Here is a 115,343-nt window from a genome sequence, read left to right on the forward strand (position 1 = left end):
TAACCCCGTACGGGAGAACCTGCTGGCTAGTTTTCGGGACACCCCGGCCCCCTGGGGTCCCCGTTGTCGCAGGTAGAGGAGTCACTCGTGCGAGTGCTGGCCGTCGTCCCCGCCCGTGGAGGGTCGGTGGGCGTCCCGCTGAAGAACCTCGAGAAGGTGGGCGGCGTCCCGCTCGTCGCCCGGGCGGTGGACGCCTGTCTGCGCGCCGAACTCGTCGACGACGTGGTCGTCAGCACCGACCACGACCGCATCGCCGAGGTGGCGCGGAGCGCGGGCGCCCGGATCGTGCGCCGGCCCGCCGAGCTCAGCGGCCCGACCGCCTCCAGCGAGTCCGCCGTGCTGCACGCCCTGTCCGAGCTCGGCGGCGAGACGCCCGAGATCGTCGTGCTCGTCCAGTGCACGAGCGCGTTCCTCGACCCCCGTGACCTCGACGCCGCCGTCGCGAAGGTGCTGGACGGCGAGGCCGACTCGGTCTTCTCCGGCACCGAGACCTACGAGTTCGTCTGGACCGGCGCCGGCCACGGCGTGAACCACGACCCGGCCGTGCGCCCGCGCCGCCAGGACCGCGAGCCCCACTTCCGCGAGACCGGCGCGTTCTACGTCATGCGTACGGAGGGGCTGCGGGAGCGGGGCCACCGCTTCTTCGGCAGGGTCGCGGTCCAGCCGGTGCCCGCCGGGCACGCCGTCGAGATCGACACTCCGGAGGACCTGGAGATCGCCCGCGCGCTCGCGCCGTTCGTGGACGAGCCGCTGCCGATCGACGTGGACGCCGTCGTCACCGACTTCGACGGCGTGCACACCGACGACCGTGCGTTCGTCGACTCCGACGGCAGGGAGATGGTCGCGGTCAGCCGTTCCGACGGGATGGGGATCGCGCTGCTGCGCCGGGCCGGCGTTAAGGTGCTCGTGCTGTCCACAGAGCGCAACCCGGTCGTCGCCGCCCGCGCCGCCAAGCTCGGCGTGCCGGTGGTGCAGGGCCTCGGCGCCAAGGACGTCGCGCTGCGCGAGTGGCTGGCCGCCGAGGGCCTGGCCCCCGAGCGGGTGGCGTACGTCGGCAACGACGTCAACGACCTGTCCTGCATGGCGATCGTCGGCTGGCCGGTCGCGGTGCCCGACGCCCACCCCCGGGTGCGCGCCGCCGCCCGCGTCGTGCTGTCGGCCCCCGGGGGCGCCGGGGCCGTACGCGAGCTGTCCGACCGCGTGCTCGCGGCCCGGCCGTCCACCGCGCTGGAGACCGTCACCACCCCCGCGCCCGTCCGCGCGCCCGGTCATCTCGGGCAGCCGCGGCCGGTGCGGATCGGCCGGTCGCTGGTCGGCCCCGGGCAGCCCGTATACGTGATCGGCGAGATCGGCATCAACCACAACGGCGACGTCGAGATCGCCCGCAAGCTGATCGACGTGGCCGCCGACGCCGGCTGCCAGGCCGTCAAGTTCCAGAAGCGGACCCCGGAGATCTGCGTGCCGCTCGAACAGCGCGACCAGATCCGGCAGACGCCGTGGGGCGAGATGACCTACATGGAGTACAAGATCCGGACCGAGTTCGGCGCCGACGAATACCGCTACATCGCCAAATACTGCGAGGAGCGCGGCATCGACTGGTTCGCCTCGCCCTGGGACGTCCCGTCGGTGGACTTCCTGGAGGAGATGGACGTCGTCGCGCACAAGGTGGCCTCGGCCTCGGTGACCGACCACGAGCTGCTGCGCGCGCTGGCCGCCACCCGCAAGCCGGTCATCCTGTCCACCGGCATGTCCACGATCGAGGAGATCGACGCGGCGGTGGAGATCCTCGGCACCGAGCGCCTGGTGATGATGCACGCCACCTCCACCTACCCACTGCCGCCGGAGGAGGCCAACCTCCGCATGATCACCACGCTCGGGCAGCGGTACGGCGTGCCGGTCGGCTACTCGGGGCACGAGCGCGGGCTGCAGATCTCGCTCGCCGCCGTGACGCTGGGCGCGGTGACCGTCGAGCGGCACATCACGCTCGACCGGGCGATGTGGGGCTCCGACCACGCCGCCTCGCTGGAGCCCACCGGCCTGGAGCACCTGGTCCGCGACATCCGCATCATCGAGACCGCGCTCGGCGACGGCGTGAAGCGCGTCTACCCGGGCGAGCAGGCCCCGCGGGCCCGGCTGCGCCGCGTCACCGCATGATCACTCTCTCGGTGGTGGTGCCGGTCCGGGACGGCGAGGCGTACCTCGCGGACGCCCTCACGTCGCTGGTGCGCAACCGGACGCCCGAGTTCGAGACCGAGGTCGTCGTCGTGGACGACGGCTCGGCGGACGCGACGCCGGAGGTCGCCGAGGACTTCCGGCGCGATCTGCCGGGGCTCACCGTCGTCCGCAACCCGGTGCCGCTGGGGCTGGCCGCCGCCCGCAACACCGGGCTGAAGCTGGCCGCGGGCCGCTACGTCCCCTTCCTCGACGCCGACGACTGGCTCGCGCCCGGCTACCTGCCCCGCCTCGTCGCCGCCATCGACGGGCTCGGGTGCGACTTCGTGCGCGTGGACCACGTCCAGGTCGAGGGCCGCAGGCGGGAGACGCACCGGGCGCCGCAGCCCCGGCGCGGCGTCGTGCTGGACCCCCGCGACGGCATCCTCCCGGTCGATCACAAGACCATGGTCGACTACCCCTACGCCTGGGCGGGGATCTACCGGCGGGAGCTGGACGACCTGCTGACCTTCCCCGCCGGGCTGCACACCGCCGAGGACCGCCCGTGGATCTGGCGGCTGCACCGCCTGGCCCGGTCGTACGCCGTGGTCTCCCTCGCCGGGGTGTTCTACCGGCGGGGGCTGGCGGCCTCGCTCACACAGATCGGCGACGAGCGGCAGCTCCACTTCTTCGACGCCTACGAGATGGTGCTGGACGAGGCCGGGCCGCGCTATCTGCCGAAGGCGGCCCGCAACCTGTGCGCGCTGCTCGCCCATCACGTGGAGCTGGCCGGCCGGTTCACCCCGGCCGTACGCGCCCGGTTCGACGAGCGGGCGCGGGCGGTGCTCGCCCGGCTGCCCCACGAGACGCTGACCGAGGCGCTCGGCGGGCTGGAACCCGAGCGTGCCGCGCTGCTCGGCTCCTACCTGCCGGACCCCGACCCGACAGGAGGGCCGCGTGCCTGACACCACGCTGTTCTACGCCTCCACGCTGTTCGGCGCGATGACGCTCGCGGCGGCGATCGACGAGGGGCGGTTCCGCGACGGCGGCCGGGTGCTCCTCGTGTCGAACAACGCGGCGATCCCGGAGGTCACCCTGGCGCTGGACGAGGCGCCGGGGTTCGCCGCGCTGCGCGACCGGTTCGACCGCGTCCTGTCCTGGAACGAGATCATCGCGCCGCTGCACCCGTCGGACTGGAAACCCCGCTCGATCGAGACGCCCATGCTCGGCCGCCTGCTGCGCGACCTGGTCGGCGAGCCGGGCGAGCTGGTCCTGGAGTCGATCGCGGTGCCCCCGTCGCGCACGCTCGCGGGCCTGGTCAAGGACTGCCCGATCACCGTCTACTCCGACGGCCTCATGAGCTATGGGCCGACCCGCGACCCGCTGCCGCGGGAGATCGCCGGGCGGATCACCCGGCTGCTCCACCTCGACCTGGTCCCCGGCCTCGCGCCCCTGCTCCTGGCCGAGCACGGCGTGCCGGCCGAGGCCCTGGCCGACGCGTCGTTCACGGGCGTGACCGGCCGGGTCGCGGCGGCGGCCGAGGAGGCCCCCCGCGCCGAGGCGGTCATCCTGGGTCAGTACCTGTCCGCGCTCGGCCTGATCACGCCCGCCGAGGAGGCCGCGCTGCACGAGCGCGTGCTGCGCGGCGTCGCGGCGCGCGGCCACCGGACCGTGCTGTTCAAACCGCACCCCGCCGCCGGGCGGCGGCACGCCCGCGAGCTGCGGCCGGTCGCGGCGGAGCTCGGGGTCGATCTCCTCGTGGCCCCCGAGGCGACGCCCGCCGAGGCGTGCTTCGCCGCGCACCGCCCCGAGCTGGTCGCCGGGTGCTTCTCCACCGCGCTGGTGACCGCGCGGCGGCTTTTCGGCCTGCCGGTCGCGGCCACCGGCACCGATCTCGTGCTCGAACGGCTCACGCCGTACGAGAACAGCAACCGGATCCCGGCGACGATCGTGGACGCCACGCTGCCCCGGCTGGAGGCCGACGGCACGCTCACCGAACCGCCCGCCGCCGACCTCACCGCCCTCGTGGGAGCCGTGGGCTACTGCATGCAGAGCGCGGCCCACCCCGGCCTGCGCGAGACCGCGGCGGCCTACGTGGACGCCCACGGCCCCGCGCGCTACTTCAAGAAGCGCAGGCTGGAGTCGCTCGGCCTGATCGAGCCACCGCTTCCCCCGCCCGCCCAGTCACCCGCACGGCCACCCGCACAGCCGCCCGCACAGCCGCCCGCACAGCCGCCCGCGCCGCCGGCCTCACGCCTGCGCCGCCTGCTCACCCGCTGACGCCCACGCGCCCGCACTGTGCTCACCCGCTGACGCCCGGGCGCCCGCACCGCGGCCCACCTGTCCGCACCATGCTCACCCGCCCGCGCCCACCTGTCCGGGCCCACCCGTCGGCACCGCGCTCACCCGCTCACGCTCCCTGCCCCGCCGACCGGCCCGGCCGGAGGGTCGTGGGGGGTGTCGTGAGGGGTGCGGATGAGGAGGATCGCGTGCGCGTCCTCGCCGCCGAGGGCCGCGTAGACGTGGGGGACGTCCGCGGCCCACGAGACGTGCTCCCCCGGGCCCGCGGTCAGCGGCGCGGCGGCGGGGCCGGTCCTGATCGTCCCCCCGACGACCGACAGGTGCTCGGTCACACCGGGCGGATGCGCGGGCGAGGTCTGCTCGACCCCGGCGACGATCCGCAGCCGGAACATCTCGTAGGTCGCGCCCGGCTCCCTGAACACCTCCAGCAGGGTGGAGACGACGGCCGTGCCCCGCACCGCCGAGGCGGCGCCGGCCGGGGCGCCGGGGTCCAGCGTCAGTGCGCTCATCGGGACCGACAGTGCCGCCGCGATCGCGTACATGGTCTCCAGCGTTGGGTTGCGCGTTCCGTGTTCGAGCCCTGACACGGTGGCCTTGCCGACGCCGGCCCTGCGGGCGAGCTCCGACAGCGACAGCCCGCGTTCCTCCCGGAGCCCGCGCAGCCGCCGCCCGATGGCCGGGTCTATCCGGCTTGTCCCATCTGTACCCACGTGGCTATGGTGTCACCGGAAATCGTTCCGTATACGGAACGGTCGTGTTCGTGAGAGAGGCGGTGCCGATGATGGTGCGGACACTGCAGCCGGTGCTCACCGGTCTGGTCAGCGCGGTCGTCGGATACGCCAGCGCGTTCTCGATCGTCCTCGCGGGCCTGCGGGCGGTCGGGGCCGACTCCCGGCAGGCGGCCTCCGGCCTGCTCGCGCTGTGCGTCGGCATCGCGATCGCCGCCGCCGTCCTGTCCGTCCGCTATCGGATGCCCGTCGCGGTCGCGTGGTCCACGCCGGGCGCGGCGCTGCTCGTCGCGACCGGCCACGTGGAGGGCGGCTACCCGGCGGCGATCGGGGCCTTCGCCGTGTGCGGGGTGCTGACCGTGCTCGCCGGGATCGTCCCGTGGCTGGCCCGCGGCGTCGCCGCGATCCCCGGCCCCATCGCGGCGGCCATGCTCGCCGGCGTCCTGGTCCCGCTGTGCACCGCCCCGCTCCGCGCGATGGCCGAGGTTCCGCTGCTGGCCGGGCCGGTCACGCTGACCTGGGCCGTGCTGATGCGGTACGCCCGGCAGTGGGCGATCCCCGGGGCGCTGGTCGCGGCCGTGGCCGGCCTCGCGGTCAGCGGCACCGCGTTTCCGGCCGCGTCCCTGCGCCCCGACCCGGTGTTCACGATGCCCGCCGTGACCCTGCCTGCCCTCGTCGGCATCGCGCTGCCGCTGTTCCTGGTGACCATGGCGGGACAGAACGTGCCCGGGGCGGCCGTCCTCTCGACGTACGGCTACTCCGTGCCGCTGCGCGGCGCACTGGTGACGACGGGGCTCGTCAGCACGGCCACCGCGCCGTTCGGCGGGCACGCCGTCAACCTCGCCGCCATCACGGCGGCCCTGACCGCCGGGCCCGACGCCCACCCCGACCCGGCGCGCCGCTGGATCGCCACCCTGGCCCTCGGCGCCGGGCAGCTCGCGCTGGGGCTGGGCGCCGCCTTCGCCACCGCGCTCGTCGTGGCCTCACCGCCGGTGCTGGTCACCGCCGTGGCCGGGCTCGCGCTGCTCCCGGCCCTCGCCTCCTCGCTGGCCGCCGCCTTCACCGGGCCCGGCCTGCGGGAGGCGGCGGCGGTCACCTTCGTCGTCACCGCCTCGGCGACCTCCATCGCCGGCATCGGATCGGCCTTCTGGGGGCTGGCCGCCGGGTCGCTCGCGCTGCTGCTCACCCGGCGCCGTACGGCATCGCGGCCACACGAGCCCACCTCCGGGCCCACCTCCGGGCCCACCGCCGAGCCCACCGCCGAGCCCACCTCCGGGCCGACCGCGCCGCACGCGGGCGAGCCGGCCCGCTCGCTGTAGGCGGCGGTTCGGCGTCAGACGGGTTCGTCCGGCGGGGCGTGCCCGGCACGGGAGATCGCGGTCGCCAGAAGGCGCTTGTCCGGTTTGCCGTTCGGCGTCAGCGGCACCTCGTCGAGGACGGTGATGGCCGCGGGAACGCACTCGGCGCCGAGCCGCTCGCCGACCAGCCTGCGCAGCGCGTCGAGGTCGGGGGTCCGGCCCGCCGCCGGCACCACGAACGCGTGCACCGCCTCGCCGGTGTCCTCGTCCGGGGCGCCGACCACGTACGCCTCCGCGACGCCGGGGGACGCGGCGAGGACCCGCTCGATCGGGCCGGTGTAGTAGAGGTTGGCGTTGACGATGACGACGTCCCGTGTCCGCCCCGTCAGGTACAGCCGTCCGTCTTCGTCGAAGTGGCCCAGGTCGCGGGTGCGGACCCATCCGTCGATGAACACCTCGGCGGTCTCCGCCGGGTCGGCCCAGTATCCGACGGCCTGAGCGGGCGTACGGACATACAGCTCGCCGTCGACGCCGGGCGGGACGGGCCGCCCGTCCGCGTCCCGGATCTCGACGTCGACGGCGTCGGGCGGGAACCCGACCGACGGGGGGACGTCCCGCGGCGTGGCCATGGAGATCGTGCCGGTCTCGGTCTGCCCATAACCGTGGAACACGACCGGGCCGAGCACGTCGGACGCTTCGCGCAGCCGGGACGCCTCCAGCGGCGACCCGGACACCATGAGCGCCCGGAGGCTGCTCAGGTCGGCCGGGGCGGTGCGCTGGGCGGCGACGAGTCTGTTCAGGCGGGGCACGGTGATGACGCTCGCGGTCGCCCGATACCTGGTGATCGCTTCGGGGAACGCGGGCGGGTCGGCGACGACCATGGTCCCGCCCGCGGCGAGCGTGAGCACGCCGTACTCCATCATCACCTGGCTGCTCAGCGACCCGAACACCAGGTAGCGCCGCAGCCGGGAGGCCAGTTCGCGGATGGCGGGCGGCCACGCCGCCGGACGGGCCGTCCACGCGGCGTTCATGGCGGCGTAGGTCTGTGCGCAGGCCTTGGGGGTGCCGGTGCTGCCGCTGGTGTAGACGAGCCGGGCGACGTCCTCCGGCCGTCCGGACAGGCGCAGCGGACCGTCCTCCTCCGGCGTGGCCAGCAGCTCGGAGACGGTCAGCGTGCGCCGCGCGTGTTCCGGACCGGTGGCCGCGTCGGTCACGACCGCGGCGATGTCCTGGTGGAGCATGTGGCGCACCTGGCCGCCGGGCAGCCCGGGCCGCACGCCGACGGCCCGGGCTCCCACGACGTAGGCGGCGATCGTCGCGGCGAACGCCTCCGGGGTGACGCCGAGCACCAGGGCGAGGCCGTCCCCGGGCCCCACGGCCGCGGCGCGCAGCCCGGCCGCGATCCGCCGGACGAGGCCGAGCATCCGCGCGCCGGTGACGACACGGGCGCCGTGCTCGAAGACGGGCCGGTCCCCGGCCGCGGCCAGGAGGTCCAGAACGGCGCGCGGGTACGGCTCAGCCGGCATCGGCCAGGCACTCCTTGACGAAGACGGCCAGGGGCTGCTCGTGCACGTGCGGCAGGTTCCACTGGTTCTCCAGGTTCTCCGCGAGGTGGTGGACACCGGCCGGCGCGCCGTCCCGGTAGTGCCGCACCACCGGGTGCAGGTAGCTCGCGTCATAGGCGTGGACCGCGTCGTTCTCGGCGACCCTGGGGATCGAGACGTCGAAGGGGTCGACGGCGTCGTGGTGCGGGCCGTACTCCAGGGTGACGACGAACGTGTGCGGGGCGCGTCCGAGGCCGCCGTCCGCGACGTACGCCACCGGGACCTCCTCCTGGTACAGCGCGGTGGCTCCGGACACGCTGACGACGTCGCCGAGCACCCCGAACTGCTGCCACAGCGCCGACGAGCGGTTGACCCTGGCGATGATCGCGTCGGCGATCGCGTCGGGCGTGGGCTCGACCCGCTCGGCCGGCCAGGTCCCGCCGTGATAACGGGTGGTCAGGATCCGGTAGAGCGCGCGCACCCCGTACCGGAAACCGTGGATGAACCCGCTGGTGGCCTTCTTGAAATCGCGTTGCTGCGTGAGCGTGCCGGCGAAGTACAGATCAGGCACGTTGACGGACTCGTACGCGGGGGTCTGCTCGGGGAAACGGTCGTCGATGACCAGCGCGGGCCGGCACCCGTCGTCGAAGATCGAGGCGTCGAACCGGAAGCCGGTGCACACGATCACCCGGTCGTAGAACAGCTCGCGCAGCGCCTCCACGGTGCGGGCATAGCGGAACATCACCCGGTAGCGGCCGTCGGCACGGCGTTCGATGCTCTCCACCGTGCCGTCGAGCACCGAGTTCTGGGACTTCAGCTGGTAGCTGTCGAGGAAGTTGTTGTTCACCGCCCGCAGGTGCCCGACGTAGTGCGACTGCCAGGCCATCCTGATGGAGTGGGGCCCGGCGACGTGGATGACCGCGGCGTGCTCCATGAGCGCGTCGGCGGTCTCGAACCCCGAGTTGCCCTTGCCGATCACCAGGACCCGCTGGTCGGCGAAGGACCGCGGGTCGGTCTCGAACGTGTCGTAGCGTTCGGCGAGTTCGATGCCCGGGATCGGCGGGACGTAGAGCTGGGAGACTCCGGTGGCCACGACCAGCCGCCGCCCCCGCCACGCGCGCCCGTTGCGGTCGGTGGCGGTGAACCCGTTGTCGTCCCGGCCGATCCGGAAGACGTCGACGCCGTAGTGCGCCCGGACGCCGGTCGCCGCCGCGTAGTCGGACAGGTAACGCACGAGGTCGTCGGCCTGCGGGAAGTACCTGTCGCTGTAGCGGGTGAACAGCAGGCCGGGATCGTCGCTCAGCAGCGAGTTCCAGTCCATCCGCAGCCGCAGCTCCGGGTCGTCGTACCCCGTGTGCACCTTGTTGATGGAGATCAGCTTGCGGTGCCGCGGGAACCGGGTGAAGAAGGTGCCCGGGCCGGCTCCGCGCTCCAGGACGACATAGTCGTGACCGCCGCGTTCGAGCTCCGCGGCGAGCTGCAGCCCGGCCGGCCCGGCCCCGATGATCAGGTAGTCATGCGCCATGAGCCGGACTGTAGGCAGCCGATTCTCATAGGTTTCTGAGAATCGGCTGCCTACAGTCCGGACATGCCCGTCGTCGAAGGCATCATCGACCTCAGCGCTCCGCTGCGCTCAGCCGACCTGCGCCGCGCCGCGGCACCGGTGTCCGTCGTGGTCGACGCGTCCGTCCGTGACCGCGTCGAGCGCGGCCGTGGCTTCCTCCGCGACGTACGGGAGGAGGAACGTCCGGTCTACGGCGCGACCACCGGATTCGGCGCCCTCGTCGGGTTCGCCGGCCGGGAGGATGAAGCGGACCAGTGTGACAACACCCTGGCCCACCTCGGCGCCGGGCAGGGGCCGGATCTGCCCCACGAGGTGAGCCGGGCCGCGATCCTCGTGCGCACGTGGTCGCTCGCCCAGGGGGCGTCCGGCGTGTCCGCACACGTGGTCGACGGGCTCGCCGCGATGTTCGCGACGACGTTCGTCCCGGCGATCCCACGCTACGGGTCGGTCGGCGCGAGCGGGGACCTGATCCCGCTCGCCTACGCCGCCCAGGCGCTGCGCGGCCGGGGACAGGCGTATCTCGACGGTTCGCGGATGCCCGCGGCCGAGGCGCTGCGCCATGCCGGGCTGACCCCGTTGACGCTCGACGGCCGGGACGCGCTCGCGCTCGTCAACGGCACCTCCCTCACCACCGCCGCGACCGCCCTGGCCCTGGACAGCGTCCGGTCCTCGCACCGCGCGCTGCGGGCGCTCACCTGCCTGCTGGCCGATCTGCTCGGCTGCGACCCGGGCTTCCTCCACCCGCGCCTGCTCGGCGCCTACGGCCATCCCGGCGCGATCGACGTCGCCGACGGCATGCGCAAGATCCTCGCCGGGACCGTCCCCTCCGGCACGCGTCCGCTGCAGGAGCCGTACAGCATCCGCTGCTCCCCGCAACTGCTCGGCGCCGCCGAGGACGCACTGCGCTACGTGGACGGTGTCGTCGCGGCCGACCTGTCCAGTGTCAGCGACAACCCGCTGTTCTTCCCCGACGACGACCTGGTCGTGCACGGCGGCAACTTCTTCGGGCAGCCGGCCGCGTTCGCCGCCGACGTCCTGGCGATGGTCACCGCTCAGCTCGGCAACCTCGCCGAGCGGCAGCTCGACCTCCTCGTCGATCCGGCCCGCAACGGCGGTCTGCCCCCCATGCTCGCCGCCGGGCCCGGCCGTCAGCACGGGATGCAGGGGGTGCAGCTCGCCACGCCCGCGTTCGTCGCCGAGCTCCGCCGCGCCGCCGTGCCCGCCAGTATGCAGAGCCTGCCGACCAACCTGCACAACCAGGACGTGGTGCCGTTCGGCACTCAGGCCGCCCTGCGCGCCTACGACATGGCCGGACTGCTGCGCCTGCTCTGCGGGTCGCTGGCGGTGGGGTTGCGGCAGGCGGCGCATGTCGGCGCCCGCCGCCCCACGGCTTCGGGCTGCGCCGCGCTCCTCGACACCCTGGCCGAGGCGATCCCCGCGGCCGATCCCGACCGGCCGCTGGACGCCGACGTCCGCAAGGCCGCCGGGCTGCTCACCGCGACGCTCCCGCTGTGATCGTCTACAGCGCCTTGAGGACGCGGCGCATGCGGCGCCTGGCGCGGTAGCCGTACCGCAGGACCTTGGGCGGCACCTCCAGGCGCAGCCGGGCGCGGCGGCGGGCGGCGGCGTGCCCGGGACCGTCGAGGAGCGAGCGGGCCGGCTCCAGCGTCCCCGCGCGGGCCGCGGCGACCAGCGCGGCGACGCGGCCGGTCCAGTCGCCGGCCGAGGGGTCGTGGAAGTAGTTGGCCCGGCACCACTCCCCGGCAGGGACCCGGAAGTCCGCCTTGACCAGGTCGTCGAGCGTGCCCAGGCAGCCGCTGCCATCGAACACCAGGTTGATCATCTCCGCGCTGACCCCGAAGTCCGACAGCACGAGCAGCGGCACGTGACCGGCGATCGCCTCCAGCGCGGCCGTCGAGCTGACCGTGACGAACCCGGCGGCGCGGCTCAGATGCTCGTGCATCGGCCCGGCGGCGAAGCGCACGGCGCCCGCGGGCACCCGGCCCTCGGCCTCCATCACGGTCCACAGCCGCTCGTAGTGGTGCCGTTCGTTGTGCGTCTGCCGTTCGTCGTCGCGGGCCCGCAGCTTGACCACCACGTCGAGGTCGGGCCTGGCCTTGCCGAGCTCGGCCAGGGCGAGCAGGATCCGCTCCCGCTCCTCGCGCCGCCTGGGCACCTTGGCCTGGGTCGCGAAAACGACGCGGTCGCGTACGCCGTCGGGGGTCCGCGCGGCCGGGCCGCGAGCCAGGAGATCGAGGTAGGGCAGGCGGGCCAGCGCCACCGCCCCTCCCCCGCCGAGCCGCGCGCCGATCTCGGAGAACTCGGCGACCTCCCGGCCGCTGTGCACGACGAACAGATCGCAGCCGCTGCGGAAGAGCCAGGCCTTCTCCGTCGCGGGCACCGAGATGCCGGGCAGCCCCGACACCAGCACCGGCCGGGGCCGCAGCCCGGCCAGCGTCTCGGCCGCCAGCGCGTCCACCACCGGCCCGGTGCAGGCCAGCAGCACGGCGTCGGGCCGGAACCGTTCGGCGGCCCGGCGCAGCTGCCGCGCCGCCAGCACCTGGGGAAGCCCCTCGCCCTGCGCGCGGGTGCCGCTCACCGCGGCGGCGATCTGCGCCGCGGAGGGGGTGATGGGCGTGCGGACGACGGCCATGTCAGTGACCCAGTCCTCCGGAGTCGCGTCCAGCAGGCCCGCGGCCCACTTGAGATACGAGTCGGAGTCGGCCACGGCGAGCAGACGGGTCAAGGAACGACCTTTCCGGGATCGTGCAGGTGGGGCTGAGGTTCGTGCGCGAAGAGCTGGAGGTGGGAGCGCAGCGACGGGACGGCCGACGCCGTCCACCAGTCGTCCGGCACGTCGACGGTCTCCACCCGTACGCCCCGGGCCGACAGCAGGACGCGCAGCGAGGTCACCGCGGTGGACGGCAGGCTCAGCACCCGCTGGTCCGGCCGCAGGTCGCGCAGCGTCATCTCGGCGGGCGCCCCGGTGTCGTACACGGTCAGTCCGGCGATCCCGCGCACCCGGTCGAGGTCCCTGGGGTCCTCGCGCCGGTGGGGGAAGTACGCGACGGGCTCGTCGATCCGCTCCAGCCAGCGCAGGTAGCGGTCGCGGTGGATGAGCCCGTTGCGTACGAGCGAGGTGCCGAGCACGACGGTGCGCTCCGGCGGCGGCCGGTGGGCGGGCTGGGCGCGCAGCCAGGCGAAGTCGTGCCGTACGAGCCGGGCGCCCGTGCCCTCCACCGCGGCCGCGAGGCCGGCGGGCACCGGGAGCGCGGTGAACACCGTGGGCCTGCGGGTGCGCAGGCGCAACCCGGCGGCCGTGGCGAGCACCTTGCGGCCGAGGCCGGGGGTTCCGCGGGCGCGCAGCAGCGGGCCGCGCGCGACCAGCAGTTCGAGCAGGCGGATCGTGGCCAGCCCGTCGTCCACCAGCACCGTGCGGCCGGGGAGCGCGGTGACGAGGGCGAGCTGGACGCGCCCGGAGAAGGCGTCGCCCACCGCCCAGACGCGGCCGGGCCGGGGAGCCCGCGCGGCCGGCTCGGCGACCCTCAGCCCCTCGGGCAACCCGAGCCGGTCGAGTTCGCGGAGGGTCAGCCGCAGGGCCGGCAGCCCGGCCCGCGGCACCACGGTGGTGACGGGCCCGAGGAGCCCCGCGTGGTGCGCCTCGACGGCGCACAGCAACTGCAGGGGGGACTCCACCCACGCGACGGCCTGCCCCTGCTCGGCGGCGTGGCGCCGTCCCTCGTTCTCCACGCCCCGTAAAGAAACGTTCACGACGCGCTCAACCTAGCCGCCCGACACGACGGGGACGGGAACGCACGGTGAACAGACCCCGAAGGGATCGCCTCGGCGCGTTACGGCAGCATGGGACGCATGAACGCGATCACTCTCAACAACGGCGTGCGGATGCCTCAGCTCGGCCTGGGGGTGTGGCGGATGACCGACGACGAGGCCGAGAAGGCCGTGACGACCGCCATCGAATCCGGCTACCGCAGCATCGACACCGCCACGCTGTACGGCAACGAGGAGGGTGTCGGCCGCGCCCTGCGCGCCTCGGGCGTCCCTCGCGAGGAGCTGTTCGTCACCACCAAGCTGTGGAACGACCAGCAGGGCCACGACGAGGCGCTGCGCGCCTTCGACGAGAGCATGCGGCGGCTCGGCCTGGAGACCCTCGATCTCTACCTGATCCACTGGCCCGCGCCCCGGCGCGGCAAGTACGTCGAGACGTGGAAGGCCCTGGAGAAGCTGTACGCCGACGGACGGGTGCGGGCGATCGGGGTGTCCAACTTCGGGGTGGACACGCTGGAGCGCCTGCTCGCCGAGGCCACGGTGACCCCCGCCGTGAACCAGGTCGAGCTGCACCCGCTGTTCGCCCAGCGGGAGCTGCGCGGCTTCCACGCCGAACGCGGCATCGTCACCGAGGCGTGGAGCCCCCTCGGCCAGGGGAAGGGCCTGCTCGATCTGCCCGTCCTCGCCGAGATCGGCGCGAAGTATGGCAAGACGCCGGCGCAGGTGGTGCTGCGCTGGCACATCCAGCTCGGCAACGTGGTGATCCCGAAGTCGGTGACGCCGTCGCGCATCAGGGAGAACATCGACGTCTTCGACTTCGCGCTGAGCCCGGAGGACATGGCCACCATCAACGGCCTCGACGAGGGTCGCCGTCTCGGCCCCGACCCCGCCGTGGTCGGCTGAGGCAGGGAGGATCGACCAGATTTTTCCATGAACCGGGACGCGCCGCGGTCACGCGATCACGTTGCGTACGTTTCCCCAGGCGAACGCGTGGCAATGATTGCTGCCGTGCCCCAACCACGACCATCGAGAAAGCTGTGGGCCGGGCTCGCCGCGGCGCTCCTGCTGTGCCTCGGGCTCACCGGCGCGTCCCGCGCGCCCGCCCCCGCACTCGCGCTCGCGCTCGCGGCCCAACGGCCCAACATCGTGCTCATCCTCACCGACGACCTGGACGCGGCCGACCTGAGCCGGTTCCCCAACATCACCAACCTGCTGGTGCGCCAGGGCACCACGCTGTCCCGCTTCTTCGTCACCAATCCCTGGTGCTGCCCCTCCCGCTCGTCCATCCTGCGCTCGCAGTACATGCACAGCCACCACGTGGACAGCAACCGGTCGCCGACCGGCGGATTCCCGAAGTTCCGGCCACTGGAGGCGTCCACCCTCGGGACGTGGATGCACGACGCGGGCTACCGCACCGCGCTCATGGGCAAATATCTCAACAACTATCCCGAGGGCGCGCCGCGCACCTACATCCCGCCCGGCTGGGACGAGTGGCACGTTCCGGTCACCCGGCTCTACCAGGAGTACGGCTACGCGCTCAACGAGAACGGTGTGATCCGGCGCTACGGCCACGCCCCCGAGGACTACCTGGAGGACGTGCTGAGCGCCAAGGCCACGGCGTTCGCGACCGACACCACGCGGGGGGACGCCCCGTTCTTCCTCTACCTCGCCCCGGTGGCGCCGCACCTGCCCGCGCACCACGCGCCGCGTCACGCCGCCGCCTTCGCCGGGGAGCAGGCGCCCCGGACCGCGTCGTTCGACCAGGCCGACGTGTCCGCCGAGCCCGGCTGGCTGCGTGAGCGCACGCCGCTGTCGGCCGCCGACATCCGCAGGATCGACCGCGTCCACCGCGACCGGCTGCGCGCCATGCTCGGCGTGGACGACATGGTGGGCGCGCTGGTCGAGGCGCTGAGCCGGGCGGGCCGCCTCGACGACACCTACATCTTCTTCACCTCCGACAACGGCTTCCACCTGGGCCAGCACCGGTTGCGGCCGGGCAAGACCACGCCCTTCGAGGAGGACATCCGGGTGCCGATGGTGGTGCGCGGCCCGGGCGTGCCGGCCGGGGGCGTGATCGACCGGCTCACCTCGACGGTGGACCTCGCGCCCACGTTCGCCGAGCTGGGCGGGGCCGTGGTCCCGCCCACGGCCGAGGGCCGCTCGCTCGTCCCGCTCCTGCGCGGGCAGGCCGTCCCCTGGCGCGACGCCGTGCTCACCGAGTTCTACCATCCCTCCTACTCGCCGCACTCGCCTCCCACGTACGCGATGCTGCGGAACGACCGATACGCGTACGTGGAGTACGAGACCGGGGAGCGGCAGCTCTACGACCTGCGCGCCGACCCGGCGGAGCTGCACAACCTCGCGGCGACGGCCGACCCGGGCCTGATCACGGCGCTGTCGGCCCGGCTCACGCTGCTGCGGGCCTGCTCGGGACCGGTCTGCCGGCTGGCGGACGCCGCGGGTCCTGTGATTTCGGGCACAGGTGTCTCGGTGAGCGGCGGAGTGTCCGTGGGCACGGCGGGCGCCCCCGGCGGGTGAGGCGGCGGAACGGATAAGGGCGGACGCCCCGGCACGTTGGGGGCGTCCGCTATTCATTTCTGCCCATATGGATATGGGAGCGCTCCCAAGCGTGGTATGTCCTAGTATGTCCCATTGACCAGCTCTAACCACCCTGGGAGTAACAGTTAGGTTTCGGCATATTGACGCCTCGGTTGCTCATAGAGGACCCTTCGTGGGAGCGCTCCCAACGTGCTCGGCACAGGGCGGGAGCACCGAGCACAACCATCGATCGCGGGCCGTGAGATCGGGGACCGGCCTGGGATGCACTCCCACAGACGATTCGGGATACCACCTGAGAGGGGTCCGGAATGATTGCACACTCGCGCCGCGGCAGGCTGCTCGCGGTCGCCGCGGTGGCGGCGCTGGCTCTCGGCGCCGCCGCCTGCGGGTCGGACGACAGCACCGGCACGGCGTCGGGCGGCGGGTCCTCGGCGGCGGCCGGTCCCGTCACCATCACGCTCCAGACGTTCGGCGGCGGCAAGAACTTCGGCTACAAGGAAGCCGTCGACAAGTGGAACGCCGAGCACAAGGACATCCAGATCAAGTACGACAACCTGACCGACCAGTTCGAGCAGGTCTACTGGCCGCAGATGATCCAGTGGCTGCAGTCCGGCGCGGGCGCCGGTGACGTCGTCGGCATCGACGAGGGCGGCATGGGTCTCGCCAAGGCGCACCCCGAGTGGTGGGCCGACCTGGGCGAGTTCGGCCTGCAGAACCGCAAGGGCGACTTCGCCGCCTGGAAGTGGGAGAACGGCGTCACCGCCGACGGCAAGCTGTTCGGCCTCGGCACCGACGTCGGCGGCATGAGCCTGTGCTACCGCCGTGACCTGTTCGAGAAGGCGGGCCTGCCCTCCGACCGTGACGAGGTCAGCAAGCTCTGGCCGACGTGGGACGACTTCATCAAGGTCGCCCACAAGTTCCAGGACAAGATCAAGGACACGAAGTTCGTCGACGGCACCAACACGCTCTACAACGTGGTCCTGGTGCAGGAGGCCGCCAAGAACGGCAACGTCTCCTACTTCGACAAGGACAACAACCTGATCGTCGACAAGAACCCGGCGGTCAAGACGGCGTACGACTTCGCCCAGAGGATCAGCCAGGAGGGCCTCACGGCCAAGCTGCGCAACTTCACGCCGGAGTGGAACACCGGCATGAAGAAGTCGCAGTTCGCCACCCTCGGCTGCCCGTCGTGGATGCTCGGCGCGGTCAGCGGCGACGGCGGCGCCGGACCGGACTTCAAGGGCAAGTGGGACGTCGCGGCGGTGCCCGGCGACGGTGGCAACTGGGGCGGCTCCTGGCTCGCCGTGCCGAAGCAGTCGAAGCACCCCAAGGAGGCGGCGCAGGTCCTCGACTACCTGACCGGCAAGGAGGCCGAGGTCAGCGTCTTCACCTACGCCGGCAACATGCCGTCCAACATCCAGGCGCAGCAGGACCCGGCCGTCCAGGGCGCGAAGAACGAGTACTTCAACGACGCCCCCGTCGGTGAGATCTTCGCCAAGTCGGCCTCCGCGCTCCAGCCGGTCTTCCTCGGTGTGAAGCACGCCCAGGTCAAGAACGCCATCGAGTCGGTCGTCTCCGCCATCGACGACGGCTCCGTGCCGTACGCCGACGGCTGGAAGAAGCTCGTCGACGACGCCGTGAAGGCCGCGGGCTGATCACGCCCGCCAGGTGAGCACCGGTCCGCCGCAGCGGCACCCCCGCCGGCGGGCCGGTCGCCTGCTTTCACCCGAAAGGTAACTTATGAGCCTGCACGTCGACGCCGGGCAACCCACCCGGGCACCGATGCCGCCCAATCGGAAGCATGTCCGGTCGAGACCGGGCCGGTCCTTCATGACCTGGCTGGACCTCAAGGCCGCGCCGTACCTCCTGGTCTCTCCCTACTACCTGCTCTTCCTGATCTTCGGGCTCTTCCCGCTGGGCTTCACCCTTTACTACTCGTTCTTCGACTACGACCTCACCGGCACGGTCGAGTGGACGGGTCTCGGCAACTACGCCGCCATGCTCGACGACGCCGCCTTCTGGAGGGCGGTCGTCAACACCCTCGCGATGTTCATCATCGCGACGGTTCCGCAGATGCTGCTGGCCCTGATGCTGGCCAACGCGCTGAACAAGCGGATCAAGGCGCAGCTGTTCGTCCGGCTGGGCGTCCTGCTCCCCCTGGTCACCTCTGTCGTCGCGGTGGCGGTCGTCTTCACCCAGCTCTACGGGCGCGACTGGGGCGTGATCAACTGGGTTCTGGGCTGGTTCGGGGTCGATCCCATCGACTGGAAGGCCGAGCGTCTCCCCTCCTGGCTCGCCATCGCGACCATGATCGACTGGCGCTGGACCGGCTACAACGCGATCATCTTCCTGGCCGGCATGCAGACGATCCCGAAGGACCTCTACGAGGCGGCGTCGATCGACGGCGCGTCGCGGCGGCGCCAGTTCTGGCAGATCACGATCCCGATGCTCCGGCCCACGATGATCTTCGTGGTCCTGAACTCCACCATCGGCGGCCTCACGCTGTTCTCCGAGCCGACCACGTTCTACAACGGCAACGTCCACGGCGGCACCAACAGCCAGTTCCAGACCGTGTCGATGTTCATCTTCGAGCAGGGCTTCCGCGAGTTCGACTACGGCTACGCCTCCGCGGCCGCCTGGCTGCTGTTCCTGCTCATCCTCATCGGATCGGCCATCAACTTCCTGCTCATCCGCCGGATCGGGGGCAACAAGTGACCACGCTCTCCGCGCCCGCCACCACGCGGCGGCGCCGCGCCAAGGCGCCGGGAGGTACCGCCGGCCTCTGGAACGCCACGCCGATGACGAGGCTCATCCTCGCGGTCACGATCATCATCTCGGCGTTCCCGCTGTACTACATGATCGTCATCGCCTCGCGCACCAACACCGAGGCGACCGACATGCCGCCGCCGTTCCTGCCCGGCGGCAAGCTCGGGGAGAACATCCAGCGCGTGCTGTCCAACCCCGACGCGCACTACCTGACCGGTCTCACCAACTCCCTGATCATCGCCTGCACGGTGACGGTCTCGGTGGTGGTGATCTCGACGTTCGCCGGCTTCGCGTTCGCCCGGCTGAACTTCAAGGGCGGCAAGGTCCTGCTGCTGCTGGTGCTGCTGACCATGATGGTCCCGCTGCAGCAGATGGGCATCGTCCCCCTCTATCGGCTCATGGTCAGCCTCGAATGGGTCGGCTCGATCAAGGCTGTGATCCTGCCGTACCTGCTCAACGGTTTCGGCGTCTTCCTCATGACGCAGTACACCCAGCAGGCCGTGCCCAACGAGCTGGTCGAGGCCGCCCGCGTCGACGGCGCCTCCACCCTGCGGATCTGGTGGAACGTCGTCCTGCCGGCCGTACGGCCGGGCATGGCGGTGCTGGGCATCAACACGTTCATGCTGATCTGGAACGACTTCATGTGGCCGTTGATCGTGCTGACGCCGGACAACCCGACGGTCCAGGTCGCCATCAACTCGCTCAACGCGAAGTACGGGACGGACTACGTGCTGATCTTCAGCGGCACGCTCATGTCGATCCTCCCGCTCATCGTCGTTTTCATCGCGTTCGGCCGACAGATCATCGGCGGACTCATGGAAGGTGCGGTCAAGGCGTGACAACGCAAGGCACACGTCCCGAGGCAGAGGCCCCCAGCGTGATGTTCCCCACCGGGTTCGTCTGGGGCGCCGCCACCTCCGCTTACCAAATCGAAGGCGCTCTCACCGCCGACGGGCGGGGACGCTCCATCTGGGACACCTTCTGTAGTCAGGACGGGCGTATCGTCGGCGGCGACACCGCCGAGATCGCCATCGACCACTTCAACCGGTATCGCGAGGACGTCAAGCTGATGGCGGACCTCGGCCTCACGGCCTACCGGTTCTCCGTCTCCTGGCCGCGGATCCAGCCCGACGGCTCCGGCGCGTACAACAGCAAGGGCCTCGACTTCTACAAGAGGCTCGTCGACGAGCTGCTCAGCTACGGCATCGACCCGTGGCTGACGCTCTATCACTGGGATCTCCCCCAGGCACTCGAAGACGCGGGCGGGTGGCCGTCGCGCGACACGTCGAAGCGCTTCGCCGACTTCGCCGCGACCGTGCACGCCGAGCTCGGCGACCGGGTCAAGAACTGGAGCACGGTCAACGAGCCCTGGTGCGCCGCGTTCCTCGGCTACGCCTCGGGCGAGCACGCCCCCGGACGGCGCGAGCCGGCCGCCGCGCTGCGCGCCGCGCACCACCTCAACCTCGCGCACGGCCTGGCCGTCCAGGCGATGCGGGCGCAGAACCCCGACTCGCTGATCGGCGGCTGCGTCAACGTCTATCCGGTCACGCCCGCCACGAACAGCGAGGCCGACCAGGACGCCGCCCGCCGCATCGACGGGCTGCAGAACCGCTTCTTCCTGGACGCGCTGCTCAAGGGCTCCTACCCGGAGGACGTGCTGGCCGACCTGAGCAGCCTGTCCGACATGGAGTTCATCCACGACGGCGACCTCGCCACGATCGCGGCCCCGATCGACATGCTGCTGATCAACTACTACAGCCGCTTCACCGTCTCGGGCGCGCCCGGCGGCGCCGCCTCCGCGGCCGCCGCGCCGACGGACTCCGGGTCTCCGTGGATCGGCAGCGAGCACGTGGGCTTCGTCAACGGCGGCCGCCCGGTCACCTCGATGGGCTGGGAGGTCGACGACAGCGGCCTGCTGGAGATGCTGCGGCGGATCTCCGACGAGTACCCCCGGATCCCGCTCTACATCTCCGAGAACGGCGCGGCCTACGACGACGTGATCGGCGAGGACGGCACCGTCCACGACCCCGAGCGGGTGGCCTACATCGAGGCCCACCTGAGGACCTGCCACACGGCCATCGAGTCGGGCATCCCGCTCCAGGGCTACTTCGCCTGGTCCCTGATGGACAACTTCGAGTGGGCCTGGGGCTACGGCAAGCGCTTCGGTCTCGTGTACGTCGACTACGAGACCCAGGCGAGGACCATGAAATCAAGCGCTTTGTGGTATGCCGACACCATCAGACACGGCGGCCTGCTGGGTCGGGCACAATAAGCGCAGACTCGATAAGGGGGCAGTATAGATGAACGGGGACCGCCGTTCCGGAGGCCGGCCGACTCTGGAAGCGGTCGCCGCGCGCGCCGGGGTCGGTCGCGGCACCGTGTCGCGGGTCATCAACGGCTCGCCCAAGGTGAGCGACCGTGCCCGCGACGCGGTGTTACTGGCGATTCAGGAGCTCGGCTACGTGCCCAACCGGGCGGCGCGCACCCTCGTGACCAACCGGACCGACACCATCGCTCTGGTGGTGTCGGAGTCGGAGCAGCGTGTCTTCGACGAGCCGTACTTCGCCGGGCTGATCCGCGGCATCGGCTCCGCCCTGGCGGAGACCGGCCTCCAGCTCATCCTCACGATGGCGCAGAACCGTGCCGAGCACGACCGGCTGGAGCACTACCTGACCGGCCAGCACGTCGACGGCGTGCTGCTCACCTCGGTGCACGGTGCCGACCCCCTGCCGGGACGGCTGGAGGAGCTGGGCGTGCCGACCGTGCTCGGTGGCCGCCCGGTCGGGCTCAACCCGTACAGCTTCGTCGACATGGACAACCGGGCCGGCGCCCGGCAGGCGGTCAAGTATCTGCTCTCCAAGGGCCGTACCAAGATCGCCACCATCGCCGGTCCGCAGGACATGGGCGTGGGTGTCGACCGTCTCGCCGGATACCGCGACGCGCTGCTGGCCACCGGGATGACCGAGCGGGTCGCGTACGGCGACTTCTCCGAGGAGAGCGGGGAGGCGGGCATGCGCGATCTGCTCGCCCGTCACCCCGATCTGGACGCCGTGTTCACGGCCTCCGACCCGATGGCGGTCGGCGCCCTGCGGGTGCTGAAGGAGCAGGGCCTGAGCGTGCCCGACGACGTCGCGGTGATCGGCTTCGAGGACTCCAAGGTGGCGCTGCACACCGATCCGCAGCTCACGAGCGTGCACCAGCCCACCGAGGCGATGGGCCGGCAGATGGTCCAGCTCCTGATCGCCCGGATCAACGGCGAGCCGCTGGAGCAGCCGGTCGTCATCCTCGACACGCACCTGGTGATCCGCGCCTCCGCCTGACGCGCGACGGCGACCACGAGACCGCCGCGCACCCTCCGGGGTGCGCGGCGGTTCTGTTTTCGCGGGACAGCTTCGCGCGGTCCCTGCCGTGAGCCAGGGCGATCGGCGGTCATGGGGGGCAGTGACGTCAGTCTCCGGGCCGCGCCTGCGCCAGCGCCGATGCCTGCGTTGATGCCTGTGCCGGTGGGACGGTCAGGGAGAGGGCGCGCAGGTCGTCGAAGGCCTGGAGAAGATGTGCGTCCAGGCTCCGCGAGGGGTCGTCGATCCAGTCCCGCATGGCATGGTGAAAGGCGGCCCAGCCGGTCTGCGCGGCCAGGTCGGCCAGCCGGTCGGGGACGCCGCGCCGCCGCAGCGCCTCCGCCAGGGCCTCGCTCATCGACGCGGCCTTGGCCAGATCGCGTTCCCGCAGTGCCGGCGTCTCCGCGATGACCCGCAGGCGTGGTTCGGCGAACGGGCGGTTGCCCTCGAGAATCCCTTCGGCCTTCCGGAAGGCGCGGAGCAGGATTTCGAGCGGCTGCAGGTCATCAGGCGCCTCGGCCACCGACTGTGTCAGCGCGGCGCGCAGGTCGGCTTCGCCGTCGAAGAGCACCTCGCGCTTGTCCGGGAAGTGCCGGAAGAACGTGCGCTCGTTCACGCCGGCCCTGGCGGCGATCTCGGCGGTGGTGGTCTGGTCGAACCCGCGTTCCCGATATAGCTCCAGGGCCGCCTGCTGAAGACGGCGGCGCGCTTCTGCTCCGCTTCGTGGCACCCTCCGAGAATACCGCATATGTCAGTCACTGGCGCTACTTGACGCCAGTCACTGGCACTACGTAAGGTCAGCGACTGGCGCTACTTAGTGCCAGTCACTGACGTTATGTGGGAGAGTGTCACATGCATGTCTTCGTCACCGGCGGTTCCGGCCAGACCGGCCCCGCGGTCGTCGCCGAACTCATCGCGGCCGGTCACACCGTCACCGGTCTCGCGCGCTCGGACGCCGCCGCCGCCCGGCTGGAGTCGCTGGGCGCCGCACCCCACCGCGGCTCTCTGGACGATCTCGACAGTCTGCGCCGGGGGGCCGAGGCCGCCGACGGAGTCCTGCACATGGCCTACGGCGGCGACTTCTCCGACCTCGACGACATGATGAGACGCGACCGGACCGCGATCGAGACGCTCGGCCGGCCGCTGGAACACTCGGGCAAGCCGTTCGTCGTCACCTCCGGCACCCTGGTCATGCCCGCCGGCCGGGAGGCCACCGAGAAGGACGAGCCCGACACGGCCGGGATCGCGGGCTTCCGCATCGCGGGTGAGCGGGCCTGCCTGGACTTCGCCGCCCGGGGAGTGCTCGCGAGCGTGGTCCGCCTGGCCCCCACCGTCCACGGTCCCCGCGACCACGGGTTCATCCCCATGCTCATCGCCACCGCGCGGAAGACCGGCGTCTCGGCGTACGTCGGGGACGGCGCCAACCGGTGGCCCGCGGTGCACCGGCTCGACGCGGCCGTCCTGTTCCGGCTCGCGCTGGAGAAGGCGCCCGCGGGCAGCGTGCTGCACGGCGTGGCGGAAAGCGGCGTCACGATGAGGAGCATCGCGGAGACGATCGCCCGCGGTCTGGGGGTGCCCACGGTCTCGCTGACCCCGCAGGAGGCCGCCACGCACTACGTCAGCCCGTTCATGGCCACCGTCTACGGCTTCGACGGGCCCGTCTCCAGCGCGTACACGCGGGAGCTGCTCGGCTGGTCGCCCGCCCACCCGGGCCTGCTCGACGACCTGGAGCACGGCGACTACCTGGACGCGCCGGCCTCCTGACCGGACGACCCGGCGCCCGCAGGACGTGCGGCGGGCGCCCGGACGACGTGGACGCCCGCCGCGCGGTCAGAGGTCGGCGGACGAGAGCAGCCGCTCGGCCTCCTCGTCCGATATCTCCTCCAGCTCGGCCACCAGGAGGTCCTCCAGCGCGACCGCCAGCTCGGCCACGGTGCGCCGCTCGAAGATCGTCCGGACCGGGACCTCCACCCCGGTCGCCCGGCGCAGCCGGGCCGCGATCCTCGTGGCCAGCAGCGAGTGCCCGCCCAGCGTGAAGAAGTCGTCGTTCACGCCGATGGTGTCCACGCCGAGCAGCTCCGACCAGATCTCGGCCACCAGCAGCTCCGCGTCCGTGCTGGGCGCGACGTGCCCGGCCGACGAGGCCCGCACCGGCGCGGGCAGGGCCGCGCGGTCCACCTTGCCGCGGCTGGTGAGCGGCAGCGCGTCGAGCACGACCCAGGCGGTCGGCACGAGGTGGCGCGGCAGGGTCCGCGCGAGGTGCGCGGCCAGCTCCTCCCCGGTCGCGGTCCCGGTGACGTACGCGACCAGTTCCTCGGCGTGGACCGTGACGAACGCCTGGCCGACGCCCGGATGGTCGAGCAGCCGCGCCTCGACCTCGCCCGGCTCGATGCGGAAGCCGCGGACCTTGAGCTGCCCGTCGAGCCGTCCGAGGAACTCCAGCGTGCCGTCCTGGTTCCAGCGCGCCCGGTCGCCGGTGCGGTATCTCCGCGATCCGGGCGGCCCGAGCGGGTCGGGGACGAAGGCGGCGGCCGTGAGCGCCGGGCGGCGCAGGTAACCGCGCGCCACCCCGGCGCCGCCGATGACCAGCTCGCCGATCACGCCCTTCGGCACCGGCGCCCCGGCCGCGTCGAGCACGTGGACCGTCGTCGCGCCGACCGGCCGGCCGATCGGGGGCCTGCCGTACGGCGTCGGGCCGAGGTCGGTGGCGGTCGCGATGACCGCCGCCTCGGTCGGGCCGTAGGTGTTCACGAGGCGGACACGGTCGCCGAACCGGCCGTGCCACCGCGCCACCGCGCCGCCGGACGCCTGCTCGCCGCCGATGACGACCAGGCGGAGCGCGGGCGGCCAGGCGATCTGGTCGATCTCCTCGACCAGGTGGTGCCAGTAGGCGGTGGGCAGGTCGAGCATCGTGACCCGCTCGCCGCCCGGGGCGGCCAGCAGGTCGGGCAGCGTCGCCGCCCCACCGGGCAGCAGCACCAGGGCCGCTCCGGCGGCGAGCGTGGGGAAGACCTCTTCGAGATGGGTGTCGAAACTCAGCGACGCGAACTGGACGACGCGGTCTCCGGGGGCCAGGCCGTACTCCTCCCGCATCCACCGGATCCGGGCCGCGATGGCGCGGTGCTCGACGGCGACGCCCTTGGGCCTGCCCGTGGAGCCGGAGGTGGAGATCACGTAGGCCAGGTCGCCCGGGCGCGTCTCCTGCGGTTCGCCCCGGTCGCCGAGGGCCGCCTCGTCCTCGCCTGCCAGCGGGCCGACGGCGGTGAGCCCGGCGGGCAGCGCCCGGGTCGTGATCACGTGCGTCGCCCCGGCGTCCGCGAGCGAGAAGGCCAGCCGCTCCTCCGGCTCCTCCGGCTCGAACGGCAGGTAGGCCGCACCGGCCCGCCAGACGGCGAGCAACGCGGTGATCGCCTCGACCGAGCGGGGCAGGCAGACGCCGACCACCTCGCCGGGGCGCACGCCCCGGGCCCGCAGCGCGGCGGCGAGCCGTGCCGCCCGCCGGTCCAGTTCGCCGTAGGTGACCTCGGTCTCCCCGCAGACCACCGCGACGGCGTGCGGCGTGCGCCGGACGACCTCCGCGATCATCTCGGGCACCGTCTCGGAACCCGCGGCCCCGGCGGTGTCGGCGCCGTCGCCGGCCATGGCCCGGATGTCGGCCTCGTCGTCCCCGGTCCAGACGCGCAGCTCGGAGATCCGGCGGCGCGGCTCGGCCACCGCCGATTCGACCAGGAGCAGGAAACGGTCGGCGAGCCTGCGGACGGCCTCCGCCTCGTGCGGGGACCCGCTGGACCCGTCGTGGCCGAACGACACGACGATCTCGCCGTCCTCGAACCACGCCTCGGCGTACAGGCCGAGCTTGACCTGCCGATATCCGTCCGGGAAGTAGCCGACGGACAGGTCGCCGAACGCCCGGCTGAGTCCCAGGTCCTGGGTGTGCAGGATGAACATGGTCGGCATCAGCGCCTCGGCGGGATGCCCGATCCGTTCGAACGGCACCGAGGGCCGGCTCAGCGCCGTCAGCGCCTCCTGCCGGGTGCGCGCCAGCAGCTCGGTGAACGACGGGTCGCCGTCGAGGTCTCCGCGCAGCACGACGGTCTGCGAGAGATAGCCGATCATCGGCTCCAGCTCGACCCGGTCGCGGCCCGCCACGGCCGTGCCGACGAGGACGTCGGTGTGGCCGGTGTGGCGGTGGAGCAGCACCTGGTAGGCCGCCATGAGCACGGTGAACAGCGTGGTCCTGTTCTCGCGGGCGAGCCGGTCGAGCTCGGCCGCGATCTCCCGGCCCAGCCGGACGACCTGGAAGTCCCCCTGGCCCTTGCCCCCGTTGCCCATGCCGCAGGGCAGGTCGGGCGGCGGCGGGTCGGCCAGCCGCTCCTGCCAGTACGGCACCGCGCGCTCGGCGCGGCGGCGCTGCCAGCGGGCGTAGTCGGACGGCTGGACCGGCAGCGGCGCCAGGCTCGGCGCACGCCCGTGCAGGCGCGCGGTGTAGCACTCCGCCAGGTCGTCGAAGAGGATCCCCAGCGACCAGCCGTCGCCGATGATGTGGTGCATCGTGACGCACAGCACATGGTCGAGCGCGCCGATCGTGATGAGCGCGACGCGCAGCGGCACGCCCTCGGCGAGGTCGAACGGCGCGTTCACCCGCTCGGCGACGATCCGCCGGGCGTGCTCCTCGTCGTCGGCCCGGATCCGCTGGACCGGCGGGACGGTGCCCGCCGCCCCCGGCGGCTCGGCGACCGCCCAGGGGACGCCGTCCTCCTCCTCGAACCGGGTGCGCAGGCCCTCGTGGCGGGCCACGACGTCGGCGAGGGCCCCTTCGAGGGCGGCCTCGTCGAGGGGTCCGCGCAGCCGGCGGACGTTGTACATGGTGTAGGAGGCGTCGGCGGGGTCGAGCCTCTGCAGCAGCCAGAGCCGTTCCTGGCTCGGAGACAGGGGCGCCCTCATTTGTCCGACGCCATCTCGTCGAGCACGGCCGCCAGGTCCTCGGCACTGAGGCCGTCGAGCTCGTCGCGGAGCGCGGCGATGTCGGCGAGGTCCAGGTCGTCGTCGTCGAGCCGGTCCATCGCCGCCGCCAGCTCGGCCACCGTGGGGTTCTCGAACAGCACCACGATCGGCACGTTGGTCGCGAAGCGCGCCTGGATCCTGGCGATGATCTGGGTGGCGGTCAGCGAGTGCCCGCCGAGCTCGAAGAAGTCGTCGTCGACGCCGACCGGCTCGGCGATGCCGAGCACCTCCCCCCACATCGTCGCGAGGTCCTCCTCCAGCGCGGTGGACGGCTGCCGGTACGGCCGGCTCCGCGCCCGGGTCCACTCGGGCACGGGCAGGGATTTGCGGTCGAGCTTGCCGTTGGGGGTGAGCGGCAGGGCGTCCAGCACCACGAGGTGCGCGGGCACCATGTATTCGGGCACGTCGCGGCGCAGCCGGTCACGCAGCGACGGCCACAGGCCGGCCTCCCCCGCCTCCCCGGGCTCCGCCTGCTCTCCGGCCTCCCCGGTCGCGCGTACGACGTAGGCGACCAGGCGCGGGAGCCCGTCGGGGCCGTCGCAGACGCCGACGGCGGCGTCGGCGACCTCGGGCGCGGCCCGCAGCACGCTCTCGATCTCGCCGAGCTCGATCCGGAACCCGCGCACCTTCACCTGCTGGTCGGCCCGGCCGAGATAGCAGAGCCTGCCGTTCTCGATCCTGGCGAGGTCGCCCGTGGCGTACAGGCGGGCCCCCGGCACTCCGGAGAACGGGTCGGGCAGGAACCTGGCGGCCGTCTGGCCCGGCATGCCGCGATATCCCCTGGCCAGACCGGCGCCGCCGATGTGCAGCTCGCCGGCCTCGCCGGGCGGCACGGGACGCCCGCCGGGGCCGAGGATGTGCACGGTCGTGTTGCCGATGGGCTCGCCGAGGTCGATGGGGGCGGGTGACGGGCTGACGCGCCCTGCCGTCGACCAGACCGTCGTCTCGGTCGGGCCGTACACGTTCCAGAGCCGGGCGCCGCCGTCGAGGAGGGCGTCGGCGAGGTCGCGGGGCAGCGCCTCGCCGCCGCACAACCGGGTCGTGATGTTCTCGGGAACCCCGCCGGATTCGAGCAGGATGCGCCAGCTCGCCGGAGTCGCCTGCATGATCGTGACGGCCTCGGTCACGGCACGCGCCCGCAGGGCCCGGCCGTCCGCCGTCTCGTGCCCGGACGCGACCACGACTCGTGCGCCGCAGGTCAGCGGCAGGAGGAGCTCCAGCACCGAGATGTCGAACGACAATGTGGTGACCGCCAGCCAGGCGTCCCGGGGCGTGAGCTCCAGCAGGGTGGCGAAGGACTCCAGCAGGTTGACCACCGCGCCGTGCGGCACGGCGACGCCCTTGGGCCTGCCGGTGGAACCGGAGGTGTACATGAGATAGGCCAGGTCGCCCGTCGGGCCGTCGGCCGGCGCGTCGCCGTCAGCCGACGCCCCGCCTGCCAGGGGAACGCCGTCCTGCGAGAGCTCGACGACGTCGGGGACGCCGTCGAGCAGCCGCGACTCGACGCCCCGGCCGGCCAGCACGAGCCGGATGCCCGCGTCCTCCCGCATGAACCGGAGCCGCTCTTCGGGGAAGCCCGGGTCGAGCGGCACGTACGCGCCGCCGGCCCGCCACACGGCGAGCAGGGCGACGACCATGCCGGGGCAGCGCTCCAGGCACAGGCCCACCGGAACCTCGGGGCCGACGCCGCGGGCGCGCAGCAGCGCGGCCAGCCGGTCGACCCTGTCGTACAGCTCCCGATAGGTCAGCACGCCGTCGGCGCCGCTCACCGCGACCGCGTCGGGGCTCGCGTCACGCCACCGGCGGATCAGCGCGAGCGCCGTATCAGGGAAGGTCACGCCGCTCACCGCGTCACTCACTTTCCACACCTTTCACTTCGGGAACGGGCCGCCCAGCGCGGACAGCGGGAGGTCCGGGTCGGCCCCGGCACGCCGTACGACCTCGGCGAAGCCGCCGAGGAGGCGGCGCGCGGTCTCGGGCGTGAACAGATCGCTGCTGTAGTCGAAGACGCCGCCCAGCCCCTCCGGGCCCCGCCACAGGTCCATCGAGACCTCCGACTTGGTGTGGCTGGGCGGGACCACGTAGACCTCGCGTTCGAGGTCGGCCATCCGGGTCCCCAGCAGATCGTCCTTGGGCAGGTTGTGCAGGTTGAACATGGCCTGGCACAGCGGCGGCCTGCTGATGTCGCGGGGCACCCGCAGCGCGGCCAGCACGTGCTCGAACGGCACCTCCGCGTGCCGCATCCCGGCCAGGGTCGCCTCCCGCACCCGGTCGAGCAGCTCGTGGAACGACGGGTCGCCGGACAGGTCGGCACGCAGCACCATCGTGTTGCCGAAATAGCCGATCAGCGGAGCCAGCTCGCTGCGCGACCGGCCGGCCACCGGCACGCCGACGCAGAAGTCGGTCTGGCCCGACGCCAGGGCGAGGGTCGCCTGATAGGCGGCGACCAGGGCCATGAAGGACGTGCAGCGCCGCTTCCTGGCCACCTTCTCCAGCGGCGTGATCTCGTCCGGCGGCAGCAGCAGCTCCTCGCGTCCGCCGCGCCCCGACCAGCGGGCCGGGCGGGGACGGTCGGCAGGAAGGTCCAGCGCGGGCGCACCGGCCAGGCGGCTCGTCCAGTGGGCCAGGCCCGCCGTGTGGTCCCGCTGCCTCTCCTGTACGGCGAAGCGGGGATACTGCGTGGGCAGCTCCGGCAGCTCGGGCTCACGTCCCTCACGCCCGGCGGCGTAACACTCCGTGAGCTCGCGCAGGAGCACGTCGAGCGACCAGCCGTCCATCACGATGTGATGCAGGACGATGCACACGACCGCGTCGTCCTCACCCGCCTCGGCAAGGCCGACCCGCAGGGGAGGCGCGTTCTCCAGATCGAACGGGCGCTCGACGAACTCCTTCAGCACCCCGTCGAGGTCCGCCTCGCCGGACACCGCGAGCCGCTCCACCAGCACCGGCCCCGGCGGCAGCACGACCTGCACGGGCGCGTCCCCGCGCAGCCGGAAGCGGGTCCGCAGCACCTCGTGCCGCGCCACGATCCGGGTGAACGCCGCGGTCAGCGCGGCCACGTCGAGCGGCCCGCGCAGCCGCATGCACCAGGGCGTGTTGTAACTGGTGTCGCCGGGGTCGAAGCGGCTGAGGAACCACAGGCGCTCCTGGCCCGGCGACAGCGGCCACTCCTGTCCGCCGGGCTCCCGCTGAGCGGCTCCGAGGGAGCGCAGCAGCGCCGCCCGCCGCTCGGGGGGCAGCCCGGCCAGCTTCTCGATCAGCGCGGCGCGGCGCTCCGCGCTGGTCATCTGTCCCGGGAGCCCGACGTCGCCGGGTCGCGCGCGCTTAGGGGCCGCATGTCGGTCCACACGGTCTCGATGTGGTCCAGGCATTCCTGCCGGGTGCCCGTGAAGCCCGTGGCCCGCCACCCGGCGGGCGGTTCGCGGTCGCTCCACCATATGGAGTACTGCTCCTCGTCGTTGACGACCACGAGCATCGGGGAGTCGGTCATGTCACCTTCCCAAGACGGTCATTGCTGATGTCGGGGCCCCGGCCGCCGCCCTCGGCACGGCGGGGACAGGCGGGCCAGCCGTCGGGTCCGGCCGGCGGCGCGGCGCACAGGACGTAGTGGTGGGGAGCGAGCACGTCGATCCGGCCTGCCGCGGCGCGCATCACGGCGGCGTGGACGGCCTCGGGCGTGTCCAGCCCGGGACGCGCGACGAGATACCCCGTCAGCCGGGCCGTGCCCCCCTCGCCGTCCCTGTCGTCAGCGCTGCCTGCGGCACCGTCGCCAGCCGCATCTCCGGTGCCGTCCGCGGCGCTGTCGCCGGCACCGTCTCCGGCCGCATCTCCGGCCTTGTCTGCAGCGCCGCCTCCGGCACTGTCGCCGTCCGCATCTCCGGCGCTGCCTGCGGCACTGTCTCCGGGGGCATCTGCGGCGCTGTTTCCGGCGTCCGCCGCGGTGTGCTCGATCACGACCGCGGCGAGGTCGGTGCCGCACGCGCGACGCAGCAGCGCCTCGGTCTCCGGCACGTCCACCCAGTCGTGGCCGATCGCCGTCCATCCGGCGGGGCGCGCCACCGGGTCCAGGCCCGCGATCTTCGCCACCTGGTCCAGCGGCACGTCCTCGGAGACCGCCCGGACCAGCAGCTCCTCCAGGCCGGTGAGCATCCGCAGGGCGACGTCGCCGGGCAGGAACGCCGTGTCCACCAGCACGTAGAACTCGCAGGTGGACGGGGACGGGCCGGTGGCGAAGAAGATCCGCGCCTTGACCTTCGAGTAGGCGCCGACGAAGAACGTGCGGGTCCGCTTCCGCAGCGCGGCGAGCGCCGCGGCGTCCCCGGGATCGGCCGCCGGCAGGCCCTGCCAGCGGCCCCCCTGCCTGACGTCGTTGAAGAACGCGTCCAGGTCGATGTCGGCGCCGCGGCTCCACGCCTCCGCGTCCCACGCGGCGTGCACGAGCGCGGGGTCGTAGTGCCCGTTCCGGTAGGTCGCCATGGTCCTGCGGTGTCCGTGCCGCAGCGCGTCGGCGAACGTGCCGGTCCCCAGCTCGATGACGCACAGCCCGTCCTGGGCGGCGGGCCCGGCCATCGCCTCCATGCCCGGGTGGTGCCGGTTCGACACGATGAGCTGCAGCGCCGCCGTACTGTGCCCGGTGACGGCGGCCAGCAGCGCTGCGCTCGCGACCGTGAGCACGCTGGAGGTCGTCACACCGTGGCGGGCGGCGAGCGCCTCGGCGGCGACGGCCGCCGCCGGGGAGTCCATCCCGTGCCGGACGAAACGCGGCTCCTCGGGCTCCCGCATCGGGAAGTCGAACATCGAACGCGGAGCGGACGCCAGACCGGTCCGCCAGTGCCGCAGCGCCTGGCCGCCGGGCGGCGGGTCCGACCGTTCGAAGGCCGCCTGGTCGAGCGGCTGCCGGCTCGGGGCGGGCAGGTCCTCCCCGGCGACGAGCCGCGGCCACTCCGCGGCCACCATGTTCAGCGACCAGCCGTCGAGCGCGAGATGCGACAGCGCGAGCGCCAGCGCACGCGGCCGGCCCCGCTGGCAGACGACCGCGCACCGGATCGGCAGCTCGGCCGCGTAGTCGAACCCGGTGGCGGCCAGCTCGGCGGCCAGCGCCTTGGCCGCGCTCATCGGCTTGGCCGCCGCCTCGTACACGCCGACGGTGAGCCGGCCCTCGCGGCTCACCCTCTGGATCGTGTCCTCACGAACCGTGTCCTCACGAACCGTGTCCTCACGAACCGTGCTCTCGCGAACCGTGTTCTCGCCATCCGTCCCGTCGTCTTCCCGGGCCTCGTTCTCTCCGGCGTCGTTCTCTCCCGCGTCGTTCTCTCCGGCGCCGTTCTCCCCGGCGCCGTTCTCCCCGGCGTCGTCCCGGACGCGGACGAACGCCGTGCGCAGCGTCTCGTGCCGCTCGACGAGACGGCCCACGGCGCGCAGCACGGCGTCCAGACCGGCCGCGCCGGTCACCGGCAGGGTCCAGGCCAGGTTGAAGTAGGGGTCGCCGTCGTCCAGCCACTGCGTGGAGCGCCAGATCCCCTGCTGGCCCCAGGTCAGCGCGGCCTGCCCGCCCCGCGCGCCGCGGAACTCCACGGTGCGCGGCGGCAGCGGCGTGAGGCCGGTGACCTGCGCCGGCGGGCTCGCGGTCACTTCCGCTGCCCCGCGATGTGCTCGACCAGGCCGTCGAGCGTGTCGAGGTGGCCGCCGTCCAGGTCGACGTCACAGTCGAACTCGGTCTCCAGCATGTCGATCAGCCGCAGGTAGGCGATCGAGGTGAGGCCGAGCGCGGGCAGGCTGCACTCCGCCGCCAGGATGTCGGCGACGGCCAGGTCGCCGCCGCTCGCCTTCGCCACAAGTTCGGCCACGCGCTCCCGCATCACGCCTCCTCCCGCAGCCGGGCGACCTCCGCCGCGATGCCGTTGATCGTCGGGTCGTCGAAGAACACGTCGAAGGACAGCTCCACGTCCATCCGCTCGCGCACCTTCGCGATGATCTGGGTGATCGACAGCGAGTGCCCGCCGAGGTCGAACAGGTCCTCGTCCGGGCCGATCTCCGGCATGCCGAGCACCTCGCGCCAGATCTCGCCCACTTCGGCGGCGTACGGCACGGCGTCCGCCGCTCCGCCCCGCGCCGAGGCGGACGGCTCCTCGACCCGGCCGAAGGACGGCTCGACCACAGCAGGGAGGGGCAGGTCGGCCACGTCGGCGTCCGGGGCGGCGGCCACCGCGCGCAGCAGCGCGAGCAGGTGCTCGGCGACGCTCTCGCAGCCGGATCGGCTCAGCACGAGCGGGTTGAACTGCAGCCGGGCCGCGACGCCGTCCGGCGCGTCCACCACCTGCAGGTGCAGCGTGCCGCGCACCGCCTGGTTGAACGCCATCCACTCCACCGACGCCGCGACGCCGGGGAACTCCGGCGCGCTCGCGTCGCGCCTGCGGTAGCTGACCGACACCGGCGTCAGCGCGGTGCGCGGGCTCACGCCGCCGACGGCACGCGCGAGCGGCACCTGCCGGAACCGGTACGTGGCCCGCAGCTCGTCGCGTACGGCGCGGGCGAAGTCGGCGAACCTCCCGGCCGGGGCGGGGGCGGGCACCGGCAGCTCGTTGACGAACAGGCCGATGTGGTCCCGCGTCTCCTCGGTCCGGGTGGACAGGTCGACGGCCACCGCCGCGTCCTCGTTGCCGTACGCCGCGAGCAGGGTGTGCACGGCGGCGAGCACCAGCTCGAACCGGGTGACGCCCAGCTTGTCCGCGGCGACGGCGAGATCGGCGGGCAGCGCGAAGTCGACGGCTTCACCGGCAGCGGCGCGGATAGAGACCCCGGACAACCCGGGGAGCCGCAGATCCTGCCGGTCGTTCCAGCGGTCGCGCCAGAACTCTGCGGCCTCGCCGAGCAGCTCGGCCACCCGGGCGTTCTCCCGCTCGGCGATCTCGCCGTGCGTCAGGGGAAGGGCGGGCACCGGCCGCCCGGCGTACGCGGCGGCCAGGTCGCGCACCAGGATGTCCTTCGACATGCCGTCGAAGACGGCGTGGTGGGCGACGAAGACGAGCAGGTGCCGTTCCGGCGCGAGCCGGAACACGGTGAACCGGGCGGCCGGTCCGGCGCCCAGGTCCAGGGGAAGCGACGTCTCGCGGTCGACCAGCTCGCCCGCCTCGTATCCCGCGTCCTCGAACCCGGAGGCGTCCTCGAAGCCGATCGGCGGCGGCACGGCGGCGGGCACCAGGCGCACCTCGCCGTCCCGCTCCCCCAGGGCCGCTGCCAGCTGGGGATGCGCGCGTACGACGTCGTGGCAGGCGGCCTGCAGCCGGTCGACGTCGAGGGGGCCGTCGAAACGGACGGCCAGCGGCATGTGGTACACCCGGCCCCCGCAGCCCATCCGTTCCGTTATCCACATGCCGTGCTGTGCGAGGGAGGCCTGCTCCCCCTCGCCGATGAGTGTCGGTGACATCTCACTCGCCTTCCGTCGTGCTGCTCAGGCCGCCCAGCAGCGCGGGCAGCTCCTTCTTGATGACCTTGCCTGACTGGTTCCTGGGCAGGCTGTCGACCACGAGGACCCGTTCGGGCAGCTCGTGCCAGGCCAGCCGGTCCATCAGGAAGGCGCGCACCTCGCTCTCCGACAACCCGGGGCTCTCCGACAACCCGGGGCTCTCCGACAACCCGGGGCTCTCGGACAACCCGGGGCTCTCGGACGACCCGGGGCTTTCCGTGCTCGGCTTCGTCCTGGGCACGATCGCGGCGCCCAGCACGGAGCCCAGCACCGGATGCGGGAGCCCGAACACGGCCGCCTCGGCGATGCCCGGGTGCTCGTGAAGCGCGGCCTCCACCTGGAGCGTGGACACCTTGAACGCGCCGGTCTTCACCACGTCGCTCTCCCGGTCGACGAGGTAGAGGTAGCCGTCGGCGTCCACGTATCCGACGTCGCCCATGCGCACCCAGCCGTCGCGGAACGACCGGGCGCTGGCCTCGGCGTCGCCGTAGTAGGAGCGGGTGGCGGTGGGCGACCGCATCCACACCTCGCCGGTCTCCCCGGGCGGGAGCGGGTTGCCCTCCTCGTCGGTGATGCGCAGCGAGCCGCCGAACGCGGGCCGCCCCAGCGCGGCCGGCCGCGTACGGTCGTAAATCATGATCGTCTGGGCGGGGGCGGCCTCGGTGGACGTGTAGTAGTTCGTCACGGTCGCGTTCGGGAAGGCCGCCGACAGCCGTTCCGACAGGGCGGGGGGAAGCGCGGCCGCCGCCGACCCGAGCAGCACCACGCTGGACATGTCGTGCCGCTCGTGCAGCCCGGCGTCGAGCAGCTCGATCGCCATGGACGGCACCAGGAACACGGTTCCCGGGCGGTAGGTCTCGATCAGCCGGGCGAACCGGCCGGGGGTGAACCTCGCCGGGGTCAGCACGGCCGGCCGGGCGTCCAGCGCGTTGATCAGCATGGTCTGCCCGGCGTTGGTGCCGATCGGGAAGGCGTGCAGCAGATGGCGCGAGTGGGCGAACCTGCGGTGCTTGGGCTGCGTGACGCACCCGTAGGCGAGGTTGGCGTGGCTGGCGCCGACCCCCTTGGGCCGCCCGGTCGTGCCGGAGGTGTAGAGGATCTGCGCCAGGTCGCCGGGCCGCACCCGCGGCATATCCGGCGCCGTCTCCGGATCGAAACCGGCCTCCAGCTCCGCCGGGGTCGCGCTCCAGTGCTCTCCCTCGGGCGCCGCCAGATCGCGGCCGAGCAGCACCGCCGACGCCGCGCAGTGGCCGGCCATGTAGCGCAGCTCGGCCGGGGCCAGCCGGTCCGACATCGGCACGGCCACCGCGCCCGCCTTGAGTACCCCGAAGAACGCCACCGCGAAGTCGATCCAGTCGCGGCTGCCGAAGTGCAGCGCCACCCGGTCTCCCGGGGCGACGCCCCGGGAGACCAACCCGGCGGCGAGCGCGGCCGACCTGTGGTCCCATTCGGCGAAGGTGAGCGCCCCGTGTCCCTCGACGATCATCGCGACGCCGTCGGGCTCCTGCTCCGCGCGCAGCCGCAGCAGCTCCGGCACGGTGAGCGTGGGCACGCCGCGCGCCCTCGTCGTCCTCGTCGTCCCCGTCATGCGTGCTCCTTCTCGGGCTCGCGGCCTGCCCTGGTGTCGTCCGCCCGTGTGTCGCCTGTCCGGGCTTCCGTCTTGGCCTCCGTACGGGCGGCCGCGATGCGCTCGGTCAGCGCCTGGTAACCGACGATGTCGTCCGGCAGGGCGTCGGGCACCTCGACGTCGAACCGGCGCAGCACCCGGACCCGCAGCGCGACCAGCGCGATGACCGCGATAGCCACCGCGAAGCAGGCGTACATGAAGCCGATGCCGCGTCCCGCGCCGGTGCCGAGCAGCACGCCCGCCGTGTTCGCGAGCGGCCCGTCCGGGGCGAGCAGCGGCTCGAACACCTGCGCGCCGTACGGCGCGACCAGGCCGAACCCGATCGGCAGGGTGGACCAGGCGACCAGCGTGTTGAGCGCGATGACCCGGCCGTGGAACCGCTGCGGCACCTTGACCTGGATGATCGTGGCGTAGACGCCGTTCAGCAGGGTGAGGCACAGCGACATGCCGAACGCGCCGACCGCGATGAGGAACAGGTCGGGGCGCAGCCCGGTCAGCAGGCAGAACACCGACAGCGCTAGCGTCGACAGCAGCACGCCGAGCAGCCGCCTACGGCGCGGCCCGCCCCACGCGGCCATGGCCAGGCCGCCGAGGAACGCGCCGAGCCCGCCCGCGAACGACACCCGGCCGACCTCGGCCAGCGTGCCGAACGACAGCACCAGCGGCGAGATCATCATGAACAGCGGGGACAGGAAGATGTTCAGCACCGCGAAGTAGAACAGCATCGCGCGGAAGCCCCGGTTGCCCCAGGAGTGGCGGATTCCGCCCAGCATCTCGGCGAGCACGCTCTCGCGCCGCTTCCAGGCCATGGTCGCCGGGAAGCGGATCAGCGCGACGGTCAGCGTGGCGGCGACGTAGCTGGCCACGTCGATGACGAGGATCCCCTCCAACCCGATCGCCGCCATCAGCCCGACCGCGATCAGCGGCACGATGAGCTGTGCGGTGCCGGTGGCCATCTGGACGACGCCGTTGGCGTGCCCGAGGAACCGTTTCGGCACGAGCTGCGGGATCGCCGAGCCGTACGCGAGCCGTTGGAAGGTGAGCGCGACGGACAGGCAGACCAGCAGCGGATAGATGTGCCAGACCTGGAGGTTGCCGGTCCACAGCAGCAGTCCCAGCATGAGCTGGGTGCCGCCGGCGGCGGCGTCCCCGGCCATCATGACCTTGCGCCGGTCGAACCGGTCGACGATGGCGCCGGCCAGCGGGGCGACGAGCATGCCGGGCAGCAGGCCGAGCACGGAGAACAGCGCGAACCTGGCGAGCGACCCGGTGGTGAGATAGATCCACAGCGGGATGGCGAACTCGGTCAGCGCGGACCCGGTCATCGAGACGAGCTGCCCGGCCGCGACGACGAGGAAGCGCCGCATGCTGGGCGGCGGGCCGACGCGCACCCGCGTCTCCGCCGCGCCGTTCACGCCGTCCGCTCGGTCCTGCCCCGCGCCCGTGCCGCCCGTGCCGTCCAGGGCCGTTCCCGTCTCGGCCCCGGCCTCCGGGGACCTGCGCGAGACGCCCTCCAGCCACCAGGTGCGGGTGTCGTCCCGCTCCATCCCCTCCGTACGCCCGGAGGCGAGCTTGCGGTGGATGCCGGTGACGATCTCGGCCAGCTCCTCGTTGCGGTAGCGCAGGAAGAAGTGACCGGCCTCGTCGAGGACGACGCACGCCGTCTGTTCTGACAGGCAGTGCCACTCCTTGTAACGTTCCTGGTAGAACTCGGCCGCCGGGTCGCGTTCGCCGACCACGGCGATCACCGGCGCGCGCAGCGCCGGGCCGCCGCCCTCCTCGAAGATCTGCGTGAAGTAGCGCTCGGCGGCGCGGGTGCCTTCGCGGCGGTTGCGCACGATGAGCTTGATCTGTTCCCGGCCGAGCTCCTCCACGTCGAGCCCGGCCGCGGTCAGGGCGTTGACCCGCTGCTGGTCGCTGGTGAGGCGGTCGAAGAAGGCCCCGAGCCAGTTCAGGCCGCGGCCCGGCCGTGCGAAGGGGAACACGCCGCCGAGATACAGCGCGTCCACGGTGCGGCCGTCCGCCTCCAGCCTCCGGGCGATCTCGGAGGACAGCATGACGCCGAGGCCGCAGTGGCCGTACAGCACGAGCGAGCCGCCGTTCCTGTCCAGGATCTCGGAGATCTCGGCCACGCAGTCGACGACGACCTCGTCGAACGGCCGTGCCTCCTCCCCCAGCTCGTGGCCGGGCACGGCGACCGAATACAGCGCCCAGTCGTCCGGCAGCGCGTCGGCGAGCGGCTGGTAGACCACGGCGCTGCCCCCGCCGTACGGCACGCACACCAGGGTCGTGGCGGCGGCCCTGGCGGGGGTGAGCCGGTGCAGCAGCGACCGCGGCACGTCCCCCTCGGCGGTGAGCAGCCGGGCCAGCTCGCGGACGGTGCGGTGCTTGAACACGTCGAGCACCGTGATCCGCCGGTCCGGATGCGCCTTGCGCAGCCGGGCGATGACCCGCATCGCGAGCAGCGAGTGGCCGCCCAGGGCGAAGAAGTCGTCGAGCGCCCCCACGCGCTCGACGTCCAGCACCTCCGCCCAGACGCGGGCCACGTCCTCCTCGGGGCCGGGCGCCGGTGCGACGTATTCGGCCGCCGCGACGTCGGCCTCCGGCTCGGGCAGCCGCGAGCGGTCCACCTTGCCGTGCGACTTGAGCGGCAGCTCGTCGAGCCAGGCGTACCGCGAGGGGACCATGTACGCGGGCAGCCGGTCGGCCAGCCATGCGCGCACGTCCGCGGTCTCCGGCCGCGCGCCGTCGACGGCGGCGTTTCCGGCGGTGGGCACGAGGTAGGCGACGAGCTGCTCGCCGCGCGGCTCGACCACCGCCTGGGCGACGTCCGGGTGGTCGGCCAGCACCGACTCGACCTCGCCGAGCTCGACCCGGTAACCGCGGATCTTCACCTGGAGGTCGCGGCGGCCGAGGAACTCCAGGTCGCCGGCGTCGGTCCAGCGGCCGAGGTCGCCGGTGCGGTACATGCGCGACCCGGGCGGGCCGTACGGGTCGGGCAGGAATCGGTCGGCGGTCAGGCCCGGCCGGTTCAGGTAGCCGCGGGCCAGCCGGTCGCCGCCGAGGTAGATCTCCCCCGGCACTCCGGCCGGCACCGGGCGTAACCGCTCGTCCAGCACGTACGCCCGCGCCCCGGGCAGCGGCGAGCCGATCGGCAGGCTCACGCTCGCCTCGGCCGGGCCGTCGGGAGCGGGCAGCCGGGCGACGTCGTAGGTGGTCACGCCCACGGTGGCCTCGGTCGGCCCGTAGTGGTTGACGACCCGGCAGCGGCCCAGCGCCGCGAGCTCGGCCGCCCAGCCGCGCGGGGCCGCCTCGCCGCCAAGGAGCAGCAGCTTCCTCGGCAGCAGGTCGCCCGGCCCAGCGTCGGCGAGCAGCGCCGCCAGATGCGACGGCGTGATCTTGAGGTAGTCGATCCCGGTCCGCCGGAAGATCTCCGCCAGCTCGGGACCGGCGGTGCGCGAGGGCACCAGGTGCAGCGTGCCGCCGGTCATCAGGCACAGGTAGAAGACAGTGACGCCGAAGTCGAAGGCCAGCGACTGGAGCAACGCGAAGGACGAGCCGGGCTCCACGCCCAGCCGCTCGCGCACCCCGGCGAGATAGACCATGACCTCGTGGTGCTGCACCGCGACGCCCTTGGGCCGCCCGGTGGTGCCGGAGGTGTAGATCACGTACGCGAGGTCGCCCGGCGTCGCGGGCTCCCAGGGGTCGACGGGCTCCGGCGCCTCCTCGCCGAGGTGAACGGCGGTGACGTCGTCCGGCAGCCGGTCGCGCAGGTCCGGGCTGGTCACGACGATCGACGCCGCGGCGTCGGCCAGGACGAACTCGAGCCGGCCGCGCGGGTGCTCGGGGTCGAGCGGCAGGTAGGCCGCGCCCGCCTTGAGCACGCCGAGCACCGCGACCGCGAGCCCGGTCGACTGCTCCAGGCAGATCGCCACACGGTCGTCGCGCCCCACGCCGAGCCCGCGCAGCCGCCGGGCGAGCCGGTCGGCCGCCGCGTCCAGCTCCGCGTACGTGAGGGCGTCGCCGCCGCAGGCGACGGCGGTGGCGGACGGGGTGCGGGCCGCCTGCGCGGCGATCGCCTCGTGCAGCGACGAGGCCCCGCCGAACGCGTCCGCCGGGGGCGTCTCGGGCTCGGGGCCCGCCCCCGCGAACGCGAGCACGCGGTCGCACTCGGCCGCCGGGAGCAGCTCCAGGTCGGACACCCGGGCATGGGGATCGGCGACGATCGACCTGAGCAGGTGCTCGAAGCACTCCGCCATCCGCGCGATCGTGGCCGGGCGGAACAGCTCGGTGCGGTAGGTGATGCTGCCGTGGAGGCCGTCGCCCTGGTCCATCAGGTAGAGCGCGAGGTCGAACCGGCTGGCGGTCACCTCGAACGGGTAGGCCGACATGGTCAGGCCCTGGGTGCGCAGCGGTGCCGACCGGTAGTTCTGCAGCGCGAACATCACCTGGAACACCGGCGACCTGCTCACGTCGCGTTCGACGCCGAGCTCGCCGACCAGCCGGTCGAAGGGCAGCTCCTGGTGCGTGTAGGCGTCCAGCGCGGTCTCGCGCACCCGGCCGAGCAGCTCGGTGAAGGTCGGGTCGCCGGACAGGTCGGCCCGCATCGGCAGCGAGTTGATGAACAGCCCGACGACCCGCTCCAGCTCCGGCAGGTCGCGGCCCGACACGGGCGATCCCACCGCGAAGTCGTCCTGGCCGGAGTAGCGCGCGAGGAGCACCTGGAAGGCGGCGAGCAGCGTCATGTACAGCGTCGCGCCGTTGGCCCCGCCCAGCGCGGTGAGCGCGTCCGCCAGCTCGCGGTCGAGCGTGATGCCGTGGGCCGCCCCCGCGGACCCCTGCTCGGGCGGGCGCGGGAGGTCGGTGGGCAGTTCGAGCGGCGGCAGCCCGGCCAGCCGCTCCCGCCAGTAGCGGATGTCGTCCTCGTGGGTCCGTCCGCGTTCCCAGAGCGCGTAGTCGCCGTACTGCACCGGCGGGTCGGCGAGGCCGGCGTCGGCGCCGGTCCGGTACGCCTCGTGCAGGGCGAGCAGCTCCTCCAGCACGATGTCGCACGACCAGCCGTCGGTGACGGCGTGATGCATGGTCAGGAGCAGCACATGCTCGCGGGCGCCGAGCCGGACCAGGAGCAACCGCACCAGCGGGCCGGTCGCCAGGTCGAACGGCCGGACCAGCTGCGCCTGGACCTCCTCCCGCGCGGCGGCGGGGTCGTCCGCCTCCGTCAGCCGCAGCTCCACGACGGGCTCGTCGCCCAGCACGATCTCGGGCGTCCCGTCGTCGGTGGTGACGAACCGGGTGCGCAGGCTCTCGTGGCGCCGGGCCACCTCGGCGAGCGCGCGCTCCAGAGCCTCGCCGTCGATCTCATCGCCGTCCAGCCGTACGGCGAAGGGGACGGTGTAGGCGGTGGTGCCCGGGGCGTACTGCTCCAGGAACCACAGGCGCTCCTGGGCGTGCGAAAGCGGCGGGGGGGTGCCTGCCGGGCGCGGCGGCACGGTGACCCTCGCGGCTTTCCCGGCCCTGAGCCGCTGCGCGAGCAGCGCCTGCTTCGCCGGTGAGAGACCGGTCCGGGTCACGACGCCGGCACCTCTGTTGAATTTTTAATTAAGAACATGGCATTCCTCTATGCGCTCTGCGCTTCGGCACGCCGGCGATTCGTTGCGAAGACGCGGACCAACGACCCGGCGGCGGAATCACCGCCGGAAGCTTCCATACTGGTGCCTGGCGCGGCGCGGAATCCACTGCCGCTCGCGCCTTAACCCCCATTTTCGGACGCGGTAGTGGGAACGCTCCCACGGCAGTGGAGGCTAGGGATCACGGCTTTCGTTCGTCAAGTGTCATGGAAGTTTCTGTCCGTTATTAGCCCCAAGACGGTGAATGTGAGGATATTGCCGCAGATCACGGACAATGCGGTCGTAATCTCCCAAAATTGCTGTTCGGCCAGGGATTGACATGGACCCTTACCGCACCTACCCTCCGTGGGAGCGCTCCCAGACAGGGTGATCCCGTTACTCCTGTCGAAAGGGTGCTGGCGCTCCTGTCAACGGATGCCGCTGCTCCTGTGCTGGATGCCGTGGTGCTCCTGTCCCTGGCAACGGGGCCCGGCGTCGAGCGCACCCCTCGACCAGAGACGCACCAGGAGCGGACCACCTGTGATCGTCACCGCCGCACCGTCCCGGAGCCCGGGGCATGCCCTGAACGACGGGGACCTCCGCTCACTCCTGCTCATCCGGCACTTCGAACGCGCCCTGCTCCGCCTGTTCGAGCAGGGCGTGCTCAGCGGCACCACCCACACCTGCCTCGGGCAGGAGTACATCCCGGTCACGGTGTCGTCCCTGCTCCGCGACGACGACTTCGTCTTCAGCAACCACCGGGGGCACGGCCACTTCCTCGCCCGCCACCCCGACCCGTACGGCCTGCTCGCAGAGATCATGGGGCGGGATGGCGCGCTGTGCGGGGGCGTCGGCGGCAGCCAGCACATCTACCACCAGCGGTTCCTTTCGACCGGAGTGCAGGGCGAGAGCCTGCCCGTGGCGACCGGGGTGGCGCTCAAACTGGCCGGAACGGGCGCGCTCGCCTGCGCGTACATCGGAGACGGCACCTGGGGCGAGGGCGCCGTCTACGAAGCGCTGAACATGGCGTCCCTCTGGCGGGTGCCGCTGCTCGTCGTGGTCGAGCACAACGGCATCGCCCAGTCGACCCCCACGTCCGCGCAGATGGCCGGCACGATCGCCGCCCGGGCGGCGGCCTTCGGAGTGCGGCACCACCACATCACCGGCACCGACGTCGGCGAGATCAGGCAGGCGCTCGCGCCGCTGGTCGACGCCGTACGGACCGAGCCGTCCCCGCTGGTGGTCGAGTTCGCCACCCACCGCCTCGGACCGCACAGCAAGGGCGACGACACCCGCCCGCCGGAGGAGATCCGCCGGGCCCGCGAGTCCGACTGGTACGACCGGTACGCCGAGGCCGATCCCGAGCGGTTCGCCCGGATCGACGCCGAGCAGCGGGAGCTCGTCGAACGCGTGGTCGCCGAGGTCTCCGCCCGGCCCCACGCCCGGCCGGGGGGAGCGGCGTGACCAGGGTCTCCGAGCACCTCAACCAGGCGCTGCACGACCTCATGGAGTCCGACCCCTCGGTCCACCTGCTCGGCGAGGACGTCAGCGACCCGTACGGCGGCGCGTTCAAGGTGACCCGCGGGCTGTCCGGCCGGTTCGGCTCCCGGGTGAGGTCCACGCCGCTGAGCGAGGGCGCGATCGCCGGGGTCGGGGCCGGGCTGGCCCTGGCCGGCGACAAGGCCATCGTCGAGATCATGTTCGCCGACTTCGTGGCGCTGGCGTTCGACCAGATCACGAACTTCGCCGCCAAGTCCACCTCCATGTACGGCAGGCCGGTGCCGATCCCGCTCGTGGTGCGCTGCCCCACGGGCGGCAACCGCGGCTACGGCCCGACCCACAGCCAGAACCCGCAGAAGCACTTCATCGGCGTGCCGGGGCTGTCGCTGTTCGAGATGACGCCGTTCCACGACGCGGGCGAGCTGTTCGCCCGGATGTTCGGCCTCGGGCGGCCCTGCCTGTTCTTCGAGGACAAGGTGCTCTACACGCGGCAGATGCACCAGGTGGACGACCTGTTCACCGTCGAGCTGGTGGACGACGTGGCGCGGGTGCGCGTCGACGGCGCCGGCCGGCCCGACTGCACGCTGGTCACCCACGGCGGGCTCGTCCACCGGACGCTCGACGCCATGCGGGCGCTCCTCCTGGAGGACGACCTGGTCTGCGAGCTGCTGGTGCCCGCCCAGCTCTATCCCGTGCCGCGGCTGCCGGGGCTTGAGGACGCGCCGCACGTCTGCGTCGTGGACGACGGCACCGAGGGCGGCTCCTGGGCGTCCGAGGTGGCCACGGCGCTCTATCCGCGCCTGTGGGGCCGCCTCCGGGGCCCGATCACGCTGGTCAACTCGGCGGACGGGGTGATCCCCGCCGCCCCCCATCTGGAACGTGAGGTGCTCGTGCAGTCCGACAGCATCAGGGCCGCGGTGAGGGAGGCGCTGTCGTGACCGACTTCCGGGTGCCCAAGCTCAACAACAACGACACGTCGTACGTGCTGGTCGAGTGGCTGGCCGAGGACGGGCAGACGGTGCGCGACGGCGATCCGATCGTGCTGCTCGAGACGTCGAAGGCGACCGAGGAGGTCGAGGCCCCGTCGGACGGCGTCCTGCGGCGGCTGCTCGCCGAGGGGGCCGAGTGCGAGCCCGGGCAGGTGATCGCCCGCCTGCTCGCGAGCGCGGACGAGGACGCCGGGGAGACCACGGCCGGGCCCGCCCGGCAGGCCGCGGGGAAGGCCGCTCAGCAGGCCGCGGACGGAAACCCGGGCGGGCCGCAGACCGCGGCGCCGCCCGGCGACGTCTCCGGGGTGATCGTCACGGCGCCCGCGCGCGAACTCATCGAGGCGCACGGCGTCGCCATGGATCGGGTGTACGCCCTCGGCCGCAAGGTCATCAGGCGGACCGACGTCGAGGAGCTGCTCGCCGCGCAGGAGCCCTCCCCCGCCGCCGCGGACGCCGCCCAGGCAGGGGACGCCCAGGCGGCGGACGCCCAGGCAAGGGACGTCCTGGCGGCGGACGCCCAGGCAAGGGACGTCCTGGCGGCGGACGCCCAGGCAGGGGACGTCCTGGCGGATGACGACGACGCGCAGTGGATCACGCTGTCGCGGGCGCAGCAGCGGACGGCCGAGGTCGTCGAACGGTCCCGGCGCGAGATCCCGGCGGCCTTCACGGCGATGAACGTGGACGTGACCGAGGTCCTGTCGCTCGCCCGCGACCTCACCCGCCGGCTGCGCACGCTGGTCGGGCTGCCCGAGATGGTGGTGAAGGCGACCGGCGGGCTGCTCGACCGCTTCCCGATGTTCTTCGCGGCGCCCGGCCCCGGCCCCCGGGCGAGAAGGGCCGCCACCGCCGACGTGGGCGTGACGGTCGACGTGGGCCGGGGGTTGTTCATCCCGGTCGTCCGCGACGCGGGCAACCGGCCGCTGTCCGAGATCGCCGGTGACCTGGTCGGCTTCCGCAAGACGGCGCTCACCGGGTCGTTCCGGGAACGCGACCTCCAGGGAGGCGCCATCACGCTCACGTTGCACACGCACGACGGCATCGTGTTCGCCGTCCCGATCGTCTTCCCCGGCCAGACGTGCGCGCTGTCGCTGACGGCACCGCGTCCGGAGGTCGTCCAGGACGGTCCGGGCTTCGCCGTACGCAAGACCGCCACAGTTGGCCTCGCATACGACCACCGTTACATCAACGGTCGCGATGCCGCGGAGTTCCTCGGGGAGCTCCGCACGGCGCTCGAATCACCCGCGCGTTTCCTCACCGAGAATGGATGAAGCCATGAACTCACCCGCACGGTTTCCGGCCGACTTCGTCTGGGGCGCGTCCACCGCGGCTTACCAGATCGAGGGCGCGACCACGGAGGACGGCCGCGGGCCATCGGTGTGGGACACGTTCTGCGCGGTCCCCGGCAACGTACGCGACGGCGACAGCGGAGAGCACGCCGCCGACCACTACCACCGCTACAACGAGGACCTCGACCTGATCGCCGATCTGGGCCTGGGCAGCTACCGCTTCTCCATCGCCTGGCCGCGGATCCAGCCGACCGGCTCGGGCAAGCCCAACCAGAAGGGCCTCGACTTCTACCGCCGGCTCGTGGACGGGCTGGCAGAACGCGGCGTCCGGCCGATGGCCACGCTCTTCCACTGGGACCTGCCGCAGGAGCTGCAGGACCGAGGGGGCTGGGAGAACCGGGACACGGCCGAGCGCTTCGCCGAGTATGCCGAGATCTGCTTCGACGCCCTGGAGATCAGGGACTGGCTGACGATCAACGAGCCCAAGACCGTGGTCGACTGCGGATACCGCTTCGGCACCCACGCGCCGGGCGTGAAGGACGACGCGCGCGCGTTCGTCGCCTGCCACCACCTGCTGCTCGCCCACGGCCTCGCCTCGCGGGTGCTGCACGAGCGGCACCCCGGACGCCGCATCGGCCCGGCGCTCAACCTGCACCCGACCTACCCGGCCGACGACACGCCGGAGGCGCGCGAGGCGGCGCACCACCAGGACGGGCTGGAGAACCGGCTCTACCTCGACCCGATCTTCAAGGGCCGCTACCCCGAGGACACGCTGCGCTGGATCTCCGAGCGCGGCCCGATGGCCGACCACATCCTCGACGGCGACCTCGGCGTCATCAGCGAGCCCATCGACGTCCTCGGCGTGCAGTACTACACGCCGGTCTTCGTGGACGGCAAGGGCGAACGTGTCTTCCTGCACGAGCGGGCCCAGGCCGAGTGGCTGGAGATCTACCCCGAGGGCCTGCACGACATCCTCGTCCGGGTGCACCGGGACTACCCGGGCGTGCCGATGGTCATCACCGAGAACGGCCTGGCCACGGTGGACGGGGTCGACGCCGACGGCCGGGTCCGCGACGACCGGCGGATCGCCTACCTGCGCGCCCACCTGAGCGCGATGCACCGCGCCATGGAGGCCGGCGCGCAGGTCGAGGGCTACCACGTGTGGTCGCTGCTGGACAACTTCGAGTGGGCCGAGGGGTACAGCCAGCGGTTCGGCATCGTATACGTGGACTACGCGACGCAGCAGCGTACGCCCAAGGACAGCGCGCTCTGGTACCGCGACGTGGTGAAGAGCGGCGAGCTGCGCTGACCCCCGCGACGAGTCCGCGACGACCCCGCGACGACCCGGCGAACAGCATGGAGCGACACCACCCGACCAACACGACCCGATGAACAGCACCCGATAACACGCTCGGCGAGCACGCCGGCCCGATGAGCGAAGCGGTTTCCCCCGCCCACTCAGGCCGGCATGCCCCGCGCCCGGCTTCCGGGGCCCTGTGCCGAGCGCGCAGTGCCGAGCGCCCGGCTTCCGGGGCCCTGTGCCGAGCGCGCAGTGCCGAGCGCGCAGTGCCGGGAGGCACCGTGCCGCCGGGCCCCTTGCTGCCACGCCCTGTCCGGGGCCCTGTCCAGAGGCCCGGCCGGCACCGCCTCCTGTGCCCTCCTGTCTCCGGGATGCTTTTCCGGGACACCGGCCTCCGGGACCCGTCGCGCGGCGGTGCGATGACGGCTGCCCGGAACCGCTGAAACTTTCAGCACGCGGTGGTGGGCGCTCGCCCATGCACGTGCACGCAAGTGCCGCTGTGCGGCAAATCAGTGCACTTATACCGATCTACGCGATAATCCCGCGAATAAGTTGACGCGTCCGCCGAAAAGACTTAGCTTTACCCGAAGTGGGAGCGCTCCCACAATCCTCCCACCCCGCTTGGATCAAGGGCGATGAGCTGGGATAAAGTCCCTGCATACCGTCAGATGACCAGCTTCTTGACGTCGCGTCAGCGAGAGGACTCCCCCGTGCCCGATTACACGATTGCCGGCGGCGGATACCAGGCCACGATCAGCGAGCGGGGCGGCGCGCTCCGGGTGCTGCGCCACGAGGGCCGCGGACTGTTGACGAGCTGGCCGGAAGGCGGGCCGGTCCCCTACTACAGCGGCACCATCCTGGCGCCATGGCCCAACCGGGTGGTCGGCGGCACGTACGTCTTCGAGGGGCAGCGCCGCCACCTGCCGGTCAACGAGCCCGACCGCGGCCACGCCCTGCACGGCCTCGTCTCCGGCGTCGACTGGAAGTGCGCGGAGCTGCTGTCGGTGGAGGACCACCACGGCCACGTACGGCTGACGCACGTCGTGGAGCCCACCGAGGGCTACCCGCACAGGATCTCCCTCGAGGTGCGCCACTCGGTGTCCGCCGAGGGCCTGTCGACCACGCTGACGGCGCAGAACGTGGGCGAGACGGCGGCGCCGTACGGCTGCGGGCCGCACCCGTGGCTGCTGGCCGGGCCCGACGTCACCGCCTACGAGCTCGGCCTGCCGGCCGGGCGGGTGCTGCTCACCGACGACCTGCTCGCCCCCACCGACCTGGTGGAGGTCGAGGGAACGCCCTACGACTTCAGGACGCCGCGCGTGATCGGGGACACCGCCGTCGACCACGCCTTCACGGGCGTGACGGAGGGACGCGTACGCGTGCTGGGGCCGGAGGGCGGGGTTGAGCTCACCTGGGACCCCGCGGTGCTGCCGTGGGTCCAGATCTGCACCGGCACGGGGCTGGGCCACCAGGGGCTGGCCGTGGAGCCGATGACCTGCCCGCCCGACGCGTTCAACTCGGGCACCGACCTGATCGTTTTGCAGCCGGGGGACAAGCACGAGGCCACGTGGGCCATCGCGGTCACCACTGCGTCATTGGAAGGCTGAATGGACAGCAGGACGAAGAGGCGGTTGTCCCCCGCCCGGCTCGACGAGGTCACCCGCGACGCGCTCGGCTGCGGGGTGACCTCGTCGGAGGAGCTCACCGACGGCTTCGCGAACGCCGTCTGGCGGCTCGGCCTCGACGACGGACGTCAGGTGGTGCTCAAGGTGGGGCCGCCGCCCGACCTGCGGCTGCTGGCCTACGAGCGCCACCTGCTGCGCACCGAGGCGATGGTCTACCACCTCGCCCAGCCCGCCGGGCTGCCGATGGCCGCCCTGCTCAAGGCGTCGTTCGACGACCCGCTGCTGGGCGGCGACTACCTCATCCTGTCCGCGCTCGACGGGGTGCCGTGGAACCGGACGACGCTCAGCCCCGCGGAGGAGGGCGCGCTCCGGTTCGAGCTGGGCCGCCACCTCGCCCGCCTGCACTCCATCCCGGGCACGGGCGTCTTCGGCTACCCGTACGCCGGGCTGACCGGCCGGACCTGGCGGGAGGCGTTCCTCATCATGGTCGGCGCCCTGCTGGACGACGCGGTCTACTACAACACCCCGCTCCCCGCCACGATCGTGGAGATCGTCGGGCTCGTCCACATGAACGCGCACGTCCTCGACCAGGTCACCACGCCGTCGCTGGTGCACTTCGACATGTGGCCGGGCAACGTGTTCCTGGACGGCGACAACCGCGTGCAGGCGCTCATCGACCACGAGAGGGCGTTCTGGGGCGACCCGCTCGCCGACTTCGTCACTCCGACGATCTTCGACGAGCTGCGCGAGGACGACCCGATGCTCATGGGTTACCGGCAGGAGGCCGGCCCCGTGCGGCTGGACCAGGCCGCGCGCGTACGGATCGCCCTCTATCGGGTCTACCTCTACCTGATCATGCTGGTGGAGGACGGCCCCCGGCAGTATCCCGAGGAGTCCTACGCCCGCATCAGGGACATCACCACGCGGTCACTGGCCGCCTGCCTCGACCTGCTGCGCGCGGGGGCGAGGAACCACGCGCACGTCTGAGGTCACGCCTCCAGCGTGAGGGACTGCGAGCCGCACCCGTTGCCGGTGTGCGGCTCGGAGTCGCCGGTCGCCGCGAGGGCCGCGGGCGCCCCTACGGTCAGCGAGGCCACGAGGGACAGGACCATCGTCCCGGCCGCGACGCGGGGCAGGTGACTCACACGAGCACTCACAGCGGACTCCATAAAGGCCGACTCCATTGATCACAAAATAGCGGTCCCGCACGCGCTCCGGTAGGCCCACATCTGGCGGCCCGGCCCCCCGCGTGAGACAATTTCAGCGGGTGATGAATTATGGAGACGACATGTGTGATCGCGGGCGGCGGGCCCGCGGGGGCCATGCTCGCACTGCTCCTGGCACGCGCGGGCGTCGATGTCACTCTGCTGGAGAAGCACGCGGACTTCCTGCGCGACTTCCGCGGTGACACCATCCATCCCTCGACCCTCCAGATCCTGGACGAGATCGGCCTGGGCGAGGCGTTCCACCGGCTGCCGCACCGCAAGGCGCACACGCTGTCCATGCGGACCGACGACGGCGAGGTGCCCATCGCCGACCTGCGGCGCCTGCCGGGGAAGTACCAGTACATCGCCTTCGTCCCACAGTGGGACTTCCTCGACCTCCTCACCCGCGAGGCGGCCGCCTATCCCAACTTCCACCTCCTGATGAACGCCAAGGTCGTCGACCTCGTACGGCACGACGGCGCGGTCCGCGGGGTCCGCTACCGCGACGAGCGGGGCGAGGAGCACGAGATCAGGGCCGTGCTCACCGTCGCCGCCGACGGCCGGCACTCCGACGTGCGCCGGGCGGCCGGGCTGGCGCCCAAGCGTTTCGGCGCCCCGATGGACGTCGTGTGGTTCCGGCTGCCGCGGGCGGAGGGCGATCCCGAGCAGCCGTTCCTGCGGGCGTCCGCCGGACGGCTCATGGTCGCGATCAACAGGGAGACCTACTGGCAGCTCGCCTACATCATCCCCAAGGGCGGCTTCGCCGCGCTGGAGGCGAAGGGCGTCGGCGAGCTGCGCCGCGAGGTGGGACGGCTGCTGCCCTTCCTCGGCGGCAGGACCGGCGAGCTGCACGGCTTCGACCAGACCGGTGTGCTGAGCGTCGAGGTGAACCGGCTCACCCGCTGGCACCTGCCCGGGCTGCTGCTGATCGGCGACGCGGCCCACGCGATGTCGCCGGTCTTCGGCGTCGGGATCAACCTCGCCGTGGCGGACGCCGTCGCCGCCGCCAACGTCGTCGGGCCCGCCCTGCTGCGCGGCCGGGTGCCCGCCGCCGTGCTCGCCAGGGTCCAGCGCCGCAGGAAGGTGCCCACGATCGTCGTGCAGACCGCGCAGCGGGTGGTGCAGGACCGCCTCATCCGGCCGACGCTCGCCGGTCCCGTGGGGCGGATCCCGGCTCTCACCCGCGTGCCGGCGGTGCGCTCGCTGGTGCCGCGGTTCATCGGTCTCGGCGTCCTGCCCGAGCACGTACGTCTTCCGCTGCGAGAAAAAAGATCTCAGCAAATGGACAGGACGGGGCCCGCACAGGACCGGGTGCAATAACCTTGGTTCCCGTGAGCGCAACGAACCTCGACCCCGTGAGCGGCCCTGCCCTGGACGCCTGGCGTGATCTTCCCGCGGCCCAGCAGCCGGACTGGCCGGACCGCGGTGAGCTGGACAAGGTCGTAGCGGAGCTGGCGTCCCTGCCCCCGCTCGTGTTCGCCGGCGAGTGCGACCAGCTCAAGGAGAGCATGGCCGCCGTGGCGCGCGGGGAGGCGTTCGTCCTGCAGGGCGGCGACTGCGCCGAGACCTTCGCGGGCGCGACGGCCGAGAACGTGCGCAACAAGCTCAAGACCCTGCTGCAGATGGCGATCGTGCTGACCTACGCCGGCCGCGTGCCGGTCGTCAAGATCGGCAGGCTCGCCGGGCAGTTCGCCAAGCCGCGCTCCAAGCCCACGGAGATCCGCGACGGCCTGGAGCTGCCGGCCTACCGGGGCGACATGGTCAACGGCTTCGACTTCACCGCCGAGGCCCGCCGTCCCGACCCCAACCGGCTACTGCGCGCCTACCACTCCTCCGCCGTCACGCTGAACCTCGCGCGGGCCTTCACCAAGGGCGGCTACGCCGACCTGCGCCAGGTCCACGCGTGGAACCAGGACTTCGTGGCGGAGTCCCCGGCGGGGCGGCGCTACGAGCAGCTCGCCCGGGAGATCGACCAGGCGCTCTCGTTCATGCGGGCCTGCGGGGCCGACCCGGAGGAGTTCCACACCGTGGAGTTCTACTCCTCCCACGAGGCCCTGATCCTCGACTACGACCGGGCGCTCACCCGGATCGACTCGCGCACCGGCCTGCCGTACGACGTGTCGGCGCACATGGTGTGGATCGGCGAGCGCCCCCGCCAGCTCGACGGGGCGCATGTCGAGTTCTTCAGCCGCATCCGCAACCCGATCGGCGTGAAGCTCGGCCCGACGACCACGCCCGAAGAGGCCATCGCGCTGATCGACAAGCTCAACCCCGACAACGAGCCCGGGCGGCTCACCTTCATCACCCGGATGGGGGCGGGCAAGGTCCGCGACGCGCTGCCGACGCTGGTGGAGAAGGTCAACGCGAGCGGCGCGACCGTGGCGTGGGTGTGCGACCCGATGCACGGCAACACCTTCGAGGCGCCGAGCGGGCACAAGACCCGCCGCCTCGACGACGTGCTCGACGAGGTCGCGGGCTTCTTCGAGGTGCATCACGCGCTCGGCACCCACCCCGGCGGCATCCACATCGAGTTCACCGGCGACGACGTCACCGAGTGCGTGGGCGGCGGGCACGCGATCGTGGAGGAGGACCTGGCGCTGCGCTACGAGACCGCCTGCGCCCCCCGCCTCAACCGCGGCCAGTCGCTCGACCTCGCCTTCCGCGTCGCGGAGCTCTACCGGTCGAGCTGACCGGCACCGGCACAGGACCGCTGAACCCGCCGTCGCCCTCCGATCGCTCGGACGGGGTGACGGCGGTTTCCGTTTCCGGGGGCGCGGCCCGCTGCCTCAGGAGTTCTTGGCCTCCGCCTCGATCTGGGCGCGGATGGCGTCCATGTCGAGCGCGCGGAGCTGGCTGATCAGGTCCTCCAGCGCGGGCGCGGGAAGGGCGCCCGGCTGGGCGAACACCACGATGCCGTCGCGGATCGCCATGATCGTCGGAATCGCGGTGATCTCGAAGCCCTCCGACAGGCCCGGCTGCGCCTCCGTGTCGATCTTGCCGAAGGTGATGTCCGTGTGCTCCTCGGACGCCTTCTCGAAGATCGGCGCGAACGACCGGCAGGGGCCGCACCAGGACGCCCAGAAATCGAGCAGTACGATGCCATTGTCGGCGATGTCGTTGAAGTTCTTCTCAGTTACCTCGATGGTCGCCACGGGCGACTCCTTTCGCTCGGTCTTCAGCGGGCATAACCAGCCGGTCGATCCCAGCATTCCATTTCGCGATGAGCCTCGTGTGATTGGGCAGCAGACCTCCTTGACGTAGAAGGAGCACGCCGATGACGACTCACGCCGTACGGCCGACCGACCTGACGGGACAGAAGGGCCCCGGCGCCCTGCTCGTCTCGTGGCTGTCGAGCACGGACCACAAGGTGATCGGCAATCTCTACATGATCACCGCGTTCTTCTTCTTCCTGGTCGGCGGCCTGGAAGCCATGGTCATCCGCGCGGAGCTGTTCGAACCGGGCATGCAGTTCGTCACGCTGCAGCAATACAACATGCTGTTCACGCTGCACGGCAGCGTCATGCTGCTGCTGTTCGCGACGCCGTTGTTCGCCGGGTTCGCCAACGCGGTGATGCCCCTGCAGATCGGCGCGCCCGACGTGGCCTTCCCCCGGCTCAACATGGTCAGCTACTGGATGTTCCTGTTCGGCGGCCTGATGGTGCTGGCGTCGTCGCTCACGGGCGGCGCGCCGACGTTCGGCTGGACGGCCTACACGCCGCTGTCGTCCGCGTCGTTCACCCCGCAGCTCGGCGGGGACCTGTGGATCATGGGGCTGGCGCTGTCGGGCCTCGGGACGATCCTCGGCTCGGTCAACTTCATCACGACGATCATGTGCATGCGCGCCCCGGGCATGACGATGTTCCGGATGCCGATCTTCACGTGGAACGTGTTCTTCACCTCGATCCTCGTGCTGCTGGCCTTCCCGGTGCTCGCCGCCGCGCTGCTGGCGCTGGAGATCGACCGCAAGCTCGGCTCGCACATCTACGACCCCGCGAGCGGCGGCCCGATGCTGTGGCAGCACCTGTTCTGGTTCTTCGGCCACCCGGAGGTCTACATCATCGCGCTGCCGTTCTTCGGCATCGTCACCGAGGTGATCCCGGTCTTCAGCCGCAAGCCGCTGTTCGGGTACGTCGGGATGGTCGGCGCGACGATCGCGATCACCGCGCTGTCGGTCACCGTGTGGGCGCACCACATGTTCGCCACCGGCCAGGTGCTGCTGCCGTTCTTCTCGCTGATGACGTTCCTGATCGCCGTGCCCACCGGAGTGAAGTTCTTCAACTGGACGGGCACGATGTGGCGGGGCCATCTCACGTTCGAGACGCCCATGCTGTGGTCGGTGGGCTTCCTCGTGACGTTCCTGCTCGGCGGGCTGACCGGGGTGATCCTGGCGTCGCCGCCGCTGGACTTCCACGTGACCGACACCTACTTCGTGGTCGCCCACTTCCACTACGTGGTGTTCGGCACGGTGGTGTTCGCCATGTTCTCCGGCTTCTACTTCTGGTGGCCGAAGCTGACCGGGAAGATGCTGAACGAGCCGCTCGGGAAGATCCACTTCTGGATGCTGTTCATCGGGTTCCATCTGACGTTCCTCATCCAGCACTGGCTCGGCGCGCAGGGCATGCCGCGGCGGTACGGCGACTACGCGGCCAGTGACGGCTTCACCTGGATGCACCAGGTGTCGAGCCTCGGCGCGTTCCTGCTCGGCCTGTCCACCCTGCCGTTCCTCTACAACATCTGGTGGACCGTACGGCACGGCGAGAAGGTGACGGTGAACGACCCGTGGGGGCATGCCAACTCGCTGGAGTGGGCGACGTCCTGCCCGCCGCCGCGCCACAACTTCCTGTCGATGCCGTCGATCCGCTCCGAGCGGCCCGCCTTCGACCTGCGCTATCCGCGTCTCGGCGGCAAGCCGGGCGAGCCGCCCCAGACCAAGCGGGACATCGTCGATCCCGACGCCTGACGAACGGAAAGGGGCCCCCGGCGACGGGGGCCCCTTCGCGTGCCGGTCGTCAGGGCTTGCCGCCGGGCAGCTCCAGCCCGATCAGCAACGGGTCGTGATCGGAGGAGCGGAACGCGTCGGGCCGGTAGAGGCTCGGCGGGTTGAACTCCAGGTTGTAGTCGAGGATGCGCGACTCGTCGGAGTTGACGTGCCAGATCGTCGCCCCGGTCACCCGCTTGGTCAGCTGCTTGCCGGCCATGGCGTGGTCGAGCTCGCCCGACAGCCCGCCGAACAGGTAGCTGTAGCGCTGGTCCTCGGGCACGAACCGCTTGGACAGGCTGGTCAGGCCGCCCTTCTCCAGGGTGTGGATCGGGTCCTCCTCGCCGTAGGCGTTGAGGTCGCCGATCACCAGCGGGTTCGGCAGGTCCATCGAGCCGATGAGGCCGAGCACGGCCTTGGCCTGCCGTACGCGCTCGGCGTTGTAGCAGCCCTGGCCGTCGCCCTGGTCCGTGTCGCCGCTGGGGGCCTCCGCGTCACAGCCCTTGGACTTGAAGTGGTTGACGAGCAGCGTGAACGGCTGGCCGCCGCCCACCCGGCGGAAGGTCTGGATCAGCGGCGGCCGCCGGAAGACGGGGTCGGCCGACGACCGCGTCGCCCCGACTGGGGTCACCTTGGCCGGCTTGTAGATCGCGGCGACGTGGATCGCGTCGGTGCCCGGGTAGGGGTGGGTCAGCGCGGCGTACGTGCCCGCGCCCACCTCCGCGTTCAGTGCGGCGACCAGCGCGTCGACGGCGGTCTGACCGTTGTTCTCGACCTCCATGAGCCCGACGACGTCGGCGTTCAGGCCCTTGAGCGTGGCGACGATCTTCTTGAGCTGCCGCTGCTGCTCCTCGGCCGTGTTGGCGCCGCGCGAGCCGAGCGTCGTGAACCAGTTGAGCGTGTTGAGGCTCGCGACGCGGACGTTCCCGCCGACCGGCGCGGGCGCGGGCATGCGGGGGTTGGTCCGCTGGAAGGTGATCGGCTTGGTCGGCTCCAGCCGGTAGGCCCCGAAGCCGTAGCTCAGCACGCCGGTGATCCCCTTCGCGGTGTCGCCCAGCCGGACGACCTCCGGGCTCGTGTAGGGGATCGTCGCCGGGTTCTCGGTGTTCGAGCCGTCGTCGACGAGCAGCGTCCTGCGGGCGTCCAGCGCGGGGTCCACGCCCTTGCGGTCGGTCGGCTGGAACAGCCTGCCGCCCGCCGCGACCGTCACCTCGCCGTATCGGCCGAGGTTGTAGTGGTCGGTCACGGTCAGCGCCTCGGGGAAGGTCACGAGCACGTTCTCGTACGGCTCGAAGGTGTCGTCGCCGGCCCGCGGCAGGTCGTAGGCCTTCGGCGTGATCGTGCCGGTGCCGCAGACGTCCACCACCGTGACCGGGGACAGCTCGGTGAGCCCGTTGAACTCGGTGACCCGGCCGGTGACGAGCACCCGGTCGCCGACCTTCACGTCCTTCAGGGTGTCCCGCGCGAACGCGAACAGGCCGTCGGAGGTGGCCGGGTCGGCGTCCGGCGTCGGGTCCTGGAAGTAGAAGCCGCTCTGCTGACCGGTCGTCTGGAAGTCGCCGGTCACGATTCCCTCGACGCGGACGGTCTGCCCGGCGAGCGGGGAGGCGTCGCCGCTGCCCTGGACCTCGGCGATCTGCCGGTTCGCCGGCACGTCGCACGGATCGCCGGTGGGCGTGGGCGACGGGGAGGGCGACGGCGACGGCGAGGCGGAGGGGCCGGCGGAGGGGGTCGCGGACGGCGACGGGGAGACGCCGCCGCACGGAGCGGGCGGCGTCGCCGTGTTGCGCGGCGCGGGCGTGCCCGCGGTGAAGTCGGCGGCGTTGTCGTCGGTGTCCGCGCAGCCGCCGCCGGCGCGCACGGCGGCGGTGGAGTTGCTCAGGCCCGGGGCCGCCGCCGAGCCCTCGAAGTAGTTGGCCGTGCCGTACCCGACGAGGTCGGCGATCTGCGCGGTCTGCTCGGGGGTGCACGGTGAGGAGCCGCCGTTGCAGGCGAGGCCGGTGGTCGAGCGGACCAGCGCGACCTTGCCGGCCGTGGCGCTCAGGCTCAGCGTGCCGACGGTGTCGGGGGACGGCAGGGGGCCGCTCGGCGTCGTTCCGGCGGAGAGCTGGATCAGGTGATACTGCCCGGGGGCGAGCGAGCCCGACAGGTTCTGCTTCTGGGAGCCGAACTGGCCGGTCCCGGTGGCACTCGTGTACTGGAGGGACCAGCCGTCCAGCGAGATCTCGGCGGTGCCGCGGTTGAACAGCTCGACGTAGTCGTTGGTGTAGGGGGCGCCGGAGTTGCCGCCGCCTCCGTACACCTGACTGATCACCACGTCGCCCGGCTCGGCCGAGGCTGGCGACGTCGACGCGACCGTGACTCCGGCGGTCAGGAGGCCTGCGGCCGCGAACGCGGCGACCGCGCGAGCGGCGCGGCCGACACCGCGTCTCGAGTCGCGGCCACCGGGGTGGTCATCGGGGCAGGCCCGGGATAGAGCACGCATGCCCCGGACTTTAGGGGGAGATCACCTCGACACCAGGACCAAAAAGTGTCTTTATCACAAACTTGTATGAATTTGCCGATTAGCAGACGTCGCAACCGTAGGGCTGCTGCCCTTGCGCGGCGCGATCCGGGATGGATCGGTCCTCACGCGGCCGCCGCGCTTCAGCAGTGGACGACGGCGACCGGGCAGGTGACCGCGTCGATCAGCGGCCGGGTGACCGACCCGAGCCTGCCGAGCACTCCACGGGCGCGGGTCGCGCCGACGACCAGCATGGTCGCGCCGGGTGAGGCGCCGGCCAGCACGTCGAGCACGGGCCCCTCGACCGGCCTGAGCAGCGTGCGCACCTCGGGATATCGCGCGCGCCAGGGCTTCACGGCGGCCTCCAGCGCCTCGACGGCCTCCCTGCCGGGGACGTCGGACATCACCATGGGCGCCATGCCCGCGCTCCAGGCCGCGGCCGGGTAGCGCCAGGCGTGCACCGCGATCAGCTCCAGCCCGCGCAGGGCGGCCTCGTGGTAGGCGAAGGCGAGGACGTGGTCGTCGCCGCCGCCGACGCCCACGACGATCGGGCCGGGGTGCCTGCGATGCGGCAGCGGCCCCCGGCCGCGCACCACGATCACCGGGCACAGGGCGTGCGTCGCGACGTGCCCCGCGACCGACCCCATCACGCGCCGGGCCACGCCGCTCAGGCCGCGCGATCCCACGACGACGAGGTCGGCCGTCTCCGACAGCGCGACGAGCCGGTCGGAGGCCGGCCCCTCGAACAGGTCCTCCCGCACGCGGACGCCGCTCGTGCACTGCCGGGCGCACTCCGCGCCGTGCCACAGCACGTGCTCGGCCGCGTGCTGCAGCGACCGGCGCGCCTCCTCGTCGTCCGTGCCGTACGGCGACTGCCAGGCATGGCAGACGGTGATCGCCGAGCCGCGGAACTCGGCCTCGTCCATCGCCCAGTCGAGCGCCTGCATGGCGAAGTCGGAGCCGTCGTACCCGACGACGATGCCCGGGGCGTCGACCGGGCTGCTGGGGTCCATACGCTCAGAGTCCGCCCGTGCCGTGCGCTCCGGCAGGGCGGAAAGTCCCGATACCGGGAGGACGTCCGGCCCCCGGCATCAGACAGGGGTCAGGACCGGCTTCCGGCGAGCACCCCGGGACGGCGGTCGTGCTCCATTCCGGGCAGCACGACGACGACCGGGCACCTGGCCCGCAGCAGGCAGGCGGAGACGACCGGGTTGAGCACGGGGTAGGGCTCCGACTCGGCCTCGTGCGCGCCCAGCACCAGCAGGTCGGCGCCCTCGGTCGCGCGGAGCAGGACCTGGGCGGGCGGCCCCTCGATCACGACCGGCTCGACGTCACGCTCGCCGAGCTCGGCGACGGCCTGGGCGGCGATGTCGAGGGCGGTCCTGCGCTCGTCCTCCCGTGAGGTGCGGCTCGCGATCGGCGCGTAGTGGGCGTGCAGCCCGCCCGTCCACTCCCAGGCGTACACCGCTTCGACCCGCGCGCCGCGCAGCGAACCCTCGGCGGCGGCCCACCGCAGTGCGGCCTGCGACGCCATCGACCCGTTGATGCCCACCACGATCTTCGGCTGGTTCACGTTCCGCCTCGCTCTCCGCTCTCAGTCTCGCCGACCAGGGTTAACAGGGTGTTGCCGCGGCGAAACGGTCAGAAGACACCGCCCATGAGCATCCCTGTACCCAGAAAACCCCCGTGTCCCTCGCGCCGCAAAAGGGACAGGGCCATGTTTTGGGGGCGGGGTTCACCTCGAAACAGCGTATCTGCGAACCGGAGCGGTGCCGCTCATCCCCTTTGCCCGTCCGGAGGCCTTCGCCGGCCGTCTCGTTGCCCGTCCCGCCTGCTCAAGCAAAGCGCCCGCCGCCCCCGCGACGGCAGTGCCGTACGGCTCGGACCGGGTGGGACCTTAGGCCCGGGTCAGGGATGCCCCTGATGCGGGCGGCACGTCCCGCCCGTACGCTTGCGGCAGACCGGGGAGGGATGATGAGGAACGCGGGTCCGATCGACGAGTACGTCGCGTCGATGCGTCACACGCTGCGGGGCCCGGGCCGGGCCAAGCGCGACCTGCTGGCCGAGGCGCGCGACAGCCTGCTCGACGCGGCCGAGGCGTACGAGGCCGAGGGTCTCCCCCGGGACGAGGCGGAACGGCTGGCGGTGACCGACTTCGGCGCCGTCGCCGAGATCGCGCCGGGTTTCCAGGGGGAGCTGGCGGTGAGCCAGGGCAGGCGGACGGCGGTGCTGCTGTTCCTCAGCGTGCCGCTGACCGCGTTCCTGTGGGCGGTGATCTGGCGGATCTTCCCCGAGAGCCCGCACATCGAGCAGATCAAGCCGGTGTGGTTCGGGCCGCTCGCCAGGACGGTGGACGCGTTCCAGCTCGGCGTGGGCGTGGTGGGCGGCCTCGCGCTGCTCGCGCTCGGGCGCGGATCGCGGCACGTCCCCGGGCCCGAACGGCTCACCCGGTGGCTCGGGGTGTTCGTCTGGATCCAGACGCCGCTGATCGGGGTCATGGGCATCACGCTGGCGGTGGCCTCGCAGGGCCCGGTGGGGTTCACCGACTACCTGCCCGGCCTTGGCGTGGCCATGGTCAGCTACGCGTGCGCGATCGCCCAGTTGTACAACGCCGCGCACTGCCTGCGCTGCACCCGGGCGATCTCCGCGCTCAGCGCAGCGGGTCGAGAACCCTCCCTATCGCGGTCGTGAACGACCGCCAGGCCGACCGCTCCCCCGCCAGCGCCGTGCGCCCGGCGTCGGTGAGGCGATAGGTCCGCCGTTTGCGGCCTCCGTCGGAGGCCCACTCGCCGGCGAGCAGCCCGGCGCGCTCCAGCCTGCGCAGCGCGGGATAGACCGTGCCCGTCGGCACGTCGAGCGCACCGCCGCTGCGCTCGCGCAGCGCCTCGATGATCGCGTAGCCGTGCAGCGGCTCACGCTCCAGCACGGAGAGCAGCAGGGCGTCCATATGGCCCCGGAGCGCATCGGCGTTCACGGCCGCAGCCTATCCCGGTTAGTCATGCGTCGAGTCTACATGTAGGCTGTCTATATGTAGACAGCCTACGCATGGAGAAATCATGGACGTCGTCGATCTCGCCCGTGCGCAGTTCGCGGTCACGGGAGCACTCCATTTCCTGTTCGTCGTGCTCACGCTGGGACTGGCCCCACTGGTGGCGATCATGCACACCCGCTATGCCATCGGCGGGAAACCCCTGTACGAGCGGGTGGCCCGCTTCTGGGGGCAGATTTATGTGATCAACTACGTGCTGGGCGTCGTCACCGGGCTCGTGATGGAGTTCCAGTTCGGGCTGAGCTGGAGCGGGCTCTCCCACTACGCGGGCGACGTGTTCGGCGCGCCGCTGGCCATGGAGACATTGCTGGCGTTCTTCCTGGAGTCCACGTTCCTCGGCTTGTGGATCTTCGGCTGGCACCGGCTGCCGCGCGGGCTCCACGTGGCCTGCATCTGGCTGGTGACGCTGACGGCGTACGCCTCGGCGCTGTTCATCATGGTCGCCAACTCCTTCCTGCAGAACCCGGCAGGATCACAGGAGGTGGGCGGACGGCTCGTGCTGCGCGACTTCGGCGCCCTGTTCACCAACACGGCCCTCGTCTTCTCGCTCCCCCACGTGCTGAGCGCCGGCCTGTGGGCCGGCGGGTTCGTCGTCATGGGCGCCAGCGCCTACCACCTGTTCCGGCGCACCCCCGAGCGCGAGTTCTTCTACCGGTCGCTGCGCATCGGCGTGCTGACCGCCTTCGTCGGGTCGCTGTTCACGGTCGGGTTCGGGTACGCCCAGTTCGGACCGGTCGGCTCCCTCCAGCCGGACAAGTTCCACGGCGCGGTCCCCGGCGTCTCGCTCGAACTGATGATCATGATCGGGCAGCTCGGCCAGTTCGGGGTGATGTTCGTGCTGACGCCGCTGCTCATCCGTGACGTGCTGGCCCGCTCACGCCGGCTGCACCCGTTCCTCATGCTCATGACCCCGCTGCCGTTCGTCGCGGCGATCGCCGGCTGGCTCGTCCGCGAGGTCGGCCGCCAGCCCTGGCTCGTCTACGGCAAGCTCTCCGTGGCCGACGCCCTCACCCCCGGGCTGACCCGGGCGGACATCACCGCCTCCTTCGCGGGATTCGCCGGCGTGCTCGCACTGCTCGCCCTCGTCGACTACGTCCTCATCGCCCGTGCCGTACGGCGCGGCCCTGGACGCGTCATGCTCGGCGCCGCGGACGCTCCCGTCACCGCGGGGTCCGTCCCCGCCCCCTCGCTGTAGAGGACACGCTTCCCATGGACATCTTCTGGTTCCTGACGTTCACCGTCCTGCTGGCCGGCTACTTCGCCCTGGAGGGCTTCGACATCGGGCTCGGCGTGCTGCTGCCCGTGCTGGGCCGCACCCCGGCCGCCCGCGACCGCCTCGTCGGCGCGATGGCCCCGTTCGTGCTCGCCAACGAGGTGTGGCTGGTCGCGCTCGCGGGCGTGCTGTTCGGCGCGTTCCCCGTGCTGGAGGGCCGGGCGCTCAGCCGCATGTATCCCCTCGTCGTCGCCCTGCTGCTGGCCTGGATCGTGCGCGACGCGGGGCTGTGGTTCCGCCGCAGGGCCGGCGGCGCCGCCTGGCGGCTGGTGTGGGACGGCGCGCTGTGGGCGGGCTCGGCCGGGCTGGCGCTCGCCTGGGGCGCGATCCTGATGGCCGTCGTGCGCGGCCTGCCCGCCTCGCCCTTCGACGTGCCCGCCGTGGCGGGGGGCCTGGCGCTGCTCGCGCTGCTCGCCTGGCACGGCCGCGCCTTCGCGGCCTGGCGGCTCCAGGAGGGCGCGCCGGGCACCGGGCGGACGCTGCTGCTGTCGGCCTGCGCCGCCGCCGCGCCCGCGGTGCTGGTCATGGCGGCCGCGACCGGCCACATGCTCGGCAACGCCGCCCCGGATCAGACACTGAGTGTGCTCAGTGTCATGGTGGTGCCGATCGCCCCGATCCTCGTGGGCGCGCAAGTATGGGTGTGGCGCACCTTCTCCAGGGGCGCGCTGCCGACGTTCTTCTGATTGGGGACCGTTGCACAAGGACCTCCTCCGGCTGGCCCGTGCCGAGCGCGGCGTCCGCGTCCATCTCGCCTGCTGCCTGGTGGCGGCGGTGCTGGCCGGGCTGCTCGTGCTCGTGCAGGCGGAGCTGCTGGCCGGGGTGCTGTCGGGCCGGTTCGCCGTCGCCGCCCTGCTTCCCCTGGCGCTCGTCGTCGCCTGCCGCGGGCTGCTCGGATGGGCGCAGGGTGTGCTCGCGGGCCGCGCGGCCACCGCGCTGAAGTCGGCCCTGCGGCGGCTCCTCCTCGGCCGGGTGGAGGGTCTCGGCCCGGCGTACCGGTCGGGCGAGCTGGTGACGCTCGCGGGCCGGGGGCTCGACGCGCTCGACCCCTATCTGACGGGTTATCTGCCCTCGGTCGCCGTGGCCGGGATCGTGCCGCTCGCGGTCGTGGTCCGGCTCTTCGTGGCCGACCTGGCCACCGCCGTGATCGTGGTGCTCACGCTGCCGCTGATCCCGGTCTTCGGGGCGCTGGTCGGGTGGACCACCAAAACCGTCACCGAACGGCAGTGGCGCGCGCTGGCCCGCCTCGGCGGCCACTTCCTCGACGTCGTGCGCGGCCTGCCGACGCTGCGGGCGTTCGGCCGGGCCCGCTATCAGGCGTCGGTGATCCGCGAGGTGGCCGAGGCGCACCGTGCGGCGACCATGCGCACGCTGCGGGTGGCGTTCCTGTCGTCGCTGGTGCTCGAACTCGTGGCGTCACTGTCGCTGGCGCTGGTGGCCGTGCCCGTGGGGCTGCGGCTGCTGTCGGGCTCGCTCGACCTGCGTACGGCGCTGCTCGTGCTGCTGCTGGCCCCCGAGGCGTACCTCCCGCTGCGCGCGATGGGCACGCGCTTCCACGCCGCCATGGAGGGCGTCGCCGCCGCCGACGAGGCGTTCGCGGTGATCGGCCCTCCGGGCGAGGCCGCCGCCGAAACCGCGCGGGAGGCCGGGCGGGCGGCGGCACCGGCCGGAGCGAGGCGGAGCGCGCGGCGTGCGACCCCGGACGACGGGCCGCCGGAGATCCGGCTGGAGGACGTCACCGTGCGCTATCCGGGCCGCGAGGAGACCGCGCTCGACCACGTCTCGCTGGTCATCCGGCCGGGTGAGCGGGTGGCGATCGCCGGCCCGAGCGGCGCGGGCAAGAGCACGCTGCTGCACCTGCTGCTCGGGTTCGTGACCCCGTCCGAGGGGCGGGTGCTGGCCGACGGGACCGACCTGGCCGATCTCGACCTGGACGAGTGGCGGCGGCGGCTCGCCTTCGTGCCGCAGCGCCCGCACCTGTTCGCGACCTCGGTGGCCGACAACATCGCGCTGGGCTCGGCCGCAGGTCCCGACGAGATCAGGGCCGCCGCCGAGGCGGCGCAGGTGGCCGAGTTCGCGAGCGCCCTGCCGCAGGGATACGACACCCCGCTCGGCGAGCGCGGCGCGAACCTGTCGGCGGGCCAGCGTCAGCGGGTCGCCCTGGCCAGGGCCTTCTGCCGCCCCGCCGCCCAGGTGCTGCTGCTGGACGAGCCAACGGCGCGGCTCGACGGCAGGAGCGAGGCGGCGGTCGTGGCGGCCACGCGCCGGCTGGCCGAGGGCCGTACGGCGATCATCGTCGCGCACCGTCCGGCGATGATCGACCTGGCCGACCGGGTCGTCCGCCTCGACGGCGGCGTCCTCGTCCACCCGGTTCCGGTGCGGGGCGGGGAGGCCCGATGAGCCGCGCGGAGTTCTCCCCGTGGTCGGTGGTCGCAGGCACGGGCATGGGCAGGCGGCTCGTGCTCGCCGCGCTCGCCGGGGCGGCGGCCGACCTCGCGGGGGTCGCGCTCATCGCGTCGGCCGCCTGGCTGATCACGCGGGCCGCCGAGCAGCCGCCGCTGGCGGCGCTGTCGGTCGCGATCGTGGCGGTGCGGGCGTTCGCGACCACCCGCGGCGTGTTCCGCTACGGCGAGCGCCTGGCCGGGCACGACGTCGCGCTGCGCGCCCAGGCGGGCACCCGTGAGCGCCTCTACCGGGCGCTGATCCCGGCCGGGCCGCTGCCGCAGCGCGGGGCCGACCTGCTCAGCCGGATGGTGGACGACACCGACGCCGTGCAGGACCTGCTCGTCCGCTGCCTGCTGCCGGCCGCCGCCGCGCTGATCACCGGCGTCGCCGCCGTCGTCATCGCGGGCTTCCTGCTGCCCGCCGCCGCGTTCGCGCTCGCAGCCGGCCTGCTCGTCGCCGGGGTGCTGCTGCCTGCCGGCACGGCCGCCGCCGCGCGGCGCTGGTCGGCGCGGATCGCCCCGGCCCGCGCCGACCTGGCCGCCCGGGTGGCCGACCTGGTGCACGGCGCGGCCGACCTCGCGGCGTACGGCGCGCGCGACCGGGCGCTTGCGGCGGCGATGGACGCCGACGCGCGGCTGTCCCGGCTGGAGCGGGGGCAGGCCCGGATCAACGCCGCCGCGCTCGGCCTCGGCATGCTGACGCAGGGGCTGACCGTCGTCGCCGTGGTCCTGGCGGCGCAGGCCTCCGGTCTCGGCCGCGTCGCGACCGCCGTGGCCGCCCTGACCTCGCTGGTCGCCTTCGAGCCCGCGCTGCCGCTGGCGGCGGCCGGCGAGCGGTTCGCGGGCGTGGTCGCGGCGCTGCGCAGGCTCAGGGAGACCGCCGTCACTCCCCCGGCCGTGCGCGAGCCCGCGGACCCGGCGCCCGCGCCGGAATCGCCGCTGACGGTGGAAGTCGAGGACCTCGTGGTGCGCCATGGCGGGCGCGAGCCCGCGCTGAACGGCGTGAGCCTGACGCTGACGCCGGGCCGCCGGGTCGCGGTGGTCGGCCCGAGCGGCGCGGGCAAGAGCACCCTGCTGTCGGCGCTGATGCGGACCGTGGAGATCGAGTCGGGCGCGATCCGGCTCAACGGGACCGACGTGCGGCGCCTGTCGTCGGACGACGTGCGGGCGCTCGTCACGGGCCTCACCCAGGACCCGTACGTCTTCCAGGCCACGGTGGGCGACAACCTGCGCCTGGCCGGGCCGGAGGCGTCCGCCGAGGACGTCGTGGCGGCCGTGCGGCGGGCCCGCCTGGACGCCTGGGCCGAGCGCACCGGCTGGGACACGGTGCTCGGCGAGGACGGCCGCACCGTCTCCGGCGGCCAGCTCCAGCGGCTCGCGCTGGCCCGGGCCCTGCTGTACGACCCGCCGGTGCTGCTGCTGGACGAGCCGGCCGAGGCACTCGACGAGGAGACGGCCGACCTGCTGATGGCCGACCTGCTCGACGCCACCCGGGGCCGCACCACGCTGCTGGTCACCCACCGCCTGCGCGGCCTGGAACAGGTCGACGAGATCGTCGTGCTGGAGGGCGGCCGGGTCACCCAGCGCGGCGCGCACGCCGACCTCGTCGCCGTGCCCGGTTACTACCGGGATCTGTGGGAGTCCGAGGCCCTCACCCGCCACCACGGCTGAACGCCCGCCGGACCACCGCTTCGTGTGAAACCTTCCGTGAAGAAAGCATTGCGGATCATGTCAGATGTAAGTAATTTTCAGTCAATGCGCTGACCTTGCAGGGCATTTACCTACACGCATCTACATGCACGGCGCTCGCCGGACTGGCTACGAGCCGGAGGGGATCTCATGAAGAGAGGATGGATCGCGGGAGCGATCGGAGTGCTCGCGGTGGCGCTGGCGGCCTGCGCGCCCGGAAGCGGCGCGTCCGGCCAGGGCGGCGAGGCGAGCGGTGACAAGGTCACGCTGAGCCTGTGGTCGTGGCGCGTGGAGGACGTCAAGGCGTACGACAAGATCCTCGCCAGGTTCGAGGAGTCGCACCCGAAGATCGACGTCGAGTTCAAGCCGTTCCAGGCCACCGAATACAACAACATCCTGGCCACCGGCCTGTCCGGCACCGCCGGTCCCGACGTCGCCCAGCTCCGGGCGTACGGCGGGCTCCAGCCGCTGGTCGAGGCCGGCCAGCTCGTGCCGCTCGACGGCAAGGTGGAGGCGCTGTCGGGCTTCGACGCCAAGCTGCTCGAAGGCGCCAAGGGCCACACGGACGGCAAGATCTACGGTGTGCCGTTCGCCTACCAGACGCTTCAGGTCTTCTACAACAAGAAGCTGTTCGCCGACAACGGCATCCAGCCCCCCGCCACCTGGGACGAGATGATCAAGGCGGCCGACAGGCTGAAGGCCGCCGGGATCACGCCGTTCGCGGTCGCGGCCGGGCCCGACGCGACCTGGACGCTGCCGATCGTCCACGAGATCTTCGGCAACGCCCGCTATGGCAGCACCCGGTTCCGCGACGCGCTGCTGAACGGCGACAAGAAGTTCACCGACCCCGACTTCACGGCCTCGATCAAGCTGCTCAAGGACCTGGAGCCCTACTTCCCCAAGGACGTGGCGGCCGTCAAGATCCCCGACGTCCAGGCGTTGTTCGCCACCGGCAAGGCCGCGATGTATCCCACGGGCAGCTTCGACCTGGCGCCCGTGCTCGCGGCCGACCCGAGCCTGGAGATCGGCGCGTTCCAGGTGCCGCCGCCGCCCGGCTCCCCGGTGACCACGCCCGTCACGCCGGGCTGGGCCGACGGCTCGTTCGGCGTCAACGCCAAGTCGGCCCACCAGGCCGAGGCACTCGAACTGGTCAAGTGGATGGCGACGCCGGAGTTCGGGCAGCTCTACGCGAGCGAGCTCAAGCAGCTGTCCGCGGTTCCCGGGGTCACGCCGTCCGACCCGCTGCTGGCCGAGTTGGCGAAGAACTACGCCGCCAACGGCGCGCCGTACACGCTGCTCGTCGACTTCCGGTACGGCCAGCCGAACGGTGACGCGGTCTTCCGCGACGAGGTGCAGAAGATGCTGGTCGGCCAGACCGATCCCAAGGCGGTCGCCGAGAGCGTGCAGAAGGGCGTCGAGCAGTGGTTCAAGCCGGGGAACTGAGCACGCCCCGACGCTCGCCCGGACGGTTCCCCGCCCGGTCGTCCGCCCGGTTCTCCCGTCGTCGCGCGGCACGCACCGGCGGACGCCGCCGCTACGTGCCGCGGTGGCGGGTGCTGGCCGTCTTCCTGCTGCCCGCGCTCCTGCTCTACTCGGTCTTCATCGTCTATCCGCTGGTCACCGCGCTCGAATACAGCTTCTTCGAGTGGCGCGGGATCCGGCAGACGGGGTTCGCCGGGCTCGCCAACTATCGCGACCTGTTCGGCGTCTACCCCTACGACCAGCAACTGTGGCGGGCGTTCGGGCACAACGCGCTGTTCTTCGCCGGGACCATGCTGATCCAGAACACGGTCGGGCTGCTGTTCGCCCTCCTGCTGTTCCGTTACCGCCGCGGCAAGCGGTTCCTGCAGGCCGCGTTCACCACGCCCTACCTGGTCGACCCGCTGGTCGTCGGCTACCTGTGGAGCCTGCTGCTCAACCCGACGTTCGGCCCGGTCAACTCGCTGCTGGAGGCGGCCGGGCTGGACTCGTGGGCGCTGCCCTGGCTGGGCGACACCCGTACGGCGCTGCCGGTGGTCATCGTGGTCAACGCCTGGCAGTGGGTGGGCTTCCCCATGCTGCTGTTCTCCGCCGCGCTCGCCGGGATCCCGGCCGAGTATCACGAGGCGGCGCGGGTCGACGGCGCGTCGGCCTGGCAGGCGTTCCGGCGCGTGACGCTGCCGCTGCTCACCCCGGCGATCGGCGTGGTGAGCGTGCTGACGTTCATCGGCAACTTCAACGCCTTCGGGCTGGTCTACGCGATGGCCGGGTCGACCGGGTCTCCGGCGGGCTCGACCGATGTGCTCGGCCTGCTGTTCTACCGGGTCGCGTTCGTGGAGGGCGGCACGGAGGCGATCGGCCGGTCGTCGGCGCTGGCCGTGCTGATGTTCGTGTTCATCTTCGGGGTGTCGCTGCTGGCCGGTTCCTACTTCCGCCGCCGCGAGCGGAGGCTGCTGTGACGGCGCGGGGCCGGGCTCCGGGGCGGGTCGCCGTCCACCTGCTGCTGTGGGGCTATGCGGTCGTCGCGCTGCTGCCGCTGGTCGTCATGCTGCTCAACTCGCTGCGGCCCACGACCGAGATCTTCACGACGCCGCTGGGGCTGCCGGCCTCCCCCACGCTGGACAGTTACGCCCGGGTGTGGACGGAGGCGTCGTTCAGCACCTACCTGCTGAACTCCCTGGCCGTCACCTGCGGCGCGGTGCTGCTCGGCACGGCGGTCTCCGCGCTGGCGGCCTATCCGCTGGCCCGCTACGACTTCGCCGGCAACCGGCTGCTCGGGGCGTACTTCCTGGCGGGGCTGATGCTGCCGATCCGGCTGGGCCTGGTGCCGATCTTCTACCTCATGGACTCCATGGGCCTGATCGACTCGCTGCTCGGGCTCACGCTGCTGTACGCCGCGTCGGGGGTGCCGTTCTGCATGTTCGTGCTGTCGGCGTTCTACCGTTCCCTGCCCGGCGAGCTGGACGAGGCGGCCCGGATCGACGGAGCCGGGGAGTTCCGGATCTTCGGGCAGATCATGCTGCCGCTCGTGCGGCCCGCGCTGGCATCGGTGATGCTGTTCCAGTTCGTGCCGCTGTGGCATGAGTTCCTCTACCCGCTGGTGCTGCTGCGCTCCGACGAGAAGTTCACGATCCCGCGCGGGTTGTCGCAGTTCTTCGGCGAGTACACGACCGACTGGTCGGCGCTGTTCGCCGGGCTGGTCCTCGCCACGGTGCCGCTGTTCGTGCTGTTCGTCCTGGCGACCAAGCAGATCATCGCCGGGCTGACCGCCGGCATGAGCAAGTGAGGCAGGAACGCGCCGGAAAGCCGATCGCCGGCGGGCCGTCCCCCCAGAGGCCCGCCGGCGATGATCGTGGGCGTCAGCCCGCGGACTGCTCCGCGAGCGCGGCGGTGATGGTGTTCTCCTTGCCTGCCCGGGTGAAGGTGATCGTCACCTTGTCGCCGGGGCGGGAGCTGCGGATGGTGCCGACCAGCGCCTCGGCGCTGTCCACCACCTTGTCGTTGATCTTGGTGATCAGGTCGCCCTCCTGGAGGCCGGCCTTCTCCGCCGGGCTGCCGGCCGTGATCGAGCTGACCACCGCGCCGGACGCGCCGCCGACCGCGTCGGCCACGCTCACCCCGAGGAAGGCGTGGGTCGCCTTGCCCGTCTTGATGAGCTGGTCGGCGACGAGCTTCGCGGTGTTGATGGGGATCGCGAAGCCCACGCCGATGTTGCCGGAGCTGGAGCCCGAGGTGGCGATCGCCGTGTTGATGCCGACGACCTGCCCGCTGGTGTTGACCAGCGCGCCACCGGAGTTGCCGGGGTTGATCGCGGCGTCGGTCTGGATCATGCCACCGATCGTGTTGCCCTGGCTCTGCGGCTGCTGCTGCCCCATCCCCCAGGGGAACTGCGGCTGCTGCTGCTCTTCCGGCGCCTCGGTCAGCGTGCGGTCGAGGGCGCTCACGATGCCGGAGGTGACCGATCCCTCCAGGCCGAGCGGGCTGCCGATCGCGAGGACCCCGTCGCCGACCTGCAGCTTGTCGCTGTCGCCCAGCGAGGCGGGGGTCAGGCCCGACACGCCCTGCGCCTGGATGACGGCGAGGTCCGTGGTGGGGTCGGTGCCCTTGATGACGGCGTTGGCGGTCTTGCCGTCGCTGAACTTCACGGTGACCGTGCCGCCGCCCCCGCCGCCGATGGCCACCACGTGGTTGTTGGTCAGGATCAGGCCGTCGGCCGACAGGATCACGCCGGACCCTTCGCCGCCGGCCGTGGCGGTCTTCACCTCGATCGACACCACCGATGGCATGATCGCCTTGGCCACCGCGGCGATCGAGGTGCTGGAGGAGTTCGCCACTCCCTTGACGACCGGGCTCGCGATCACCGTCTGCCCGCCGTTCACGCTGTTGGCGACGAGGGCCCCGATAACCCCGCCGCCCAGTGCCACCGCCACGAGGGCGAGGCCGGCGCCCGCCTTCTGGCGCGCGCTCAGCGTGCCCTTCCGCGCCGGAGGCGGCGGAAACTGCGCCGTGTCGAAAGGTCCGCTCCCGTACGCGCCATACGACTGGTACGCCCCGGTGTACTGCCCGTGCTGCGGCGGAGTGCTTCCGAACTGGCTCCAGCCGTGACCGGGGATTATCTGGGTGTTCTCGTCGCCGGGAACGTGCTCAGGTGAGCTCATCGCCATCCCCCTCAATGGATTCGCCGGTGATCCCGGCTCTCCGCCGGTACACGTAATACGATGACGCATCGGCGATAAGGTCTCGTTAAGCGATCACTTGCGGGGTTCCCCGAGCGCCCTACGCGTACTTTATGTCAGCTCGTCCGAGGCCAGTACTCGTCCCTGAGCAGGCGCTTGTACAGCTTGCCGGTGGGGTGGCGGGGCAGCTCGTCGCGGAAGTCGACCGACTTCGGGCACTTGTAGTGGGCCAGCCGTTCCCGGCAGTAGGCGATCAGCTCGGCCTCCAGGGCGGGACCGGCGGCGGCCGGGTCCGCCGGCTGCACGACGGCCTTGACCTGTTCGCCCATCTCGGGGTCCGGCACCCCGAAGACGGCCACGTCGGCCACCTCGGGATGCATCGCCAGCACGTTCTCGGCCTCCTGCGGGTAGATGTTCACCCCGCCCGAGATGATCATGTACGAGCGCCGGTCGGTGAGGTAGAGGAAGCCGTCCTCGTCCAGGTAGCCGATGTCCCCGAGCGTGGTCCAGCCGCGGCCCTTGGGGTCCTGCACCGACGCGGTCTTCGCGGGATCGCCGTGATACTCGAACCTGGGACCGTCGGAGAAGTAGACCGTGCCGTGCTCACCGGGCGGCAGCTCATCGCCCTCCTCGTCGCAGACGTGGGCGACCCCGAGCAACGGCCGGCCCACGGTGCCCTTGTGGGCCATCCAGTCCTCTGGACTCGCGTACAGGAAGCAGTTGCCCTCCGTGCCCGCGTAGTACTCGTGGATGATCGGCCCCCACCACGCCATCATCCGCTCCTTGACCTCGATCGGGCAGGGCGCGGCGGCGTGGACGGCGCAGCGCAGCGACGACAGGTCGTAGCGCCCGCGCACCTCCTCGGGCAGCTTGAGCATCTTGACGAACATCGTCGGCACCCACTGCGCGTGGGTGACCCCGTAGCGCTCGACGAGCGCCAGCGCCTCCTCGGGATCGAACCTCTCCATCACCACGACGGTCGCGCCGAGACGCTGGAACGACATGCTGTAGCGCAGCGGTGCGGCGTGATAGAGCGGCGCGGGCGACAGGTACACGCTGTCGGCCGAGGGCGCGAACAGGCCCTGGATGAGCTGGACCAACGCCCCGGGGGCCTCCAGCGGCGCCCGGCTGAGCGGTGGCTTAACGCCCTTGGGACGTCCCGTGGTGCCCGACGAGTAGAGCATGTCGGCGCCCTGGCACTCGTCCTCGACCGGTGTGACGGGCTGCCCCGCCACCGCCTCCTCGTACGGCGTGAAGCCGGGGGCGACGCCGTCGACCATGAGCCGCAGCTCGACCCCGGGCGTCGCCTCGGTGACGGCGCTCGCGACGCCCGCGAGCCTCGCCGAGGAGATGAAGACCCGCGCGCCGCAGTTGTCCACGATGTACGACAGCTCGTCGGCCTGGAGGCGGGAGCTGATCGCGGTGTAGTAGAGGCCCGAGCGGTGCGCGGCCCACGCGATCACCAGGAAGAGCGGATGGTTCTCCAGCATGAAGGCGATGTGGTCGCCGGGCTTCAGCCCCGAGGCCCGCAGCAGGTGGGCCAGGCGGTTGGATTCCTCGTCCAGCTCGCGGAAGGTGACCACGCGGCCGGAGCCCGCCATGATCACCGCAGGCTTGTCCGGCATCACCGCCGCGATCGCCCCAGGGTGCATAACCGAACGTTACTCGGTTTGCCGTCGATGTGGTAGGAGTCACATCCCGATGCGGATGTGATCAGCCCTCCAGCGCCCGGTAGGGGTCGCGCAGCGGCGCGGCCCGCTCGGCGAACGCCGCCTTGATCTCCGTCATCTTCGGCCCCGGCGCGTAGAAGCGGCCCTTCGTCTCGCCGTACGGCTGGAGCCACCCGGTGGCCGCGAGCTCGCGCAGGTCGCGGGCGGCCTGCCCCTGGCTCAGTCCCTCGTCGGCCTGGTACATGCCCCGGCGCAGCCGCCGGGAGACGAACACCTGGTAGAGCGCGGAGACCGTGCGCGGGTGGAGGCCCTGCGCCGCGGTCCGATCCTCCAGCAGCATCCAGACCTCGCCCGCCTCGGTGAGCCGGCGCCCCACCCGCTGCGCCTGCATGTGGTGGCAGCGCAGCACGAACCGCACCCACGAGAGGGTGTCCCCGTGCGGGCTCCACCGGCGGCGTCCCACCTCGCCGAGCACGTCGTAGTAGTCGTAGGCGGTGCGGCCCTCGCCCAGCCACTCCTCGATCGAGGCGAACTCCGGCGTGGTGATCTGGTCGCGGCCGAGCACGAGCGTCTGCAGCGCACGCCCCATGCGGCCGTTGCCGTCCCGCCACGGGTGGATCTTGACGAGGTTGAGGTGGGCCATGGCGGCGCGGACGTAGCTGGGCGCGCCGAGGTCGCCCTCGTTGAGCCAGTCGACCAGCTCCGCCAGCAGGCCGGGGACCTGCTCGTGGTCCGGCCCCTCGTAGACCACCTCGCCCGTGGCGGAGTCGCGGACGTAGATCCCGCCGGGCCGCACGGTGCCCGGCGCCGCGTCCGCGTGGTGGCCGATCATCATGAAGTTGAGCGCGTGCAGCAGGCCGGCGTCGTAGCGGAAGGCCGAGGCCCGCGCGAGGGCGCCGATGTAGGTGAGCGCCTGCCGATAACCGGAGATCTCGCGCGCCACGGCCGCCGACGCTTCCAGGGGGTCCTCACCGGACATGATCGACTCGATGTCCTCGATGCTGGCGTGGTAGCCCTCGATGGAGTTGGACCCCTGGATCGCCCGCGCCTGCAACTGCCGCCGCAGCAGGCCGTCCCAGCGGTGCGGCTCGGCCAGCCGGTATCTCAGGTCCCGCCGCATCTCCTCGATCTCGGCGAGCACCTTCTCGTCCGCGGCCTCCAGTGCCGGTGTGGCGTACAACATCTGACCAGAACAGCATGGACGAATCATCCAGTCAAACGACTTGATGATTCGTCCATGCATGTGCGCGTCAGGACGCGGGGATGACCGAGCCCTTGAACGTGTCCTCGATGTACTTCTTCACCTCGGGGCCGGTCAGCAGCCCGGCCAGCGTCTTCACCCGCGGGTCGTTCTCGTGCCCCTGTGCGACCACCAGGCCGTTCGCGTACGGGTTGCCCTCGGCCTTCTCCAGCACCAGGGCGTCGGACGACGGGTTGAGGTTCGCCTCCAGCGCGTAGTTGCCGTTGATCACGGCGGCGTCCACGTCGTCGAGCGAGCGCGGGAGCTGGGCGGCCTCCAGCGGGCGGAAGGTCAGGTTCTTCGGGTTGCCGGTCACGTCGCGCTCGGTCGCGGCGGTGCCCACGCCGTCCTTCAGCGTGACCACGCCGTTGTCGGCGAGCAGCTTGAGCGCCCGGCCGAGGTTGGTGGCGTCGTTGGGCACGGCGACCGTGCCGCCCTGCGGCAGCGAGGCGAGGTCCTTGACCTTCCTGGAGTACAGGCCGAGCGGCTCCAGGTGCACCGGGGCGACGAAGCTCAGCTTCGTGCCCTTGGAGGCGTTGAAGTCGTCCAGGTAGGGCTTGTGCTGGAAGTAGTTGGCGTCAAGCTGGCCGTCCTGGAGCTGCAGGTTGGGCTGCACGTAGTCGCTGAACTCCACGATCTCCAGCTTCAGGCCCTTCGCGGCGGCCAGGTTGTCGGCCACGTACTTCAGGATCTGCGCGTGCGGCACCGGGCTCACCCCGACCTTGAGCGGGGCGTCCGCCGCCGCGGCCGCGCCGTCCGAGGACGAGGGCGAGGACGTGGAAGAGGACGAGGACCCGCAGGCGGACAGCACGAGCGCGACCACGGCGGCGATGACGAGGCCGAGCGTTCTACGCATGAGAAAGACTCCTTCAGAGGGATCAACGGTGGGAAAGACGGCGGGCGACCGCGTCGCCCACGGTCTGTGCGAGCTGCACCACGACGACCAGGACGACCACGGTGACGACCATGAGCGTGGTCTCGAAGCGCTGATATCCGTAGCGGACGGCGAGGTCGCCGAGGCCGCCGCCGCCGATCACCCCGGCCATGGCCGAATAGGAGATCAGCGTCACGACGGTGACGGTCAGCCCGGCGACCAGGCCGGGCAGCGCCTCGGGCAGCAGGACGCGCGCCACGATCGTCACGCGGCCCGCCCCCATCGCCTCGGCCGCCTGCACGACGTCGCGGCCCACCTCGCGCAGCGCCGTCTCGACCAGCCGGGCGAAGAACGGCACCGCGCCGATCGTCAGCGGGACCACCGCGGCGGCGGTCCCGATCGTGGTGCCGGTGAGCAGGCGGGGGACCGGGATGACCGCGATCATGAGGACGATGAAGGGCAGCGACCGCCCGACGTTGACGACCAGCCCGAGCACGCGCCGTACGGCGGGCGCGGGGAACAGCCCGCCCCGGTCCGTCCCGGCGAGGCAGACGCCGAGCGGCAGCCCGAACAGTACGGTGAACAAGGTGGACCAGCCCACCATCACGGCGGTCTGCCCGGTGGCCTCCCACAGCAGGGGGCTCATCTCCGACCAGGTCATGCGTCCTCCTCCACCAGCAGCCCGCGCTCACGCAGCTCCGCGAGGGCGGCGGCCGCGCCGGCTCCGGTGATCCGCAGCCGCAGCCGGCCCGCCGGGACCCCGGCGACCTGTTCGACCGCGCCCGCGACGACGGCGACGTCCACGTCGTGCGTACGGGCGAGTCGCGACAGCAGGGCCGGGTCCGCCGCCAGGGCGACCGTCACGGCGCCGGGCTCGGCGGGCGGCAGCGGGAACAGCTCGGCCGCCAGGCGCGACCCGGGGGTGGCGAGCAGCTCGGGGATGGGGCCCGCCTCGGAGATCCGCCCGTCGCTCATGATCGCCGCCGAGTCGCAGACGGCCTTGATGACGTCCATCTCGTGGGTGATGAGCAGGATGGTCAGCCCCAGCTCGCGGTTGAGCCGCCGGAGCAGGGCGAGGATCGACTGGGTCGTGGCGGGGTCGAGCGCCGAGGTGGCCTCGTCCGACAGCAGCACCGACGGCTCGGCGGCGAGCGCCCGCGCGATGCCGACCCGCTGCTTCTGGCCGCCGGACAACTGCGCCGGGTAGGCCCCGGCGCGGTCGGCCAGGCCCACGAGGTCGAGCATCTCCGCGACGCGCCGGGCCCGGGCGGCCCGGCCGACGCCCATGACCTCCAGCGGGAAGGCCACGTTGCCCGCCACCGTGCGTGACGACAGCAGCGCGAAGTGCTGGTGGATCATGCCGATGCGCTGGCGGGCCCGGCGCAGGTCGGCCGCGCCGAGGGCGGTCAGCTCGCGTCCGTCCACCGTGACCACGCCCTCGTCGGGACGTTCGAGCAGGTTGACGCAGCGCAGCAGGGTGCTCTTGCCGGCGCCGCTGCGCCCGAGCACGCCGAAGACCTCGCCCTTGCCGACGTGGAGGTCCACGCCGTCGAGCGCGACGACGTCGCCGTAGGCCTTGCGCAGGCCGGAAACGGTGATCACTTGCTGTCCTTCTGGGGCGTGATCCGGCGCAGGATCGGATCGGGCAGCGGGGAGAGCGTCATCAGGGGGAATGCCTTCGTGGAGGAGGGGTGCGGGCGGCGGGAGACTCAGGCCGCGGGACAACACCCCTGCTCAGGCGGGTTCATCGGGTTCGATACGCTCACAGGCGGCTGAAACGGTTGTGAGGCCAATCCTTATTCCATACCGGGAATGTGTGCTTAGTCACAGCAGAAGGCCCGCGCCTCCGGGACGGAGACGCGGGCCGTGCGGAACCGGTCAGGCGACCGCCTGCCGGGCGACCGTCGCCGGGGTGAGGGCCAGGTCGAGCACCTCGCGCACGTCGCTCACCGCGTGGACGGTGAGGTCGGCGAGCACCTCGGCCGGCACGTCGTCGAGGTCGGGCTCGTTGCGCGCCGGGATGAGCACGGTGGTGATCCCGGCCCGGTGGGCGGCCAGCAGCTTCTGCTTGACCCCGCCGATCGGCAGCACCCGCCCGGTGAGCGACACCTCGCCGGTCATCGCCACGTCGGCGCGGACCGGCCGGCCCGACAGCAGCGAGGCCAGGGCGGTGGTCATCGTGACACCCGCCGACGGGCCGTCCTTGGGCACCGCGCCCGCGGGCACGTGGATGTGCACCGACCTGTCCTTGAGCGACCCGACCGGCAGCTCCAGCTCGGCGCCCCGCGACCGCAGGAAGGACAGCGCGATCTGCGCCGACTCCTTCATCACGTCGCCGAGCTGACCGGTCAGCGTCACCCCGGTCGCCCCGGTCTCCGGATCGGCCAGCGACGCCTCGACGTGGAGGACGTCACCGCCCGCCCCGGTCACCGCGAGACCGGTCGCCACGCCCGGCACCGCCGTACGCTGCCGGGCCTCCGGCAGGGACGACTCGGGCACGTGGCGCGGCCGGCCCAGGTAGGAGACCAGATCGTCGGCCGTGACCGTCAGCGGGAGCTCGGCCTCGCCGAGGGCGAGCTGCGCCGTCACCTTGCGCAGGATCCGGGCGATCGAGCGTTCGAGGGAGCGGACGCCGGCCTCGCGGGTGTACTCGCCCGCCAGGCGGCGCAGCGCCGCGTCCTCCACCGTCACGTCGTCGGCGGTGAGGCCCGCCTTCTCCAGGTTGCGCGGGAGCAGGTGGTCGCGGGCGATGGCGACCTTCTCGTCCTCGGTGTAGCCGTCGAGCGTGACGATCTCCATGCGGTCGAGCAGCGGCCCCGGCACCTGCTCCAGCACGTTCGCGGTGGCGAGGAACAGCACGTCGCTCAGGTCGAGCTCGACCTCCAGGTAGTGGTCGCGGAACGTGTGGTTCTGCGCCGGGTCGAGCACCTCCAGCAGCGCCGCCGTCGGGTCGCCCCGGTAGTCGGCGCCGACCTTGTCGATCTCGTCGAGCAGCACGACCGGGTTCATCGAGCCCGCCTCGCGGATCGCCCGGACGATACGGCCGGGCAGCGCCCCCACGTACGTGCGCCGATGGCCGCGGATCTCCGCCTCGTCGCGGACGCCGCCGAGCGCGACGCGGACGAACTTGCGGCCCATGGCGCGGGCGACCGACTCACCGAGCGAGGTCTTGCCGACGCCGGGAGGGCCGGCCAGCGCGAGGACCGCGCCGCTGCGCCGGCCGCCGACCACACCGAGGCCCTGGTCGGCCCTGCGCTTGCGCACCGCGAGGTATTCCACGATGCGGTCCTTCACGTCGGTCAGGCCCGTGTGGTCGGCGTCGAGCACCGCGCGGGCCCCGGCGATGTCGTAGGAGTCGGTCGTGCGGACGTTCCACGGCATGTCGAGCACGGTGTCGAGCCAGGTGCGGATCCAGCCGCTCTCGGGCGACTGGTCGGAGGTCCGCTCCAGCTTGCCGACCTCCTTCAGCGCGGCCTCCCTGACCTTCTCCGGCAGGTCGGCGGCCTCGATGCGGGCGCGGTAGTCCTCCTCCTCGTCGGAGGGGTCGCCGTTGAGCTCGGCGAGCTCCTTACGGACGGCCGCGAGCTGCTGGCGGAGCAGGAACTCCCGCTGCTGCTTCTCCATGCCCTCCTGGACGTCCTTGCGGATGGTCTCGGCGACGTCCATCTCCGCGAGGTGGTCGCGGGCCCAGCCGACCAGCTTGTCGAGGCGCTCGGCCGGGTCGTTGAGCTCCAGCAGCAGCAGCTTCTGCTGCGTGGTCAGCCAGGGGGCGTAACCGGAGCTGTCCGCGAGGACCGCGGGCTCCTTGATCTGGTTGACGGCGTCGACGACCTGCCACGCGCCCCGCTTCTGCAGGATCGTGGTGGTCAGGGTCTTGTATTCCTTGGCGAGCTCCTCGGCCCTGGGCCCGGCCGGGACCGGTTCGAGCACGGTCGCCTCGACCCACAGCGCCGCGCCGGGGCCGGTGGTGCCGGTGCCGACCCGCATGCGGTCGACGCCGCGGACCACGGCCGCGGGCTCGCCGCCCGGCAGCCGGCCGACCTGTTCCACGACGGCGCTCACCCCAACCGGGCCGTAGCGGCCGTCTATGCGGGGCACCAGCAGGACCGTGCTCTCGCCACTGGCGCGGGCGGCGTCGATGGCGGCGCGGACCTCGGAGTCCGACAGATCGAGAGGCACGACCATGCCGGGCAGGACGACCTCGTCGTCGAGCGGAAGGACGGGAAGGATCTGGGACATCAGCACTCCACTAGGTTGAGTTATGTCGGCTCAACTAACAGGAGTCCGATCCTGTTCCCTGTTCTGCGTCAGTTCGCTGTGAGCGATCGTAATTGTGTAATCCGGCTTGCCGTGAGGGTCGGGCCACTGCTCCGGGTAACGCATGATGGCGTCCATGACATCCGGAAATATCCGGCTCCGCTCGGCGCCAGGCCGGTGGGTGCTGGTCACCACGGTCCTCGGGTCGGGCATGGCCACACTCGACGGCACCGTGGTCAACGTGGCCCTGCCCGCTCTCGGGCGCGACCTGCACGCCGGGATGTCCGGCCTCCAGTGGACCGTGAACGCGTACACGCTCACGATGGCCGCGCTGATCCTGCTGGGCGGGTCGCTGGGCGACCGGCTGGGCAGGCGGAAGATCTTCGTCACCGGGGTGGTCTGGTTCGCCCTGGCCTCCGCGCTCTGCGGGGCCGCGCCCAGCACGCCGGTGCTCGTGCTCGCTCGCGCACTCCAGGGCATCGGCGGGGCCCTGCTGATCCCCGGGTCCCTGGCGATCATCCAGGCGAGCTACGTGCCGGACGACCGGCCGCGCGCCGTCGGCGCCTGGTCGGGGCTGGGCGGCGTGGCCGCCGCGCTCGGGCCGTTGTTCGGCGGCTGGCTCGTGGAGACGGCGGGCTGGCGCTGGGTGTTCCTGCTCAACCTGCCACTCGCGGCCGTCGTGGCCGGCGTCGCCACCCGCCACGTGCCCGAGACCCGCGACCCCGGGTCGAACGGCCGCTTCGACGTGCTCGGCACCGTCCTCGCCGCACCCGCGCTGGCCGGGCTGACGTACGGGCTGATCCTGGCGGGCGACGGGCTGGTGCCGCTGGCCGCCGGGATCGTCCTGTCCATCTGTTTCGTGGTCGTGGAGATCCGGCGCTCTCCCCGGTCGCTCGTCCCGGTGGGGGTCTTCGCCTCGCGGGAGTTCACCGCGGTCAACGTCGTCACGCTGGTCATGTACGCCGCGATGGGCCTGGTGTTCTTCCTGCTGGTCGTCCAGCTCCAGGTGTCGGCCGGGTTCTCCCCGATCGCCGCGGGGTCGGCGATGCTCCCGGTGACGATCCTCATGCTGCTGCTGTCGCCCCGGGCGGGCGACCTGGCCAAGCGGGCAGGCCCGCGCCTCCCCATGACGGCGGGCATCCTCCTGTGCGCGGCCGGGCTGCTGCTGATGAGCCGTATCGCCCCGGACGCGTCCTATCTCGCCGACGTGCTGCCGGCGGCGGTCGTGTTCGGGCTCGGCCTGTCCGCCGCCGTCGCCCCGCTCACCGCGACCGTGCTCGCCACCGCGGAGGATCGGTACGCGGGCGTGGCCAGCGGGATCAACAACGCCCTGGCCCGGACGGGCGGCCTGCTGGCCGTCGCCGCCGTCCCGCCGCTGGTGGGCCTGACGGGGGCCGCCTACGACTCCCCTGCGGCGTTCACCCGGGGGTTCCACACCTCGATGCTGGCCGCCGCGGCCATGATGGCCGTCGCGGCGGCCCTCACGTTCGTCACGATCAGGCGGAACGTGCTCGTGTCCGCGCCCGAGCCGCCCGCTCCCGGCTGCCCGGTCGAGGCGCCACCCCTCACCTGACGCCCCGCCGGACGCTCCCTAGGTCAGCAGCGTCTTGAGCTCCTCGCGCAGGGCGGCGGCGTCGCGGAAGTGGACGGCGGCCAGCCCCACCCTCTTGGCCGCCGCGACGTTCTGCTCCCGGTCGTCCACGAAGACGAGATCGCCGGGGGCCGCCCCGAGCCAGGCCACGGTCTCGTGGAAGATCTCCGGCTCCGGCTTCACCAGGCCCATCCGGCCGCTGTAGAACCTCGGGCCGATCGGCCGCATGAACGGCAGCGTGTCGATCGTCTCGGCGATGCAGACCGGCATGTTGGACAGCAGCGCCATGGGCACCCCGACGCCGGCCAGCTCGTCGATGATCGCCACGGTCTCCTCGTTGGGCCGCGACCAGCTCGCCGTGTCGAGGGCGACGACCGCGTCCAGCTCGGCCCCGCCCATCGGCCTGCCGTACACGTGGGACCAGTACGCGGCCGGGTCGAGCGTGCCCCGGTCGAAGTCGAGCCGCGCCGCCCAGTAGCGGTCTTCGAACCCCGGATCACCTCCCGCCATGCGCGCGACGTCTTCGGGGTCCTGGGGAAGCGACACGACGTTGCCGTAGTCGAAAAGCACAGTCTTCATGGTCGTACGAGCATAACCCGTGTGCGGAATCAGATCACATAGGGCTTGAGGAACTCGTTGGCGCTCCCACAGCGCAGGTAGTTGCGCACGGTGTGGAAGTCGAGCCAGTCGATGTCGCAGGAGACGTCCCGTTCGACGCCGTCGAAGCACGACGCCAGCACGGCCGGGATGGCGGCGATGTCGTCCTTGTCGGCGATGTTGATCCAGCGGCGCACCCCCGGCGGGCGCGCCCCGCGCCCGCGCACCGGGACCGGCGCGAGCCGCTCGAAGACGACGCCGCGCATGCCTAGCGGGCTGCCCAGCGTCACCAGCAGCTCGACGGAGAGGTCGGGATGGGCCCACAGCGCCTCGTACGTCACGACGCTGCCGAGCGAGTGGGCGACCACCACGCGGGGGCGGCGCCTGCGGACGACCTCGGCGACCGCCTCGCGGGCCCGCACGCGCGGGTCGCCGCCGCCCAGGTAGGCGGCCACCTCCGGGCAGAAGTCCTCGGCGAACCGCACCGCCTGCGGGCCCATCCTCGTCAGCAGCCACTCGGCCAGCCGGTGGGCGAGACCGGTGAGCGACTCCCCCGCCGCCTCGCGGAACGGGCCGCCGAGCTGGACCGCCCAGTCGGCGAGGACCAGCTTGGCGGGCGTCGCCATCTGCCGCGGCGGCTTCGGCGGGCCGCCGTGCAGGTGGTGGGCGTAATAGGCGATCTCGGCGAAGTATTCGCCCGTGCCGTCCGCCCGGCCGTTGAGTCCCTGGTGCAGATAGGTGTTCCACTTGGCCCGCACGGCCTCGGCGGCGCCGCCCGCCGACCCGCCGGCCTCCTCGAAGTAGTGGTATTTGCCGATGCCGTGGACGCCCACGATCGAGGTCATGCTCCCGCCCATCCCTGTCGCCCCGGCGCCCGGGGCCCGCCGGATTCCGGGGGCCACTGTGCACGACGCGATCGGCCGCGACAACCACACGCCGCGTTTACGGTGATAAATGGAGAGTGGTGGCGATATTCACCCCGATAAGTTGGGCGTCCCGTCCGTTCGTCGAGGGAGAGAACCCATGTCAGGCCCGTTGCACGTGCGCGGCTCGATCGTCGTGCCCGAAGCGGAGCTCGCCTGGCGTTTCTCCCGCTCGTCCGGGCCGGGCGGCCAGGGCGTCAACACCACCGACAGCCGGGTCGAGCTGAGCTTCGACCTCGCGCGCACCACCGCCCTCGGCCCGGTGCTCAGGGCCCGCGCGCTCGAACGGCTCTCCGCCCGCGCGGTGGACGGCGTGATCACGATCGCGGCCTCGGAGTACCGCTCCCAACTGCGCAACCGGGAGGCCGCGCGGGAGCGGCTCGCCGCCCTCCTCCGCGACGCCATCGCGCCGCCGCCCAAGCGGCGCCGTCCCACCAAGCCGTCCAAGGGCGCGGTCGAGCGCCGTCTGGCGGCCAAGAAGCACCGCTCCGACCTCAAACGCCTGCGCCGTACGGAGGACTGACCCCGCCGCCCCTGAGGGCGCTATCCCAGATGGTCGGCGATGGCGTCCTCCCAGGAGCGCATGAACGCCGGGTAGCCGGCGGCGAAGGCGGCCAGCTCGGCCTCGGCCTCGGCGGTCAGCGGGGTGAGGTCGTAGGTGACCGTCACATCGCTGCCCCCGGACTCCGACGGGGCTAGCGCGACGCCGACCGTGCCGGCGTGGACCCCCTCGCGCACCCGCGCATAGGAGACCGAACGGCCGGGCTCGCGGTGCAGGACGACCCACGTGGTGGTCACGCCGTGCGCAAGGGTCTGGAAGACCGTGCCGGGCGCCGTGTCGTCCGTCACCTGTTCGGGGAACCGCGGCTCCCATCCCTCCGCCCAGTCCCGTTCACCGTACGGGGTGAACAGCCGGAACGCCTCGGCGGGCGGGAGGGCGACCCTGACCGTGCCGGTGAGGCGGCGGCGCCGCGGCCCGGTGCTCACTTCTCCTCCAGCCGGTGGGCATCGGCGGCCGTGAGCGTGAGGCCGTAGACCTCCTTGAGCTGTCCGATCTTCGCGAGGGTCTCCGGCCCGAACGGCGCCTTGCCCTCGAAGGCGTGCAGGACGATTCCCTCGACGAGGTCGCCGAGGGACATGTCCAGATATTCGGCCAGGCCCTTGAGCACCTTGAGCATGTTGCGCTCGATGCGAAGCCCGGTCTGCGTCCGCTGCACCGTTACCATGGTAACAACGTACCACTTATCAAGGCTTATACGGACAGGCCGGCCTCGTCGAAGACGAAGACGCCGCCGACGACGGTGGCGAGCACGGCGACGTCCTTGATTCGCTCGGGGGCGACCGCGAACAGGTCGTCGCCCAGGACGACGAAGTCGGCCAGTTTGCCGCGTGACAGCGTGCCCTTGTTCCGCTCCTCCCCCACGGCGTACGCCGAACCGACCGTGTACGCGCGCAGCGCCTGCTCCACGGTGAGGGACTCCGCGGGGGTGAACGGCACGCCACTCGCCGTACGGCGGTTGACCAGGTCGTGGATGCCGAGCAGCGGGGCGCCGTCGGCCACCGGGCAGTCGGAGCTGCCCGGGACCACGATGCCGGCCTCCAGGAACGACCTCTGCCGGTAGCAGCCGAGCGAGCGCTCTGGGCCGAGGGCGGCGAGCATGCCGTCACCGAGCTCGGAGACGAACCGGCCCTGAGGCACCGGGATGACACCGAGCCGGGCGATCCTCGCCACCTGGGCGTCGCTGGTCACCGCGCAGTGCTCGATGCGATGGCGGGCGCCGGGCCGGGGATCACGCGCCTGCGCCTCCTCGTAGGCGTCGAGCACGACGTCGATCGCGTGGTCGCCGATGGCGTGGGTGGCGATCTGCCAGCCCGCGGCGTGCGCCCGCAGGATGAAGGCGCGCAGCGCCTCGGCGTCCTCCTGCAGCAGTCCCCGGTTGCCCGGCTCTCCCTCGTAGTCGCAGCACATGGCGGCGGTGCGGCCGATGAGCGAGCCGTCAGAGAACAGCTTCACCGGCCCGATCCGCAGCCGGTCGTCGCCCATGCCGGTGCGGAACCCGAGGTCGAGCCCGAACCAGCCGTCGCCGATGTCGTGCAGGTTGGGGGAGCCGGGCATCAGCGTGACCCGCTGCGGCAGCACGCCCCGCCGCACCGCCTCCTGGAAGGCCGCGAGGTCCCAGGCGCCGTTGCCGGCCAGCCCCCGGCCGATGCCGGGCTCGGTCAAGCTGGTCAGGCCCTCACCGGCCGCCGCCCGGCCGGCCAGTGCGATGCCCTCGACGAAGTCCTCGAACGGCACCGGGCGCAGCACGGCGTACGCCAGGCCCTGGGCCTGCTCGGCGAGCAGCCCGTCGGGCCGGCCGTCGGCGTCCCGCCCGACCGTGCCGCCGGGGACGTCCGGCACGTCCTCGACGCGCTCGAAGCCCATGCGTGCGAACGCCGCCGTGTTCGCGACGCCCATGTGGCCGGAGACGTGCTGGAGCCAGACGGGCCGCCCCCCGGCTGCCCGGTCGAGCGCCTCGCGGCTCGGGTGCAGCCCGCCCAGCTTGTTCTGGTCGTAGCCCGCCCCCCTGATCCACTCGTCCTGCGGCAGGCCCGCGGCGCGCTCGGCGACCTTCGCGTACAGCTCGTCGAGCGTCCGCACCCCGCCGTCGCGCAGGTCCAGCTCGCGCAGCCGCTGGCCCCGCATGCTCAGGTGATGATGGGCGTCGTTGAATCCCGGCACCACCGGCGCGCCCCGGAGATCGACCACGACATCGGCGGTGAGCCCGTCCAGGTCCTCGTCCAGCCCCGCGATCCGGCCGGTGAACACGCCGAGCCGGGTCGCAGCGGGCCGATCGGGGTCCAGGGTGGTGAACCGGCCGTTGACGAACAGGACGTCCAGACGCATGGTGCTTCCCTCCGATGTTGCTCAGGCGGCCGTGGTGGCGGGCCGGGCCTTCGCCGCGGCGGCGGAGCAGTGACGCAGGCCGGCGACGCACGCCATCGTCAGCAGGATGATCACGATGTACTGCGCCACGACGAGCCAGATCGATCCCGACCATGTCAGCAGGGCCTGCGCGATGAGCGGGGTGGTGCCGCCGATCAGCGCGCCGCACAACTGGTAGGACAGCGAGATGCCGGTGTAGCGCACCCTGGCCGGGAACGCCTCGGCGAGGAAGCCCGCCAGCGCCGCGTACGACGCGCCGCTGAACACGATGCTCAGGGCGAGGCCCAGCGTGACCAGCGGCGCGGAGCCGGTGCCGACCAGCAGGAACGTCACCGGTGTCATGACGATCAGCACCGTGAACGCCGCCAGCATGAACTTCGCAGCTCCCCAGCGCTGCCCGAGCACGGCCCCTGCGGGCTGCGTGACGAACTGCACGACCGCCACGACGAGCAGAACGTTCAGCATCGTGCCCTTCGCGATGCCGAGATCGGTGGTGGCCCACGACAGGATGAAGGTGTTGGTGAAGTATGCCGAGGCGATGCCGACGCCGCTCGCGCCGATGCCGAGCAGCACCAGCGGCCAGGCCGTGCGGAAGACCTCCGCGACGGGGAGCTTGACGACCTCACGCTGCTCGCGCATCCGCACGAACTCCGGCGACTCCTCGACCCGCAGCCGGATGACCAGCCCGATCACGAGCAGGACGGCGGAGGCGAGGAATGGGATGCGCCAGCCGTACGACAGGAACGCGTCGTCAGGCAGCAGGCTGACCAGCGCGAACATGCCGGTGGCGAGGATCGACCCTGCGGGCGAGCCCTGCTGGGCGAACGCCGCGTAGAAGATGCGCTTGGGCCCGGCGTGCTCGGCGGCGATCAGCACGGCGCCGCCCCACTCGCCGCCCACCGCGATGCCCTGCACCAGGCGGAGCGCGGCCAGCAGCGCGGGCGCCGCCATCCCGATGGACTCGTACGTCGGCAGCACCCCCACCAGGGTCGTCGCGCCGCCCATGAGGAGCAGCGTGGTGATGAGTGTGCCCTTGCGGCCGATGCGGTCGCCGAGGTGCCCGAAGACCACCCCGCCCAGCGGACGGGCCAGGAACCCGACCCAGAACGTGGCGAAGGACGCCATGACGCCCGCCGTGGGGCTGGCCTCGGGGAAGAACAGCTTGCCGAACACCAGCGCCGAGGCGGTTCCGTAGATGTAAAAGTCGTACCACTCGATGGAGGTGCCGACGAAGGACGCGATGCCCGCGCCGCGGGCCTTGCTCGTACTCAATTGCGTATCACCAGGGGGGCTAGGCGAAGTGATGCAGTCGGGACAGGGGCACCTCGGTGGCGGGGGCCACGTGGACCTCGGCGCCGTCCACCAGGACGGGACCGGGCTCCCGGGACACCTCGACCCGCGGGGTCGCCGTATTGCGGCACATGTCGGCCCTGGTCAGGCCGCGCGTGCGGCGGATGGCCGCGTAACGCAGGCCCGTGGGCAGCGCCTCACGGGCGTCCGCGGAGTCCAGCGCCTCGTGGGCGACGAAGATCCGCGACAGGCGGGCCGGCGCGTCGCCGAGCCCGCCGAAGTACGGGCGGTAGATGCGGGGCTGGGTCAGCCGGGTCGAGCCCGAGCCGCTGCCGGACACGCCCCAGGCGACGAAGCCGGCCTTGATCACGAGCTCGGGCTTGGTGCCGAACCACGCCGGGTTCCACAGCACGATGTCGGCCAGCCGTCCCGGCTGCAGGGTGCCGACCTCGTGCGCCATCCCGTGGGCGATGGCGGGGTTCAGCGTGAGCTTGGCCAGATAACGCAGGACCCTTGCGTTGTCCGGCTGCGCGGCCTCTGTGCGCAGCGCCTGCAGGTGGGCGAGCTGCCAGGTCCTGCGGATCGTCTCGGCGACCCGTCCCATGCCCATGGAGTCGGAGTTGACGATGCTGATGGCGCCGAGGTCGTGCAGCGCGTTCTCGGCCGCGATGGCGTGCCCCCTGATCCGGCTGCGGGTCACCTCGACGTCGCTGCCGATGTGGTGGTTCTGCCGGTGGACGGTCATCGTCATCGGGAACAGCTCGCCGACCGTGTTGGTGGTGTAGGGGATGGTCGGCGTCGTGGACGACGGCAGGATGTTCGGCTCGGAGAGGATCCGGAGCAGGTCGGGGTGTCCGCCGCCCCCCTCCACGTGGTAGGCGTGCACCGTGCGTCCCCGGGTGGCGGCGACGGTGTCGGCCAGGTAACCCGACTCGTTCATCGAGTCGGTGTGCAGCGCGACCGGCAGATCCGCCTGCTCGGCGACCCCAAGACAGGTGTCCACGATCGCGGGCGTCGCACCGAAGTCCTCATGGATCTTGAAACCCCCGGCGCCGGCGAGCACGGCCTCCTCCAGCAGCCTCGACGAGCTGGAGGAGCCGCGGGCGAGGAACGCGACGTTCATCGGGGTGCCCCGCCAGGCGCTCATCAGCGTGTGCAGGTTGTGGGCGGGGTTGCAACCCACGTCCCAGACGCCGCCGAGGCCCATGCCCACGACGGTCGTCACGCCGGAGGCGAGCGCGGCGGGCGCGATCTCGGGCGAGGACAGGTGCACGTGCGAGTCGATGACGCCCGGCGTCGCGATGAGGCCCTCGCCGGTGACGATCGCGGTGTGGGAGTCGATCGCGAAGTCCCCGTCGCCGTTGTTCGCGGCGCCGACGCTGACGACCCGGCCGTCCTTGACCCCGATGACCGTCTTGCGCACGCCGAGCACCGGGTCGAGCAGCACGACGTTGGTGACGACCAGGTCGAGCGCCGACTCCCGGTCGGCGCGCGGGGAGGCCAGCAGCCCGTCCCGCAGCGTCTTGCCGCATCCGCCGAGCAGCTCGTCGCCGTACGGAGTGTCGTCGTGCTCGACCTCGATCCACAGACAGGTGTCGCCGAGCCGTACGCGGTCGCCCGTGGTCGGGCCGTAGATCCTCGCGTAGGTCTCCCTCGGGATGGTCGTCACGCCTTCACCACCTCCACGAGCCGCTCGGTTCCGGGCGGGAAGGCGAGCGCTGTGCCCGCCGGGATGTCCAAGCGCATGCCCGCCGCTCGTGCCCGGTCGAAGGACAGGGCAGGGTTGACCTGGTCGAGCGGAAAGTGCGAGGAGACGTAGACGGTCTGCTCGCCGTCGTTGCGCACGGCGATCCGCCCCCGGTCGCGCCCCTCGTTGAGGCGCAGCTCGCCCTCGGCGGTCTCCACCGCGCCCGGGCCGCGCCCGTCCCCCGCCCCGAACGGGGTGTCGACACAGACCAGGGCCGTACCGTTGGGAAACAGCGCCTCGACCTGCACCTGCGGCACCAGGTCGGGCACGCCCTCCATGACGTCGTCCGCGGTGAGCAGCGACCGCGCCGCCGCCACGACCTCCTCCAGGGACGCACCGTCCCAGGCACGCTCGAGGATCTCGTCGCAGAGCAGGGCGACAGCCTCTGGGGCGTTGAGCCTGCGGCCCCGGGCCCGGCGCCGCCGCGCCAGTTCCGCCACCGTGAAAAGGGTGATCCGCTCCTGCTCGCGAGGTGTCAGGTGCACAGTCCGCCCTCGCTTTCGTCTCCGCTCGATGGCCCGTCCTTGCGGGCGAGTCAACCGTAGGCGCAGGTTAGGGAGCGGCCCAACGGCATTCCGCCGCGGAAATCGGCGGCTAGATTGTGCAGATGAACACTCCCCCTCCAGCACCGGTGGCCGAGCTGGCGCTGCGCTGCCTCGACGACATCGAGGACATCGTCGAGGAGTGGCTGGCCCAGGTCGAGCTCGTCGATCCGTACGGGTCGCCCGACCCGCCTGTCTCCCGGGACGAACTGCGGGGCACGGCGTTGGCCGGGCTGGATATGTTGCTGCGGCACATCGCCACGGGATCGGTCGCCCCCGGCATGGCCGGGCTCTCCGAGCGCGTTGGGGAGCGCAGGGCCGGCCAGGGGGTGCCGCTGGAGTCGCTGCTGGCCGCCGCGCGTCTCGACGCCCGGGTGCTCTGGCGGGCCATGAACGTGCGGGCGACACCGGAGGCGCTGCCCGGCCTGATCGCCGGGGCCCACCTGGTCTGGGAGGCGGTGGAACAGCACGTGACCGGGCTGATGACGGGCTACCAGCGGGCGGTGCTGGAGATGGGACGGCAACGGGAGGACCAGCGCAGGGCCTGGTTCGCCCGCCTCATGGACAGCCAGGGCCGCAACCCCGACGTGGTGCGCGACGCCGGCCGGGTCCTCGGGTTCGCCCCGGCACAGCCGGTCCTCGCCGTGGTCGCCCATCCTGGGGAGGGGGCGGCGCTGCGCGCCGCGGCGGCGGCGATGGCCGGTATCGGCGTTCACTACCGCCACGAGTCGCCGACCGGCGACGTGCTGATCGTGCAGCCGACGGCCCGGACCGCCTGCGTGCCGCGGTCGGTCCTGGCCGCGCTTGCGGGGGTGCGCTGCGGGGTCTCTCCCGTCGTCTCCGGACTGTCGGAGGTTCCCCGCGCCGTACGGCTGGCCGCGGCGGCCGAAGGAGCGTCGCGGGCCGGTGCGGGGCCACGGCGGCTGGAGGACGCCTGGCTGGACGTCTTCGTCGGCGGCAGCGGGGAGCTTGCGGCCGAGCTCGCGCACCAGGTGCTCGGCCCGCTGGCCGCCCTGGGCGGCTCGGAGGGCGAGCGGCTGCTGGAGACCGTGCGGATCCATCTGACCGGCTCCGGCTCGGTCGCCGACACGGCCGCGGCTCTCTACTGCCATCGCAACACCGTGCAGCACCGCTTCGCGCGCTTCCGCGAGCTCACCGGCCGGGACGTGCGCGTCCCCGAGGACGCCGCCGTCGTCGCCCTCGCGCTGCGCGCCGCCGACGCCCTCACCTAGATCCGGCGGTCTTCCATCTCCCAGATGTGGTCGACCACGTGCCAGATGATGCGGCGGGCGGCATAGCGGACGGGCCAGCCCTCACCGCCGGGAGGGAACGCCTCGGCGGGCCGTTCGAGCACCCGCACAATGTCCTCGCGCATGGCGGTCAGGCCGGCCTCGTCCTTGAACGGCTTGTGCCGTACGCCGATCTTCCGGGCGTACGCGCGCTCGGCCTCCACGACGTGGGAGACCATCTTGTCGCGGTCTCTGCCGCCGCCCCTGGGGCCCTTGCGCAGCTCCTCCGGGGACGTCGCGGCCACCTCGGCGAACGCCGCCCACGCCGCGCGGGCGAGGGCGGCCGCACGCGCGGCCTCCGGCGCGTCCACCGGCTCCCGGTCGAAGTCGGGGATGGCGGAGATCGCGCCGAAGTCCGTGGTGCTGTCGCCCTTGACCCGCCCGACGACCGCCGGGTCGCCCGGCGCGAACTTCAGCCCCGCCCGCTCGGCGATCACCCGGAAGCGCGGCGTGTAGTCCACGAGCGTGCCGAGCGCGGCCTCCTCGGTCCTGCCGATGCGGCACCAGCCCGGCCAGTCGACCGAGCAGGCGAAGACCTTCTTGGGACCGATTTCCAGGTAGACGCGATGGTTCATGCCGATCAGCCTGGCACCCGTACCTGACAGGGCGCGTCAGGTTCAGACCAGCTCGATGAGGTCGGCCACGGAGTTGACCACCTGCGTGGGCCGGAACGGATAGCGGTCGATCTGGTCCTTCTGGGTGACGCCGGTGAGCACCAGGATCGTGTGCAGGCCGGCCTCGATGCCGCAGACGACGTCGGTGTCCATCCGGTCGCCGATCATCGCGGTGGTCTCGCTGTGGGCGTCGATCTGGTTGAGCGCGCTGCGCATCATCATCGGGTTGGGCTTGCCGACGAAGTACGGCTCCACCCCGGTCGCCTTGGTGATCATCGCGGCCACCGCGCCGCAGGCGGGAAGCGAGCCCTCGGTCGAGGGGCCGATGGGGTCGGGGTTGGTCGCGATGAAACGGGCTCCGTTGTCGATCAGCCGGATCGCCCGCGTTATCGACGTGAAGCTGTAGGTGCGGGTCTCGCCCAGCACCACGTAGTCGGGGTCGAGATCGGTCAGCACATATCCGGCCTCGTGCAGGGCCGTGGTCAGCCCCGCCTCCCCGATCACGTACGCCGAGCCCTCGGGCCGCTGGTCGGCGAGGAACTTGGCGGTGGCCAGCGCGGAGGTCCAGATCGCCTCCGGCGGCACCTCGAGCCCGGCCGCGCGCAACCGCACGGACAGGTCGCGGGGGGTGTAGATCGAGTTGTTCGTCAGGACGAGGAACCGCTTCCCCGACTCCTTGAGGCGCCTGATGAACTCGTCGGCACCCGGCACCGGCTGCCCCTCGTGGACCAGCACCCCGTCCATGTCGGACAGCCACGACTCGATGGGCTTTCGCTCGCTCATGTGTCCAAGCATGGCAGGTGACGGAGTGACGAAGCACACCTCTCTCCGTGTCCGGAAATATCGTGATGCGACCTCAGGTTAGGCCGAGCATGAGCGATGACAACATCCGTGGGGTGCCGCGCGGGACCGCCGAGGTGCCGCTGTCGATCCTGGAGCTCGCGACCGTGGGCGAGGGCTCATCGCCCGCCGAGGCGCTGCGCGACGCCACCGAGCTGGCCCGCCGGGCCGAGGAGTGGGGCTACCACCGCATCTGGGTCGCCGAACACCACGGAATGCCCGGAGTCGCCAGCTCGTCTCCGGCCGTGCTGATCGCCCACCTCGCGGCGGCGACCCGGTCGATCCGGATCGGCTCCGGCGGCGTGATGCTGCCCAACCACGCCCCGCTGGTGATCGCCGAGCAGTTCGGCACGCTGCACGCGCTGCACCCCGGCCGCATCGACCTCGGCCTCGGACGCGCCCCCGGAACGGACATGGCCACGGCGAACGCTCTCCGTCGCTCGGCCGACGTGGACCCGGACGAGTTCCCCCAGCAGGTGGCCGAGCTTACCGGCTTCCTCGACGCCGCCTTCCCGGCCGGGCATCCGTACGCGAAGATCCAGGCGGTGCCGCGCGGTGACGACCGGCCGCCGATCTGGCTGCTCGGCTCCAGCGGGTTCAGCGCCAGGCTGGCCGGGCTGCTCGGGCTGCCGTTCGCCTTCGCTCACCATTTCAGCGCCGCCAACACCGAGCCCGCGCTCGATCTCTACCGCTCCTCGTTCCGGCCCTCCGAGGTGCTCGACCGCCCGTACGCGCTGATCGGGGTGGCGGCGGTCGCGGCCGACACCGACGAGGAGGCGCTGCGCCAGGTCATGCCGGGCGCGCTGTCATGGCTGCGCCTGCGGCAGGGGCGGCCCGGCCGTACGCCCACCGTCGAGGAGGCGGAGGCCTACCCGTACACCCCGATGGAGCGGGAGTTCGTCCGCGACCGGCTGTCGAACGTGGTGCACGGCGGCCCGCAGACCGTGCGCGACGGGCTGGAGGAGCTGCGCAAGCGCACCGGGGCCGACGAACTGATGATCACCACGCAGGTCCACGGCGGCGCGGCGCGCCTGCGCTCCTACGAGCTGATCGCCCAGGCGTACGGGATGATCTGAAGCGCCGTCAGGGCATGTCGCTGGGCGGGGCCACGATCAGCTCAAGCGGGTAGTGCCCGTTGTAGCCGAGTCCGTGCTGGTTCCACACCACGTCCTCCGGGCGTGGCTGGACGTTGCCCGCCTTGTCCCTGGCACGCGACATCACGCGGTATTGCCCTGGTTTCACCCCGGGCCAGGGCACCTCGAACCGCACCCACATGTAGGGCTGGGGCGTGCTCAGCAGCGTGGCCGCCCGCCATGGCATCTCGGTGACCCACCGCCCGGGGGCGGCCAGCCTCTCCACGGAGACGTCGACCCGCTCGATCGCGCCCGCCCCCGACCAGGCCCGCCCGCGCAGCGTGATGTCACCGGGAGCGAGCGTGATCTCCCGGTCGTGCTCGATGGCGCTGCGTACGGGACCGACGGTCAGGGGGACCGGCTCGGGATAGGCGGGGCCGGTCAGCAGGTGCCGCGTCTGCAGCCCCGACGGCGGGATGCGGTGCTTCGACACCTCGATCTCGCCGAGCCACTTGACGTAACTGACCGCGGCCCAGCCCGACAGGAGCAGGCGCAGCGGATAGCCGTGATCGATGGGCAGGTCCTGCCCGTTCATGCGATAGACCAGCAGGGTGTCGTCCTCCAGGACCTTGCCTGCGGGGGCGACCTGGGAGTAGCGGGCCGTGCCGCCGGGGAGGCTCGGGTTGCGGATGACGTCGAGGCCGATGAACTGCACGTCCACCGGGTTTTCCGCGCCGGCCGCCGCCAGCACGTCCTTGGCCCGCACTCCCGTCCACTCGGCGGCCCCCACCGCACCGAAGTGCCACTGGGTGTAGCCGACCGGAAGCCAGCGATCGTCGGCTCCGCCGGGCGGCAGCTTGGGGAAGAACGCGGCGCAGTTCGCACCGCAGTCGATCGTCCGTTTCAGCGTCACGGACGGCATGGCCAGCAGTTCCTCGTACGTGAACGTCCGCGGGCGGGTGAGCGCGTCGCCGGTGAGTTTCAGCCGCCATGTCCGGCGGTCGATCTCGGGCGGGCGGGCCCTGTTGTGGATGTACATCCGGTCGTTGGGGACCAGCTCCCCATATCCGACGTGTTCGCCGTGGAGGACCGCGTACCCGACCGGACCCCACTTCATCTCCTGGGAGCCGTTCTCCCGCTGGATGAAATACCACGACGGCGTCGCCTGCACGACGAAGTTGTTCTCGGGGGCGGGCGCCGCGGGAGCCTGGCCGAGGTCTCTCGCGTCCGCCGCCGCGGCCGTCTCGACGGCGAGGTACGGCACGGCCGCGCCCGTCATGGAACCCACGATGAACACTCGCCGCGAGCATCCCGTCTCCGCTGTCACTTCCTGTGGGCGGCCGGCCCCGCCCCCGCCGCGATCCCGTCGTCGCCTCGCCATGGGAGCCTCATCCACTGCCGATCAAAAAATCGGACATCTAGCTCGTTATTGCCATCCTCCGCCCTACCCATCAGGTGGGCCTGACACCCCTCAGCCGCGCAGGAACGTGACGACGGCGAGCACACGGCGATGGGCGTCCTCGTCGGGAGGCAGGTCGAGCTTGGCGAGGATGTTCCCGATGTGCTTGCCGACGACGGCCTCCGACACCGCCAGCGCGCGGGCGATCGCGGCGTTCGACCTGCCCTCGGCCATCAGGGCGAGGACCTCGCTCTCCCGCGGGGTGAGCCGCCGCAGCGGGTCGCGGCGGCGGCGCAGGAGCTGACGCACGACCTCCGGGTCCACGACCGTCCCCCCTCCGGCGACGGTGGTCAGCGCGTCCACGAACTCCTCGACCTCCCCGATCCGGTCCTTGAGGAGGTAACCCACGCCGGTGCCGTCCCCGGAGTCGAGCAGTTCGGCCGCATAGGTCTGCTCGACGTACTGGCTCAGCACCAGGACGGCGAGGCCGGGGTGCGCGGCGCGCAACGCCACGGCGGCCCGCAGTCCCTCGTCGGAGAACCCGGGCGGCATCCGCACGTCGGTGACGACGATGTCGGGGGCGTGCTCCTCCACCGCCGTCACCAGCCCCTCGGCGTCGCCCGCGGTGGCGGCCACCCGGTGGCCGAACCTGGCCAGCAACGTGGCCAGTCCCTCGCGAAGCAGCACGCCGTCCTCGGCGATGACGACGGTCAGGGCAGGGCCGGCAGGCATTCGATCTCCGCGCGCAGCAGGGTGGGGCCGCCCGGCGGGCTCGACAGCATCAGCCTGCCCTCGAACGCCGAGACGCGGTCGGCGAGCCCGGCGAGCCCGGTGCCGGCGGTCACGTCCGCGCCGCCCACGCCGTCGTCCCGGATCTCGACGGTGAGCAGCCCGCCGTCGAGCCGGCCCCGCACCGAGGCCCGCTCGGCTCCGCTGTGCTTGGCCACGTTGGCCAGGCCCTCACTGACGACGAAATAGGCGACCGACTCCACCGGCCCCGGCAGCCGGGGGACGTCCACGTCGACCTCGACCGGGACGGGCGACCGGTCGGCCAGCTCCGCGACCGCGGCGGGCAGCCCGCGATCGGCGAGGATGCGGGGGTGGATGCCGCGGATCAGGTCGCGGATCTCGGCGAGGGCGAGCTTCGCCTCCTCGTGCGCCCTGGCCACGAGCCCGGCCGCCTCCTCCCCCGTGGAGACCTTGGCCAGGCCGAGCGTCATGGTCAGCGCGACCAGCCGCTGCTGCGCGCCGTCGTGCAGGTCGCGTTCGATGCGCCGCCGCTCGACCTCGAACGCCTCGACCAGGCGGCTGCGGGAGCGGGTCAGCTCGGCGAGCCGCTCGCCCGGCTCGCCCTTCCCCGGCGTGAGCAGCAGCCGGGCCAGCAGGGCGTGCGCAGTCGCGAGGGCGGTGATCGGGTACGCCGCCAGGACGAGCACCGCGACCCCGAGGAGCGCGGCGGCGAACGCCTCGGTGAGCGAGCCGAGCGGCCAGAACTTCAGCAGCACGATGGGCCCCGCCTCCGCCACGCTGATCGGGGCGCAGATCATCACGAGCGGCACGAGCAGGCCGTACGTCACGGCGACCAGCTCGACCGGGCCGAGCACGACGGCCAGCAGGCCCGCATAGGCGAGGGCCCGCCACGTCGCCTGCTCGCGCAGCCGCGTCTCGAGCCATCCGCGCGGACCCGGACGCGCGGGGCGGTGGGGGCTCGGCGCGGGCTCGGCGTCCAGGATCCGCAGCCGCCTGCGTTCGAGCGCGCCCAGCGGCACGGCGGCGACCACCGGGAGCGCCAGCAGCGGCACGCCCACCAGGAGGACGGTGAGCACCGCCCCTGCGGTCAGCGAGACGACCAGCGACGCCAGCACGACCATGCCCACGACCACGCCCGTCACCAGGTAGGCGAGGGCGCGCCAGGGCAGCGAGGTCGCCGGCAGGTCCTTGCGTGCGAGGGCCTGCCACGGGCCGTTGGGGCGCACCCGACCCACCCTAGAGGCCGTCCAGGCTCCGTCGAAGACGGCCAGGCATCCCTGCGGTGGTATGGCCGGCCCTACCACCGCAGGGGGGCCTGGACGGCTGGCGGGCCCGGGTCACGCGCCGGTCTGATGGGCGCATGAACGACACCGGCCTTACGGGCCGCATGAACAACACCGGCCGTATGGACCGCATGAACAACACCGGCCGTATGGACCGCATGAACGACACCGGCCGGATGGCCGCATGAACAGCGCAGTCCAGCAGGTCTCCGACCTGAGGGCGTTCGCGGGCGTGGCGCTGCGCCGGCAGGGCGTCGTGGGCGCCGTCGCCCCGAGCTCGCGCTCGCTCGCGCGTGCCCTCACCGCCGTCGTCCCGACGACCGGTCCCGCCGTGGTCGTGGAGCTCGGGCCGGGCACCGGCGCGATCAGCGAGGCCATCAGGGAACGGCTCGCGCCCGGCTCCCGCCAGCTCGCCGTCGAGATCGACCCGGGGATGGTGGCGCACCTGCGCCGCGCCCGGCCCTGGCTGGACGTGCTCCAGGGCGACGCGGCCCGCCTCGGCGCACTGCTGGGCGAACGGGGTGTCTCCCGGGTCGACGCCGTGATCAGCACGCTGCCGTGGACGCTCTTCCCCGAGGACGCGCAGGAGGCGATTCTCGGGGAGGTCGGGCGGGTGCTGCGCCCGACGGGGGCGTTCACGACCGTGACCTATCTGCCCGCGGTGCCGCTGGCACGGGCGCGGCGGTTCCGGCGGCGCCTGCGCGCCGCCTTCGACGAGGTGCTCACGACCGGGCCGGTCTGGCGCAACATGCCGCCCGGCCTGGCGTACGTGTGCCGGAGACCGGTGCGCCATGGCTGACCTGCTCGGCCGGCTTCCCGCTCCCCTCGTGCTCGCGGTCGCCGCGATCCTGATCGTCGCCGAGGCCGGCACGCTCGCCGGGGTGGCGCTGCCGGGGACGAGCGTGCTGGTCGCCCTCGGCTGCCTCACCCGCCTCGGCGTGCTGCCGTTCGCCGGGACGCTCGCCGTGGCCGTGACCGCCGCCGTCGCCGGCCCGCAGCTGTCGTACGCCCAAGGGCGCAGGCGCGAGGGCGCCGCCTCCGTCCACCCCCTGGCGGGCCGGTTCGCGCCCGCCGCGTGGGCGCGGGCCCGCCGGATGGTGGCGAGGAGAGGCGCCTGGGCCGTCGCGGGCGGTCAGTGGCTCGGCGCCGCCCGCACCCTCGTCCCGAGGCTCACCGGCTGGGCGGGCGTGCCGTACGTGGACTTCGCCCGCGTCAGCGTGCCCACGGCGGCGGCGTGGGCGGCGACCCTGGTGACCCTCAGCCGGTTCGTCCCCGACGTCGTGGACGCGCTGACCACCCACCTGGCCGTCGCCGGGCCGCTCGCCGTGGGGCTCGTCCTCGTCGTGTCCCTGGCGGCCGGGGAGCTCAGCGGGGGGCGAGAGCTTCGAGGGCCTCTTCGGCGCGTCGCATGGACTCGCGGGGGTCGGCCTCGGGGCTGCCGATCTCGGGGTCGAAGTTGAGGTCGTGGAAGACCTCGGTGACGCCCTTGGCCGCGAGCGCCTCGACGTCCCGCCGGATCTTGTCGTACGACCCGGTCAGCGGGCCCTCCTCGGCCGGGCGGACGCGGGTGACGCCGCGGACGACGAACCGCAGGGCGCCGGGGTCGCGGCCCGCCTGCCGGGCCGCCTCCTTCACGATGGCGATCTGCTGGTCGATGGTGTCCAGATCGGCCCGGCTGGAGCTGATCCAGCCGTCGGCGATCCGCCCGGCCCGCTCCAGCGCAACCCGGGCCGTGCCGCCGAGCATCACCGTGGGCGGCGTGGCCGGCTTGGGGTCCTGGTGGGAGCGCGGGACCTCGTAGAACTCGCCCTTGTGCTCGACGACGTCCTCGGTCCACAGCCGCCGCAGCAGGCCGACGTACTCCTCGCCGCGTCTGCCCCGCCGTTCCATCGGCACGCCGGAGGCGGCGAACTCCTCGGGCAGCCAGCCGAGCCCCAGGCCCACGTCGAGCCTGCCGCCCGACACCTCCTGGAGGGTGGCGAGCTGCTTGGCCATAAGCACCGGAGAGACGAACGGCAGGTTGAGCACGGCCACCCCGAGCCGCACCCGCTCGGTGACGCCCGCCAGGTACGCGAGCGTGACGACGGGGTCGTGCACGCTCCGGTAGACCGGGCCCATCGGGTTGCCGACCGGATAGAGCAGGCGCTGGAACGTCCACACCCCGTGGTAGCCGAGCTCGTCCGCGCGGCGCGCGATCCGCCTCATGTTCTCCGGGGTCGCCCACGAGCCCGACACCGGCACACCGAAACCAACCTTCATGGCGACACCCTAGGGTGTCCCCCGTGATCGAGGAACTGGCGCGGCTGGCGCGCCGCGACGGGCCGGTGTCGGTGCTCAAGCAGACCCGCGTGCTCGTGGTCAGGGCCGGCGACGTGGTCGTCAAGGCGCATCCCCCCGGCACCGACGAACGCGCCCTGCGCGCCCGCCTCGACGCCGCCGCTAACCTGCCGGGCGTCATGCTGGCCCCGCTCGGCCTCGAACGGCTGGACGGCAGGCTCGTCACGATCTGGCCCGCGGGCGAGCCGCTCACCATCGCCGACGTGGACGCCGGGAGCACCCCGTGGGAGGAGGGCGGCCGGCTGCTCGCCCTGCTGCACTCCCGGCCGGCGTCCCCGGGGCTGCCGCCCGCCGGGGGACCGTCGCGGCTGCCCAGGGCCATGGCCGACCTGGAGGCGGCCGGCGTGCCCGGCCCGGTCGCGGCGCCCATCCGCGCGGCGTACGCGACGCTGCCGCCGGCGCGGGAGGGCGGCGCGCTGACGCACGGCGACTGGCACCTCGGCCAGATCGTCCGGCACGACGGCGCGTGGCTGCTCATCGACCCCGACGACCTGGGCCCCGGCGACCCCGCGTGGGACCTTGCGCGCCCGGCCGCGTGGTACGCCGCCGGCCTGCTCGGCCCGTACGACTGGGAGCGCTTCCTGACCGCCTATCTGGCGGCGGGCGGGACCGCCGTCTCCGCGGACGACCCGTGGCGGGAACTCGACGCGCCGGCCCGGGCGTTGACCGTCCAACTGGCGGCGACGGCGGTGGCGACGGCGGCGCGGGCGGGGGAACCTCCTGACGACGCCGCCGAGGCACTGGTGTCCGCCTGCAAGAGGATCGTCGCGGCCGTGGAGGCCGAGACCTGATCGAGGAGAGTTCGTCACGTGGAGTGCCCCAAGTGCCGTGGCCGGATGCGGACGCTGGACCGCAACGGCGTCCACATCGAGCAGTGCGACAACTGCCGCGGGATCTTCCTGGACTACGGCGAGCTGGAGACGCTGACCCGGATGGAGGCCCAGTGGGCCCAGCAGCACTACGCTCCCCCGCCGCCTGCGTACGGAGGGCCCGCCTGGGGTGGTCACCACGGCGGCCACTACGGCCACCACCGGCGGGGCAGCTGGATCGGCATGCTGTTCTCCAGCTGAGCGCATCCTGAAGGCTTCACCGGAGGCCGCGGCCCCTGCCCTGGGCCGCGGCCTCCGGCGTGCCCGGGGTCATGCCGGACGGCTTCCGGGCCGGACGTACGGGAAGAACGTCCGGGTCATGCGGGGAAGGCGTCCGGGTCCACGTCGCTCGTTGTGGCGTTCCCGCCGAAAACGGCGTCGAGCGTGAGCGTCCAGTCGCTCCATCTCACGCTGTATCCGCTGTAGACGGTCTGGAACTTCACCGCGTCGTCGAACTTCGAGAAACCGCAGTTCCTGGTGAAGGCACGGGCGCCCCGGTCGTAGTCCGCCCCGGTGGTGAAGTAGACGCGGTAGGTGCCGTCCTTGATGTTCGAGACCTTGGCGGTCGACCGCTTGCGCACGTAGAAGCTGACCGCCTTGCGGCCTCCGCGCACGAGGGTCACGACGCCGTCCTGCGTGCCGCCGTTCTTCACGGTCAGCGTGCCCCGGCCGCCTCGGATCGCCGAGAGCAGGATCGTGCCGTTGCCGAGGCGACGGGTGCGCCGGGCCGGCGGCCTGATCTGGACCACCGGGTAGTCACCGGCCTTCGCGAGGTCGCCCGCGGCGGACTTGAGGTCCTTGAACTCACCCGACCGGCCGAGACCGGCCAGCACGGCCGCCCCGCTGCACAGGACGCGCGACGACACGTCCTCGTCCAGCGCGCCGAGCCTGCCGTTCAGGCCCCGCAGCGCCGCGACGTAGTCGGCGTGCTCGGCGGCGACGTCCGCGGGAGGCCGCAGCCCGCCGAGCCGCTCCTGTGCGGACTCCAGGGCGCTTTCCGCCCGGCCGATGCGCTGGTGGAGCGACTTGAAGGTCCGCGCCTTGGCGATGGCGGCGAGCGTCGAGCGGGCGGGGCGGCCGGCGGCGTCGAGCGCCTTACGGTACGCCGCCGGCGTCAGCGCGGGCGGCCCCGACTCGGCGGTCGTCGTGGCGGCGGCCGGCGCAGCCGCCTCCTCGCCGGAGGCGGCCTTTCCCGATCCGCCGGGCGATCCCGTGCAGGCCGCGAGCGTGACGGACGCGGCCAGCACGGCGCCGGCCTGGACAGTACGTGACAAGGTGTGCGAGTAGATCCGGGGGGTGATCACCCGAAACACTGTCAGGCGGTGAGCGGATGCTGTCAACCCGTGGTCACGCCGACGTCGTCACCCCCTCCGGGCCCAGGGTCACCCACCGGGTGATGCCGATCGACTCCAGGAACGGCAGGTCGTGGGAGACCACCACCAGCGCTCCCCGGTAGGCCGACAGCGCCTGCGCGAGCTGGCGGACGCTGGCCAGGTCGAGGTTGTTGGTCGGCTCGTCAAGCAGCAGGAGCCGCGGCGCCGGCTCGGCGAGCAGCAGCGAGGCCAGCACGGCACGGAAGCGCTCGCCGCCCGAGAGCGTGCCCGCCGGGCGTTCGGCCCGGGCGCCCCGGAACAGGAACCGGGCGAGCCCGGCCCTGACGGCGTTGACCGACGCGGCGGGCGCCACCGCCCGCACGTTGTCGACCAGGCTGAGCGCGTCGTCGAGCACGTCGAGCCGCTGCGGCAGGTAGCGCACCGGGACGTCGAGCCTGACCGAGCCCTCATCCGGCGGGAGCTCCCCCAGGATCGTGCGCAGCAGCGTCGTCTTGCCCGAGCCGTTCGGTCCCAGCAGGGCGACCCGCTCCGGGCCACGGATAATCAGGTCGCCGATCGGCCCGGCGGCCGTGCGCAGGCCGTCCAGTTCGAGCACGGTGCGCCCGGACGGCACCTCGGTGGCCGGCAGCGCGACCCGGATCTCGGCGTCGTCGCGCACCGCCTCCTCCGCCTCGGCCAGCCGCTCGCGGGCGGCCGCCACCTTCTCCTCGTGCATCATGCGGTGCTTGCCCGCCGAGACCTGGGCCTGGCGCTTGCGCTCCTGCATGATGATCTTCGGCTCGCGCTTCTGCTCGTACATCTTGTTGCCGTAGCGCACGCGCCGCGCCAGCTTGGTCTGCGCCTCGATCAGCTCGCGCCGCTGGCGGCGCAGGTCGCCCTCGGCCGCACGGACCATCCGCTCGGCGGCCTCCCGCTCGACCGCGAGCACCTCCTCGTACGCGCTGAGCGTGCCACCGAAGGTGCGGCGGGCGGGCAGGTCGGCGATCTGGTCCACCAGGTCGAGCAGCGCGCGGTCGTGGCTGACGACGACCAGCGTCCTCGTCCACGACGAGACGGCGTCGTACAGGCGCCGCCGCGCGTCGAGGTCGAGGTTGTTGGTCGGCTCGTCGAGCAGCAGCACGTCTGGCTCGGCGAGGAAGCGCGCGGCGAGCCCGACCATGACGGTCTCGCCGCCCGAGAGCGTCGCGACCGTCCGGTCGAGGTCCACGCCCGTCAGCCCGAGGCGGTCGAGCTCGGCGCGGGCGCGCTCCTCGACGTCCCAGACCACCGCGTCGTAGTTCGCCTCGCTCAGGTCGCCCCGTTCGATCGCGTGCAGCGCCTCCCGCGCGGGCGTGATCCCCAGCAGGTCGGACACCGTACGGCTCGCGCCGAGCGGGAGGTTCTGCGGCAGGTAGCCCAGCCGCCCGGTGACCGACACCGAGCCGCGCGTCGGGGTGAGCTCTCCCGCGATCAGCTTGAGCAGGGTGGACTTGCCGCTGCCGTTGAAGCCGATGAGCCCGGTGCGGCCGGCGCCGAACGCGAAGTCGAGCTCCTCGAAGACGGACGTCCCGTCGGGCCAGGAAAAGGACAGATCCGTACAGACAATGGAATAAGACATAGGGCGGCTCCGGGTATCCCCAAGGGCGGAATGGTGATCGAACCGTGGAGACACCGCGGGCACGGGCCGCGAGGCAAGGGTCTGCCTGAGGTCGCTGCGCCAGGACCACCGATGGCGGCCGTAAGCGCGGTGTCGAGACCTCAGAGCTCCAAGTGACCCTCCGGGGTGCGGCAGCAGGACGTCCGTCACGATAACGAGGAGCGGAGATGGGACGCCACCGAATTAAGCCGCCCACCGATCCACGACCCCCTGGAGTGCCGCCTGCCGAGGTGTCACCCGGATCGCCCTGCCACCCGCCGATCCACCACCCATTCGGGGCTGCGCCCGGATCGCACCGCCGCACGTTCGAGACCTCGCCCGAATGAATGCGCCGCGTGCCGGGGTGTCACCCGGATCGCCGTGCCGCCCACCGATTCCACCGGCCACCGGGAGCGTCGTCTCACCTGCCCCTGAAGGTGACAAAAGGCATACCCCGCTCCATGGGTTCGAGACCTTGTCGGTAAGGTGAACCTGCCCTAAGTTAGGTAAGGCTTACCGACAATTCCGGAGGCGATGTGTTCGCGAGCTACCTCATCGGCCTTCGCGAGGGCCTGGAGGCCACTCTCGTGGTCTCCATCCTGGTGGCCTTCCTCGTCAAGAGCGACCGCCGCGAGCGGCTGCCCCTCGTCTGGGCCGGCGTCGGCGCGGCCGTCGTCCTGTCCGTCGCCTTCGGCGCGCTGCTGACCTTCACCGCGGCCCACCTCGCGACGCAGCAGCAGGAGATGTTCGACGCCGTGACCTCCCTGGCCGCGACCGTCTTCGTCACCTTCATGGTCTTCTGGATGCGTACGGCCGCTCGCAAGATGTCGGGCGAGCTGCGGGAGAAGATGGGCCAGGCCCTCGAACTCGGAGCCACCGCCGTGGTCGTGGTCGCGTTCCTGTCCGTCGCGCGCGAGGGACTGGAGACGGCGCTGCTGTGGTTCGCCGCCGTCCAGGGCGCGACCAGCAGCGCGAGCCCGCTGATCGGCATCACGCTCGGGCTGCTCACCGCGGTCGCGCTGGGCTGGGGCCTCTACCGCAGCGCCCTGCGCATCAACCTCACGAAGTTCTTCACCTGGACGGGCCTGCTGCTGATCCTGGTCGCCGCCGGGATCTTCAAGTACGGCGTGCACGACCTGCAGGAGTCGGGGCTGGTGCCCGGCCTGAGCACCTACGCCTTCGACATCAGCGGCGTGCTCGACCCCGGCGCCTGGTATTCGACGCTGCTGAGCGGGATGTTCAACATCACCCCGCAGCCCAGCGTGCTGGAGGCCGTCGCCTGGGTCGTCTACGTGGTTCCCGTCCTCGTCCTGTTCCTGCGGCCCGCGGCCAAGAGGCCGGCGAGCCCCGCTCCCACGTCTCCTCAGCCCACTTCCTGACCGGAGTTCCACCGACATGCGCACCCCCACCGTCCTGGCCGTCGCGGCGCTGGCCCTCGCCGGCCTCACCGCCTGCTCGTCCACGGGCACCGGCACCGCGACCGAGGCGACGGCGGCCGGCGACGGGAAGATCGCCGTGGCCGCCACCGACACCGAGTGCAAGGTGGCGAAGTCCGACCTGGCCGCCGGCACCTCGACCTTCTCGATCACCAACAACGGCACGAAGGTGACCGAGTTCTACGTGTACGCGGCGGGCGACCGGGTCATGGGCGAGGTCGAGAACATCGTGCCCGGCCTGACCCGCGACGTCGTGGTGGAGCTTCCCCCGGGCGTGTACGAGACCGCCTGCAAGCCCGGGATGACCGGCAAGGGCATCCGCGGCCCCCTCAAGGTCAGCGGCGAGCACAAGCCGCTCGCCGAGGACGCCCAGCTCGCCGAGGCCGTCGCCAGCTACAAGCGCTACATCAAGAGCCAGTCCGACACGCTGCTCGACAAGACCAAGGAGTTCACCGAGGCCGTCAAGGCCGGCGACGTGGACAAGGCCAAGGAGCTCTACCCGATCGCCCGCACCTACTGGGAGCGGATCGAGCCGGTCGCCGAGGTCTTCGGCGACCTCGACCCGGCCATCGACGCGCGGGAGAACGATGTGGCCGACGGCGAGGAGTGGACCGGCTTCCACCGCATCGAGAAGGACCTGTGGGTCAAGAAGGACGTCGGCGGCGACGGCCCCATCGCCGACAAGCTGATGACCGACGTGAACACGATCGTGACGAAGTCCGCGACGGTCGACCTGTCCCCCGTACAGCTCGCCAACGGCGCCAAGGGGCTGCTCGACGAGGTGGCCACCGGCAAGATCACCGGTGAGGAGGACCGCTACTCGCACACCGACCTGTGGGACTTCGACGCCAACCTGCAGGGCTCGAAGGCCGCCGTCCAGGCGCTGCGCCCGGTGCTGGAGGAGCGCGACGCCGATCTGGTGAAGACGCTCGACGCGAAGTTCGCCGACGCCGAGAACGCGCTCGCCGCGCACCGCAGCGGCGACGGCTGGAAGCTGCACACGGAGCTGTCGAAGAGCGACCTCAAGGCGCTGTCCGACGCGATCAACGCCCTGGCCGAGCCGATCAGCAAGGTGGCCTCGGTGGTGGCCGGATGACCGCGCGCGGCTCCGAGGACCGGCCCGAGGTCCACTCCGAGGCCCGCTCCGAGGGCAGGGGGATCAGCCGCAGGCGGCTGTTCGGCCTGGGCGCCGCGGGCGTGGCCGCCGTCGGGGCAGGCGCCGTCGTCACACGCTCGTTCGCCGAGGAGCCGGTCGCCCACGCGGCCTCGACCTCCGACCCCGTGCCCTTCTACGGCCCGCACCAGGCGGGCGTCACCACTCCCGCCCAGGACCGGCTGCACTTCGTCGCGTTCGACGTGATCACGAAGGACAAGGCCGAGCTCGTGGAGCTGCTCCAGGAGTGGACCGCCGCCGCGGCCCGGATGACCCAGGGCAAGGACGCCGGCACGTTCGGCGCCGTGGGCGGGCCGCCCGAGGCGCCGCCGGACGACACCGGCGAGGCGCTCGGTCTGCCCGCCTCCGGCCTGACGCTGACCGTCGGCTTCGGCCCGTCGCTGTTCGACGACCGGTTCGGCCTCGCGGACCGCAGGCCGCCCGCGCTGGCCGACCTGCCGGCCTTCCCCGGCGAGGACCTGCAGCCCGAGATCTCCGGCGGGGACATCTGCGTGCAGGCGTGCGCGCACGACCCGCAGGTGGCGGTGCACGCCATCCGCAACCTCGCGCGGATCGGATTCGGCAAGGTCTCCGTCCGCTACTCGCAGCTCGGGTTCGGCCGCACCTCGTCCACCTCGCGGTCGCAGGCGACGCCGCGCAACCTCATGGGCTTCAAGGACGGCACCAACAACCTCAAGCTCGAAGACACCGCCATGCTGCGCGACTACCTCTGGGCCGCGCCCGGCGACGGCCCGGCCTGGATGGACGGCGGCACCTATCTGGTGACCCGCAAGATCAGGATGCACATCGAGACCTGGGACCGCGCCCCGCTGGCCGAGCAGCAGGCCATCTTCGGCCGCGACAAGGGCGAGGGCGCGCCGCTCACCGGGCACAAGGAGTTCGACGCGCCGGACTTCGCCAAGAAGGGCCCGGACGGCACGCCCGTGATCGCCGGCAACGCGCACGTACGGCTCGCGCACCCCGACGCCCACGGCGGCGCGCGGCTGCTGCGGCGCGGCTACAACTTCGTGGACGGCTCCGACGGCCTCGGGCGGCTGGACGCGGGCCTGTTCTTCATGGCCTACCAGCGCGATCCCCGCAAGCAGTTCGTCCCCATCCAGCGGATGCTGTCGCAGAAGGACGCGCTGAACGAGTACATCAAGCACGTCTCCAGCGGCCTGTTCGCCTGCCCGCCCGGCGTGGTCGACGGCGGCGACTACTGGGGCCGCGCGCTGTTCGCCTGACGCGCCCCCGCCCGCCCTCGGCCTGCCGTGCCGAGCCGAGGATCACAGACGGGGCTCAGCACAGGCGGGATTCGTACACCGCGCGGGCCTTCTCGATCAGGTCGAGGTGATCGCGCAGCTGGGCCCGGGTCCGCAGGCGGGCCCTGGCCCGCACCAGCTCGTCGAGCAGGTCGAGCCACCGCAGGCACCAGCGCACGTCCTCCTCCCGTGCCACGTGCCGTCCCCGCACGTCCAGGTAGACCGGGCTGGTGTGGGCGTACGCGCGCCCGCGCGGAGCACGCGGGTGGGGGCCGCCGTGGGCCACGGCGACCACGTAGCCGGCGTCCGTCACCGGCAGCGAGGCGGTGATCTCGTGACCCGGGCCCTCGGCGAGCACGCCGCCCGCGGTCCTGATCTCGATGTGCTCCACCTCGGGCCCGACTGCCCTGGCCCGGACCGCGACCGTCTCGCCGCCCGCGAGGTCGAGCGTCTCCCCCGGCCCCAGGCCGTCCACCGTGAGCTCCAGCCAGGGGCCTGTGGTGGCGAACGTCCGGCCCCGCCGTACGGCCTCGGCGAACGACTCGGCGCTGAGCGGCCCGTCGACGCGGGCGTAGACGCGCTCCCAGCCCGGCGGGCTGGAGACCGTGTCCTGGCGGGTGAACGACAGCATGGTGTCGGTCCCGGCGAGCGCGGCGAGCCGGTTGCCCGCGCCGACCAGCCTCCGGTAGACCTCGGCGGTCCCCGGCGCGGACGACCTGTCGCTGAAGTGCAACACTTCGACGCCGTCGACCATGCCGAGCGCGGCGTCCACCACCAGGGCACGGCCGGTGCAGTTCCTCCTCCCGTCCCCGGCCACGTCCTCGGGGGAGGAGACCGGGCCGTGGAACGGGTGGGCGTACCCGAGGACCGCGCGCGGCTCCCGCAGGTCGCCGCAGACCGCCGCGTTGGGCGGCCAGTCGGCGTCGGCGCCGAAGCCCGTGTGATAGACGGCGGGCGGCGCGGCCACCCCGAAGACGTGGACGTGCCCGAACAGGTCGTTGCGATACTCCACGCCCATCCGTGCGACGTGCCCGGCGTCCGACCACGGCAGGTCGCGCCCGGCCCAGTGCTGGAGCGCCTCCCGGTCGTAGACCCGGGCGCCCGCGACGTTGCCGGCGACGAGGTTCAGCACGTGCAGGTCCTCGCCGAGCTGCGCGGCGGCCGCCTCCGCCGGTGCGGCGACCAGGTCGCCCGCCCAGTTCATGTGGACGTGCAGGTCGGCGCCGTACCAGCCGCGGGCGGCGGCGTCGTAGAGCCGGTGCGGCGCGAGCCCGACCAGCGTCTCCTCCCCCGTCCTGGGGACGACCGTCGTCTCGGCGATGTCATATTCCATGCCGCGCGTGACCCGGATCGTGACGGGCTCGCAGGGCACGGCGAGCACGACGTCGTCGCCGTGGAAGAACGGCTGATCGTCGTTGTCGCGCCGTTCCGGCGCTCCCTCCGGATACCACCCCTGGCCGCCGGCCGAGGTGACGCTCCACCGGCACGGGAAGCCCGCCCGCAACCGCAGCCGCGCGGCCGGCGCGGGCCGGGCCAGCCCCGACAGGTCCACCACCTCGCCGTCCACCGTGAGCGTGGTCGCGGTCGTCACGTCGAGGAGCCTGGCCCCGCCCGCCGTGATCCCGTACGGCACGCCGTCGGCCGTCACCTCGACCGGGTGCGGCAGCGCGGAGTCGACCAGCAGGATGACCGGCACAGGCCCCGGCGACACCACCGGCCGGGCCGGGCCGTGATCCAGGCGGTGCTCCAGGCGGTGGCCGTCCGTGGTCAGCCGCAGTGCCGCCAGCCCCCGGGGGACCTCGCCGTCCAGGGTGTCGCGGAACTCCGCGTCGAGGTCGGGCCGCAGAGTCATCCGCTCGGCCTGCTCAGGAAACCGGAGGAACGGCATCATCCGGACGTAGCCCAGCGGCGGCTCTCCCCAGGTGATCCCGTGCGCGGACAGTAGCGCCCGATACTCCCGCAGAGCACGCTCCACCTGCGGCGGCATCATCGGATCGTGGTTCATCGCACCTCCCCGTAGTCGAAAGCGGCCACATCGTGGCACGGTTCCGGCCGGGGGAAACGTGCAACAGTGCATTCCCGGTCACACGGGTAGCGATCTCTCTCACTCGGGAGGAAAGGTGATCCCCCGGGTGTCATGAGAGGCGTCCGCGGCCAGGAAGGCCGCCAGGATGCGGTCGGCGGCCAGCGCCGGGGTGAGGGTGCCGGCGAGGACCTGCCGCTCGATGTCGGGCGCGATCTCCGCGGTGGCGTCGTGGAGCATGGCCAGCAGCCGCTCCCGGACCAGGGCCCAGGTCCACTCGACCTGCTGGCGGCTGCGCCGGGCCGCGAGGTCGGCGCCCTCCTGGTGGCGCACGACGTGGGCCCACAGCTCCTCGAGCCCGGCGCCGGTCAGACCACTGCAGGTCAGCACGGGCGTGTCCGAGCGCAGCAGCCGCAGCGCCCCGGACAGCTCACGCGCCGCCCTGCGCGCGGCCGTCTCGTGCTCGCCGTCGGCCTTGTTGACCGCGATGACGTCGGCCAGCTCCAGCACGCCCTTCTTGATGCCCTGGAGCTGGTCGCCCGTACGGGCGAGGGTGAGCAGGACGAAGGTGTCGACCATGTCGGCGACCGCGGTCTCCGACTGGCCGACCCCGACCGTCTCGACGAGCACGATGTCGTATCCCGCCGCCTCGACGACGACGATGGCCTCGCGGGTGGCCTTCGCCACGCCGCCGAGCGTCCCGGCCGTGGGTGAAGGCCGGATGAAGGCGTTCGGGTCGGCCGACAGCCGGGCCATCCGGGTCTTGTCCCCCAGGATGCTGCCGCCGGAGCGCCGCGACGAGGGGTCGACGGCCAGCACGGCCACCCGGTGCCCCTGCCCGGTTAGATAGGTGCCGAGCGCCTCGATGAAGGTCGACTTGCCGACCCCGGGCACCCCGGACACGCCCACCCTGCGGGCCTTGCCGGCGTGCGGGGTCAGCTCGACCAGCAGCCGCTGCGCCATCTCCCGGTGATCGGCCCTGGTCGACTCCACCAGCGTGATGGCCCGGGCTATCCACCGCCGGTCACCCGACAGCACGCCCTTGACGTAGTCCTCGATCACCGGCACGGTCATCTATGGCCCAGCCGGGCGGACAGCTCGCGCAGCAGTTCCAGGGCGGCGTCGGCGATCACCGTGCCGGGCAGGAAGATCGCCGAGGCGCCCGCGGCGCGCAGCTCCTCGACGTCGTCCGGGGGGATCACCCCGCCGACCACGATCATGATGTCGTCCGCGCCGAGGTCGGCGAGCGCCTGCCGCAGCGCGGGCACCAGCGTCAGGTGCCCGGCCGCCAGCGAGGAGACCCCGACCACGTGCACGTCGGCCTCGACGGCCTGCCGGGCGACCTCCTCGGGCGTCTGGAACAGCGGGCCGACGTCCACGTCGAACCCGAGGTCGGCGAAGCCGCTCGCGATCACCTTCTGGCCCCGGTCGTGACCGTCCTGGCCCATCTTCGCGACGAGGATCCGGGGCCGGCGGCCCTCCGCCTTCTCGAACTGCGCGCACGCCTCCCGCACCCGATCCGCGGCGTCGCCCACCTCCGCGCGATACACGCCCGATATCGTACGGATCTGCGCGGCGTGCCGTCCGAAGACCTTTTCCAGCGCGTCGGAGATCTCCCCGACCGTGGCCTTGGCCCTGGCGGCGTTCACCGCGAGCTCCAGCAGGTTCTCCCCGCCGGCCGCGCCCTTGGTCAGCGCCTCCAGCGCCTGGGCGACGGCGTCGGCCGAGCGCTCCTCGCGCAGCCTGCGCAGCTTGTCGATCTGCTGGTTGCGCACGGCCGTGTTGTCGACCTTGAGCACCTCGATCGGCTCGTCGGCCTCGGGGCGATACTTGTTGACGCCGATCACCGGCTGCCTGCCCGAGTCGATGCGGGCCTGGGTGCGGGCCGCCGCCTCCTCGATGCGCATCTTGGGCAGCCCCTGGTCGATGGCCCTGGCCATGCCGCCGGCCCGCTCGACCTCCTGGATGTGGCCCCAGGCCGTCCGCGCCAGCTCGCGGGTGAGGGTCTCGACGTAGAAGGAGCCGCCCCACGGGTCGATCACCCGCGTCGTGCCCGACTCCTGCTGGAGCAGGAGCTGGGTGTTGCGGGCGATCCGCGCCGAGAAGTCGCTCGGCAGCGCGAGCGCCTCGTCCAGGGCGTTGGTGTGCAGCGACTGCGTGTGCCCCTGGGTGGCCGCCATCGCCTCGACGCAGGTCCGCACGACGTTGTTGAACACGTCCTGTGCGGTCAGCGACCATCCGGAGGTCTGGCTGTGCGTGCGCAGCGACAGCGACTTGGGGTTCTCCGGGCCGAAGCCCTTGACCAGGCGGGCCCACAGCAGCCGGGCGGCGCGGAGCTTGGCGACCTCCATGAAGAAGTTCATGCCGATGCACCAGAAGAACGACAGGCGCGGCGCGAAATCGTCGATGCCCAGCCCCGCGTTGACGCCCGCGCGCAGATACTCCAGACCGTCGGCCAGCGTGTACGCGAGCTCCAGGTCGCAGGTCGCCCCGGCCTCCTGGATGTGGTAGCCGGAGATCGAGATGGAGTTGAACTTCGGCATCTTCCTGGAGGTGTACTCGAAGATGTCGGAGATGATCCGCATCGAGGGGCCCGGCGGGTAGATGTAGGTGTTGCGGACCATGAACTCCTTGAGGATGTCGTTCTGGATGGTCCCCGCCAGCTTGTCGGGCGTGACGCCCTGCTCCTCGGCCGCGACGATGTAGAGCGCCAGGATCGGCAGCACCGCGCCGTTCATCGTCATCGACACGCTCATCCGGTCGAGCGGGATGCCGTCGAAGAGCTGCCGCATGTCGTAGATCGAGTCGATCGCCACGCCCGCCATGCCGACGTCACCGGCGACGCGGGGGTGATCGGAGTCGTAGCCCCGGTGGGTCGCGAGATCGAAGGCGACCGACAGGCCCTTCTGCCCGGCCGCCAGGTTGCGCCGGTAGAACGCGTTGGACTCCTCGGCCGTGGAGAACCCGGCGTACTGCCGGATGGTCCACGGCTGGGTGACGTACATCGTCGGGTAGGGGCCGCGCAGGAACGGCGCGATGCCCGGGTAGGTCCTGAGGGACGGGCCGTCCTCCAGGTCGGCCGCCGTGTAGAGCGGCTTGACCGCGATGCCCTCCGGGGTCTCCCACACCGCGTCATCTCGCGCCGCGTCATCCCACGCCGCGTCATCTCGCGCCGTGGCACCGGGGTGGACGTCCGGCGCCACGGCGCTCGACCCCAGGTCAATCTCCGAGAAGTCCGGAATCATCGAGCCACTCCCAGATCGTCGAACGTCGCGCGGAGCACCCCGAGCGCGTCACAGCCGGCGTACAGGGTGGCGTCCACCCCCTCATACTCCCCCTTCCCCGCCAGCCACACCGTGCGCGCCCCGGCCTCCCGCAGCGCCGCGGCCACCGCCGCGGCGTGCTCGCCGTAGAGCCGGTCGCTGGAGCACAGGCAGGCCACGGGGGTGCCGCAGTCGCGGAAGGCGGCGGCGATCGCGTCCGGGTCGGTGCCGGGGCCGCTGGTGACGGTCGCGACGCCGCCCGCCGCGAACAGGTTGGCGGCGAACGTCGCCCGCGCGGTGTGCGCGGCGACCGGCCCGATCGTGGCGAGGAACACGGTGGGCCGGCTCGGCTGGGCGTCGGCGATGTCGCGCAGCGCCTCGAACTCCTCGGCGTAGCGCGTCACCGGCAGGCCGCCACGCCCGCCATCGGACGCACCGCCGGACGCAGGGCCGGGTGTGACGGCGGGTGTGGCTCGGGTTTTGACGGCCGGTGTGACGGCGAGCCCGGGGCCGGGCCGCCGGGACACCGGCCTCTCCTTCAGGTCGGGGAACTCGCTGACCCCGGTGATCGGGTCGCGGCGGTGGGCGATGGCGTCCGCGCGCCTGGCCCTGGTCGCCGCCAGCCGCTCGGGGACCAGCCGCTCCAGCGCGGCCGCCATCCCACCGGCCCGCTCGATCTCCTGGAACCACGCCCAGGCCCGGGCGGCGAGGTCGGCGGTGAGCCGTTCCACATACCATGAGCCGCCGGTCGGGTCGGCCACGCGGGCGACGTTCGCCTCCTCCACCAGCAGCGACTGGGTGTTGCGGGCGATGCGGCGGGCGAACGCGTCGGGCAGCCCGAGACAGGCGTCGAACGGCTGGACGGTCACCGCGTCGGCCCCGCCCACTCCGGCCGCGAAGCAGGCGACGGTCGTGCGCAGCATGTTCACCCAGGGGTCCCTGACCGTCATCATCGCCGAGGAGGTGACCGCGTGCTGGAGCTGGGCCCCCGGCCCGCCGACCACCTCGGCGACCCGCGCCCACAGCCGCCGGGCGGCCCGGAGCTTGGCGATCGTGAGGAACTGGTCGGCTGTGGCGGCGTAGCGGAACTCGATCTGCCCGAACGCCTGCTCGGCCGTCAGGCCCGCGTCGGTCAGCGCCCGCAGGTAGGCGACGCCGGTCGCGACCGAGCAGCCGAGCTCCTCGGCGTCCGCGCCGCCCGCGTCGTGGTACGGCAGCGCATTGACCGTGATCGCCCGCAGGCCGGGGTGGCCGGCGGCGCAGCGGCGGGCGAGCGCCACGGCGGCGCCGGTGTCCACGGGCGCGCCGGGGCGGGCCGCCAGCCCGATCGGGTCGGCGCCCAGGTTGCCCCCCGGCAGCGCCACCCCCTCGGCCAGGCGCAGGAACGCCTCCGCCGCCTCGGCCGTACGCGGGCCGGCGTCGAGGACGACCGGGGCGAGGTCGAGGAGGACGCCGTCGAGCACGGCCGGCAGCGCGGCCGGGTCGATGGCGTTCAGGTCGAGCCACAGGGACGTGACGCCGTTCTCCAGGTCGGCGTGGATCGCCTCCCGCGTCGCGGCCGGGTCCGGGTCGGCGTGCCGCTGGCGCACGTCCCACGGACCGGGCATGCGCGTCGTCCGGGGCGCGGACGGCACGTCGGCGGCGTCGTACAGCGGTGCGACCGCCACCCCGTCGTAGGTCGTGGTGGTCAGGGCGGCCTCGACCTCGTCCGGCGAACCCTCCCAGCCCGACCTGCGCAGCACCTCGGCCGCGAGCGTCCTCCACTGCTCCCGCGTGGCCTGTGGGAATCCCGCCGCGGGATCGGCGAGGTCGTCGAGTTCAACAGGCGGCACCGTCATGAACCGGATGCTAGATGCCGTGGCCCCGCCGCGGAGCCCCGGGGTCCGCAATGTGGACAACTCCGTTCGGGGCATAGCGGCGATCTTCCTCAGTATTGTGATCTCGGTCATGGACGGGAGGGCGGGACGATGAGCGCGGACGGGGCCGGGGCGTCGCTCGGCAGCGGCTACGTGCTGCTCGACGAGATAGGCGCAGGCGCGATGGGCAGCGTCTGGCGGGCTCGGCACCGCGACACCGGGGAGACGGTGGCGGTGAAGCTGCTGCGCGAGGGCCTCGGCGACGACCAGGACCTGGTCCTGCGGTTCGTGCAGGAACGCAACGTGATGCGGTCGCTGCGGCACCCCAACATCGTCGCCATCCGCGACTTCGTGGTCGAGGGCCGGCGTCTGGCCCTGGTGATGGACCTGGTCGAAGGGTGGAACCTGCGCACCCTCCTGCAGCGGCGTGGCACGCTGCCCCCGGCCGAGGCGGCCGGGCTGCTCGCCCAGGTGGCCGACGGCGTGGGGGCCGCGCACGCCGAGGGCGTCGTCCACCGGGACATCAAACCGGGGAACATCCTGGTCGAGGAGAGCACCGGACGCGTCCGGCTCACCGACTTCGGCGTGGCCCGCATCCTGCACGGGCCGGGCCTCACCCAGACCACCTCGATCATCGGCACGCCCACCTACCTCGCTCCGGAGGTGGCCGAGGGAGGCACCCCCACCACGGCGGTGGACGTGTACGCGATCGGGCTGATCCTCTACGAGCTGCTCGCCGGGCGCCCGCCGTACGTCGCCGACCATCCGATGGTGGTGCTGCGGCGGCACGCGACGGCCGTGCCCCGGCGGCTGCCCGGAATGCCGGACGCCCTGTGGCAGATCGTCTGGGCCTGTGTCGCGAAGGATCCCGCCGGCCGCCCCGATGTGGCGCAGGTGGCGGCGGCGCTGCGCGACGCGGTGCCGTCGCTCGCCGGCCTGCCCGCCCTGCCGCCGATCGCGTGGTCCGATCCGCCGTCCGCCACCTCGGAGACCGTACCCTCAGCCACCCCTGGCACCCCGGCCGCTCCTACGGGACCGGTGGGACCGGACATTCCGGCCTCTCCGGCTACCCCCGCGCAACCGGCGGGACCGTACACCCCCGCCACCCCGGTGGGACCGGTCGATGCGGCCGGGCCTTCCGGTGCCGCGGCGGATGAGGAGACCATGGCGTCGACGCGGGGCCGGGGCTCACGGCGGCGCCTGGTCTCCGTCGTCACGGGCGCCACCGCCCTGGCGCTCACCGCGTCGGTCCTGGCCGTCCTGTCCCCGTGGCGGTCGGGGGCGAGCGACGGAGCGGCCGGCACGACGGCGCGGCGGCCGGCGGCGACTCCCGCGACCCCCGTCTCCACACCGGCATCGGCCGAGCCGTCGCACCGCCGCACCCGTGAAGCGGCGCGGCGCAGTCCTGGGCATGATCCCGGCGCGGCGGCCTCCACGCCGCCTGCCCGGCCGCGCCCCGCGCAGTCGCCCACACAGCGGCCCGCCACGCGGCCGTCTCCCACGCGGCAGGCGGCCGCATCACCCCGGCCGCGCCGGTCGGAGGCCGTGGCGACGGAAGAACGCGGCGCTGACGAGGCGAAGCGCGCCCGTCAGACCCCCGAGTGGCAGTGCCGGTCCTGGATCTCGGTCGGCGACGCGATGGGCACGGAGATGTCGCCCTGCTTCGCCATGGTGGGCGACGTTTTCTATCTCATGGGCCGGATCAGGGGTGCCGCGTCCGTACGGTCCGACATCCACATCCAGCTCTACGACAGCACGGCGGAACAGAACGTCTCGCAGCCGTTCATCTGCTCGGGCGTCTCCCCCGCCGGCGACGGCGCGACCGTCAGCTGTGGTCCGTTCACCGCCACGGCTCCGCACACCGGCGGCTATCACGACGTACGGCAGCGGTGGCGGAAGACGGGCACCTCGGCCTTCGGCGGCGGCGCGGAGAGCCCCGGCGTCGTCTGGTGACCGTGATCTGACTGGTGACCGTGTGACTAGGACTTGGCGAAGGCGGCGTTCCAGGTGATGGGACCGACGATGCCGTCCACGTCGAGGCGCCGGTCCTTCTGGAACCTGCGGCACACGTCGCGGGAGTCGGGGCCGTACGCGCCGTCCACGACGATGTCGTAGCCGAGCTCCTTCATCCGGGCCTGCCAGGTGCGCACGTCGTCGCCGCGCATCACCGGCGGATACCTGAGCAGGCGGCCGGGCCACTTCTGCGCGGGCTCGGGTTCGGGGTCCGGCTGCGGCTGGGTGGCGCCGGGACGTGGCGCGCCCTTCTTGATCCAGGCGTACAGCGGGTCGCCGGGGCAGTCGGTGGAGTAGCCGTCGCGGTGGCCCTTGATCTCCTTGCCCGCGCCGCCCTTGGCACGCAGATATTCCACCGCGTCCAGGATCGCGTGCAGGATGCCGTCGGTCGGCTGGACCAGGCCGGCGTTGCCCACGAGACCGAGCACCGCGTAGTGGCCGGAGTTCAGGCCGGGTCCGTTGGCGGCCGGCAGGTGTCCCGGTCCTCTCCCGACGAATACCTTCCGATGCGGGCAGGCCACCATCGAATAGCCGATATCGATCCAGCCATTGCCGTCGATGTGGAAGCTCTGGATGGACTTCACCATGGCCACGCACTTGGCATGGTCGCCGACGATGCCCGGGTCCACCCGGCCGCCGGTGTAGTGCACCTTCACGCCGCGCGTGGAGGACAGCGACGAGTACGAGCCTCTGGGTGGACGCGCGCCCCATTCAGCGCGGGACACGAGATCGATGGCCACAGTGCTCTCCGTTGAAAACCGTACGACTGGATACCGAGCGTAGCGGTAACACGCCAACAGGTACTGCCTTTTGCCCACAAGAAACCGCTTAAACGGCTTGGAAACTGAATACGCCTATAAATCCATTCGACAGAGCGATGCGCCCGCGGAGATCATCGCGGTATGTCCGTTGTCAAGGAGGTCGACTTCTCTCCTCACTCCACGCCGCCGCGGCCGGTGCCGATGCGGATCTGGCTCGACGACACCGACAGCCCGGCCGACGTCATCGACGCCCTGGCGCTGTCGCCGTTCGCGACCGGCGAGCAGC

The 115,343-nt window shown here is 72.3% G+C and carries 92 protein-coding genes (1 of these 92 only partly in view); 43 read left to right on the forward strand and 49 right to left on the reverse strand.

Annotated elements, in window-relative coordinates; all coding sequences use genetic code 11:
• Nucleotides 1–87: 87 nt before the first annotated feature.
• Genes FLV34_RS08015 through FLV34_RS08025 form a run of 3 tightly spaced genes read left to right on the forward strand, consistent with a single transcriptional unit; the run spans nt 88 to nt 4,431 of the window.
• On the forward strand, nt 88–2,154 hold the full coding sequence (locus FLV34_RS08015) for an N-acetylneuraminate synthase family protein (RefSeq protein WP_147942755.1): 2,067 nt from the start codon (nt 88–90) through the stop codon (nt 2,152–2,154).
• Nucleotides 2,151–3,116, forward strand: coding sequence for a glycosyltransferase family 2 protein (locus FLV34_RS08020; protein ID WP_147942756.1), 966 nt, complete (start codon nt 2,151–2,153; stop codon nt 3,114–3,116). The genes FLV34_RS08015 and FLV34_RS08020 overlap by 4 nt, the downstream gene beginning before the upstream one ends.
• Complete coding sequence (locus FLV34_RS08025) at nt 3,109–4,431, forward strand: polysialyltransferase family glycosyltransferase (protein ID WP_187280569.1); 1,323 nt, start codon at nt 3,109–3,111, stop codon at nt 4,429–4,431. Before FLV34_RS08020 ends, FLV34_RS08025 begins: the two co-directional genes overlap by 8 nt.
• A gap of 122 nt (nt 4,432–4,553) precedes the next feature.
• Here the strand turns inward: FLV34_RS08025 and FLV34_RS08035 are convergent, their stop codons facing one another.
• A complete protein-coding gene (locus FLV34_RS08035) occupies nt 4,554–5,162 on the reverse strand; it encodes a helix-turn-helix domain-containing protein (RefSeq protein WP_221889927.1) in 609 nt (202 codons plus the stop codon).
• A 44-nt stretch (nt 5,163–5,206) separates the two neighbouring features.
• On the opposite strand from FLV34_RS08035, the gene FLV34_RS08040 reads away from it, so the two are divergent.
• Nucleotides 5,207–6,499, forward strand: coding sequence for a benzoate/H(+) symporter BenE family transporter (locus FLV34_RS08040; protein WP_315985147.1), 1,293 nt, complete (start codon nt 5,207–5,209; stop codon nt 6,497–6,499).
• A 14-nt stretch (nt 6,500–6,513) separates the two neighbouring features.
• Here the strand turns inward: FLV34_RS08040 and FLV34_RS08045 are convergent, their stop codons facing one another.
• Both FLV34_RS08045 and FLV34_RS08050 read right to left on the reverse strand, forming a co-directional pair.
• Complete coding sequence (locus tag FLV34_RS08045; protein ID WP_147942758.1) at nt 6,514–8,004, reverse strand: class I adenylate-forming enzyme family protein; 1,491 nt, start codon at nt 8,002–8,004, stop codon at nt 6,514–6,516.
• Nucleotides 7,994–9,547, reverse strand: a complete 1,554-nt coding sequence (locus FLV34_RS08050) for an NAD(P)-binding domain-containing protein (protein ID WP_147942759.1) — start codon at nt 9,545–9,547, stop codon at nt 7,994–7,996. The genes FLV34_RS08045 and FLV34_RS08050 overlap by 11 nt, the downstream gene beginning before the upstream one ends.
• Before the next feature lie 63 nt (nt 9,548–9,610).
• Between FLV34_RS08050 and FLV34_RS08055 the strand changes: the two genes are divergently transcribed.
• Nucleotides 9,611–11,101, forward strand: coding sequence for an aromatic amino acid ammonia-lyase (locus FLV34_RS08055; protein WP_147942760.1), 1,491 nt, complete (start codon nt 9,611–9,613; stop codon nt 11,099–11,101).
• Nucleotides 11,102–11,105: 4 nt separating this feature from the next.
• On the opposite strand, the gene FLV34_RS08060 is transcribed toward FLV34_RS08055, so the two are convergent.
• On the reverse strand, nt 11,106–12,332 hold the full coding sequence (locus tag FLV34_RS08060; RefSeq protein ID WP_147942761.1) for a DUF6716 putative glycosyltransferase: 1,227 nt from the start codon (nt 12,330–12,332) through the stop codon (nt 11,106–11,108).
• Nucleotides 12,329–13,357 (reverse strand): hypothetical protein, encoded by a 1,029-nt coding sequence (locus FLV34_RS08065; protein ID WP_187280570.1) that lies wholly within the window; start codon nt 13,355–13,357, stop codon nt 12,329–12,331. The genes FLV34_RS08060 and FLV34_RS08065 overlap by 4 nt, the downstream gene beginning before the upstream one ends.
• A gap of 99 nt (nt 13,358–13,456) precedes the next feature.
• On the opposite strand from FLV34_RS08065, the gene FLV34_RS08070 reads away from it, so the two are divergent.
• The 7 genes from FLV34_RS08070 (at nt 13,457) to FLV34_RS08100 (ending at nt 22,017) form a co-directional block, all read left to right on the forward strand.
• The gene (locus FLV34_RS08070) at nt 13,457–14,275 is read left to right on the forward strand and encodes an aldo/keto reductase (protein ID WP_222709442.1); all 819 of its coding nucleotides are present in this window, start codon (nt 13,457–13,459) and stop codon (nt 14,273–14,275) included.
• Nucleotides 14,276–14,368: 93 nt separating this feature from the next.
• Entirely contained in the window at nt 14,369–15,910 is a 1,542-nt protein-coding gene (locus FLV34_RS08075) for a sulfatase (RefSeq protein WP_187280574.1), read from the forward strand.
• 329 nt (nt 15,911–16,239) lie between these two features.
• Nucleotides 16,240–17,586, forward strand: coding sequence for an ABC transporter substrate-binding protein (locus FLV34_RS08080; protein ID WP_142648321.1), 1,347 nt, complete (start codon nt 16,240–16,242; stop codon nt 17,584–17,586).
• 175 nt (nt 17,587–17,761) lie between these two features.
• The gene (locus FLV34_RS08085) at nt 17,762–18,646 is read left to right on the forward strand and encodes a carbohydrate ABC transporter permease (RefSeq protein WP_240971508.1); all 885 of its coding nucleotides are present in this window, start codon (nt 17,762–17,764) and stop codon (nt 18,644–18,646) included.
• Nucleotides 18,643–19,536, forward strand: a complete 894-nt coding sequence (locus FLV34_RS08090; protein ID WP_142648319.1) for a carbohydrate ABC transporter permease — start codon at nt 18,643–18,645, stop codon at nt 19,534–19,536. The genes FLV34_RS08085 and FLV34_RS08090 overlap by 4 nt, the downstream gene beginning before the upstream one ends.
• 41 nt (nt 19,537–19,577) lie before the next feature.
• On the forward strand, nt 19,578–20,969 hold the full coding sequence (locus tag FLV34_RS08095) for a GH1 family beta-glucosidase (RefSeq protein ID WP_142648386.1): 1,392 nt from the start codon (nt 19,578–19,580) through the stop codon (nt 20,967–20,969).
• A 28-nt stretch (nt 20,970–20,997) separates the two neighbouring features.
• Entirely contained in the window at nt 20,998–22,017 is a 1,020-nt protein-coding gene (locus FLV34_RS08100; RefSeq protein ID WP_142648318.1) for a LacI family DNA-binding transcriptional regulator, read from the forward strand.
• Nucleotides 22,018–22,144: 127 nt separating this feature from the next.
• On the opposite strand, the gene FLV34_RS08105 is transcribed toward FLV34_RS08100, so the two are convergent.
• A complete protein-coding gene (locus FLV34_RS08105) occupies nt 22,145–22,765 on the reverse strand; it encodes a TetR family transcriptional regulator (RefSeq protein ID WP_142648317.1) in 621 nt (206 codons plus the stop codon).
• A gap of 122 nt (nt 22,766–22,887) precedes the next feature.
• On the opposite strand from FLV34_RS08105, the gene FLV34_RS08110 reads away from it, so the two are divergent.
• A complete protein-coding gene (locus tag FLV34_RS08110) occupies nt 22,888–23,799 on the forward strand; it encodes an SDR family oxidoreductase (RefSeq protein ID WP_142648316.1) in 912 nt (303 codons plus the stop codon).
• Nucleotides 23,800–23,865: 66 nt separating this feature from the next.
• Here FLV34_RS08110 and FLV34_RS08115 read toward each other — a convergent pair whose 3' ends face one another.
• Genes FLV34_RS08115 through FLV34_RS08155 form a run of 9 tightly spaced genes read right to left on the reverse strand, consistent with a single transcriptional unit; the run spans nt 23,866 to nt 41,701 of the window.
• Entirely contained in the window at nt 23,866–26,979 is a 3,114-nt protein-coding gene (locus FLV34_RS08115) for a non-ribosomal peptide synthetase (RefSeq protein ID WP_147942764.1), read from the reverse strand.
• A complete protein-coding gene (locus tag FLV34_RS08120) occupies nt 26,976–28,898 on the reverse strand; it encodes a non-ribosomal peptide synthetase (protein WP_187280571.1) in 1,923 nt (640 codons plus the stop codon). The genes FLV34_RS08115 and FLV34_RS08120 overlap by 4 nt, the downstream gene beginning before the upstream one ends.
• Before the next feature lie 12 nt (nt 28,899–28,910).
• Nucleotides 28,911–30,326, reverse strand: a complete 1,416-nt coding sequence (locus FLV34_RS08125; protein WP_187280572.1) for a condensation domain-containing protein — start codon at nt 30,324–30,326, stop codon at nt 28,911–28,913.
• On the reverse strand, nt 30,323–30,529 hold the full coding sequence (locus tag FLV34_RS08130) for an MbtH family NRPS accessory protein (protein WP_147942767.1): 207 nt from the start codon (nt 30,527–30,529) through the stop codon (nt 30,323–30,325). Before FLV34_RS08130 ends, FLV34_RS08125 begins: the two co-directional genes overlap by 4 nt.
• Complete coding sequence (locus tag FLV34_RS08135) at nt 30,526–32,670, reverse strand: condensation domain-containing protein (RefSeq protein WP_147942768.1); 2,145 nt, start codon at nt 32,668–32,670, stop codon at nt 30,526–30,528. The genes FLV34_RS08130 and FLV34_RS08135 overlap by 4 nt, the downstream gene beginning before the upstream one ends.
• On the reverse strand, nt 32,667–32,897 hold the full coding sequence (locus FLV34_RS08140) for a phosphopantetheine-binding protein (RefSeq protein WP_142648310.1): 231 nt from the start codon (nt 32,895–32,897) through the stop codon (nt 32,667–32,669). Before FLV34_RS08140 ends, FLV34_RS08135 begins: the two co-directional genes overlap by 4 nt.
• Entirely contained in the window at nt 32,897–34,465 is a 1,569-nt protein-coding gene (locus FLV34_RS08145; RefSeq protein WP_147942769.1) for a condensation domain-containing protein, read from the reverse strand. Before FLV34_RS08145 ends, FLV34_RS08140 begins: the two co-directional genes overlap by 1 nt.
• A 1-nt stretch (nt 34,466) precedes the next feature.
• A complete protein-coding gene (locus FLV34_RS08150; protein WP_147942770.1) occupies nt 34,467–36,092 on the reverse strand; it encodes a class I adenylate-forming enzyme family protein in 1,626 nt (541 codons plus the stop codon).
• The gene (locus tag FLV34_RS08155; RefSeq protein WP_147942771.1) at nt 36,089–41,701 is read right to left on the reverse strand and encodes a non-ribosomal peptide synthetase/MFS transporter; all 5,613 of its coding nucleotides are present in this window, start codon (nt 41,699–41,701) and stop codon (nt 36,089–36,091) included. The genes FLV34_RS08150 and FLV34_RS08155 overlap by 4 nt, the downstream gene beginning before the upstream one ends.
• A gap of 576 nt (nt 41,702–42,277) precedes the next feature.
• Between FLV34_RS08155 and FLV34_RS08160 the strand changes: the two genes are divergently transcribed.
• From FLV34_RS08160 to FLV34_RS08185, 6 genes are all read left to right on the forward strand, one after another.
• Complete coding sequence (locus FLV34_RS08160; protein WP_260617307.1) at nt 42,278–43,201, forward strand: thiamine pyrophosphate-dependent dehydrogenase E1 component subunit alpha; 924 nt, start codon at nt 42,278–42,280, stop codon at nt 43,199–43,201.
• Nucleotides 43,198–44,175 carry an alpha-ketoacid dehydrogenase subunit beta gene (locus FLV34_RS08165; protein WP_147942772.1) on the forward strand — a complete coding sequence of 326 codons (978 nt, stop codon included), beginning with the start codon at nt 43,198–43,200 and terminating at the stop codon, nt 44,173–44,175. The genes FLV34_RS08160 and FLV34_RS08165 overlap by 4 nt, the downstream gene beginning before the upstream one ends.
• Nucleotides 44,172–45,494, forward strand: coding sequence for a 2-oxo acid dehydrogenase subunit E2 (locus tag FLV34_RS08170; protein ID WP_147942773.1), 1,323 nt, complete (start codon nt 44,172–44,174; stop codon nt 45,492–45,494). Before FLV34_RS08165 ends, FLV34_RS08170 begins: the two co-directional genes overlap by 4 nt.
• A 4-nt stretch (nt 45,495–45,498) precedes the next feature.
• On the forward strand, nt 45,499–46,821 hold the full coding sequence (locus tag FLV34_RS08175) for a GH1 family beta-glucosidase (protein WP_205830355.1): 1,323 nt from the start codon (nt 45,499–45,501) through the stop codon (nt 46,819–46,821).
• A gap of 701 nt (nt 46,822–47,522) precedes the next feature.
• Nucleotides 47,523–48,419, forward strand: a complete 897-nt coding sequence (locus tag FLV34_RS08180; protein ID WP_260617306.1) for an aldose 1-epimerase family protein — start codon at nt 47,523–47,525, stop codon at nt 48,417–48,419.
• Nucleotides 48,420–49,424, forward strand: a complete 1,005-nt coding sequence (locus FLV34_RS08185) for a phosphotransferase family protein (protein WP_142648302.1) — start codon at nt 48,420–48,422, stop codon at nt 49,422–49,424.
• A gap of 2 nt (nt 49,425–49,426) precedes the next feature.
• Here FLV34_RS08185 and FLV34_RS40285 read toward each other — a convergent pair whose 3' ends face one another.
• Nucleotides 49,427–49,594 (reverse strand): hypothetical protein, encoded by a 168-nt coding sequence (locus FLV34_RS40285; protein ID WP_168065994.1) that lies wholly within the window; start codon nt 49,592–49,594, stop codon nt 49,427–49,429.
• 120 nt (nt 49,595–49,714) lie between these two features.
• Between FLV34_RS40285 and FLV34_RS08190 the strand changes: the two genes are divergently transcribed.
• Both FLV34_RS08190 and FLV34_RS08195 read left to right on the forward strand, forming a co-directional pair.
• Complete coding sequence (locus tag FLV34_RS08190; protein ID WP_147942774.1) at nt 49,715–50,962, forward strand: FAD-dependent oxidoreductase; 1,248 nt, start codon at nt 49,715–49,717, stop codon at nt 50,960–50,962.
• A gap of 35 nt (nt 50,963–50,997) precedes the next feature.
• Entirely contained in the window at nt 50,998–52,332 is a 1,335-nt protein-coding gene (locus FLV34_RS08195) for a class II 3-deoxy-7-phosphoheptulonate synthase (RefSeq protein WP_147942804.1), read from the forward strand.
• A gap of 96 nt (nt 52,333–52,428) precedes the next feature.
• On the opposite strand, the gene FLV34_RS08200 is transcribed toward FLV34_RS08195, so the two are convergent.
• Nucleotides 52,429–52,794 carry a co-chaperone YbbN gene (locus FLV34_RS08200; protein WP_142648300.1) on the reverse strand — a complete coding sequence of 122 codons (366 nt, stop codon included), beginning with the start codon at nt 52,792–52,794 and terminating at the stop codon, nt 52,429–52,431.
• Nucleotides 52,795–52,916: 122 nt separating this feature from the next.
• Here FLV34_RS08200 and ctaD point away from each other — a divergent pair, with 122 nt between their 5' ends.
• A complete protein-coding gene (gene ctaD / locus FLV34_RS08205; protein ID WP_142648299.1) occupies nt 52,917–54,602 on the forward strand; it encodes a cytochrome c oxidase subunit I in 1,686 nt (561 codons plus the stop codon).
• A 49-nt stretch (nt 54,603–54,651) separates the two neighbouring features.
• On the opposite strand, the gene FLV34_RS08210 is transcribed toward ctaD, so the two are convergent.
• The 3 genes from FLV34_RS08210 to FLV34_RS08220 form a co-directional block, all read right to left on the reverse strand.
• Nucleotides 54,652–57,105, reverse strand: coding sequence for an ExeM/NucH family extracellular endonuclease (locus FLV34_RS08210; protein ID WP_147942775.1), 2,454 nt, complete (start codon nt 57,103–57,105; stop codon nt 54,652–54,654).
• A gap of 161 nt (nt 57,106–57,266) precedes the next feature.
• Nucleotides 57,267–58,136 carry a universal stress protein gene (locus FLV34_RS08215; protein ID WP_142648297.1) on the reverse strand — a complete coding sequence of 290 codons (870 nt, stop codon included), beginning with the start codon at nt 58,134–58,136 and terminating at the stop codon, nt 57,267–57,269.
• A gap of 89 nt (nt 58,137–58,225) precedes the next feature.
• On the reverse strand, nt 58,226–58,696 hold the full coding sequence (locus tag FLV34_RS08220) for a universal stress protein (protein WP_142648296.1): 471 nt from the start codon (nt 58,694–58,696) through the stop codon (nt 58,226–58,228).
• A gap of 401 nt (nt 58,697–59,097) precedes the next feature.
• Between FLV34_RS08220 and FLV34_RS08225 the strand changes: the two genes are divergently transcribed.
• Entirely contained in the window at nt 59,098–59,814 is a 717-nt protein-coding gene (locus FLV34_RS08225; protein ID WP_142648383.1) for a permease prefix domain 1-containing protein, read from the forward strand.
• Here FLV34_RS08225 and FLV34_RS08230 read toward each other — a convergent pair.
• On the reverse strand, nt 59,774–60,097 hold the full coding sequence (locus tag FLV34_RS08230) for a helix-turn-helix transcriptional regulator (protein WP_142623248.1): 324 nt from the start codon (nt 60,095–60,097) through the stop codon (nt 59,774–59,776). The two genes, FLV34_RS08225 and FLV34_RS08230, sit on opposite strands and share 41 nt — an antisense overlap.
• A gap of 82 nt (nt 60,098–60,179) precedes the next feature.
• On the opposite strand from FLV34_RS08230, the gene FLV34_RS08235 reads away from it, so the two are divergent.
• The 7 genes from FLV34_RS08235 (at nt 60,180) to FLV34_RS08265 (ending at nt 68,840) form a co-directional block, all read left to right on the forward strand.
• Entirely contained in the window at nt 60,180–61,367 is a 1,188-nt protein-coding gene (locus FLV34_RS08235; RefSeq protein ID WP_147942776.1) for a cytochrome ubiquinol oxidase subunit I, read from the forward strand.
• 14 nt (nt 61,368–61,381) lie between these two features.
• Nucleotides 61,382–62,128 carry a cytochrome d ubiquinol oxidase subunit II gene (locus FLV34_RS08240; protein WP_147942777.1) on the forward strand — a complete coding sequence of 249 codons (747 nt, stop codon included), beginning with the start codon at nt 61,382–61,384 and terminating at the stop codon, nt 62,126–62,128.
• A 10-nt stretch (nt 62,129–62,138) separates the two neighbouring features.
• Nucleotides 62,139–63,842, forward strand: a complete 1,704-nt coding sequence (cydD, locus tag FLV34_RS43220; protein WP_142648293.1) for a thiol reductant ABC exporter subunit CydD — start codon at nt 62,139–62,141, stop codon at nt 63,840–63,842.
• Nucleotides 63,839–65,557: a thiol reductant ABC exporter subunit CydC gene (gene cydC, locus FLV34_RS43225; RefSeq protein ID WP_315985148.1), complete on the forward strand. Its 1,719-nt coding sequence runs from the start codon at nt 63,839–63,841 to the stop codon at nt 65,555–65,557. The genes cydD and cydC overlap by 4 nt, the downstream gene beginning before the upstream one ends.
• 168 nt (nt 65,558–65,725) lie before the next feature.
• The gene (locus tag FLV34_RS08255; protein WP_147942778.1) at nt 65,726–67,018 is read left to right on the forward strand and encodes an extracellular solute-binding protein; all 1,293 of its coding nucleotides are present in this window, start codon (nt 65,726–65,728) and stop codon (nt 67,016–67,018) included.
• The gene (locus FLV34_RS08260; RefSeq protein ID WP_261985700.1) at nt 66,997–68,013 is read left to right on the forward strand and encodes a carbohydrate ABC transporter permease; all 1,017 of its coding nucleotides are present in this window, start codon (nt 66,997–66,999) and stop codon (nt 68,011–68,013) included. The genes FLV34_RS08255 and FLV34_RS08260 overlap by 22 nt, the downstream gene beginning before the upstream one ends.
• The gene (locus FLV34_RS08265) at nt 68,010–68,840 is read left to right on the forward strand and encodes a carbohydrate ABC transporter permease (protein WP_261985701.1); all 831 of its coding nucleotides are present in this window, start codon (nt 68,010–68,012) and stop codon (nt 68,838–68,840) included. Before FLV34_RS08260 ends, FLV34_RS08265 begins: the two co-directional genes overlap by 4 nt.
• Before the next feature lie 73 nt (nt 68,841–68,913).
• Here the strand turns inward: FLV34_RS08265 and FLV34_RS08270 are convergent, their stop codons facing one another.
• The 7 genes from FLV34_RS08270 to lon form a co-directional block, all read right to left on the reverse strand.
• Nucleotides 68,914–70,212, reverse strand: coding sequence for a S1C family serine protease (locus FLV34_RS08270; protein ID WP_142648291.1), 1,299 nt, complete (start codon nt 70,210–70,212; stop codon nt 68,914–68,916).
• Nucleotides 70,213–70,346: 134 nt separating this feature from the next.
• A complete protein-coding gene (locus FLV34_RS08275; RefSeq protein ID WP_142648290.1) occupies nt 70,347–71,882 on the reverse strand; it encodes an acyl-CoA synthetase in 1,536 nt (511 codons plus the stop codon).
• A 61-nt stretch (nt 71,883–71,943) separates the two neighbouring features.
• Nucleotides 71,944–73,083, reverse strand: a complete 1,140-nt coding sequence (locus FLV34_RS08280; RefSeq protein WP_147942779.1) for a Fic family protein — start codon at nt 73,081–73,083, stop codon at nt 71,944–71,946.
• Between the two features lie 67 nt (nt 73,084–73,150).
• On the reverse strand, nt 73,151–73,996 hold the full coding sequence (locus FLV34_RS08285) for a MetQ/NlpA family ABC transporter substrate-binding protein (RefSeq protein WP_142648288.1): 846 nt from the start codon (nt 73,994–73,996) through the stop codon (nt 73,151–73,153).
• A 22-nt stretch (nt 73,997–74,018) separates the two neighbouring features.
• On the reverse strand, nt 74,019–74,675 hold the full coding sequence (locus FLV34_RS08290) for a methionine ABC transporter permease (RefSeq protein ID WP_147942780.1): 657 nt from the start codon (nt 74,673–74,675) through the stop codon (nt 74,019–74,021).
• On the reverse strand, nt 74,672–75,616 hold the full coding sequence (locus FLV34_RS08295; protein WP_142648286.1) for a methionine ABC transporter ATP-binding protein: 945 nt from the start codon (nt 75,614–75,616) through the stop codon (nt 74,672–74,674). Before FLV34_RS08295 ends, FLV34_RS08290 begins: the two co-directional genes overlap by 4 nt.
• 276 nt (nt 75,617–75,892) lie before the next feature.
• Nucleotides 75,893–78,253, reverse strand: coding sequence for an endopeptidase La (gene lon / locus FLV34_RS08300; protein ID WP_142648285.1), 2,361 nt, complete (start codon nt 78,251–78,253; stop codon nt 75,893–75,895).
• A 154-nt stretch (nt 78,254–78,407) separates the two neighbouring features.
• Between lon and FLV34_RS08305 the strand changes: the two genes are divergently transcribed.
• A complete protein-coding gene (locus tag FLV34_RS08305) occupies nt 78,408–79,844 on the forward strand; it encodes an MFS transporter (protein ID WP_240971506.1) in 1,437 nt (478 codons plus the stop codon).
• An 18-nt stretch (nt 79,845–79,862) separates the two neighbouring features.
• Here the strand turns inward: FLV34_RS08305 and FLV34_RS08310 are convergent, their stop codons facing one another.
• Both FLV34_RS08310 and FLV34_RS08315 read right to left on the reverse strand, forming a co-directional pair.
• Nucleotides 79,863–80,441, reverse strand: coding sequence for an HAD family phosphatase (locus tag FLV34_RS08310; protein ID WP_142648283.1), 579 nt, complete (start codon nt 80,439–80,441; stop codon nt 79,863–79,865).
• A gap of 29 nt (nt 80,442–80,470) precedes the next feature.
• Complete coding sequence (locus FLV34_RS08315; protein WP_147942781.1) at nt 80,471–81,304, reverse strand: hypothetical protein; 834 nt, start codon at nt 81,302–81,304, stop codon at nt 80,471–80,473.
• Nucleotides 81,305–81,482: 178 nt separating this feature from the next.
• Here FLV34_RS08315 and arfB point away from each other — a divergent pair, with 178 nt between their 5' ends.
• Nucleotides 81,483–81,905: an alternative ribosome rescue aminoacyl-tRNA hydrolase ArfB gene (gene arfB / locus FLV34_RS08320; protein WP_147942782.1), complete on the forward strand. Its 423-nt coding sequence runs from the start codon at nt 81,483–81,485 to the stop codon at nt 81,903–81,905.
• A gap of 20 nt (nt 81,906–81,925) precedes the next feature.
• Here the strand turns inward: arfB and FLV34_RS08325 are convergent, their stop codons facing one another.
• From FLV34_RS08325 to FLV34_RS08350, 6 genes are read right to left on the reverse strand one after another with little or no spacing between them, the layout of a single operon-like run.
• The gene (locus tag FLV34_RS08325) at nt 81,926–82,369 is read right to left on the reverse strand and encodes an SRPBCC family protein (RefSeq protein ID WP_147942783.1); all 444 of its coding nucleotides are present in this window, start codon (nt 82,367–82,369) and stop codon (nt 81,926–81,928) included.
• On the reverse strand, nt 82,366–82,599 hold the full coding sequence (locus tag FLV34_RS08330; protein WP_222709443.1) for a hypothetical protein: 234 nt from the start codon (nt 82,597–82,599) through the stop codon (nt 82,366–82,368). The genes FLV34_RS08325 and FLV34_RS08330 overlap by 4 nt, the downstream gene beginning before the upstream one ends.
• 35 nt (nt 82,600–82,634) lie before the next feature.
• On the reverse strand, nt 82,635–84,269 hold the full coding sequence (locus FLV34_RS08335; protein WP_147942785.1) for an amidohydrolase: 1,635 nt from the start codon (nt 84,267–84,269) through the stop codon (nt 82,635–82,637).
• 21 nt (nt 84,270–84,290) lie between these two features.
• Nucleotides 84,291–85,580, reverse strand: coding sequence for an MFS transporter (locus FLV34_RS08340; RefSeq protein ID WP_147942786.1), 1,290 nt, complete (start codon nt 85,578–85,580; stop codon nt 84,291–84,293).
• Between the two features lie 19 nt (nt 85,581–85,599).
• The gene (locus FLV34_RS08345) at nt 85,600–87,267 is read right to left on the reverse strand and encodes an urease subunit alpha (protein WP_147942787.1); all 1,668 of its coding nucleotides are present in this window, start codon (nt 87,265–87,267) and stop codon (nt 85,600–85,602) included.
• Nucleotides 87,264–87,830, reverse strand: coding sequence for an urease subunit gamma (locus FLV34_RS08350; RefSeq protein WP_147942788.1), 567 nt, complete (start codon nt 87,828–87,830; stop codon nt 87,264–87,266). The genes FLV34_RS08345 and FLV34_RS08350 overlap by 4 nt, the downstream gene beginning before the upstream one ends.
• 122 nt (nt 87,831–87,952) lie before the next feature.
• Here FLV34_RS08350 and FLV34_RS08355 point away from each other — a divergent pair, with 122 nt between their 5' ends.
• A complete protein-coding gene (locus FLV34_RS08355; RefSeq protein ID WP_147942789.1) occupies nt 87,953–89,119 on the forward strand; it encodes a CdaR family transcriptional regulator in 1,167 nt (388 codons plus the stop codon).
• Here FLV34_RS08355 and FLV34_RS08360 read toward each other — a convergent pair.
• Both FLV34_RS08360 and FLV34_RS08365 read right to left on the reverse strand, forming a co-directional pair.
• Nucleotides 89,116–89,751 (reverse strand): hypothetical protein, encoded by a 636-nt coding sequence (locus FLV34_RS08360; RefSeq protein WP_261985702.1) that lies wholly within the window; start codon nt 89,749–89,751, stop codon nt 89,116–89,118. The two genes, FLV34_RS08355 and FLV34_RS08360, sit on opposite strands and share 4 nt — an antisense overlap.
• A 42-nt stretch (nt 89,752–89,793) precedes the next feature.
• A complete protein-coding gene (locus tag FLV34_RS08365; RefSeq protein ID WP_142648277.1) occupies nt 89,794–90,573 on the reverse strand; it encodes an HAD-IIA family hydrolase in 780 nt (259 codons plus the stop codon).
• Nucleotides 90,574–90,662: 89 nt separating this feature from the next.
• Between FLV34_RS08365 and FLV34_RS08370 the strand changes: the two genes are divergently transcribed.
• Entirely contained in the window at nt 90,663–91,706 is a 1,044-nt protein-coding gene (locus tag FLV34_RS08370; RefSeq protein ID WP_142648276.1) for an LLM class flavin-dependent oxidoreductase, read from the forward strand.
• Between the two features lie 7 nt (nt 91,707–91,713).
• Here FLV34_RS08370 and FLV34_RS08375 read toward each other — a convergent pair whose 3' ends face one another.
• From FLV34_RS08375 to FLV34_RS08385, 3 genes are all read right to left on the reverse strand, one after another.
• The gene (locus tag FLV34_RS08375; protein ID WP_168065992.1) at nt 91,714–92,982 is read right to left on the reverse strand and encodes a molybdopterin-dependent oxidoreductase; all 1,269 of its coding nucleotides are present in this window, start codon (nt 92,980–92,982) and stop codon (nt 91,714–91,716) included.
• 192 nt (nt 92,983–93,174) lie between these two features.
• On the reverse strand, nt 93,175–93,834 hold the full coding sequence (locus FLV34_RS08380) for a response regulator transcription factor (RefSeq protein WP_142648274.1): 660 nt from the start codon (nt 93,832–93,834) through the stop codon (nt 93,175–93,177).
• Complete coding sequence (locus tag FLV34_RS08385) at nt 93,813–95,078, reverse strand: sensor histidine kinase (protein ID WP_261985703.1); 1,266 nt, start codon at nt 95,076–95,078, stop codon at nt 93,813–93,815. The genes FLV34_RS08380 and FLV34_RS08385 overlap by 22 nt, the downstream gene beginning before the upstream one ends.
• A gap of 241 nt (nt 95,079–95,319) precedes the next feature.
• Between FLV34_RS08385 and FLV34_RS08390 the strand changes: the two genes are divergently transcribed.
• Both FLV34_RS08390 and FLV34_RS08395 read left to right on the forward strand, forming a co-directional pair.
• The gene (locus FLV34_RS08390) at nt 95,320–95,934 is read left to right on the forward strand and encodes a class I SAM-dependent methyltransferase (RefSeq protein ID WP_147942791.1); all 615 of its coding nucleotides are present in this window, start codon (nt 95,320–95,322) and stop codon (nt 95,932–95,934) included.
• Nucleotides 95,927–96,595 carry a DedA family protein gene (locus FLV34_RS08395; RefSeq protein ID WP_142648272.1) on the forward strand — a complete coding sequence of 223 codons (669 nt, stop codon included), beginning with the start codon at nt 95,927–95,929 and terminating at the stop codon, nt 96,593–96,595. Before FLV34_RS08390 ends, FLV34_RS08395 begins: the two co-directional genes overlap by 8 nt.
• Here the strand turns inward: FLV34_RS08395 and FLV34_RS08400 are convergent.
• Complete coding sequence (locus FLV34_RS08400; RefSeq protein ID WP_142648271.1) at nt 96,501–97,394, reverse strand: TIGR03619 family F420-dependent LLM class oxidoreductase; 894 nt, start codon at nt 97,392–97,394, stop codon at nt 96,501–96,503. The genes FLV34_RS08395 and FLV34_RS08400 overlap by 95 nt on opposite strands.
• 23 nt (nt 97,395–97,417) lie before the next feature.
• On the opposite strand from FLV34_RS08400, the gene FLV34_RS08405 reads away from it, so the two are divergent.
• Together FLV34_RS08405 and FLV34_RS08410 are read left to right on the forward strand one after the other, a co-directional pair.
• Entirely contained in the window at nt 97,418–98,263 is an 846-nt protein-coding gene (locus tag FLV34_RS08405) for a phosphotransferase family protein (protein ID WP_261985704.1), read from the forward strand.
• Nucleotides 98,264–98,281: 18 nt separating this feature from the next.
• Nucleotides 98,282–98,542 carry a zf-TFIIB domain-containing protein gene (locus tag FLV34_RS08410; RefSeq protein WP_142648269.1) on the forward strand — a complete coding sequence of 87 codons (261 nt, stop codon included), beginning with the start codon at nt 98,282–98,284 and terminating at the stop codon, nt 98,540–98,542.
• 116 nt (nt 98,543–98,658) lie between these two features.
• On the opposite strand, the gene FLV34_RS08415 is transcribed toward FLV34_RS08410, so the two are convergent.
• The gene (locus FLV34_RS08415) at nt 98,659–99,615 is read right to left on the reverse strand and encodes a hypothetical protein (protein ID WP_142648268.1); all 957 of its coding nucleotides are present in this window, start codon (nt 99,613–99,615) and stop codon (nt 98,659–98,661) included.
• A gap of 73 nt (nt 99,616–99,688) precedes the next feature.
• A complete protein-coding gene (locus FLV34_RS08420; protein WP_147942793.1) occupies nt 99,689–101,272 on the reverse strand; it encodes an ABC-F family ATP-binding cassette domain-containing protein in 1,584 nt (527 codons plus the stop codon).
• 554 nt (nt 101,273–101,826) lie between these two features.
• Here FLV34_RS08420 and efeU point away from each other — a divergent pair.
• The 3 genes from efeU to efeB are packed head-to-tail and all read left to right on the forward strand — an operon-like array spanning nt 101,827 to nt 105,123.
• Nucleotides 101,827–102,669 (forward strand): iron uptake transporter permease EfeU, encoded by an 843-nt coding sequence (efeU, locus tag FLV34_RS08425; RefSeq protein ID WP_142648266.1) that lies wholly within the window; start codon nt 101,827–101,829, stop codon nt 102,667–102,669.
• A gap of 16 nt (nt 102,670–102,685) precedes the next feature.
• Complete coding sequence (gene efeO, locus FLV34_RS08430) at nt 102,686–103,822, forward strand: iron uptake system protein EfeO (protein WP_142648265.1); 1,137 nt, start codon at nt 102,686–102,688, stop codon at nt 103,820–103,822.
• Nucleotides 103,819–105,123, forward strand: a complete 1,305-nt coding sequence (gene efeB / locus FLV34_RS08435) for an iron uptake transporter deferrochelatase/peroxidase subunit (RefSeq protein ID WP_142648264.1) — start codon at nt 103,819–103,821, stop codon at nt 105,121–105,123. Before efeO ends, efeB begins: the two co-directional genes overlap by 4 nt.
• A gap of 55 nt (nt 105,124–105,178) precedes the next feature.
• Here efeB and FLV34_RS08440 read toward each other — a convergent pair whose 3' ends face one another.
• The 4 genes from FLV34_RS08440 to FLV34_RS08455 form a co-directional block, all read right to left on the reverse strand.
• A complete protein-coding gene (locus tag FLV34_RS08440; protein ID WP_147942794.1) occupies nt 105,179–107,146 on the reverse strand; it encodes a CehA/McbA family metallohydrolase in 1,968 nt (655 codons plus the stop codon).
• 99 nt (nt 107,147–107,245) lie between these two features.
• Nucleotides 107,246–108,238 (reverse strand): methylmalonyl Co-A mutase-associated GTPase MeaB, encoded by a 993-nt coding sequence (gene meaB, locus FLV34_RS08445; protein ID WP_142648262.1) that lies wholly within the window; start codon nt 108,236–108,238, stop codon nt 107,246–107,248.
• Nucleotides 108,235–110,409 carry a methylmalonyl-CoA mutase gene (gene scpA, locus FLV34_RS08450; RefSeq protein WP_147942795.1) on the reverse strand — a complete coding sequence of 725 codons (2,175 nt, stop codon included), beginning with the start codon at nt 110,407–110,409 and terminating at the stop codon, nt 108,235–108,237. The genes meaB and scpA overlap by 4 nt, the downstream gene beginning before the upstream one ends.
• Nucleotides 110,406–112,265, reverse strand: coding sequence for a methylmalonyl-CoA mutase family protein (locus FLV34_RS08455; RefSeq protein WP_147942796.1), 1,860 nt, complete (start codon nt 112,263–112,265; stop codon nt 110,406–110,408). The genes scpA and FLV34_RS08455 overlap by 4 nt, the downstream gene beginning before the upstream one ends.
• Before the next feature lie 129 nt (nt 112,266–112,394).
• On the opposite strand from FLV34_RS08455, the gene FLV34_RS08460 reads away from it, so the two are divergent.
• Nucleotides 112,395–114,236 carry a serine/threonine-protein kinase gene (locus FLV34_RS08460; RefSeq protein ID WP_147942797.1) on the forward strand — a complete coding sequence of 614 codons (1,842 nt, stop codon included), beginning with the start codon at nt 112,395–112,397 and terminating at the stop codon, nt 114,234–114,236.
• A gap of 26 nt (nt 114,237–114,262) precedes the next feature.
• Here the strand turns inward: FLV34_RS08460 and FLV34_RS08465 are convergent, their stop codons facing one another.
• Nucleotides 114,263–115,036: an N-acetylmuramoyl-L-alanine amidase gene (locus FLV34_RS08465; protein ID WP_142648258.1), complete on the reverse strand. Its 774-nt coding sequence runs from the start codon at nt 115,034–115,036 to the stop codon at nt 114,263–114,265.
• A 162-nt stretch (nt 115,037–115,198) separates the two neighbouring features.
• Between FLV34_RS08465 and FLV34_RS08470 the strand changes: the two genes are divergently transcribed.
• A protein-coding gene (locus FLV34_RS08470) for a DUF5925 domain-containing protein (RefSeq protein WP_142648257.1) crosses the window boundary here: on the forward strand, nt 115,199–115,343 show its 5' portion. It continues 977 nt past the right edge of the window; only the first 145 of its 1,122 coding nucleotides appear in the window; the start codon lies at nt 115,199–115,201; its stop codon lies beyond the right edge, outside the window.

Source organism: Microbispora sp. CSR-4, from assembly GCF_008033685.1.
Lineage (GTDB): Bacteria > Actinomycetota > Actinomycetes > Streptosporangiales > Streptosporangiaceae > Microbispora.

What these genes read in the sequence shown, in the direction of transcription:
- FLV34_RS08020 (WP_147942756.1), top strand. Translation starts at nt 2,151, where the DNA reads ATGATCACTCTCTCGGTGGTGGTGCCGGTCCGGGACGGCGAGGCGTAC.
- FLV34_RS08045 (WP_147942758.1), bottom strand. Translation starts at nt 8,004, where the DNA reads ATGCCGGCTGAGCCGTACCCGCGCGCCGTTCTGGACCTCCTGGCCGCG.
- FLV34_RS08050 (WP_147942759.1), bottom strand. Translation starts at nt 9,547, where the DNA reads ATGGCGCATGACTACCTGATCATCGGGGCCGGGCCGGCCGGGCTGCAG.
- FLV34_RS08055 (WP_147942760.1), top strand. Translation starts at nt 9,611, where the DNA reads ATGCCCGTCGTCGAAGGCATCATCGACCTCAGCGCTCCGCTGCGCTCA.
- FLV34_RS08070 (WP_222709442.1), top strand. Translation starts at nt 13,457, where the DNA reads ATGAACGCGATCACTCTCAACAACGGCGTGCGGATGCCTCAGCTCGGC.
- FLV34_RS08075 (WP_187280574.1), top strand. Translation starts at nt 14,369, where the DNA reads ATGATTGCTGCCGTGCCCCAACCACGACCATCGAGAAAGCTGTGGGCC.
- FLV34_RS08080 (WP_142648321.1), top strand. Translation starts at nt 16,240, where the DNA reads ATGATTGCACACTCGCGCCGCGGCAGGCTGCTCGCGGTCGCCGCGGTG.
- FLV34_RS08085 (WP_240971508.1), top strand. Translation starts at nt 17,762, where the DNA reads ATGACCTGGCTGGACCTCAAGGCCGCGCCGTACCTCCTGGTCTCTCCC.
- FLV34_RS08095 (WP_142648386.1), top strand. Translation starts at nt 19,578, where the DNA reads ATGTTCCCCACCGGGTTCGTCTGGGGCGCCGCCACCTCCGCTTACCAA.
- FLV34_RS08100 (WP_142648318.1), top strand. Translation starts at nt 20,998, where the DNA reads ATGAACGGGGACCGCCGTTCCGGAGGCCGGCCGACTCTGGAAGCGGTC.
- FLV34_RS08110 (WP_142648316.1), top strand. Translation starts at nt 22,888, where the DNA reads ATGCATGTCTTCGTCACCGGCGGTTCCGGCCAGACCGGCCCCGCGGTC.
- FLV34_RS08115 (WP_147942764.1), bottom strand. Translation starts at nt 26,979, where the DNA reads ATGAGGGCGCCCCTGTCTCCGAGCCAGGAACGGCTCTGGCTGCTGCAG.
- FLV34_RS08125 (WP_187280572.1), bottom strand. Translation starts at nt 30,326, where the DNA reads ATGACCAGCGCGGAGCGCCGCGCCGCGCTGATCGAGAAGCTGGCCGGG.
- FLV34_RS08130 (WP_147942767.1), bottom strand. Translation starts at nt 30,529, where the DNA reads ATGACCGACTCCCCGATGCTCGTGGTCGTCAACGACGAGGAGCAGTAC.
- FLV34_RS08140 (WP_142648310.1), bottom strand. Translation starts at nt 32,897, where the DNA reads ATGCGGGAGCGCGTGGCCGAACTTGTGGCGAAGGCGAGCGGCGGCGAC.
- FLV34_RS08145 (WP_147942769.1), bottom strand. Translation starts at nt 34,465, where the DNA reads ATGTCACCGACACTCATCGGCGAGGGGGAGCAGGCCTCCCTCGCACAG.
- FLV34_RS08150 (WP_147942770.1), bottom strand. Translation starts at nt 36,092, where the DNA reads ATGACGGGGACGACGAGGACGACGAGGGCGCGCGGCGTGCCCACGCTC.
- FLV34_RS08175 (WP_205830355.1), top strand. Translation starts at nt 45,499, where the DNA reads ATGAACTCACCCGCACGGTTTCCGGCCGACTTCGTCTGGGGCGCGTCC.
- FLV34_RS08185 (WP_142648302.1), top strand. Translation starts at nt 48,420, where the DNA reads ATGGACAGCAGGACGAAGAGGCGGTTGTCCCCCGCCCGGCTCGACGAG.
- FLV34_RS08190 (WP_147942774.1), top strand. Translation starts at nt 49,715, where the DNA reads ATGGAGACGACATGTGTGATCGCGGGCGGCGGGCCCGCGGGGGCCATG.
- ctaD (WP_142648299.1), top strand. Translation starts at nt 52,917, where the DNA reads ATGACGACTCACGCCGTACGGCCGACCGACCTGACGGGACAGAAGGGC.
- FLV34_RS08210 (WP_147942775.1), bottom strand. Translation starts at nt 57,105, where the DNA reads ATGCGTGCTCTATCCCGGGCCTGCCCCGATGACCACCCCGGTGGCCGC.
- FLV34_RS08215 (WP_142648297.1), bottom strand. Translation starts at nt 58,136, where the DNA reads ATGGACCCCAGCAGCCCGGTCGACGCCCCGGGCATCGTCGTCGGGTAC.
- FLV34_RS08225 (WP_142648383.1), top strand. Translation starts at nt 59,098, where the DNA reads ATGAGGAACGCGGGTCCGATCGACGAGTACGTCGCGTCGATGCGTCAC.
- FLV34_RS08235 (WP_147942776.1), top strand. Translation starts at nt 60,180, where the DNA reads ATGGACGTCGTCGATCTCGCCCGTGCGCAGTTCGCGGTCACGGGAGCA.
- FLV34_RS08240 (WP_147942777.1), top strand. Translation starts at nt 61,382, where the DNA reads ATGGACATCTTCTGGTTCCTGACGTTCACCGTCCTGCTGGCCGGCTAC.
- cydC (WP_315985148.1), top strand. Translation starts at nt 63,839, where the DNA reads ATGAGCCGCGCGGAGTTCTCCCCGTGGTCGGTGGTCGCAGGCACGGGC.
- FLV34_RS08255 (WP_147942778.1), top strand. Translation starts at nt 65,726, where the DNA reads ATGAAGAGAGGATGGATCGCGGGAGCGATCGGAGTGCTCGCGGTGGCG.
- FLV34_RS08270 (WP_142648291.1), bottom strand. Translation starts at nt 70,212, where the DNA reads ATGAGCTCACCTGAGCACGTTCCCGGCGACGAGAACACCCAGATAATC.
- FLV34_RS08275 (WP_142648290.1), bottom strand. Translation starts at nt 71,882, where the DNA reads ATGCACCCTGGGGCGATCGCGGCGGTGATGCCGGACAAGCCTGCGGTG.
- FLV34_RS08280 (WP_147942779.1), bottom strand. Translation starts at nt 73,083, where the DNA reads ATGTTGTACGCCACACCGGCACTGGAGGCCGCGGACGAGAAGGTGCTC.
- FLV34_RS08285 (WP_142648288.1), bottom strand. Translation starts at nt 73,996, where the DNA reads ATGCGTAGAACGCTCGGCCTCGTCATCGCCGCCGTGGTCGCGCTCGTG.
- FLV34_RS08290 (WP_147942780.1), bottom strand. Translation starts at nt 74,675, where the DNA reads ATGACCTGGTCGGAGATGAGCCCCCTGCTGTGGGAGGCCACCGGGCAG.
- lon (WP_142648285.1), bottom strand. Translation starts at nt 78,253, where the DNA reads ATGTCCCAGATCCTTCCCGTCCTTCCGCTCGACGACGAGGTCGTCCTG.
- FLV34_RS08305 (WP_240971506.1), top strand. Translation starts at nt 78,408, where the DNA reads ATGACATCCGGAAATATCCGGCTCCGCTCGGCGCCAGGCCGGTGGGTG.
- FLV34_RS08310 (WP_142648283.1), bottom strand. Translation starts at nt 80,441, where the DNA reads ATGAAGACTGTGCTTTTCGACTACGGCAACGTCGTGTCGCTTCCCCAG.
- FLV34_RS08315 (WP_147942781.1), bottom strand. Translation starts at nt 81,304, where the DNA reads ATGACCTCGATCGTGGGCGTCCACGGCATCGGCAAATACCACTACTTC.
- arfB (WP_147942782.1), top strand. Translation starts at nt 81,483, where the DNA reads ATGTCAGGCCCGTTGCACGTGCGCGGCTCGATCGTCGTGCCCGAAGCG.
- FLV34_RS08335 (WP_147942785.1), bottom strand. Translation starts at nt 84,269, where the DNA reads ATGCGTCTGGACGTCCTGTTCGTCAACGGCCGGTTCACCACCCTGGAC.
- FLV34_RS08355 (WP_147942789.1), top strand. Translation starts at nt 87,953, where the DNA reads ATGAACACTCCCCCTCCAGCACCGGTGGCCGAGCTGGCGCTGCGCTGC.
- FLV34_RS08360 (WP_261985702.1), bottom strand. Translation starts at nt 89,751, where the DNA reads ATGAACCATCGCGTCTACCTGGAAATCGGTCCCAAGAAGGTCTTCGCC.
- FLV34_RS08365 (WP_142648277.1), bottom strand. Translation starts at nt 90,573, where the DNA reads ATGAGCGAGCGAAAGCCCATCGAGTCGTGGCTGTCCGACATGGACGGG.
- FLV34_RS08370 (WP_142648276.1), top strand. Translation starts at nt 90,663, where the DNA reads ATGAGCGATGACAACATCCGTGGGGTGCCGCGCGGGACCGCCGAGGTG.
- FLV34_RS08375 (WP_168065992.1), bottom strand. Translation starts at nt 92,982, where the DNA reads ATGACGGGCGCGGCCGTGCCGTACCTCGCCGTCGAGACGGCCGCGGCG.
- FLV34_RS08380 (WP_142648274.1), bottom strand. Translation starts at nt 93,834, where the DNA reads ATGCCTGCCGGCCCTGCCCTGACCGTCGTCATCGCCGAGGACGGCGTG.
- FLV34_RS08390 (WP_147942791.1), top strand. Translation starts at nt 95,320, where the DNA reads ATGAACAGCGCAGTCCAGCAGGTCTCCGACCTGAGGGCGTTCGCGGGC.
- FLV34_RS08395 (WP_142648272.1), top strand. Translation starts at nt 95,927, where the DNA reads ATGGCTGACCTGCTCGGCCGGCTTCCCGCTCCCCTCGTGCTCGCGGTC.
- FLV34_RS08400 (WP_142648271.1), bottom strand. Translation starts at nt 97,394, where the DNA reads ATGAAGGTTGGTTTCGGTGTGCCGGTGTCGGGCTCGTGGGCGACCCCG.
- FLV34_RS08420 (WP_147942793.1), bottom strand. Translation starts at nt 101,272, where the DNA reads ATGTCTTATTCCATTGTCTGTACGGATCTGTCCTTTTCCTGGCCCGAC.
- efeO (WP_142648265.1), top strand. Translation starts at nt 102,686, where the DNA reads ATGCGCACCCCCACCGTCCTGGCCGTCGCGGCGCTGGCCCTCGCCGGC.
- efeB (WP_142648264.1), top strand. Translation starts at nt 103,819, where the DNA reads ATGACCGCGCGCGGCTCCGAGGACCGGCCCGAGGTCCACTCCGAGGCC.
- FLV34_RS08440 (WP_147942794.1), bottom strand. Translation starts at nt 107,146, where the DNA reads ATGAACCACGATCCGATGATGCCGCCGCAGGTGGAGCGTGCTCTGCGG.
- meaB (WP_142648262.1), bottom strand. Translation starts at nt 108,238, where the DNA reads ATGACCGTGCCGGTGATCGAGGACTACGTCAAGGGCGTGCTGTCGGGT.
- scpA (WP_147942795.1), bottom strand. Translation starts at nt 110,409, where the DNA reads ATGATTCCGGACTTCTCGGAGATTGACCTGGGGTCGAGCGCCGTGGCG.
- FLV34_RS08455 (WP_147942796.1), bottom strand. Translation starts at nt 112,265, where the DNA reads ATGACGGTGCCGCCTGTTGAACTCGACGACCTCGCCGATCCCGCGGCG.
- FLV34_RS08460 (WP_147942797.1), top strand. Translation starts at nt 112,395, where the DNA reads ATGAGCGCGGACGGGGCCGGGGCGTCGCTCGGCAGCGGCTACGTGCTG.